The sequence below is a fragment of the Rhodanobacter thiooxydans genome, assembly GCF_021545845.1.
In the GTDB taxonomy this organism is placed as follows: domain Bacteria; phylum Pseudomonadota; class Gammaproteobacteria; order Xanthomonadales; family Rhodanobacteraceae; genus Rhodanobacter.
Genome location: NZ_CP088923.1, coordinates 2,672,765 through 2,783,511, shown reverse-complemented (window position 1 = coordinate 2,783,511; position 110,747 = coordinate 2,672,765). Strand labels below are relative to the sequence as shown.

The 110,747-nt window shown below is 66.6% G+C and carries 104 protein-coding genes and 12 tRNA genes (2 of these 116 running past the window's edge); 82 read left to right on the top strand and 34 right to left on the bottom strand.

The window, feature by feature from the left end; all coding sequences use genetic code 11:
- Together hutI and LRK53_RS12560 are read right to left on the bottom strand one after the other, a co-directional pair.
- Positions 1-705, bottom strand: partial view of an imidazolonepropionase gene (hutI, locus tag LRK53_RS12565; protein ID WP_235642214.1) — the 5' portion only. It extends 558 nt beyond the left edge of the window; only the first 705 of its 1,263 coding nucleotides appear in the window; it begins with the start codon at positions 703-705; its stop codon lies beyond the left edge, outside the window.
- A 954-nt stretch (positions 706-1,659) separates the two neighbouring features.
- Complete coding sequence (locus LRK53_RS12560) at positions 1,660-3,219, bottom strand: bifunctional GNAT family N-acetyltransferase/carbon-nitrogen hydrolase family protein (protein ID WP_027491869.1); 1,560 nt, start codon at positions 3,217-3,219, stop codon at positions 1,660-1,662.
- Between the two features lie 93 nt (positions 3,220-3,312).
- Here LRK53_RS12560 and LRK53_RS12555 point away from each other — a divergent pair, with 93 nt between their 5' ends.
- The 4 genes from LRK53_RS12555 to LRK53_RS12540 all read left to right on the top strand — a co-directional run bounded on the left by LRK53_RS12555 (position 3,313) and on the right by LRK53_RS12540 (position 7,272).
- Positions 3,313-4,743, top strand: coding sequence for a formimidoylglutamate deiminase (locus tag LRK53_RS12555; RefSeq protein ID WP_027491870.1), 1,431 nt, complete (start codon positions 3,313-3,315; stop codon positions 4,741-4,743).
- Between the two features lie 153 nt (positions 4,744-4,896).
- Positions 4,897-5,301, top strand: a complete 405-nt coding sequence (locus LRK53_RS12550) for a DoxX family protein (protein WP_027491871.1) — start codon at positions 4,897-4,899, stop codon at positions 5,299-5,301.
- A 379-nt stretch (positions 5,302-5,680) separates the two neighbouring features.
- Entirely contained in the window at positions 5,681-5,944 is a 264-nt protein-coding gene (locus LRK53_RS12545) for a hypothetical protein (RefSeq protein WP_235642212.1), read from the top strand.
- Positions 5,945-6,024: 80 nt separating this feature from the next.
- Positions 6,025-7,272 carry an MFS transporter gene (locus tag LRK53_RS12540; protein ID WP_027491872.1) on the top strand — a complete coding sequence of 416 codons (1,248 nt, stop codon included), beginning with the start codon at positions 6,025-6,027 and terminating at the stop codon, positions 7,270-7,272.
- 87 nt (positions 7,273-7,359) lie between these two features.
- Here LRK53_RS12540 and LRK53_RS12535 read toward each other — a convergent pair whose 3' ends face one another.
- On the bottom strand, positions 7,360-8,643 hold the full coding sequence (locus LRK53_RS12535) for an alkaline phosphatase family protein (protein ID WP_027491873.1): 1,284 nt from the start codon (positions 8,641-8,643) through the stop codon (positions 7,360-7,362).
- A 51-nt stretch (positions 8,644-8,694) separates the two neighbouring features.
- Between LRK53_RS12535 and LRK53_RS12530 the strand changes: the two genes are divergently transcribed.
- Positions 8,695-9,105 (top strand): hypothetical protein, encoded by a 411-nt coding sequence (locus tag LRK53_RS12530; protein WP_027491874.1) that lies wholly within the window; start codon positions 8,695-8,697, stop codon positions 9,103-9,105.
- Positions 9,106-9,260: 155 nt separating this feature from the next.
- Here LRK53_RS12530 and LRK53_RS12525 read toward each other — a convergent pair whose 3' ends face one another.
- From LRK53_RS12525 to LRK53_RS12505, 5 genes are all read right to left on the bottom strand, one after another.
- Positions 9,261-9,743 (bottom strand): methylated-DNA--[protein]-cysteine S-methyltransferase, encoded by a 483-nt coding sequence (locus tag LRK53_RS12525; protein WP_027491875.1) that lies wholly within the window; start codon positions 9,741-9,743, stop codon positions 9,261-9,263.
- Positions 9,740-11,245 carry an AlkA N-terminal domain-containing protein gene (locus LRK53_RS12520; protein WP_027491876.1) on the bottom strand — a complete coding sequence of 502 codons (1,506 nt, stop codon included), beginning with the start codon at positions 11,243-11,245 and terminating at the stop codon, positions 9,740-9,742. The genes LRK53_RS12525 and LRK53_RS12520 overlap by 4 nt, the downstream gene beginning before the upstream one ends.
- Positions 11,246-11,560: 315 nt before the next feature.
- Positions 11,561-11,935 (bottom strand): carboxymuconolactone decarboxylase family protein, encoded by a 375-nt coding sequence (locus LRK53_RS12515; protein WP_235642210.1) that lies wholly within the window; start codon positions 11,933-11,935, stop codon positions 11,561-11,563.
- 96 nt (positions 11,936-12,031) lie between these two features.
- Positions 12,032-12,448: a cupin domain-containing protein gene (locus LRK53_RS12510; protein WP_027491878.1), complete on the bottom strand. Its 417-nt coding sequence runs from the start codon at positions 12,446-12,448 to the stop codon at positions 12,032-12,034.
- Between the two features lie 267 nt (positions 12,449-12,715).
- A complete protein-coding gene (locus LRK53_RS12505) occupies positions 12,716-13,828 on the bottom strand; it encodes an IS1182 family transposase (protein ID WP_027491879.1) in 1,113 nt (370 codons plus the stop codon).
- Here LRK53_RS12505 and LRK53_RS12500 point away from each other — a divergent pair.
- Positions 13,790-14,206, top strand: a complete 417-nt coding sequence (locus tag LRK53_RS12500) for a GntR family transcriptional regulator (protein ID WP_221174175.1) — start codon at positions 13,790-13,792, stop codon at positions 14,204-14,206. The two genes, LRK53_RS12505 and LRK53_RS12500, sit on opposite strands and share 39 nt — an antisense overlap.
- Before the next feature lie 88 nt (positions 14,207-14,294).
- Positions 14,295-15,404, top strand: a complete 1,110-nt coding sequence (locus tag LRK53_RS12495; RefSeq protein ID WP_221174176.1) for an aminotransferase-like domain-containing protein — start codon at positions 14,295-14,297, stop codon at positions 15,402-15,404.
- On the opposite strand, the gene LRK53_RS12490 is transcribed toward LRK53_RS12495, so the two are convergent.
- Entirely contained in the window at positions 15,362-15,757 is a 396-nt protein-coding gene (locus LRK53_RS12490) for a cytochrome b/b6 domain-containing protein (protein WP_027491880.1), read from the bottom strand. The two genes, LRK53_RS12495 and LRK53_RS12490, sit on opposite strands and share 43 nt — an antisense overlap.
- Before the next feature lie 5 nt (positions 15,758-15,762).
- On the opposite strand from LRK53_RS12490, the gene LRK53_RS12485 reads away from it, so the two are divergent.
- From LRK53_RS12485 to LRK53_RS12470, 4 genes are all read left to right on the top strand, one after another.
- A complete protein-coding gene (locus LRK53_RS12485) occupies positions 15,763-16,173 on the top strand; it encodes a hypothetical protein (RefSeq protein WP_027491881.1) in 411 nt (136 codons plus the stop codon).
- A 19-nt stretch (positions 16,174-16,192) separates the two neighbouring features.
- The gene (gene hutU / locus LRK53_RS12480; RefSeq protein WP_235642209.1) at positions 16,193-17,863 is read left to right on the top strand and encodes a urocanate hydratase; all 1,671 of its coding nucleotides are present in this window, start codon (positions 16,193-16,195) and stop codon (positions 17,861-17,863) included.
- Between the two features lie 69 nt (positions 17,864-17,932).
- Positions 17,933-18,247, top strand: coding sequence for a hypothetical protein (locus tag LRK53_RS12475; RefSeq protein ID WP_027491882.1), 315 nt, complete (start codon positions 17,933-17,935; stop codon positions 18,245-18,247).
- On the top strand, positions 18,244-18,555 hold the full coding sequence (locus LRK53_RS12470) for a helix-turn-helix domain-containing protein (protein WP_235642204.1): 312 nt from the start codon (positions 18,244-18,246) through the stop codon (positions 18,553-18,555). Before LRK53_RS12475 ends, LRK53_RS12470 begins: the two co-directional genes overlap by 4 nt.
- Before the next feature lie 35 nt (positions 18,556-18,590).
- On the opposite strand, the gene LRK53_RS12465 is transcribed toward LRK53_RS12470, so the two are convergent.
- Positions 18,591-18,950, bottom strand: a complete 360-nt coding sequence (locus LRK53_RS12465) for a helix-turn-helix domain-containing protein (protein ID WP_027491883.1) — start codon at positions 18,948-18,950, stop codon at positions 18,591-18,593.
- A gap of 255 nt (positions 18,951-19,205) precedes the next feature.
- On the opposite strand from LRK53_RS12465, the gene LRK53_RS12460 reads away from it, so the two are divergent.
- Positions 19,206-19,991 (top strand): XAC0095 family protein, encoded by a 786-nt coding sequence (locus LRK53_RS12460; protein WP_027491884.1) that lies wholly within the window; start codon positions 19,206-19,208, stop codon positions 19,989-19,991.
- Here LRK53_RS12460 and LRK53_RS12455 read toward each other — a convergent pair.
- From LRK53_RS12455 to LRK53_RS12445, 3 genes are all read right to left on the bottom strand, one after another.
- Positions 19,882-20,571: a transposase gene (locus tag LRK53_RS12455; protein ID WP_027491885.1), complete on the bottom strand. Its 690-nt coding sequence runs from the start codon at positions 20,569-20,571 to the stop codon at positions 19,882-19,884. The genes LRK53_RS12460 and LRK53_RS12455 overlap by 110 nt on opposite strands.
- Before the next feature lie 121 nt (positions 20,572-20,692).
- Positions 20,693-21,454 carry a metallophosphoesterase gene (locus LRK53_RS12450; protein WP_027491886.1) on the bottom strand — a complete coding sequence of 254 codons (762 nt, stop codon included), beginning with the start codon at positions 21,452-21,454 and terminating at the stop codon, positions 20,693-20,695.
- A gap of 161 nt (positions 21,455-21,615) precedes the next feature.
- Positions 21,616-21,981, bottom strand: a complete 366-nt coding sequence (locus LRK53_RS12445) for a GFA family protein (RefSeq protein ID WP_235642198.1) — start codon at positions 21,979-21,981, stop codon at positions 21,616-21,618.
- Between the two features lie 179 nt (positions 21,982-22,160).
- Between LRK53_RS12445 and LRK53_RS12440 the strand changes: the two genes are divergently transcribed.
- A complete protein-coding gene (locus tag LRK53_RS12440; protein WP_027491887.1) occupies positions 22,161-22,454 on the top strand; it encodes a hypothetical protein in 294 nt (97 codons plus the stop codon).
- 12 nt (positions 22,455-22,466) lie between these two features.
- On the opposite strand, the gene LRK53_RS12435 is transcribed toward LRK53_RS12440, so the two are convergent.
- The 3 genes from LRK53_RS12435 to LRK53_RS12425 all read right to left on the bottom strand — a co-directional run bounded on the left by LRK53_RS12435 (position 22,467) and on the right by LRK53_RS12425 (position 25,262).
- On the bottom strand, positions 22,467-22,823 hold the full coding sequence (locus LRK53_RS12435) for a DUF1428 domain-containing protein (RefSeq protein ID WP_027491888.1): 357 nt from the start codon (positions 22,821-22,823) through the stop codon (positions 22,467-22,469).
- A 107-nt stretch (positions 22,824-22,930) separates the two neighbouring features.
- On the bottom strand, positions 22,931-23,377 hold the full coding sequence (locus LRK53_RS12430) for an SRPBCC family protein (protein ID WP_027491889.1): 447 nt from the start codon (positions 23,375-23,377) through the stop codon (positions 22,931-22,933).
- Between the two features lie 79 nt (positions 23,378-23,456).
- On the bottom strand, positions 23,457-25,262 hold the full coding sequence (locus tag LRK53_RS12425; protein WP_235642196.1) for a DUF885 domain-containing protein: 1,806 nt from the start codon (positions 25,260-25,262) through the stop codon (positions 23,457-23,459).
- Between the two features lie 215 nt (positions 25,263-25,477).
- On the opposite strand from LRK53_RS12425, the gene LRK53_RS12420 reads away from it, so the two are divergent.
- Entirely contained in the window at positions 25,478-25,957 is a 480-nt protein-coding gene (locus LRK53_RS12420; RefSeq protein ID WP_037089106.1) for a YybH family protein, read from the top strand.
- A gap of 302 nt (positions 25,958-26,259) precedes the next feature.
- On the opposite strand, the gene LRK53_RS12415 is transcribed toward LRK53_RS12420, so the two are convergent.
- Positions 26,260-27,093, bottom strand: coding sequence for an NAD-dependent protein deacetylase (locus tag LRK53_RS12415; RefSeq protein ID WP_027493438.1), 834 nt, complete (start codon positions 27,091-27,093; stop codon positions 26,260-26,262).
- A gap of 145 nt (positions 27,094-27,238) precedes the next feature.
- Here LRK53_RS12415 and LRK53_RS12410 point away from each other — a divergent pair, with 145 nt between their 5' ends.
- The 6 genes from LRK53_RS12410 (at position 27,239) to LRK53_RS12385 (ending at position 32,636) form a co-directional block, all read left to right on the top strand.
- Positions 27,239-28,735, top strand: coding sequence for an amidohydrolase family protein (locus LRK53_RS12410; protein WP_027493439.1), 1,497 nt, complete (start codon positions 27,239-27,241; stop codon positions 28,733-28,735).
- A gap of 96 nt (positions 28,736-28,831) precedes the next feature.
- Entirely contained in the window at positions 28,832-29,209 is a 378-nt protein-coding gene (locus LRK53_RS12405) for a VOC family protein (RefSeq protein WP_235642194.1), read from the top strand.
- Between the two features lie 41 nt (positions 29,210-29,250).
- Positions 29,251-29,934: a GNAT family N-acetyltransferase gene (locus LRK53_RS12400; protein ID WP_027493440.1), complete on the top strand. Its 684-nt coding sequence runs from the start codon at positions 29,251-29,253 to the stop codon at positions 29,932-29,934.
- A 126-nt stretch (positions 29,935-30,060) separates the two neighbouring features.
- Positions 30,061-30,765, top strand: coding sequence for a glutathione S-transferase N-terminal domain-containing protein (locus LRK53_RS12395; protein WP_027493441.1), 705 nt, complete (start codon positions 30,061-30,063; stop codon positions 30,763-30,765).
- Positions 30,766-30,809: 44 nt separating this feature from the next.
- A complete protein-coding gene (locus LRK53_RS12390; protein WP_027493442.1) occupies positions 30,810-31,856 on the top strand; it encodes an SDR family oxidoreductase in 1,047 nt (348 codons plus the stop codon).
- Positions 31,857-31,940: 84 nt separating this feature from the next.
- Positions 31,941-32,636 (top strand): VIT1/CCC1 transporter family protein, encoded by a 696-nt coding sequence (locus LRK53_RS12385; protein ID WP_027493443.1) that lies wholly within the window; start codon positions 31,941-31,943, stop codon positions 32,634-32,636.
- A 47-nt stretch (positions 32,637-32,683) separates the two neighbouring features.
- Here LRK53_RS12385 and LRK53_RS12380 read toward each other — a convergent pair whose 3' ends face one another.
- Positions 32,684-34,897 carry a penicillin acylase family protein gene (locus tag LRK53_RS12380; protein WP_027493444.1) on the bottom strand — a complete coding sequence of 738 codons (2,214 nt, stop codon included), beginning with the start codon at positions 34,895-34,897 and terminating at the stop codon, positions 32,684-32,686.
- Positions 34,898-35,126: 229 nt separating this feature from the next.
- On the opposite strand from LRK53_RS12380, the gene scpC reads away from it, so the two are divergent.
- The 3 genes from scpC (at position 35,127) to LRK53_RS12365 (ending at position 38,151) form a co-directional block, all read left to right on the top strand.
- Complete coding sequence (scpC, locus tag LRK53_RS12375) at positions 35,127-36,635, top strand: succinyl-CoA:acetate CoA-transferase ScpC (RefSeq protein ID WP_027493445.1); 1,509 nt, start codon at positions 35,127-35,129, stop codon at positions 36,633-36,635.
- A gap of 90 nt (positions 36,636-36,725) precedes the next feature.
- Positions 36,726-37,154 carry a VOC family protein gene (locus LRK53_RS12370; protein ID WP_027493446.1) on the top strand — a complete coding sequence of 143 codons (429 nt, stop codon included), beginning with the start codon at positions 36,726-36,728 and terminating at the stop codon, positions 37,152-37,154.
- Positions 37,155-37,266: 112 nt separating this feature from the next.
- Positions 37,267-38,151: a patatin-like phospholipase family protein gene (locus tag LRK53_RS12365; RefSeq protein ID WP_027493447.1), complete on the top strand. Its 885-nt coding sequence runs from the start codon at positions 37,267-37,269 to the stop codon at positions 38,149-38,151.
- A gap of 312 nt (positions 38,152-38,463) precedes the next feature.
- On the opposite strand, the gene LRK53_RS12360 is transcribed toward LRK53_RS12365, so the two are convergent.
- Positions 38,464-40,761, bottom strand: a complete 2,298-nt coding sequence (locus tag LRK53_RS12360) for a nitric-oxide reductase large subunit (protein ID WP_027493448.1) — start codon at positions 40,759-40,761, stop codon at positions 38,464-38,466.
- 399 nt (positions 40,762-41,160) lie between these two features.
- On the opposite strand from LRK53_RS12360, the gene LRK53_RS12355 reads away from it, so the two are divergent.
- The 6 genes from LRK53_RS12355 (at position 41,161) to LRK53_RS12330 (ending at position 47,448) form a co-directional block, all read left to right on the top strand.
- Positions 41,161-41,937, top strand: a complete 777-nt coding sequence (locus LRK53_RS12355) for an iron-containing redox enzyme family protein (protein WP_027493449.1) — start codon at positions 41,161-41,163, stop codon at positions 41,935-41,937.
- Between the two features lie 80 nt (positions 41,938-42,017).
- The gene (locus LRK53_RS12350; RefSeq protein WP_027493450.1) at positions 42,018-44,756 is read left to right on the top strand and encodes a putative bifunctional diguanylate cyclase/phosphodiesterase; all 2,739 of its coding nucleotides are present in this window, start codon (positions 42,018-42,020) and stop codon (positions 44,754-44,756) included.
- A 108-nt stretch (positions 44,757-44,864) separates the two neighbouring features.
- Positions 44,865-45,842, top strand: coding sequence for a lipoyl synthase (gene lipA / locus LRK53_RS12345; RefSeq protein WP_027493451.1), 978 nt, complete (start codon positions 44,865-44,867; stop codon positions 45,840-45,842).
- A 57-nt stretch (positions 45,843-45,899) separates the two neighbouring features.
- Positions 45,900-46,115, top strand: coding sequence for a hypothetical protein (locus LRK53_RS12340; protein ID WP_027493452.1), 216 nt, complete (start codon positions 45,900-45,902; stop codon positions 46,113-46,115).
- Between the two features lie 30 nt (positions 46,116-46,145).
- Positions 46,146-46,496 (top strand): carboxymuconolactone decarboxylase family protein, encoded by a 351-nt coding sequence (locus LRK53_RS12335; protein ID WP_027493453.1) that lies wholly within the window; start codon positions 46,146-46,148, stop codon positions 46,494-46,496.
- Positions 46,468-47,448 (top strand): PLP-dependent cysteine synthase family protein, encoded by a 981-nt coding sequence (locus tag LRK53_RS12330; RefSeq protein WP_235642185.1) that lies wholly within the window; start codon positions 46,468-46,470, stop codon positions 47,446-47,448. The genes LRK53_RS12335 and LRK53_RS12330 overlap by 29 nt, the downstream gene beginning before the upstream one ends.
- Positions 47,449-47,534: 86 nt before the next feature.
- Here the strand turns inward: LRK53_RS12330 and LRK53_RS12325 are convergent, their stop codons facing one another.
- Positions 47,535-49,334, bottom strand: coding sequence for an aminopeptidase P family protein (locus tag LRK53_RS12325; RefSeq protein ID WP_027492305.1), 1,800 nt, complete (start codon positions 49,332-49,334; stop codon positions 47,535-47,537).
- A 145-nt stretch (positions 49,335-49,479) separates the two neighbouring features.
- Here LRK53_RS12325 and pyrG point away from each other — a divergent pair, with 145 nt between their 5' ends.
- Positions 49,480-51,150, top strand: a complete 1,671-nt coding sequence (gene pyrG / locus LRK53_RS12320) for a CTP synthase (RefSeq protein WP_027492306.1) — start codon at positions 49,480-49,482, stop codon at positions 51,148-51,150.
- Positions 51,151-51,241: 91 nt separating this feature from the next.
- The gene (kdsA, locus tag LRK53_RS12315; RefSeq protein ID WP_027492307.1) at positions 51,242-52,075 is read left to right on the top strand and encodes a 3-deoxy-8-phosphooctulonate synthase; all 834 of its coding nucleotides are present in this window, start codon (positions 51,242-51,244) and stop codon (positions 52,073-52,075) included.
- 18 nt (positions 52,076-52,093) lie between these two features.
- Here kdsA and LRK53_RS12310 read toward each other — a convergent pair whose 3' ends face one another.
- Complete coding sequence (locus LRK53_RS12310) at positions 52,094-53,005, bottom strand: IS110 family RNA-guided transposase (protein ID WP_235642183.1); 912 nt, start codon at positions 53,003-53,005, stop codon at positions 52,094-52,096.
- A gap of 362 nt (positions 53,006-53,367) precedes the next feature.
- On the opposite strand from LRK53_RS12310, the gene eno reads away from it, so the two are divergent.
- From eno to truD, 6 genes are all read left to right on the top strand, one after another.
- A complete protein-coding gene (eno, locus tag LRK53_RS12305; protein ID WP_027492308.1) occupies positions 53,368-54,681 on the top strand; it encodes a phosphopyruvate hydratase in 1,314 nt (437 codons plus the stop codon).
- A 10-nt stretch (positions 54,682-54,691) separates the two neighbouring features.
- Positions 54,692-55,027 carry a cell division protein FtsB gene (gene ftsB / locus LRK53_RS12300; RefSeq protein ID WP_027492309.1) on the top strand — a complete coding sequence of 112 codons (336 nt, stop codon included), beginning with the start codon at positions 54,692-54,694 and terminating at the stop codon, positions 55,025-55,027.
- Complete coding sequence (gene ispD / locus LRK53_RS12295; protein WP_027492310.1) at positions 55,024-55,719, top strand: 2-C-methyl-D-erythritol 4-phosphate cytidylyltransferase; 696 nt, start codon at positions 55,024-55,026, stop codon at positions 55,717-55,719. The genes ftsB and ispD overlap by 4 nt, the downstream gene beginning before the upstream one ends.
- Complete coding sequence (gene ispF, locus LRK53_RS12290; RefSeq protein ID WP_027492311.1) at positions 55,719-56,192, top strand: 2-C-methyl-D-erythritol 2,4-cyclodiphosphate synthase; 474 nt, start codon at positions 55,719-55,721, stop codon at positions 56,190-56,192. Before ispD ends, ispF begins: the two co-directional genes overlap by 1 nt.
- Complete coding sequence (mgtE, locus tag LRK53_RS12285; RefSeq protein ID WP_027492312.1) at positions 56,189-57,583, top strand: magnesium transporter; 1,395 nt, start codon at positions 56,189-56,191, stop codon at positions 57,581-57,583. Before ispF ends, mgtE begins: the two co-directional genes overlap by 4 nt.
- Before the next feature lie 176 nt (positions 57,584-57,759).
- On the top strand, positions 57,760-58,770 hold the full coding sequence (gene truD / locus LRK53_RS12280; RefSeq protein WP_235642176.1) for a tRNA pseudouridine(13) synthase TruD: 1,011 nt from the start codon (positions 57,760-57,762) through the stop codon (positions 58,768-58,770).
- A gap of 153 nt (positions 58,771-58,923) precedes the next feature.
- On the opposite strand, the gene LRK53_RS12275 is transcribed toward truD, so the two are convergent.
- Complete coding sequence (locus LRK53_RS12275; RefSeq protein ID WP_027492313.1) at positions 58,924-59,469, bottom strand: Smr/MutS family protein; 546 nt, start codon at positions 59,467-59,469, stop codon at positions 58,924-58,926.
- 148 nt (positions 59,470-59,617) lie between these two features.
- On the opposite strand from LRK53_RS12275, the gene surE reads away from it, so the two are divergent.
- From surE to LRK53_RS12255, 4 genes are read left to right on the top strand one after another with little or no spacing between them, the layout of a single operon-like run.
- Positions 59,618-60,415, top strand: a complete 798-nt coding sequence (surE, locus tag LRK53_RS12270) for a 5'/3'-nucleotidase SurE (RefSeq protein ID WP_235642175.1) — start codon at positions 59,618-59,620, stop codon at positions 60,413-60,415.
- Between the two features lie 3 nt (positions 60,416-60,418).
- Entirely contained in the window at positions 60,419-61,099 is a 681-nt protein-coding gene (locus LRK53_RS12265; RefSeq protein WP_027492315.1) for a protein-L-isoaspartate(D-aspartate) O-methyltransferase, read from the top strand.
- Positions 61,099-61,707 carry a YqaA family protein gene (locus LRK53_RS12260; RefSeq protein WP_027492316.1) on the top strand — a complete coding sequence of 203 codons (609 nt, stop codon included), beginning with the start codon at positions 61,099-61,101 and terminating at the stop codon, positions 61,705-61,707. The genes LRK53_RS12265 and LRK53_RS12260 overlap by 1 nt, the downstream gene beginning before the upstream one ends.
- A 50-nt stretch (positions 61,708-61,757) precedes the next feature.
- The gene (locus LRK53_RS12255; protein ID WP_027492317.1) at positions 61,758-62,756 is read left to right on the top strand and encodes a peptidoglycan DD-metalloendopeptidase family protein; all 999 of its coding nucleotides are present in this window, start codon (positions 61,758-61,760) and stop codon (positions 62,754-62,756) included.
- A 15-nt stretch (positions 62,757-62,771) separates the two neighbouring features.
- Here the strand turns inward: LRK53_RS12255 and LRK53_RS12250 are convergent, their stop codons facing one another.
- Positions 62,772-63,149, bottom strand: coding sequence for an Mth938-like domain-containing protein (locus LRK53_RS12250; protein ID WP_027492318.1), 378 nt, complete (start codon positions 63,147-63,149; stop codon positions 62,772-62,774).
- Positions 63,149-63,445 carry a ribosome assembly RNA-binding protein YhbY gene (gene yhbY, locus LRK53_RS12245; RefSeq protein ID WP_027492319.1) on the bottom strand — a complete coding sequence of 99 codons (297 nt, stop codon included), beginning with the start codon at positions 63,443-63,445 and terminating at the stop codon, positions 63,149-63,151. The genes LRK53_RS12250 and yhbY overlap by 1 nt, the downstream gene beginning before the upstream one ends.
- A gap of 82 nt (positions 63,446-63,527) precedes the next feature.
- Here yhbY and rlmE point away from each other — a divergent pair, with 82 nt between their 5' ends.
- The 10 genes from rlmE to LRK53_RS12195 all read left to right on the top strand — a co-directional run bounded on the left by rlmE (position 63,528) and on the right by LRK53_RS12195 (position 70,118).
- A complete protein-coding gene (gene rlmE / locus LRK53_RS12240) occupies positions 63,528-64,181 on the top strand; it encodes a 23S rRNA (uridine(2552)-2'-O)-methyltransferase RlmE (RefSeq protein WP_027492320.1) in 654 nt (217 codons plus the stop codon).
- Positions 64,174-66,132 carry an ATP-dependent zinc metalloprotease FtsH gene (gene ftsH, locus LRK53_RS12235; RefSeq protein WP_235642174.1) on the top strand — a complete coding sequence of 653 codons (1,959 nt, stop codon included), beginning with the start codon at positions 64,174-64,176 and terminating at the stop codon, positions 66,130-66,132. Before rlmE ends, ftsH begins: the two co-directional genes overlap by 8 nt.
- A 268-nt stretch (positions 66,133-66,400) precedes the next feature.
- Positions 66,401-66,477 (top strand) — tRNA-Arg (locus LRK53_RS12230).
- Positions 66,478-66,655: 178 nt separating this feature from the next.
- Positions 66,656-66,732 (top strand) — tRNA-Pro (locus LRK53_RS12225).
- A gap of 25 nt (positions 66,733-66,757) precedes the next feature.
- Positions 66,758-66,834: transfer RNA gene (locus LRK53_RS12220), tRNA-Arg, on the top strand.
- Positions 66,835-66,848: 14 nt separating this feature from the next.
- Positions 66,849-66,925 (top strand) — tRNA-His (locus LRK53_RS12215).
- 20 nt (positions 66,926-66,945) lie between these two features.
- Positions 66,946-67,021, top strand: a tRNA-Lys gene (locus LRK53_RS12210).
- Between the two features lie 544 nt (positions 67,022-67,565).
- On the top strand, positions 67,566-68,108 hold the full coding sequence (locus LRK53_RS12205) for a hypothetical protein (protein ID WP_185754615.1): 543 nt from the start codon (positions 67,566-67,568) through the stop codon (positions 68,106-68,108).
- Positions 68,105-68,965 carry a serine/threonine-protein kinase gene (locus LRK53_RS12200; protein ID WP_081666593.1) on the top strand — a complete coding sequence of 287 codons (861 nt, stop codon included), beginning with the start codon at positions 68,105-68,107 and terminating at the stop codon, positions 68,963-68,965. Before LRK53_RS12205 ends, LRK53_RS12200 begins: the two co-directional genes overlap by 4 nt.
- 19 nt (positions 68,966-68,984) lie before the next feature.
- The gene (locus tag LRK53_RS12195) at positions 68,985-70,118 is read left to right on the top strand and encodes a hypothetical protein (protein WP_185754616.1); all 1,134 of its coding nucleotides are present in this window, start codon (positions 68,985-68,987) and stop codon (positions 70,116-70,118) included.
- 76 nt (positions 70,119-70,194) lie between these two features.
- Here LRK53_RS12195 and LRK53_RS12190 read toward each other — a convergent pair whose 3' ends face one another.
- A complete protein-coding gene (locus LRK53_RS12190; protein ID WP_185754617.1) occupies positions 70,195-70,917 on the bottom strand; it encodes a hypothetical protein in 723 nt (240 codons plus the stop codon).
- Positions 70,918-71,518: 601 nt separating this feature from the next.
- Here LRK53_RS12190 and LRK53_RS12185 point away from each other — a divergent pair.
- From LRK53_RS12185 to LRK53_RS12115, 15 genes are all read left to right on the top strand, one after another.
- Positions 71,519-71,659 (top strand): hypothetical protein, encoded by a 141-nt coding sequence (locus LRK53_RS12185; RefSeq protein ID WP_185754618.1) that lies wholly within the window; start codon positions 71,519-71,521, stop codon positions 71,657-71,659.
- 139 nt (positions 71,660-71,798) lie between these two features.
- Positions 71,799-72,797 carry a sulfate ABC transporter substrate-binding protein gene (locus LRK53_RS12180; protein WP_027492325.1) on the top strand — a complete coding sequence of 333 codons (999 nt, stop codon included), beginning with the start codon at positions 71,799-71,801 and terminating at the stop codon, positions 72,795-72,797.
- Positions 72,798-72,799: 2 nt separating this feature from the next.
- Positions 72,800-73,624 carry a sulfate ABC transporter permease subunit CysT gene (gene cysT, locus LRK53_RS12175; RefSeq protein WP_037089374.1) on the top strand — a complete coding sequence of 275 codons (825 nt, stop codon included), beginning with the start codon at positions 72,800-72,802 and terminating at the stop codon, positions 73,622-73,624.
- Positions 73,621-74,484: a sulfate ABC transporter permease subunit CysW gene (gene cysW, locus LRK53_RS12170; RefSeq protein ID WP_027492327.1), complete on the top strand. Its 864-nt coding sequence runs from the start codon at positions 73,621-73,623 to the stop codon at positions 74,482-74,484. Before cysT ends, cysW begins: the two co-directional genes overlap by 4 nt.
- A gap of 9 nt (positions 74,485-74,493) precedes the next feature.
- Positions 74,494-75,609: a sulfate/molybdate ABC transporter ATP-binding protein gene (locus LRK53_RS12165; RefSeq protein ID WP_037089376.1), complete on the top strand. Its 1,116-nt coding sequence runs from the start codon at positions 74,494-74,496 to the stop codon at positions 75,607-75,609.
- A 135-nt stretch (positions 75,610-75,744) separates the two neighbouring features.
- A complete protein-coding gene (locus LRK53_RS12160) occupies positions 75,745-76,236 on the top strand; it encodes a hypothetical protein (RefSeq protein ID WP_185754619.1) in 492 nt (163 codons plus the stop codon).
- A gap of 347 nt (positions 76,237-76,583) precedes the next feature.
- Positions 76,584-76,668: transfer RNA gene (locus LRK53_RS12155), tRNA-Leu, on the top strand.
- A gap of 89 nt (positions 76,669-76,757) precedes the next feature.
- Entirely contained in the window at positions 76,758-78,050 is a 1,293-nt protein-coding gene (tig, locus tag LRK53_RS12150) for a trigger factor (RefSeq protein WP_027492329.1), read from the top strand.
- A 34-nt stretch (positions 78,051-78,084) separates the two neighbouring features.
- On the top strand, positions 78,085-78,714 hold the full coding sequence (gene clpP, locus LRK53_RS12145) for an ATP-dependent Clp endopeptidase proteolytic subunit ClpP (RefSeq protein ID WP_008434771.1): 630 nt from the start codon (positions 78,085-78,087) through the stop codon (positions 78,712-78,714).
- 109 nt (positions 78,715-78,823) lie between these two features.
- Complete coding sequence (gene clpX, locus LRK53_RS12140; RefSeq protein WP_027492330.1) at positions 78,824-80,116, top strand: ATP-dependent Clp protease ATP-binding subunit ClpX; 1,293 nt, start codon at positions 78,824-78,826, stop codon at positions 80,114-80,116.
- A gap of 167 nt (positions 80,117-80,283) precedes the next feature.
- A complete protein-coding gene (lon, locus tag LRK53_RS12135) occupies positions 80,284-82,758 on the top strand; it encodes an endopeptidase La (RefSeq protein WP_027492331.1) in 2,475 nt (824 codons plus the stop codon).
- Between the two features lie 346 nt (positions 82,759-83,104).
- Positions 83,105-83,377, top strand: a complete 273-nt coding sequence (locus tag LRK53_RS12130) for an HU family DNA-binding protein (protein WP_007511239.1) — start codon at positions 83,105-83,107, stop codon at positions 83,375-83,377.
- Between the two features lie 19 nt (positions 83,378-83,396).
- Positions 83,397-83,471 (top strand) — tRNA-Val (locus LRK53_RS12125).
- Between the two features lie 9 nt (positions 83,472-83,480).
- A tRNA-Asp gene (locus LRK53_RS12120) sits at positions 83,481-83,557 on the top strand.
- A gap of 134 nt (positions 83,558-83,691) precedes the next feature.
- On the top strand, positions 83,692-85,599 hold the full coding sequence (locus LRK53_RS12115) for a SurA N-terminal domain-containing protein (protein WP_027492332.1): 1,908 nt from the start codon (positions 83,692-83,694) through the stop codon (positions 85,597-85,599).
- Between the two features lie 173 nt (positions 85,600-85,772).
- On the opposite strand, the gene LRK53_RS12110 is transcribed toward LRK53_RS12115, so the two are convergent.
- Both LRK53_RS12110 and gloB read right to left on the bottom strand, forming a co-directional pair.
- A complete protein-coding gene (locus LRK53_RS12110; protein WP_027492333.1) occupies positions 85,773-86,813 on the bottom strand; it encodes a transglycosylase SLT domain-containing protein in 1,041 nt (346 codons plus the stop codon).
- Between the two features lie 200 nt (positions 86,814-87,013).
- Positions 87,014-87,778, bottom strand: coding sequence for a hydroxyacylglutathione hydrolase (gene gloB / locus LRK53_RS12105; RefSeq protein ID WP_027492334.1), 765 nt, complete (start codon positions 87,776-87,778; stop codon positions 87,014-87,016).
- A 232-nt stretch (positions 87,779-88,010) separates the two neighbouring features.
- Here gloB and LRK53_RS12100 point away from each other — a divergent pair, with 232 nt between their 5' ends.
- From LRK53_RS12100 to dnaQ, 3 genes are read left to right on the top strand one after another with little or no spacing between them, the layout of a single operon-like run.
- Positions 88,011-88,718: a methyltransferase domain-containing protein gene (locus LRK53_RS12100; protein ID WP_027492335.1), complete on the top strand. Its 708-nt coding sequence runs from the start codon at positions 88,011-88,013 to the stop codon at positions 88,716-88,718.
- 25 nt (positions 88,719-88,743) lie between these two features.
- Entirely contained in the window at positions 88,744-89,187 is a 444-nt protein-coding gene (rnhA, locus tag LRK53_RS12095) for a ribonuclease HI (RefSeq protein WP_027492336.1), read from the top strand.
- Entirely contained in the window at positions 89,184-89,894 is a 711-nt protein-coding gene (gene dnaQ / locus LRK53_RS12090) for a DNA polymerase III subunit epsilon (protein WP_027492337.1), read from the top strand. Before rnhA ends, dnaQ begins: the two co-directional genes overlap by 4 nt.
- Positions 89,895-89,909: 15 nt before the next feature.
- Here dnaQ and LRK53_RS12085 read toward each other — a convergent pair whose 3' ends face one another.
- From LRK53_RS12085 to ppsA, 3 genes are all read right to left on the bottom strand, one after another.
- Positions 89,910-90,611 (bottom strand): PP2C family protein-serine/threonine phosphatase, encoded by a 702-nt coding sequence (locus LRK53_RS12085; RefSeq protein WP_027492338.1) that lies wholly within the window; start codon positions 90,609-90,611, stop codon positions 89,910-89,912.
- 332 nt (positions 90,612-90,943) lie between these two features.
- Positions 90,944-91,033, bottom strand: a tRNA-Ser gene (locus LRK53_RS12080).
- Between the two features lie 100 nt (positions 91,034-91,133).
- Positions 91,134-93,506: a phosphoenolpyruvate synthase gene (ppsA, locus tag LRK53_RS12075; RefSeq protein ID WP_027492339.1), complete on the bottom strand. Its 2,373-nt coding sequence runs from the start codon at positions 93,504-93,506 to the stop codon at positions 91,134-91,136.
- Positions 93,507-93,727: 221 nt separating this feature from the next.
- On the opposite strand from ppsA, the gene ppsR reads away from it, so the two are divergent.
- On the top strand, positions 93,728-94,543 hold the full coding sequence (gene ppsR / locus LRK53_RS12070) for a posphoenolpyruvate synthetase regulatory kinase/phosphorylase PpsR (RefSeq protein WP_235642168.1): 816 nt from the start codon (positions 93,728-93,730) through the stop codon (positions 94,541-94,543).
- A gap of 18 nt (positions 94,544-94,561) precedes the next feature.
- The gene (locus LRK53_RS12065; protein WP_027492340.1) at positions 94,562-95,050 is read left to right on the top strand and encodes a DUF1249 domain-containing protein; all 489 of its coding nucleotides are present in this window, start codon (positions 94,562-94,564) and stop codon (positions 95,048-95,050) included.
- Positions 95,051-95,228: 178 nt separating this feature from the next.
- Here the strand turns inward: LRK53_RS12065 and LRK53_RS12060 are convergent.
- The 3 genes from LRK53_RS12060 to LRK53_RS12050 form a co-directional block, all read right to left on the bottom strand.
- A tRNA-Asp gene (locus LRK53_RS12060) sits at positions 95,229-95,305 on the bottom strand.
- Between the two features lie 29 nt (positions 95,306-95,334).
- Positions 95,335-95,410: transfer RNA gene (locus LRK53_RS12055), tRNA-Glu, on the bottom strand.
- 65 nt (positions 95,411-95,475) lie between these two features.
- Positions 95,476-95,551: transfer RNA gene (locus LRK53_RS12050), tRNA-Ala, on the bottom strand.
- 169 nt (positions 95,552-95,720) lie between these two features.
- Between LRK53_RS12050 and LRK53_RS12045 the strand changes: the two genes are divergently transcribed.
- The 5 genes from LRK53_RS12045 (at position 95,721) to LRK53_RS12025 (ending at position 100,731) form a co-directional block, all read left to right on the top strand.
- Positions 95,721-97,487: a cation:proton antiporter gene (locus LRK53_RS12045; RefSeq protein ID WP_027492341.1), complete on the top strand. Its 1,767-nt coding sequence runs from the start codon at positions 95,721-95,723 to the stop codon at positions 97,485-97,487.
- Between the two features lie 159 nt (positions 97,488-97,646).
- On the top strand, positions 97,647-98,393 hold the full coding sequence (locus LRK53_RS12040; protein WP_027492342.1) for an FKBP-type peptidyl-prolyl cis-trans isomerase: 747 nt from the start codon (positions 97,647-97,649) through the stop codon (positions 98,391-98,393).
- A gap of 157 nt (positions 98,394-98,550) precedes the next feature.
- Complete coding sequence (locus LRK53_RS12035) at positions 98,551-99,894, top strand: UDP-glucose dehydrogenase family protein (RefSeq protein WP_027492343.1); 1,344 nt, start codon at positions 98,551-98,553, stop codon at positions 99,892-99,894.
- On the top strand, positions 99,891-100,115 hold the full coding sequence (locus LRK53_RS12030; RefSeq protein ID WP_008434801.1) for a SlyX family protein: 225 nt from the start codon (positions 99,891-99,893) through the stop codon (positions 100,113-100,115). The genes LRK53_RS12035 and LRK53_RS12030 overlap by 4 nt, the downstream gene beginning before the upstream one ends.
- Before the next feature lie 37 nt (positions 100,116-100,152).
- Positions 100,153-100,731: a DUF2058 domain-containing protein gene (locus tag LRK53_RS12025; protein ID WP_027492344.1), complete on the top strand. Its 579-nt coding sequence runs from the start codon at positions 100,153-100,155 to the stop codon at positions 100,729-100,731.
- Between the two features lie 43 nt (positions 100,732-100,774).
- On the opposite strand, the gene LRK53_RS12020 is transcribed toward LRK53_RS12025, so the two are convergent.
- Positions 100,775-102,832, bottom strand: coding sequence for a 3-hydroxyacyl-CoA dehydrogenase NAD-binding domain-containing protein (locus tag LRK53_RS12020; protein ID WP_027492345.1), 2,058 nt, complete (start codon positions 102,830-102,832; stop codon positions 100,775-100,777).
- A gap of 204 nt (positions 102,833-103,036) precedes the next feature.
- Here LRK53_RS12020 and LRK53_RS12015 point away from each other — a divergent pair, with 204 nt between their 5' ends.
- The 6 genes from LRK53_RS12015 to lepA form a co-directional block, all read left to right on the top strand.
- Positions 103,037-103,531 carry a hypothetical protein gene (locus LRK53_RS12015; RefSeq protein WP_027492346.1) on the top strand — a complete coding sequence of 165 codons (495 nt, stop codon included), beginning with the start codon at positions 103,037-103,039 and terminating at the stop codon, positions 103,529-103,531.
- A 13-nt stretch (positions 103,532-103,544) separates the two neighbouring features.
- On the top strand, positions 103,545-106,106 hold the full coding sequence (locus LRK53_RS12010; RefSeq protein WP_027492347.1) for a putative bifunctional diguanylate cyclase/phosphodiesterase: 2,562 nt from the start codon (positions 103,545-103,547) through the stop codon (positions 106,104-106,106).
- Positions 106,107-106,278: 172 nt separating this feature from the next.
- Positions 106,279-106,893 carry an RNA polymerase sigma factor RpoE gene (gene rpoE, locus LRK53_RS12005; RefSeq protein WP_008434808.1) on the top strand — a complete coding sequence of 205 codons (615 nt, stop codon included), beginning with the start codon at positions 106,279-106,281 and terminating at the stop codon, positions 106,891-106,893.
- The gene (locus tag LRK53_RS12000; protein ID WP_027492348.1) at positions 106,890-107,564 is read left to right on the top strand and encodes a sigma-E factor negative regulatory protein; all 675 of its coding nucleotides are present in this window, start codon (positions 106,890-106,892) and stop codon (positions 107,562-107,564) included. Before rpoE ends, LRK53_RS12000 begins: the two co-directional genes overlap by 4 nt.
- A gap of 160 nt (positions 107,565-107,724) precedes the next feature.
- Entirely contained in the window at positions 107,725-109,197 is a 1,473-nt protein-coding gene (locus tag LRK53_RS11995) for a Do family serine endopeptidase (protein ID WP_027492349.1), read from the top strand.
- Positions 109,198-109,356: 159 nt separating this feature from the next.
- Positions 109,357-110,747, top strand: the 5' portion of a protein-coding gene (lepA, locus tag LRK53_RS11990; RefSeq protein WP_027492350.1) for a translation elongation factor 4. 403 nt of this gene lie beyond the right edge of the window; 1,391 of the gene's 1,794 nt are visible here — the first part of the coding sequence; it begins with the start codon at positions 109,357-109,359; the stop codon falls past the right edge of the window.

Below are 110,747 nucleotides of genomic sequence, written 5' to 3'. Positions count from 1 at the left end.
CGCGCGCTCGAACACGCGGCGGGTTTCCTCGCGGCTGAAGCCGATGCCTTCGCAGAATGCATCGACCGCGTCGACCAGGCCTTCGGCGGCGAGCGCGGGCAGCATGCCGTCTGCGACCAGCGCCACGTAGTCGTCGCGCCGCTCGCGGTATTCCGGCGGCAGCGCATGCAGGCCGAGGAAGCTGGTGCGCACCGTGATGCCCAGCTCGCGGCCGAGCCGCCGCGCCACGCGCAGCATGCGACGCTCGCTGTCCAGCTCCAGTCCGTAGCCGGACTTGATCTCCAGCGTGGTCACGCCGTCCGCCAGCAGCGCGCGGGCGCGCGGCAGCGATTGCGCGAACAGCTGCTCCTCGCTGGCGTCGCGGGTGGCGTTGACGCTGGAAACGATGCCGCCGCCGGCGCGGGCGATGTCCTCGTAGCTGGCGCCGTTCAGGCGCAGCTCGAACTCGTGTGCGCGGTCGCCGCCGAACACCAGATGCGTGTGGCAGTCGACCAGCCCCGGCGTGACCAGCGCGCCATCCAGCGATTCCACTTTCTCGGCGAGTGCGGCCGGGGCGTCCGGCAGATCGCCCTGCCGGCCGACCCAGGCGATGCGGCCGTGGTGCAGCGCGATCGCGCCTTGTTCGATCAGGCCGTAGGGCGCGTCGCCGGCGAACGTGGCCAGGGTGGCATTGATCAGCAGTCGATCCCAGCGTGGTTCGTTCATGGCGTGCCGGTTCCGCGTGGGTGGTGGGATGATCGCAAGGAGCCTGCGGTCAGGGCGCGATTATCGCAGACCGCATATCCACCTGTAGGAGCCCGCTCGCGGGTGATGCTTTGGCTTGTGTGCTGCGCGGGAGGGCTTCAGAGTCAAGAGCTTTCGTGCGCCTTCGGCGCGCGAGTCACTTTCTCTCGCTTGCCCGAGAGAAAGTAACCAAAGAGAGGGGCACCCCGCTTGGCGCTTGCCGGGCTCGGGCAACTGCTCCTGCGTTGCCTCCACTCGGGCATCCATGCCCTCGCCATGCCCGGCAAGTCCGTGAGCCGGGGCCGGGCTTTTCGACAGAACATCCATGTGCTGTCGAAAAGGAACCGACATCCTGTCGGTTCCCGCTGCGCGGCCTGTCGACCCCGACTCACCGCCGCGCAAGGGACCCCGGGTAGAGCAGCGGGCCATCCTGGCCCGCACTCGGTGGAAAAGCGGAAGGCCGAAGCAGCAGCAAGGCATCGCCTTGCTGCTGCTCTGCTCTTGATCTGGCTCTTCTGAAGAGTGCGCGCAGGATGCGCGCTGCTTTACCCCGGGGTCCCCTCTGCAGCGGCGGGCGGGCGAAGGAAAGCCCGCAGGGTGGCTGGCATGGATGCCGGCCAGTTTTTCGCCAGCACAGGCGACGGCATGGATGCCGGAGTGGAGGCAACGCAGGGAGCGGTTGCCCGATGCCCGCAAGCCGCGTAAGCGGGGTGGCCTTTCTCTTGGGTTACTTTCTCTTTACTCCGGACATCCTGCCCTTCGCCCTTCGGGCCAGCTTCGCTGTTCGCGCACGCATCCTGCGTACGCGTGGCCACGCAAAGAGAAAGTGACTCGGGCGCCGAAGGCGCACGAAAGCTCTTGCTTCTAAAGACTCTCGCCTCGAAACAAAGCAAGAGCATCGCGCACAAAGTGCGCTCCTACAGTGAGCACGACCGGTCAGCGCGGCCGCCAGCGCGTCTCGTACAGGTCGAAGCGGCGATCCTTGAGGTTCTGCACGGCGCCAGCGTTGCGCGCGCTGGCCAGGCTCTCCAGGCGCAGGTCGGCGAACAGTACGGTCTCGATGTTCGGCGTGGAATCGGCGGCGATGCCGTCGCGCGCGAACGGAAAGTCGCTCGGCGTGAGGATGCAGCTCTGGCCGTACTGGATGTCGAAGTTGTTGACGCCCGGCAGGTTGCCCACGTTGCCCGACAGCACCACGTAGCACTGGTTCTCGATTGCCCGCGCCTGTGCGCAGTAGCGCACGCGCAGGTAGCCCTCGCGCACGTCGGTGCAGAACGGCACGAACAGGATCAGCGCGCCCTGGTCGATCAGGTAGCGTGCGACCTCGGGGAACTCGGTATCGTAGCAGATCATCACCCCGATCGGGCCACAGTCGGTCTGCACCGTAGCTGCGCTGTCGCCACCGGTGATGTTCCACACGTTGCGCTCGCTCGGCGTGGGGTGCAGCTTCTCGCGCTCGTGGATGGAACCGTCGCGCAGGCACACGTAGCAGACGTTGTGGATGTCGCCGTTGGCCTGCTCGGTGGGGTGCGTGCCAGCGATGATGTTGATGTTGTAATGGACGGCCAGACGGCTGAACAGTTCCTTCACCTGCGGCGTGTACTGGCTCAGCTTGCGGATCGACTCCACCGGCGACAGTTCGGTGTTCTCGATCGACAGCAGCTGCAAGGTGATCAGTTCGGGGAAGGCGACGAAGTCGGCGCTGTAGTCGGCGGCGATGTCGGTGAAATACTCGACCTGGGTGGCGAATTCCTCGAACGACTTGATCCGCCGCTGCTGGTACTGCACCGAAGCCACCCGCACCGAGTCGGGCAGCAGCCGCGCCGAGGTGATCGACGGGATGTCGGGCTGGTCGAGCAGTTGCGGGTTGCGCCAGGCCAGGTGCACGGCGTAGCCCAGCGATTCGTGGTCGGACGGCACATAGGCGCGCAGCACGCCGATCACCTCGAAATCGTTGGCCAGCTGGAAGCTCAGCGTCTGATCGCGGCGCCTGCCTTCCACCACGGCCTGCACGTAGGCCTCGGCGCTGCCGTAGCGCGCCATGTTCCGCGCCAGCCCCGGGATGCGCCCGCCGAACACGATGCCGCGCAGCTTGAGGTCGACGCACAGCCGCTTGCGCGCGCGGTACAGCCGCTGGCCGATGCGTATGCCGCGGTAGGCCGGGTGCACCACCACTTCCATGCCATACAGCCAGTTGCCGTCCGGCTTGTGCCGCGAGGCCATGCCGCCGGCGGTGATCTGCATCCAGGTGTGGGTGCTGAGCGCGGCGGCCTCGTCGATGCGGAAGGTGGCGCAGTAGCCCACGATCGCGCCTTCGTACTCGACCACGAACTGGCCTTCCGGGAAGTGCGTCTGCTGTGAACGCAGCATCTCGGCGGAATGGCCCCATTCGGGCGTGTAGATCCGCGCAGTGAGCTCGACCAGGGCTGGCACGTCGGCTGGAGTGGCCAGGCGCAGCCGCAGTTTCGGGGTGTTTTCGCTGGTCTTCCGGGTCATCGCTCGATTATGCCCGGCCCGGTCGCGGGCGCAGGTGAAAGGGACTTCACGGGGCCGGTTACACTGCGCGCATCGTGCACGGGAGCCAGACCGATGAGTGACAGCGCCGCCATTGCCCAGTTCAAGGCCGACCACCTGTGGCAGGCGCATGGCTGGCAGGCCGATGCGGTATTCGGCGTGGCCGCCGACGGGCGCCTGCTGGCGCCGACCGGCGCGCCCGCCGAGACGTTGGGTCGCTGGGTGCTGCCGGGCATGCCGAACCTGCATTCGCACGCGTTCCAGCGCGCGATGGCCGGCTTGGCCGAGCGACGCGGACATGCTGGTGCGATCTTCCCTGATCGCGAAGATCAAAAAGCGGCCGTCCCTGGCCGCACTCCTCAAAAAAGCGAGGACAACTTCTGGAGCTGGCGCGAGACGATGTACGCGTTCGCCGCCACGATCGGCCCGGACGAACTGCAGGCGATCGCCGCCCAGCTCTACGTGGAGATGCTCAAGGCCGGCTACACCAGCGTCTGCGAGTTCCACTACCTGCACCACCAGCCGGATGGCACGCCGTATGCGCCGCCGGAGGCGATGTCGCTGGCGCTGATCGAGGCGGCGCGCGAGGCCGGCATCGGCCTGACCCTGCTGCCGGTGCTGTACATGAGCGGCGGTTTCGACGGCCGTGCGCTGAGTGCGCGCCAGCGCCGCTTCGGCCACGCCGTCGATGCCTGGCTGCGCCTGCTGGAAACGCTGCGCCGGCAGCAGAGCGACGAGGTGAGCGTGGGCATCGCGCTGCATTCGCTGCGCGCGGTGCCGGAGCCGGCGCTGCGCGAGGTGCTGACCAGCGAGCTGGCGGCCAGCGGGCCGATTCACATCCATATCGCCGAGCAGGTCGGCGAAGTGCAGGACTGCCTGGCCACCCGCGGCGCGCGGCCGGTGGAATGGCTGTTCGATCACGCCGCGGTCGACGCGCGCTGGTGCCTGGTCCATGCCACCCACCTGACTGCGGCGGAAACCGCGCAGCTGGCGCACAGCGGCGCGGTGGCCGGGCTGTGCCCGACCACCGAGGCGAACCTGGGCGACGGCCTGTTCCCGCTGGCCGACTATCTCGATGCCGGCGGCACGCTCGGCATCGGCTCGGATTCGCACATCTCGATCTCGCCGGTGGAAGAACTGCGCTGGCTGGAATACGGCCAGCGCCTGGCCACGCGCCACCGCAACATCGCCGCGCGGCAGCCGGGCGACAGCGTGGGCGAGACGCTGTGGCGCGCCGCGCTGCGCGGCGGCGCCCGGGCCGCGGGGCGACCGCTCGGCGAACTGCGTGTCGACGCGCGCGCCGACCTGATCGTGCTGGACGATGGTTCGCCGCTGCTGGCCGCACGCGATGCGCGCTCGGCGCTGGACAGCTTGCTGTTCGCCGGCAATACGCCGCTGGTGCGCGACGTGATGGTCGGCGGGCGCTGGCAGGTGCGCGGTTTCCGCCATCGCGACGAGGAACGTATTGCGGCGCGTTATCGTGGTGTAGTATCACGACTGCGTTGATCCGGGCCGGTTCATCGGCAGGAGCCTGGGGGCGGGTATTCCTTTCCGATTTCCCGTCCGAGGCATCGCCTGCCAGTGGACTTTCGCGGCGATGGTCGGCGTGTCTGAGCGGCGTCTGATTTTCTCAACGAGTCAGCCAATGGGGGAGTTGCCATGCAAGGTTCCGCCGATCTGGGCAAGTTGGTGCTTCGCATCACGCTGGGTGTGCTGATCCTGTTCCATGGGGTGTCCAAGCTGATCCACGGGCCAGGCTATGTCCTCGGCGTGGTGACCGGGGCCGGCCTGCCGTCGTTCGTAGCCTACGGCGCGTACGTGGGCGAGGTGGTGGCGCCGCTGCTGCTGCTGGTCGGGTACTGGACGCGGGTCGGTGCGCTGATCATCGTGGTCAACATGCTGTTCGCGATCGGGCTGGTGCATATGGGCCAGCTCGCCACGCTGGCCGACACCGGCGGCTGGGCGCTGGAACTGCAGGGCATGTTCCTCGGCACCGCGCTGGCGATCATGCTGCTCGGCGCGGGCCGCTACAGCTTCGGCGGCAGCAACGGCCGCTGGAACTGAGCGGGCTTTCGTCCGCCATCGTTTGACCGGAACGCCCGCCTGCAACGGCGGGCGTTTCGTCTTCGCTCCGTGGTGCTCGCCCGGATGCTTCGCAGGCGCGGCGCGATTTGCCACACTCGGCGCTTTCCCCGATGCACCGCATGCGTACGAATGCTCCTGCCGCGGTGGGATTGGCGCTGGTCTCGGCGCTGTTCTTCACGCTCACCTATGTGCTCAACCGCAGCCTCGTCGCCGGTTCGCTCGACGTCCTTGCCGCGGCGCTGATCACCGGGTCGACCCGCTCGTCATCCTGCGTGCGATCGCTAGCGGCCTGCTCGGCCGGGCCGCGTTCCAGGGCGGCCTGCCGGTCGCGGCGCTGGGCCTGCTGCTGCAGTGGGCGATGTCGCTGCTGATTGCGGCGATCTTCGTGTTCGCCGCCGGGCGGATGGCCTGGCTGGGCCGGCGCTGGATCACTGCCGGCCTGCTTTATGGGGTGGTGGTGTTCGTGGTGATGGAGTACGTGGTGGTGCCGCTGTCCGCGGCGGCGAAGCCGCATTTCACCGCGCTCTCGTTCGTCGAGAACCTGCTGGCGATGTGCCTGTTCGGCCTGATCGTGGCGTTCTTCGCCCGCGGGGTTCGGCGCCGTTCGCCGCAAGCCGCCTAGCCCGGCAAGGCTGGGGCACCGGCGCGAGCTACACTCGGCGGGGTCGGGGCGTCGCGTGCTCCGGATTGAAAAGCGAGCCGATGACCGATCCTGCAGACGGGCTTGTCCACCACGGCACGCCCGCGTTCCGCCGCACCAACCTCGCGCTGTTCGCGGCGGGGCTGGCCACCTTCGGGCTGCTGTACTGCGTGCAGCCGCTGATGCCGCAGTTCAGTCACGACTATGGGGTGAGCGAGGCGGGGGCGGCGCTGTCGCTGTCGCTCACGACTGGCGTGCTGGCGTTCGCGATGCTGTTCGCCGGCGGCGTGTCCGACGCGCTGGGGCGCAAGTCGGTGATGGTGGCCTCGCTGCTGGCCTCGGCGCTGCTGGTGCTGGCCAGCGCGGCGATGCCGACCTGGGGCTCGCTGCTCGTGGTGCGCACGCTGCTCGGGCTGACCCTGAGCGGCCTGCCGGCGGTGGCGATGACGTATCTCGGCGAAGAGATGGACGCGGAGTCGATCGGCCTGGGCATGGGCCTGTACATCAGTGGCAGCGCGGTCGGTGGCATGGGCGGGCGGCTGATCAGCGGCGTGCTGGCCGACTTCTTCGGCTGGCGCATCGGCGTGGCGGTGGTCGGCGTGATCGGCGTGGTGGCCGCGCTGGTGTTCTGGCGCTTGTTGCCGCCGTCGCGGCATTTCACGGCACGGCCGCTGCGCTGGCGCAGCTTGCTGGGGCGCTTCGCCGGCATGTTCCGCGACCGCGGCCTGCCGTGGCTGTTCGTCGAGGGCTTCCTGCTGCTCGGCGCGTTCGTCACCGTCTACAACTACCTCGGCTACCGGCTGATGGCGCCGCCGTACGGGCTGAGCCAGGCGGTGGTGGGGTCGATCTTCGCCATCTATCTGATCGGCACGTTCAGCTCAGCGTGGATGGGGCACCTGGCGGGCAAGCTCGGGCGGCGCAAGGTGTTGTGGACGGCGTTCGCGCTGATGCTGGCCGGCGTGGCACTAACTGTGGCGCGGCCGCTGCCGCTGGTCATGCTGGGTATCGTGGCGATCACGTTCGGCTTCTTCGGCGGCCACTCCATCGTCAGCAGCTGGGTCGGCCGGCGCGCCGGCACGGCGAAGGCGCAGGCCGCGTCGGTCTACCTGTTCTGCTACTACATGGGTTCCAGCATCGCCGGCGCCAGTGGAGGGTTGTTCTATGCATCGCACGGCTGGAACGGCGTGGCGTTGTTCACCGGCGCGCTGGTGCTGGCCGGCTTGCTGATCGCGCTGCGACTGTTCCGCCTGCCGCCACTGGTGAACGTGGCGACGCCGCCCACGCCGATGAGCCGGGGCGCGATGCCGTAGGAGCCGGGATTCGGAAGTTGGGGATTCGGGATTCGGAAAAGCCGAAGCTGGCGATGCGGTGCTCTTCCGAATCCCGAATCCCGAATCTCAAATCCCGGCCTTGAGCATGCCCTTCACCGCCTCGTAGTCGCCGTCGTTCGCGGCGGCGGGCAGGCCGAGCAGGTGGGTCATCAGCGGGTAGACATCCACGTTCGGAAATGCCGGCAGCTTTGCGCCGACGCGGAACGCGGGGCCGTACGCCACGAACAGCGCCTGCATCAGCGGTTCGGTATTGTCGTAGCCGTGCTCGCCCAGGCTCAGTCGGCCCTTGCGCTTGGCCGCGTAATCGCTGGTGGTGATGCGCCAGTGCACGTTCGCCAGGCACAGCAGCTGCGGCACGCGTGGATTCCTGCCGTAGGCCAGCCGCGCCGGCACGCGGGTCTTGTCCCAGCACTGCATGTGCGGGTGCGGCTGCTCCAGGGTCTGTTCGACCTTCGCGAAGTCCGCGCGCGCCGCGGCGCTGTCCGACGTCGGGTTGAAGCCGGCCAGGATGCCCATGTTGACCATCTGCACCTGGTCGAGCGGGACCAGTTCGTCGATCATCACGCTGTTCGCTTCCGGCACGCCGGCCATGCCGTGGTCGGACAACACGATCAGGTTGATGTGGTCGAACAGGCCGCGTTGCTTCAGGCCGTCCACCAGCCGGGCCAGCGCCGCGTCGGTGCCGCGCAGCGCGGTGTTCACCTGCGTCGTGTCCGGGCCGTAGACATGGCCGGCGTGATCGACCTCGTCGAAGTACAGGGTGAGGAAGCCGGGCCGTTCGGCATCCGGCAGGTCCAGCCACGCCAGCACCTGGTCCACCCGCTGGTCGGCGGTCACGCTGCCGTCGAACGGCTTCCAGTAATCCGGATGATGGCCGTGGATGTCCGCCTCCGAGCCGGGCCAGAACATGGTGGCGGTGCGCACGCCGTGCCGGTCCGCCGTTTCCCAGATCGGCGTGCCTTCGGCCCACCAGCGGCCGTTGCTGACCGCCTCGCGGTTGCCCAGCGAGAACTTGCCCAGTCGCGGATCGAACATGGTGTTGTTGACCACGCCGTGATGGTCCGGGGTGAGGCCGGTGACGAGGGTGTAGTGGTTCGGGAACGTCAGCGAAGGGAACGCCGGTTGCATCGAGGCGGCTTGCACGCCGCCTTGCGCCAGCATCGCCAGAGTCGGGCTGAGCCCGCGCTGCAGATAGTCATGACGGTAGCCGTCGATCGAGATCAGCAGCAGGGGGGCGGGTTTGCTGGCCGGCGCGGCGAGGGTGACTGCCGGCGTGGTGGGGCGTTGCGTGGCACAGCCGTAGCTTAATGCTGCCAGTGAACACAGCAGCAGGCGAAACAGGATTTTCATGCAGGGAACCTTACGATGTGCTCAAACCATCCTGCATGATTGCGCACCATCATGACCATTTCACATCCCGCCTGGCACCCCCCGTTTCTACGCACGCTGTTGGTGGGTGTACTCGCGCTCGCTCCGCTGGGCGCCGCGTGTGCCTGGCAGCAGTCCGGCACGCAGCCGGTGATCCGGCCGGTGCCGCCGAGCGTGCGCTTCCAGCAGGACGCGCAACAGCAGCACGTGCGCGACGAATTGCAGAAGAGCCAGCTGCAGCAGCAGCTTCGCCAGGGCGTGTCGGACAAGGCGAAGCTCCCGGCGGACGCACGCGGCCGCCGGCGACTCGATCAGGCCGACCAGGCGCAACGCGAGCGCGATCGCGCCCGGCAACAGGATCTGCTCGACCGTGAGCGCGATACGTCGAACCTGCCCCGGGTGGTGCCGCAGGCACTGCCGGCAGTCGCGCGCAGCGGCGGCTGACGTTCAACCAAACCATCGCGTAGGGCGGGCAGTGCCTGCCGCTTTCGCCTTGTCGCGACAACACAACGAGAAGGCAAGAGCTGGCGGGTAGTGCCCGCCCTGCAGGAAGCGGCAAGCGTCGCGCGTCAGCCGAACAGGTCGCCGTGCGCGATGCGCTATTCCAGGTCCAGCAGGTAACGCTTCGTCGGCAGGCCGCCGCCGAAGCCGGTGAGGCTGCCGTTCGCGCCGATCACCCGATGGCACGGCAGCACGATCGGCAGCGGGTTGCGCCCGTTCGCGGCGCCGACCGCGCGCACCGCCAGCGGCTTGTCGATGCGCCGGGCCAGTTCGCCGTAGCTGATGGTGGCGCCGTACGGAATCCGCCCCAGTTCGTGCCACACCTCCAGCTGGAACGGCGTGCCGACGGGATGCAGCGGCAGTTCGAAGTGCTGGCGCTCACCGGCGAAGTATTCCTGCAGCTGCACGCGGGCGAACTTCAGCGGTGCGGCTGCGCGGGCCCAGCCCGGATGCGCCTGCTTCGGATGGCGTTCGCGCTCGAACCAGATCTCGCGCAGGCCGTGGCTGTCCGCGACCAGGCGCAGCGTGCCGACCGGGCTGGTCATTTCGTCGTAGTAGATCGTGTCGGGCAGGTTCGTCATGCGATCGCCTCTGGTTTTTCCCGGCGTGCCGGCGACGGTGCTTCCGATGCACTGCGCCACAGATGGATGACGGCGTACGCGCGCCACGGGCGCCACGCGTTCGCACACGCGGTCAGCGCTTTCGTGCTGAGCGGCACAGCATCCGTCGCCGCCTCGCGGCGCAGGATCAGGTCCGCCGCCGGGAACGCGTCCGGCGCGCCCAGCGCGCGCATCGCGATGTAGTGCGCCGTCCATTCGCCGATGCCGGGCAGCACGACCCAGCGCGACACGAACGCATCCAGCGATTGCCCCGCGCTGAAATCCACGCGGCCGTCCAGCAGCGCCTGCGCCATGGTGCTGACCGTCGCGGCGCGCGCCGCGGTCAGGCCGATCTCGCGCAGGTCCGCCTGCGCCAGCGCTGCCGGCGTCGGGAACAACCGCTCCAGTCCCGGCAGCGGCGCCGCCGGCAACGGCTCACCCCAGCGTTGCACGATGCGTGTCGCCAGCGTGCGCGCCGCCGCCACGCTGACTTGCTGGCCGAGGATCGCGCGCACCGCGATCTCGAAACCGTCCCAGCCGCCGGGCAGGCGCAGGCCGGGGTGGCGGGCGACCAGCGGGCCGAGCACGGCGTCGCGGCCGAACGTGTCCGTGATCGCCTGCGGGTTCGCGTCCAGGTCGAACATGCGCCGCAGCGTCGTCACCACGCCGAGCAGCCGCGTCGGCTGCGGACAATGCAGTTGCAGCTGCAGCGCATGTTCGCCACCGGGCCACGCGCTCAGGCGCAACCAGCCCGGTGCATCCGCCGGACCGAACACGCGCGCATAGCTGCGCTCGTCGACAAGTTCCACGCCCGGCAGCGCGCGCGTGCGCAGGAACGCGAGCAGCCTCGGAAAATCGTACGGCGGCCGGTAGCCGAGCCGCAGCAGCAGCGCCGTACCGGCCGCTGCGTGCGGGTGCCGACGCAGCTCGCGCGGCGCGATGCGGTTCGCCTGCGCGAACGCCGCGTTGAAGCGGCGCAGGCTGCGGAAGCCGGACGCGAGCGCGACTTCCGTCACCGGCAGCGCCGTTTCCGTCAGCAGTTGTTTCGCGAACAGCAGCCGCCGCGTCGTGTGCACGCTGATCGGCGCTGCGCCGACGCGCTCGACGAACAGCCGGCGCAGTTGCCGCGCACCGATGCCGACGCGTGCGGCCAGTGCGTCCAGCGACTGTTCCGCCAGCGCGCCGGCCTCGATCAGCTTCAACGCGCGCGCCACCACATGGTCGCCGCGCTGCCACTGTTCGTTGCCCGGCGCCAGTTCCGGCCGGCAACGCAGGCACGGCCGGAAGCCGGCCGCTTCCGCGGCAGCCGCGTTCGCGTAGTAATGCACGTTCTCGCGCTTCGGTGTCGGCGCCGGGCATACCGGCCGGCAATAGATGCCGGTGCTGCTCACCGCGGTGAAGAACAGCCCGTCGAAGCGCGCGTCGCGGCTGAGTCGCGCCTGTTCGCAGACATGCGGGGCGGGCAGGGCAGGCGGTTCTTTCATGGGTGCAGGCTAGCACCACGGCGACGGCGTGACTCGCCGTTTTCGGACATCCATGTTGCGCGAACGGGCCGGTCAGGGCGGCGGTTTCAACGGCCAGGACATCAGTTCGCGTGGGCGATCCACGCAAGCGTCGCGCGTGCTTCGCTGCAGTGCCTTGCTTGACCGCGCCATCAGGTGCTCGTACGGCGCGCCGGCCCACACTACGTACGGCGCAACCGTGTCCGGATCCGCGCGGGTATCTCGGTCCTGGTGTTTGCCGGACAACCTTCACCATGACTTGCGTCGGTCGTGCCGGACTCCCGCGGCGCGAGTCGATCAATCGCCCGCCATGCGGGCTGCTTCAGGTGGCCTGCGAAAACTTATCGCGAGCCGGTTGTAGGCATTCATCAGGCCGATGGCGATGGTCAGGTCGACCAGTTCCTTCTCGCCGAGTACTTCGGCCGCCCTCTGGAAGTCGTCGTCGGGCACACCCGTTCGCGCCACTTGCGTTGCCGACTCGGCCCAGGCGACGGCTGCTCTTTCTTCCACGTCGAACAGCTCGCCGGCTTCGCGCCAGGCCTGGAGCAGTGCAAGTTTCTCGCCGGCCACCCCCTCCTTGATCAGGGCCCGTGCATGCAGGTCCAGGCAGTATGCGCAGCCATTGATCTGGCTTACCCGCAGGTAGACCAGATCGATCAGCCGCGTATCCACGCCGGACTGCGCGACGTAGCCGTAGACGCCGCCAAGCGCCTTGACTCCGGCCGGGGAAACCTTCGTGTAATCGATGCGTTGTGACCTGGATCCTGCCTAGTCTTGCGGGGTTGTCAGGCGCGTGTCGCTGGTGTCGACGATGAACACGGCGAGCAACTTGGCAGGGGCGGACTTGCTCGCATTGCGGCTTATCCGATGATGCGCGCCGGGCTCTTCATAGAAACTCTGGCCCGCCGTGTAGACCCGCGCGGGCCCATCGTCGACCTGGCTTTCGATCGCACCCGATACGACATAGGCGTAGATGAAGGCCGACTTCGCGTGGATATGCGGTTGCGACGCTTCGCCCGGGCGGTAGAGCACTTCGACGGCGACGAGGGACTTGCCCGGGATATTGGAGATCGCGTGCGAAAAATTCGGCGCGACGGTTTCGCCCGGCGCATGTGCACTCGCTGCGGCCGTGAGCGACAGCGCGGCGATGGCGAGCAGGGTGGCGAAAATGGCCTTGGTTCTCATAGAGGGGACTCCTGGTGAATGCGACGCATCCTACGCTTGGTTTGGTTCACAAAAAAGAACCAAGAATGAGCCGCTTGCAAAATTCCCGCTGAAACCGGTCTAACCGGATCAACCCGTGCGTCGTCGGTTGTTTTTTGACCCCATCGAAGGTTCCGCAGCAGTCTGCTTGGGCTGATGTGGTCAAGAAATGTCCATGGCGCCGTCCGTCAGACAAAGAGCATCGGACTCCGATGGAGTCTGCGGTCCCATGGGAGGTTGCGCGGTGCGCTACGTGACCCATCGCAAGAGTTGGTCTGCGGTCAGGGCCAGTACGGCAAACATCAGGTGCGCCATCACCTTGACCGAACCACGCACGTTGATGCGGCGGGCGCCGAAATCGTCTTTCAGGCGCGCGTTGACGCGCTCGACGGTGCTGCGTTCCTTGAATCGCTGCGCCTGGTGGGGAGCGAACGGGATCTTCTCGCCTCGGCCCGGGTTGTGATCGATCAACGGCACATGGCCCAGCCCGCGGCTGTGCTCCCGGATGAGCGTACTGTCATACGCCGCGTCCATCAGGTCGTACAAGTGGGTCACGCGCTGCATCGTGATCGTGGCCAGCGGGATCGCCACTTGCGAGTCGTGCACGCTGGCGGAGGTAAGTACCGCGCTGATCGGAATCATGCCGTCGGCCACGTCCAGATGCAGCTTGTAGCCGATCCAGGTGGTCGCGAAGCCCTGGCTGTTGCGCTTGGCACCCACGTCGCATGCCGCAGGCAGGTCGGCGAGCATAGCTGGCAGGCTCATGCCGGCATGCTGGCGTTCGATGCGGGTGGGCTCCTTGGCCGGACGCACTTCATCCTTGCGTGGCCGACCGCGCTTGCGCGGCGGTGGCGACGGCGCGGCTGCGGTCTTGCGCGGGCGCTCGCGTGCTTCGATGGCGGTGGCATCGCGCGACACGTGCCCGATCAGGGCGCCGCCCAGCGTGCGGCGGATCAGCCATTCATGCACCCGTGCCGCCAGGCCTTGCTCCGCAAACGCCGCGAACGCGCGCGAGAACAAGGAGGCATTCAGCGGCTTGCGCCGACGCGGATCGAATCCGCACAAGCGACGCAGCAGCGCATCGGCGTTGAGGCGATCCACCAGGTCCGAGGTCTGGGTCAGGCCCAGCACCGCCTTGGCCACGAAGGCCCGTGCCAACGCCATGCGTTCCTGCCGTGGCCGGCCCACCCGCCCGCGCGTCGATGGCACGAACCGCTCGATTTCAACCTGCTCCCAGATGCGCAGCAGGCCCTCCATCGCCGGCGTCAGCCGCTGTCCGACATCCGCCTCGACCAAGGGCACCAACTCGTGCTGGAAGTGACGATGGAATTGCGTCAGGCGATCACGTACGGCAGTATTTATTCGGCGGGTGTTGGTGGCGCTTCGATAACTCCATCATGCCTTCAATGGCGGCACCCGCTCTACTTTTTTCGCCACCTCCGCTGGCGAAAAATTCGGCCGCAATGGGGAATTTTGCAAGCGGCTCGAATGGTATTTCCCGATGTACCACGAAGTATGACCGCCGCGGTGCACATCAGGGTCGATCGGTCCGCCAGGATCACGCTGGCGGAGCAGATCCGCCGCAACATCCTCGCCGCGATCAGCAGCGGCGCGCTCGCGCCGGGCGCAAGGCTTTCCTCGTGGATCGCCCTGGCCGCCCAACTCGGAGTGGCCAGGGGCACGGTCAAATCCGCCTACGAGCGATTGGCCGACGAACAAGTCGTCGTCTCGTCGCGTTAGGGTGGCACGAAGGTGGCCGAGCATCCTGCCGGAGTGGGGGGTCGTTCCTCCGGCGGAAGCCGATGCGCCGCCGGCGCTATACGAGCATTTGCTCACCGGTCCGGCGATCTTCCAGATGGGCATACCCGGCCGCGATGGTTTTCCGACGAGCCTGCTTGCCCGCCTGCGTGCGCAGGCTGCCCGCGCCAAGGTCGCTGCGCGCGCGGTCTATCCCGATCCGCGCGGTGAAATCGAACTGCGGCGTGAGATCGCCGCGCATCTTGCGCTGGCCCGCGGCGTCGAATGCCGCCCATCGCAGATCTTCATCACGGCGGACTTCGCCGGTGCTCTCGGCACGACCCTGAGGGTGTTGGGCGCGGAAGGGCGCGAGGCCTGGATGGGAAATCCCGGCTTCTTCCAGAGCCGCAAGGCGCTCGAGCTCGCCGGGCTCGTTCCCGTCCCCATCCCGGTGGACGAGGATGGCGTCGACGTCTCCTGCGGCATGGAGAAGGCGCCCGCCGCCGCGCTGGCCCTGGTAACGCCGGGCCAGCAGGCGCCGCTCGGCACGACGCTGTCGCTCAAGAGGCGGATCGAATTGCTCGCATGGGCTGCCCGCACGGGAGCATGGATCATCGAGGACGATTATCTCGGCGAACTCCAGCTCAATCGGCGCGCCGCCCCGGCGCTCGCGTCGTTGGACCGCAGCGGCCGCGTCATCCATATCGGGTCGTTCAGCAAGACCATCAGCCCGGCGCTCAGGCTCGGCTTCATCGTCTCCCCCGTCGCGCTGGTAACGCGATTCGCCGAGGCGACCCTGTGCTTCGGATCGGCACCGGGCCCTGCCGTGCAACAGGCGACCGCCCATTTCATGCGCGAGGGCCACTACATGAGGCATTTGCGCCGGATGAAGCGCATCTACTGCGCGAGGAGCGAAGTGCTGCAGGCCGAATGGATACGGAAAGGATATCGCGTCCACATCGGCGGCCGGGCCGCCGTGGTGCGCCTGCCCGACGGGGTGTCAGACGTCGGCGTCGCCCGGAACGCCGTTGCCAAAGGTCTGGCTCCATCTCCGCTCTTGCCATGGTTCAGCCCGGGCACGGCTGCCGAGTCGGGCCTCTTGCTTGGAGTCGCGACGGCGACCGAGCGACAGCTTCCCGCAGCTTGCCGGCGTCTTCATCAGTTGATCGGGCCGTGCGACGGAAACGTCGAGCCGCGCTGATGCCGTAGTCGTGAAAGCCGTCTTCTATACAGTGGAGGCGGCGAAGGCATCGCGCTAGTCGGCATGTTCTTCCGCATCCCGGCTGGAGCGCTCGGCGTCAATTCGTTCGAATCGTCAGCCGCGGGCTCGCCGCCATACCCGATCAAGGCCCGCGCCGCTTTCCTTCGGCCGCGGAGCATGCCCGGCAGCACGCTGTCGCGGCGGATCAGGCCGTGGTACAGCACCGCCGCCATGTGCGCCAGGAGCGTCAGCAACAGCAGCATCGCGAACCCGCCGTGCAGCTGGCGCAGCACGGCGAACGCGACGGCATTGGTCGGGAAGATCGGCGGCAGCCGCAGCGACGTGCCGAGCATTCGAAATGCAGGTCGACTATGCGCACGCGGAACAGGATTTCCGCGCACTGCTGGCGATCGACCCGGACGACGTGAATGTGCTGCCCCAGTTCGGCGACATGTTCGTCCATATGGCGCACGACGGGGACAAGGGCTGGGTCGTGACCGATCAGTTGACTCACGAGCGGCCGGACAATCCGTACGGCTGGATCCTGCGCGCCGACATCCAGCCGCCACCGCGAGTCGGACTGGACGCCACCGCCGACTGCCTGGAATCCCTTTTCGGCAAGGACCCGCGGATGGCGAAGATGCTCGTGCGCATGCGTGCGGCAGTGGCCTTGCGCAAGCACACCGACATCGACGCGCGGCCCGCGGCCCGCGGCACCGTGACTGGCCTCCGGCCTGTGCCAGCCGCTGACCTATACTCGGCGGTCTGACTCACCGGAGCCCTTCGTGATGAACGCATCCACCCGCATCGACACCACCCGCACCATCCGCGCGCCACGCGGCAGCGAGCTTTCCTGCAAGAGCTGGCTTAGCGAGGCGCCGTTCCGCATGCTGCAGAACAACCTCGATCCGGAAGTGGCGGAGAACCCTGCGGAGCTGGTGGTGTACGGCGGCATCGGTCGCGCCGCGCGCAACTGGGAGTGCTTCGACGCGATCCTGAAATCGCTGCGTGAGCTGAACGACGACGAGACGCTGCTGGTGCAATCCGGCAAGCCGGTCGGCGTGTTCCGCACGCATGCCGACGCGCCGCGCGTGCTGATCGCGAATTCCAACCTGGTGCCGCACTGGGCCACCTGGGAGCACTTCAACGAACTCGATCGCAAGGGTCTGATGATGTATGGCCAGATGACGGCCGGCAGCTGGATCTACATCGGCTCGCAGGGCATCGTGCAGGGCACCTACGAGACGTTCGTGGAGATGGGCCGCCAGCACTACGGCGGCTCGCTCAAGGGCAAGTGGATCCTCACCGCGGGCCTGGGCGGCATGGGTGGCGCCCAGCCGCTGGCCGCCTCGCTCGCCGGTGCGTGCAGCCTCAACGTCGAATGTCAGCAGAGCCGCATCGACTTCCGCCTGAAGACGCGCTACGTCGACGAGCAGGCCACGGATCTTGACGACGCGCTGGCGCGCATCGCGAAATACACCGCATCCGGCGAGGCGAAATCCATCGCACTGCTCGGCAACGCCGCCGACGTGCTGCCGGAACTCGTGCGGCGCGGCGTGCACCCCGACGCCGTCACCGACCAGACCAGCGCGCACGACCCGGTCAACGGCTACCTGCCGCAGGACTGGACGGTGGAGCAGTGGTTCGAGCGCCGCAAGGCCGACCCGGTCGGCACCGCGCGCGCCGCCAAGCTGTCGATTAAGACCCACGTGGACGCGATGCTCGCGTTCCACGCGCAGGGCATCCCCACCTTCGACTACGGCAACAACATCCGCCAGATGGCGAAGGACGTCGGCTGCGACAACGCGTTCGCGTTCCCCGGCTTCGTGCCCGCCTTCGTGCGCCCGCTGTTCTGCCGCGGCATCGGCCCGTTCCGCTGGGTCGCGCTCTCCGGCGACCCGGAAGACATCTACAAGACCGACGCCAAGGTCAAGGAACTGATCCCCGACGACAAGCACCTGCACCGCTGGCTCGACATGGCCAGGGAACGCATCAGCTTCCAGGGCCTGCCGGCGCGTATCTGCTGGGTGGGCCTTGGCCTGCGCGACAAGCTCGGCCTTGCGTTCAACGAGATGGTGCGCAACGGCGAGCTGAAGGCGCCGGTGGTGATCGGGCGCGATCATCTGGATTCCGGCTCCGTCGCGTCACCGAATCGCGAGACCGAGGCGATGAAGGACGGCAGCGATGCGGTGTCCGACTGGCCGCTGCTCAATGCACTGCTCAATACCGCCGGCGGCGCTACTTGGGTCAGCTTCCATCACGGCGGCGGCGTCGGCATGGGCTACAGCCAGCACTCCGGCGTGGTGATCGTGTGCGACGGCACGGCGGCAGCGGACAAGCGAATCGCCCGCGTGCTGTGGAATGATCCGGGCACCGGGGTGATGCGGCATGCGGATGCGGGGTATGACATCGCAGTGCAGTGTGCGAGCGAGCAGGGGTTGAAGTTGCCGATGGTGTAACTGTCACGAACTAGTTTGTGAAACATACGGCATTGCCGTATAGTTCAAGCGTGCAGAAGGGAGTCTGCCATGTACGAGTTCGTCGAATCGTCCGTGTTCGCGAAATACGTGTATGACTACCTCACGGAGGATGAGTACACCGGCTTGCAGTGGTATCTCTCCAGCCATCCTGACGCAGGCGACGTCATCCCCGCGTCGGGCGGCTGCCGCAAGCTTCGTTGGGGCGCCCGCGACAAGGGCAAGCGCGGCGGCGTACGCGTGATCTATTACGGCGTAACCGAGCATGGGCAAATCTGGTTGCTGGCGATCTACGCCAAGTCACGGCAGACCAACCTTCCCGCAGATGTCATCCGATTGCTCAAGGAGCAGGTGGTGAAACCATGAAAAAGCTGAGCAAGGAAATTCTCGAACGGGATGCCAAGCGCGATATCGGCCTGGAAGTCCTGCAGGCCATCCGCGAAATCAAGGCGGGCGAAGGGCGGCGCTTTACCGTACAGGTAACGAAAGCTACGGAGGCCCGCCTCAAACTCGGACTGTCCCAAGCCGACTTCGCCGCGATGCTGGGCGTTTCCACACGCACGTTGCAGGACTGGGAGCAGGGCAGGCGCGAACCGAGCGGCGCGGCCAAGGCTCTGTTGAAAGTGGCAGTAGCAGCGCCGAAGACGGTGCGGAAGGTGTTGGCGGCAGCTTGATTAAGTGAACCTGACCCCGTTTCACCCGCTGTTTTTTAGGAAAGGAACTTCACCAGCAACTGCCGCTTCGATTCGGGAAGCTTGCGGAACGCATTCAGCAGGTGGCTCTCGTTGTCGCTCAGGCGACGATAGAGGGCGCCGGCTTCGCTCACCCCGGGCGCGGCGGGGCCTCGCCCGGTGGCAAGCCATTCCAGGTTGACGTCGAAATCCTTGGCCAGTTCGATGATGCGCGGCAGCTCGGGCAGGGCGAGGCCGGTGAGCCACTTGCGGGCGGTTTCCCGCGATACCGCGTAGCGGCTGGCCAGGGTGCTTGTCCTTCCGCGCCCTGAAACGAAGCCGGCCTGGTCCAATGCTTTGCGCAGGCGGCTGGCGAAGTGCTCGTAGGGTGCTGCCATTCCAGTTCCTGGTTGTCGCATCGTCCCGGCGCTTGCGCGCGGTGAGGCTTGGCAAGTGTGGTCCATTGTTGCGCACGTGTATTTGCGAGCGTGCCATTTATGGTTGTTGACATCGGCAATTCATGGTTGCATTCTGGCCATGGAGGGCGGGGGTGATAGCAGGCGTCGGAGTGCATTTGTTGAGGGAACGGTCGTAGAGCCGACTCTGCCTTCCCCCTGTTTCCGACGGGCATTTCATAGAGCGAGGAGGCGAGCATGTCGACGACCGATTTGGACGATCTGGGCACGACCGGCTATTTCCTGCCGGAGGACAGCCAACTGCGGCTGAAAAAGCTCCGCGAGTATGTGGAGTTTCTGGGCAACCTGGCGCGACCGCGCATCGCGGACGAGGCAAAGGAGTGGTACGCGGAGATCCGCCCGGGCGAAGTGGCGATCTGCATGGAACTGCTGGAGGAGCAGCTCGCCCAGGTGCTGGACGAACTCTCCTGGCCGGCCGAGCGTGGCAAAAGGGCGGCAGCATGCGAGGCCGATGCGGAAGCGGAAGCGGAAGCGGAAGCGGAAGCGGAAGCGGAAGCGGAGGCTTGCACGGAAACCGCAGAGCCGGAGGTCGCCGAGCCGGCGAGGGATGAGGCCGGCAACGGCTTCCTCTTCGGCGTCACCCTGGATCAGATCGACGAGATCAACCTGCTGCTCGCAAGCCTTCGGGCCCTTGGCAACGTGGTGACCTGCACCGATCACGCCGAGTTGTCCGACGCCACGCTGTCGATCATGGGCGACGCTATCGTCCGCGACGTGGAGAAGCTGCGTGAGATCAGCGGCGACGTGAATGCGCAGGCGCTGAAGCCGCCGCACGGTACGAAACCCGGTGTGCGCGAGGAGCGGGCCACCTACCTCGCGCTCCCCCAAACGGGGTCAGGTTCACTTCCGCGGTCTATTGGGAGCGTGGCGGTCGATGAGCCGGGCGGATGCCGGCGAGGCGTTGGGTCTTGGCCTCGACCATGGCGCGGAAGCCGCCGTGGCCCAGCGCGCGTTGTTGCTTGAGGTAGGTGCGAATCGCCGCAAGATCGTCGTCGGACAGTACTTCGCGCAGAAGCTGCCGGTAGGCCTCGGCGCGCGCTTCGGGCGTGGGCGCCAACGCGGTGTAGGCGGGATGCGGCGTGAGCCACGCAAGCGGGCGCAGGCCACAATGGCTGGAGGCGCTGGACCACGGATAGCTGGCTGCGTCGTCTGTCAGGCGTGCACGCACCGGGTTGAGGTCGATGTAGCGGTAGCAGCGCAGCACGTAGGTTTCGGTGTCCACCAGGCAGGCTTTGTATCGACCTTCCCATAAGGTGCCGGTGCGACGGTGGCGTGCATTGAACTGCCCTACGTAGCACCGTCCGAGCCTTTGCATCATCTTTGAAATGGCGCCGACTTCGCTGGGCGTCACCAGCAGGTGGACGTGGTTGTCCATGAGTACATAAGCATGCAGCATGCATCGGGTGTCGAGCAGCGCCTCGCGGAGAAGGTGCAGGTAACGGTGCAGGTCCGTGTCATCCAGAAAGCAGGGCAGGCGGTTGTTGCCGCGCTGGACGATGTGCTGGGGAATACCGGGTAGGTCGAGTCGGGGTTGCCTGGCCATTCGCTCAGCTTCACGGATGGCACCAGAGCCGTGGTACCCGCCCTCGCCGCGACCTGCCGTAGGCGCTACGAGCAGTGATCTGTGTGAAAGTGAACCTGACCCCGTTCGGGCCCTCTGCGTCTTACGCGCCAGCCTCTACCTCGATGCACAGGCACGGGTCGAAATGCGGGTTTTCGTTCACCCCGTTGGAGCTGTAGCCGCGCGGATTGCAGACCACCCGGGTGCCGTTCACCGTGTAGTCGAAACTGTCGTGGGTGTGGCCGTGGACCCACAGTGTGGCACGGCCCATCAGCGCGCTGCAGTCGGACACGAAGGCGGCGCTGACCGGCGACTCGGCAAAGCGCGGATGCACGCTGCGCGGCGTCGGCGCATGGTGGGTGACGACCACGGTCGGCCCGGCGAACGGTTGCGCCAGCACGACCGCAAGCCATGCGTACTGTTCGGCGAACAGCGCGGCGGCGTCGGCGGGGGTGAATACGCTGCCGTCGGCGTTGCGGATGACGGCGAAGTCGCGCATGAAGCTGGCCGATGCCGCCATGGCAAGTTCCTTGTTGCCGGCGCCGAACAGCGCGAAATCCGTCCACAGCGTCGCACCCACGAAGCGCACGCCGTCAATCTCCCGCGTGCCCTGGTCGAGCAGCCCGATACCGTGCTCGCGCGCGCTCCGCGCCAGCGTCTGGCGCACTTGCGGCATCGCGCCGCCGTAGAACTCGTGGTTGCCGGGCACGTACAGCACCGGGCGCCCCAGGCTGGCGGCCCACTGCATCGCCTCCGCCGCCGGGCGCCGGATGTCGCCGGCGAGGATCGTCACGTCAGCCGCCACCTCGGGCGGCGGCATGCCGTGCGTGCTCAGGTGCAGGTCGGACAGGATGTGCAGGCGCATGCGGTGCTCCGTTCAGGGCCATCGCGACGTGCCCGGAACCGGGAGGGGTCCGGGCACGTCGCGATGGCATCCGCGGTCTCGGCGGCGTAGGCCTCGGCCAGTGGCTGATAATCCTCCATCGAGGGGAAGCCGGCATAGCTGTGCTTGGCCGGGGTCGATGCCTAGGCGAGCCGGGTATCGGTGCAGGTTTCGATGAACGGTGCGAAGTCGGCGTGCGGGTCGAGCACCGACGGGCGCAGGTTGATCAGCCAGTCGAGCCCGGCCGGGCGGGTCATCACCCACGACTTGCAGAACGCGCAGTACAGGTGGCTGTGTTCCTCCTGCAGGCCGCCGCGGACCAGCTCGCCGGCGATCACCTCCACGCCGTCGGCGGGCAGGGCCAGCGACAGCGAGAACGCGCTGCCGGTCATCTTCTGGCAGCCGTGGCAGTGGCACGCCATGCTGAGCATGGCCGACTTGGTGACGCGCAGCCGCACGCGGCCGCAGCGGCAGCTGCCGGTGGCGGGAAGCGCGGATGGATAGGGCATGGCGGATCCTCGGCAGGAACACGGATGCGGGGCCGTAGTGCATGGCCGGATGGCTCGCCGGGCCATCGTCGCATCGACGGCTGGCGCGCCGGGCGTTGGTTTCGTGCGCGACGCCATCGTCACGCCGCCTTGGCCCGGGCGTACCTCGGCTGATCTGCATCCTGCCATGAGATGCTGCCATGCCGACACTACGCCTGCGCCTGACCGGAAGCGGCGATGACGTCCGCGCCGTGACCAACCTGTTGCAGAGCCTGGACGGCATCGAGCGCGTGGAGGAGGTCGTGGACATGATGGATCGCATGGACGACGCGGATTCCAGCTCCGCGGGCCTGAGCGACACCTACGGGCCCGACGCGCACGAGCTGGAGATCGAGGCGCTGAACCCCTCCACCGCGCGCAAGGTGCGCGAGGCGGTTGAGGCGCTGGCGTTCGAGCTGGATGCGCTGGTGGAGTTCGAGGAAGAAGGGGAGTGAGCGGCCGCGCCGCTAGGCGGGCAGGCTGACTACCGGCGCAAAGCCGCCGAAGATCATGCGCTTGCCGTCGAACGGCATGTCGCTGGCGCCCGGCATGCGCGGGTCCTTCATGACCTGCTCCATGCCGGCGTCGCGGCTGGCCTTGTCGGGCCATTCGATCCAGGAGAACACCACCGATTCACCCGGCGTGGCCTGCACGGCGCGGCGGAAGTCGGTGAGCTTGCCGTCGGGCACGTCGTCGCCCCAGCACTCCACCACCCGGGTGGCGCCGAACTCCAGGAACATGGCGTCGAAATGGCGGGCGTGCGCGATGAATTGCTCGCGGTTGGCGTCGGGTACGGCGATCACGAAACCATCGACATAGGACATGGTGGTCTCCTGCGCAAAACGGCGGCCGGCAGGGCCGCCTTCCTGCTGACGACGAACGGGCGCGTGCGGAATCGACACGAGGCGGCGCCGACCAGCCGCGGCGTCGGTCAGTCCGGAATGTCCGCTTCCACCAGCTGGCCCAACAGCAGCAGCGATTCCTGCCAGCCCAGGTAGCACTGCTCCACCGGGATGACCTCCGGCACGCCTTCCTGCACCACTTGCACGTCGGTGCCGCAGGACACCGCGAGCAGGGTGACGGTGGTGGTCATCTCGCCGGGCAGGCCGGGGTTGTCGAAGCGGTCGCTGTAGCGAATGCGTTCGCCCGGCACCAGCTCGCGGTAGGTGCCGCCGAAGCTGTGTCCGTGGCCGCTGGAAAAGTTGGTGAAGGTCATCCGGTGCTGGCCGCCGACCCGTGCGTCGAGCTCGTGCACCTTGCAGGTGAAGCCGTTCGGCGGCAGCCACTTGGCGATCGCGTCGGCGTCGAGGAAGGCGCGGTAGATGCGCTCGGGCGGGGCGCGCAGCACGCGGTGCAGGCGAAGCGTGTTGGTGGTCACGATGGTTTTCCGTGGCGGAGGACGGCCCTCACCCTGCACGACGAACGGGCAGGGCGAAGATCGACCGGGCGCCTGGCCCTTACCTGGACGTGGCCGCTGCCGTTCCCGCCGCGGCCTTCGCCGGCGCCGTCCACAGCCTGGCCTCCGGCTTGCCGCCCAGCATCTGCGCACGCACCAGCGGGATCGGCGGGCCGCCGTAGCTGAGAAACTGGTCGTGGAACGCCTTCAGCGCGTTCGGGCCCGGGTGCGCGGCGATCCAGTCCTGGCGCAGCTGCATGATCATCAGCTTGCCCAGGGTGTAGTTCAGGTAGGCCGGGTCGTAGGTGCCGCGGGCTGCCTGCTGGCGGGCGTTGCCCGGGTCCTGGAAGGCCTTGTCGCGGAACATCTGCTCGGACTGGGTGACGGTCATGCCGCCGGTGTGCAGGCCGATGGCGGAGAGGTAGCGCACGTCGCGCAGCAGGGCGTTGGTGAGCTGGCCGATGTGGACCTCCGGTGTGGCGCCGTCCAGGCCGGCGTCGAACATCATCTCCTCGGCGTAGTGCGCCCAGCCTTCGGAGAAGGCGTAGCCGACGAACAGCTGGCCGAATTTCCAGTGCGCGCGGTTGGCGTGCAGGAACTGCAGGAAGTGCCCCGGCCACACTTCGTGCGAAGACGTGAACAGCAGGTCGGCCTTGCCCGGTATGTAGGCCAACTGGTCGGCCTTGCTCCAGGCTGGATTCGGTGGGGCGATGTAGTACACCGACGGCAGGTTCTTCTCGTACGGGCCGGGGATCTCGATGTAGGCGAAGTTCCAGCGGTTGAACGGCGGCGCTTCCTGGACCTGGGCCTGCTCGGGACCGGGGATGGTCACCAGATCCTTGTCGACGATGAACTGGCGCAGGCCCACGAGTTGCGCACGCGCGCCTTCCACGGCACCGCCGGCAGGCTTGTGTGCACCCTCCTTGTCGACGCACGCGCTCAGTGATTGGCCCGGCGCAAACTTGTCGCAGGCGGCCTTGAGCGCGTCGAGGTTGCGCTGCAGGTCCGACTCGCCGATGGCCTTGAGGCGGTCCAGCGGCAGGTCGACCAGCTCGGTGGCATGCAGCATTTTGGAGAACTTCGCCGCGCCCAGCGCGTAGTCATGGGTGGCGTGGGGCTGCTGCGCCTTCAGCCAGTCGGCGAGATCCTGCGTGGCCTTGATCGCGGCGGCGTTGGATGCCTTGAAGCGGGCTTGCAGGGCGTCATCCTTGACGCCGGCGAAGATCGCCGGGACGTCGTTGCGGAAGAAGCTGGCGAACCCGCCGAAACTGTTCACGCCCAGCTCGATGTACGACGCCGGCAGCGGCAGCCTGAAGTTCGCCCTGATCTGGGCGACGGCGCGAGGCAGCGCTTCCTGGTAGGCGACGAACGCCGCCATGCGTTGCGGCAGCGGTGCGTAGGGGCGCGTCAGGTACATGCTGGGCGACAGGTCGCTGGTGTAGAAGGCCGGGTTGCTGTATGGAAAGCCTGAGTCCTCCAGCCAGAATAGCTGGCCGTCGATCACCGCGAGCACGTAGTCGCGGTGGAAGCGGCCGCTCTGGTCGAGCCGGTCGTCGCCGAACGCGGCGAAGCGGTCGCGCTCGGCATGCAGCCAGTCGGCATCCGCCTTCAACCCGGCCGGACTGTAGTCGGGCAGCTTGCCGTCGAACTCGTGCCTGCCGGCATTGGCGGCAAAGGTGGGGTAGCGCTTGAACATGCCGTCGATGAAGCCGTCGACGGCGGCATCCAGCCTGGCGTTGTCGTTGGCCGTTGCCACGCTGGCAGGCGGCGTAGCGGCGGCGGGCGCGCGGGGAGCTTCCCGGTTGCAGCCGGCAACGAGTGCGGCGGTCGCCGCGGCGCACAGCGTGATGAGGCGGATCGGGGGCATGCAGACGGCTCCATGACAAGGACTGTCGAGAGTAGGTAGCGCGGTGATCGAGTGCAACCTGCTTCGCGTCGATGACGCGCCGAAGCGGCGAGCGCATCCGCCTTTCGATGCCGCTCCGGCGATGGGGCCGCGCAAGCCCGCATCGGAAGGGCTTGCGGTTCCTGCCCGCCAGCTGACGGGTGATACTGGCCACCACACGGTGCGAGGGGCGCGGCATGACGACCAGGCCATGGCTTATCGGACTCGGGATGTTGCTGGCGGTGGCTGGCCTGGGCGGGACGGTTCCCGGCCACGCGGCCAGCGCCGGCGGCGAGGCCGCGGCGATCCGCCAGGTGATGGCGCAGCAGGCCGCGGCGTGGAACCGCGGCGACGTGGAAGGCTACATGCGCGGCTACAAGGACGCGCCGGACACCACCTTCATCGGCAGCAGCGTGCGCAAGGGCTATCGCAGCATTCTCGACAGTTACCGCAGGCACTACGCGACGGCGCAGCAGATGGGCCGGCTCAGCTTCTCCGAGCTGGACGTGCGCCTGCTGCCGGGCGCCGGCGGCGAGCCGCGCTACGCCGTGGTGACCGGCCGCTTCCACCTCGACCGCGCGACGCACGGCGAGGTGGCGCAGGACGATGGCGTGTTCTCGCTGCTGTGGGAAAAGACCGCCGACGGCTGGAAGATCATCCTCGATCACACCAGCTGACTGGCCAGCTCACTTCTCCACGAAGGGTTTCAGCCGCGCCAGCGCGTCGTCCCACTGGCTCGACACCAGGTCGATGTAATCGCGCAGTTCGCCGAGCGGCTGCGGGTCGAGCGCGTACAGGCTTTCGCGGCCGGCGCGCTAGGAGCGTGGGCGGTAGAAACCAAGCAGGCGAGGCAAAGCCGTTTTGAGCCAGCTTGCGTGACGGTTTGCCGGCCCATAGTGGTTCTATGGGCCAAAAATCGGCGCGGAAGGTGGCCAAAACGGCGCAGCCGCAGCCGCTTGTGTTTCTGCCGCCCACGCTCCTAGGGCAGCGGTACGGCGGCCGCCGGCTCGCTCGCGCGCAGGAACGCCAGCGCTTCCTGGCAGGGCGCGTCGACCTTCAGGGTGAGCAGCGCATCGGCACGGGTGCGGCCCAGCGTCACCGCGGCCACCGGCTTGCCTGCCTGCGCGGCGGCCGCCACGAAGCGGTAGCCGGAATAGACCATCAGCGAGGAACCCACCACCAGTACCGCATCGGCGGCCTGCCAGGCGCGCGTGGCGGTCTCCACGCGCTCACGCGGCACCGCCTCGCCGAAGAACACCACGTCGGGCTTCACGATGCCGCCGCAGCGCGGACAGGGCGGTACCTCGAACGACGCGAAGTCGAGGCCTTCCAGCTCGGCGTCGCCGTCCGGCGCGTCGACGGCATCAAGCTGCGCCCAGGCCGGGTTGCGCTCGAGCAGCCGCTGCTGGAACGCATGGCGGGCGCCTCGCCAGTCGCAGCCCATGCAGCGCACCTCGTCGAGGCGGCCGTGTAGGTCGAGCACCCGTTCGCTGCCGGCACGCTGGTGCAGGCGATCCACGTTCTGCGTCACCAGCAACTCGACCTGCCCGCGTTGCTCCAGCGTGGCCAGGGCGTGGTGCGCGGCGTTCGGTTGCGCACTGCCGAAGCGCCGCCAGCCGACCATGCTGCGTGCCCAGTAGCGCTGGCGCGTCGCTGGCTCATGCATGAACGCGCTGTAGTTCACCGGCGGCGGACGCTTCCATTGGCCGTCGCGGTCGCGGTAGTCGGGAATGCCCGAGGCGGTGCTGCAGCCGGCGCCGGTCAGCACGAACAGGCGCGGATGGGCTTCGAGGAATTGCTGCAACGGAGTCATCGGCTGGATATGAGGGCGCGGCGGGCCTGAAAACAGAGCGCAGGCAGACGGAACGACGTCGTGCCATTGTGACATCGCGGATTTCATCGGAGTAACTTGGCGCGCTCGCGGGCTGCTGCCCGCCCTGCCACTGGGGAACCCGACCATGCCCGTGCAAGCCCGCCGCCTCGCGCCCGTCCTGGCGCCACCACGTACCCGCCGGGATGCCTTGCTGGTCACTGCGCTGGCCGGGCTGTGCGCCGTTTCGTCTGCCTGGGCGCAGGCGCCGCAGCTGTCGGCGCGGACGTTGCAGTACGTGAAGTACGCGCAGCCGCTGATCGCGATCACCCATGTGCGGGTGATCGACGGCCACGGCACGCCGGCGCGGGAGAAGCAGACGGTGCTGCTGCGCGACGGCCTGATCGCGGCGCTCGGCAGGCACGTGAAGCTGCCGAAGGGCGCGACCGTGATCGACGGCAGCGGGCACACGCTGATCCCCGGCCTGGTCGGCATGCACGACCACATGTTCTATCCGGCGCCGAAGGTGAATCCGGAGGCGAAGGATGCGATCTATCCCGAGCAGGCATCGAGCTTTCCCAAGCTGTACCTGGCCGGCGGCGTCACCAGTATCCGCACCACCGGCAGCACCGAGCCGTACACCGACCTGGAGCTGAAGAAGGCGATCGACGCCGGCAAGATCCCCGGACCGAAGATGCACACCACCGGGCCGTACCTGGAAGGCAAGGGCAGCTTCACGCCGCAGATGCACGAGCTGGCCGATGCGGCCGACGCCACCGAGACGGTCAACTACTGGATCGGCGAGGGCGCAACCTCGTTCAAGGCATACATGCACATCACCCGCGCCGAGCTGTCCGCGGCGATCGCGGTGGCGCACGCGAAGCACGTGCAGGTGACCGGCCACCTGTGCGCGATCGGTTTCACCGAGGCGGTCGGGCTTGGCATCGATGACCTGGAGCACGGCTTGCCGGTGGACACCGAATTCAGCGCCGGCAAGCAGCCCGATGTCTGCCCCGACACCAAGGCCGCGCTGGCCCAGCTGGCGACGATGCGCGTGGACGATCCGCGCATCCAGCAGTTGATCAGGACCCTGGTGGCGAAGCATGTGGCGATCACCTCGACCCTGCCGGTGTTCGAGACCTTCGTGCCCGGCCGCGCGCCGGTGGATCAGCGCGTGCTGGATGCGATGCTGCCGGAAACGCGAGTGGAGTACCTGGCGAGCCGCGAGCGCATCGCCGGCATGCACGATTCGCCGTGGCCGAAGGTGTTCAAGCTGGAGCAGGATTTCGAGCATGCGTTCGTGCAGCAGGGCGGCACCCTGCTGGCCGGCCTGGACCCCACCGGCTATGGCGGCGTGATCGCCGGCTACGGCGACCAGCGCGAAGTGGAACTGCTGGTCGAGGCTGGATTCACCCCGTTGCAGGCGATCCAGATCGCCACCCTCAACGGCGCCCGCTTCATGGGCGAGGACCAGCGCATCGGCTCGATCGAGGTGGGCAAGGCCGCCGACCTGGTGCTGCTCGACGGCAATCCGGCCGAGAACATCAAGGACATCGAGAAGGTCGAACTGGTGTTCAAGGACGGCATGGGCTACGACCCGGCCAAGCTGGTGAAGGCGGCGAACGGCACGGTGGGCCTGCGCTAGCGCAGGCCCTTGCCGGGCGTGGAGCACTTGAGTTTCTCCGCCCCGGCCCGGACGATCGCCGGACGCCCCTGCGGGGACTCTTGCCGGGGGACATGCATGCCAGCCACCACGCCATTCCTGCGCATCGGCACGGTCATCGTGCGCGTGCGCGATCTCGCCCATGCCTTGCCGTGGTACCAGCGCCTGCTGGCGGTCGAGCCGATCTATTTCGAAGGTGGCGAAGGATTGGCGGTGCTGCCGCTCGGCGATACCAGCCTCACCTTGTGGCAACGCAAGCTCCAGGAAACCGGCCACGCCACGACGGGACGCGCGGGAACCTATCCGATTCTGGCGGTCGCGGACGCCGACGCCGCGCATGCCTTCGTGACGGCTCACGGCGGTACGCCCGAGCCAGTGGGGACGGGCGCCGGCGTGCGTTTTTTCGGCTTCACCGACCCGGACGGCAATTACCTGGAAGCCTGCCAGGTGCTGTGACTGGCGCCGCCGGCGCTGCAGCGGCGCGCTAGCATGGCGGCATGAACCCGGCCGAGCTCGACAACCCGTTCTGGTCCGCGTTGTGCAGCCGGCACCGGGCCATCGCGCTGCGCCACGGCGACGTGGCGCGTTATCCCGCGGCTTTTGCTCCATTCCTCGGCTTGGCCAGCGCGGAGGCGGACATGACCGGGGCGCTGGCGTCGCTGGTCGAGCCAGGCGAGTCGGTCTACCTGCTGGGCGTGGCGCCGTCGTCGCCGCGCGGCGGGACGCTCGAGGCGTTCGCTCCGCTGGCGCAGATGGTGTGTCCGGCGCCGATCACGGCGGTCGACGGACCGCCAGTGGTCGAGTTGACCGCGGCGCATCGCGCCGACGTGCTGGCGTTGACCGCGCTGGTGTATCCGCACTACTTCCGGCCGCGCACGATGGAACTGGGCCGCTACTTCGGCATCTACCAGGACGGCCGGCTGGCGGCGATGATCGGCGAGCGACTGGGCATGGAGGCGCAGCAGGAGATCAGCGCGGTATGCACGCACCCCGACTTCACCGGCCGTGGCTATGCGCGCCGGCTGCTGGCGCTGCTGTCGAACGACAACCTCGAACGCGGCCGCCTGCCGTTCCTGCACGTGAGCCACCAGAACCGGCGCGCGGAGTCGATGTACGAGCGGATGGGCTATCGCCACCGGCGCGATATCGGGTTCTGGTCATGGCGCCGGGCGCCGGCGTGATCCGCCGTGTGGTCGCGTGAAACACGGCGTCCGCGGTGGCAACGCCGGCATCGCGCCAGCAGCGCGGGTTGAACCCGCTGGCGGGACAACTTACCGTGCGCTTTCCCCGCCCCGCAGGAGTACCACGTGACCCGGCTATCCGATTTTCCCGTCAACACGCGCTGGCCAGCACGGCATCCGGAGCGCATCCAGCTCTATTCGCTCAGCACGCCGAACGGGGTGAAGGTGTCGATCATGCTGGAGGAGACCGGGTTGCCATACGAGCCGCATCTGGTCGACATCGGCAACGACGAGAGCCATACGCCGGAGTTCCTCGCGCTCAACCCCAACGGCAAGATCCCCGCGATCATCGACCCCACCGGCCCCGGCGGCGAGCCGCTGGCGTTGTTCGAGTCGGGCGCGATCCTGCTGTACCTGGCAGAGAAGAGCGGCCAGTTCCTGAGCGCCGATCCGGCGCGGCGCTGGGAGACGATCCAGTGGCTGTTCTTCCAGATGGCCTCGATCGGGCCGATGTTCGGTCAGCTGGGCTTCTTCCACAAATACGCCGGCCGCGAGTACGAGGACAAGCGGCCGCTGGCGCGCTACGTCAACGAGTCGAAGCGCCTGCTCGGCGTGCTGGACGGGCGCCTTGCCGGGCGCGAGTGGATCATGGGCGACGAGTACAGCATCGCCGACATCGCCACGCTGGGCTGGGTCAACAACCTGATCACCTGGTACGAAGCGCGCGAGCTGGTCGACTACGACCGCTACGCCCACGTCGGCGGCTGGCTTGAACGCGGCCTGGCGCGGCCGGCGGTACAGCGCGGGCTGCAGATTCCCAGCCGCGGCTGAACACGCGGTCCGGCGCGGCAAGCGGACACCTCGGGAGGGTCGTCATGGGCACGGTACTGGTCACCGGCGGGTCGGGTTTCATCGGCAGCCACTGCATCCTGCAATTGCTGGCCGCGGGACATCGCGTGCGCACCAGCGTACGCAGCCTCGGGCGCGAGGCCGCGGTGCGCGCCATGCTGAAGCAGGGCGGGGCGGAGCCGGGCGAGCGGCTGTCCTTCGTCGAGGCCGACCTGGAGTGCGATGCCGGCTGGCCGCAAGCGGTGGCCGGTTGCGACTATGTGCTGCACGTGGCCTCGCCGTTCCCGCCGGACCTCCCGCAGCACGAGGACGAGCTGATCGCGCCCGCCCGCGATGGCGCGCTGCGCGTGCTGCGCGCCGCGCGCGACGCCGGCGTGCGGCGCGTGGTGCTGACCTCCTCGTTCGCGGCGGTCGGCTACGGCCATGCGCCGCAGACGGCGCCGTTCGACGAGACGGACTGGACCGACCTCGACGGTGAAGGCGTGCTGCCCTACGTCAAGTCCAAGACCCTGGCCGAACGCGCCGCGTGGGATTTCATTGCGCGCGAGGGCGGCACGCTGGAGCTTGCGGTGGTCAATCCGGTGGGTGTGTTCGGCCCGGTGCTGGGGCCGGACTATTCCACCTCGATCCTGCTGGTGCAGCGGCTGATGGACGGTGCCGTGCCCGGCTGCCCGCAGCTGTGCTTCGGCGTGGTCGACGTGCGCGACGTGGCCGAGCTGCACCTGCGTGCCATGACCGATCCGGCCGCCGCGGGCGAGCGCTTTCTCGCCGTTGCGGGGGATTTCATGTGGATTCGCGAGATCGCCCGGACGCTGCGGCAGCAACTGGGCGCAGCGGCGCGCCGGGTGCCCAGGCGGCAGTTGCCCAACTGGCTGGTGCGCCTGGCGGCGCTGCGCGACCCCGCGGTGCGGCAGATCCTGCCCGAGCTGGGCATGAGCAAGAACGCCAGCGCCGCCAAGGCCCGACGCGTGCTGGGCTGGTCGCCGCGCGCGCCGCAGGATGCCGTGGTCGCCAGCGCCGAGAGCCTGCTGCGCCTGGGTCTTCTGAAGGGCGGCGTGAAGGCCAGCGCCTAGCGTCGCCTGGCGGGACGAGATACGTTCGCGCCACCGCGCGTCAACTTGCGCACAATGCACCATCCGACCCGCGGGATCACCGGCATGCCACGACACCATCACGAACGACACCGTACCGACCGCATCGGCTGGCTGCGCGCCGCGGTGCTGGGCGCGAACGACGGCATCGTCTCGACCGCCAGCCTGGTGCTGGGCGTGGCCGCCGCGCATGCCAGCGGACAGAACATCCTGGTCGCCGGCGTCGCCGGGCTGGTGGCGGGGGCGATGTCGATGGCCGCCGGTGAGTACGTGTCGGTGCATTCGCAGGCCGACAGCGAACACGCCGAACTCGAGCGCGAGCATCTGGAGCTGCAGACCCAGACCGAGGCCGAGCACCGCGAGCTGGCGACGATCTACGTCGGCCGCGGACTCGACCCGCAGCTGGCGCGGCAGGTGGCCGACCAGCTGATGGCGCACGACGCGCTGGATGCCCACGCCCGCGACGAACTGGGCATCACCGAGACGTTGAAGGCGCGGCCGCTGCAGGCGGCCGGCGCCTCGGCGCTGAGTTTCGCGGTGGGTTCCGCGCTGCCGCTGCTGGTGGTGGCGCTGGCGCCGGCGGCGAGCTTGCTGTGGCTGGTGTTCGCCACTTCACTGGTGTTCCTCGCCGTGCTCGGCGCGGTGGCGGCGTGGGCCGGCGGTGCGAAGATGGGCGTCGGCGCCATGCGCATCACGTTCTGGGGCGCGCTGGCGATGGCGGTCACCACTGGCGTGGGCATGCTGTTCGGCACCGCCGCGTAGCGCGGCGGTTCGCAGCCTGGGAAAGATGGCGTTTCCCGCGCAGTGTTTCAGTTGCCCGGGTGGTAGACCCGCTCGGTGTGCCCCTTCAGTTGCTCCGGCCAGAAGTACACCGTACGCAGGTTGCCGGTGGTGTAGCGCTCGGCCTCGTCATTGAAATGCTTCGAGCCGGGGTGCCCGTTCTCGCCGCCGGCGGTAATCGCGCGGGCGCTCACCTTCGGGCCGAACTCCACCACCGCCACGAAGCTGTTGCCGCTGGTGCCGTAATACTTCTTCATGCCGGGCCAGCGGTGCGCGCCGAACGAGGCCAGCGAGCCCCAGCGCGAGGACACGAACGGCACCGGGATGCTCGGCCTGGCGTCGTCGAATTTCTGCACGATGGCGCCGTCGTTGCGCTGGTAGCGGTTGACCTCGCCCCATGGCACGCCCCAGCTGCCGAAATCCTGCTGCAGCCGGTCGGAGGCTTCGGCCAGCGTGTCCAGCCGAGCCCTGGCACCGGCGTCGCCGGCCATGTAGTCGTACACCGACTGGTCTTTGAATGCAGCCTCGGCGTGCAGCTTGTCCCACAGCATGTCGCCCCAGAACACCGCCAGCGTGGTTGGCATCGAGGCGATTCCCCAGCGGTAGTCCCAGCTGCGCAGCAGTGCGACCTGGCCGGCCAGGCGCGACTTCAGCGGATCGTGGTCGGGCAGCATGTCGTAGTCGTGCACCAGCACCGGCACCAGCCGCGAGAACGCGGGCAGGTAGGAGTCGAACGCGGCGCTGATCAGCGAGGTCTGGCTGAAGTCGCGCACGCGGTCCAGCACACGGGTGGCGTGGATGCCGCGCGGGTTTTCGCCGAAGCTGTCCATGTAGCGCGGGTAGTCCGCCTGCTTCGGACTGAACGCGCCGGCGGCGGAGTACGGCCAGTTGTTGGTGTTCATGATCCAGCCGTTCGACGGGTTGAGCAGGTGCGGCGCCTCGTCGAGCTCGTGCAGGCCCTGCCAGTCGGTGGCCGGGTTGCTGCCGTCGACCGGCTTGGTGTAGTCGAAGCGGTTGTCGCGCCTGGGGATGAACTGCGGGTGCAGGTACGCGATCTCGCCCTTGTCGTCGGCGAAGATGGTGTTGTTGGACGAGTTGGCCTTCAGCTCGGCCACCTTCAGGTAACTGGCGTAGTCGCTGGCCTTGGTGCGCAGCCAGCTCTGCTGCAGTGCCTCCATCGGCTTGTTCATCAGCGCGATGGCGATCCACTTGCCGTCGGCTTCGCGCACGATCGGGCCGTGGTGGGTGAAGTGCGCCTCGAAGTTGCGCGTGGCCATGCTGCCGTCCTTCGCGCGGTAGGCCACGCGGATCGTGCGCGTGGCGACCGGCCGCAGTTCCTTGCCGTAGCGGTAGAACAGCTGGCCGCCCTGGTGCACGATGGTTTCGGCGAACTCGTCGACCACGTCGGCGCCGGTGGAGGTGTGCATCCAGCCGATGTGGCGGTTGAAGCCCTGGTAGACGAAGAACTGGCCCCAGGTCACCGCGCCGTAGGCGTCCAGGCCTTCGTCGCTGCTCATCTGCAATTCGGAGCGGAAGAAGAACGAGGTGTGCGGGTTGATCCACAGCAGCGCGTGGCCGTCGGCGCTGAGCTTGGGTGCGATCGCGAAGCCATTCGAGCCGGTCGGCTCGACCCAGCTGGACGGCGTGTCGGCGTGCGCCAGCGCGGCGGGGTTGCGGCCGTAGAACGCTTCGAGCTGTTTCAACGAGACGCGCTCGATGTCGCCGCCGATGCTGCCCTCGCTGAAGCTGAGCGCCATCCATGGTTCGAAATGTTTGATGACGCGCGGATGCACGTCCGGGTGCGTGGCGAGGTACCAGTTGAGTCCGTCGGCCCAGCTGTTCATCAGCGCCTGCAGCCAGGCGGGACTCTTCGCGTACAGCGCCTTCAGCTCGACCGGGTCGATGAACAACTGCTGGCGCAGGTCGCTCCAGATCGCCGACTCCCCTTCGGCCTCGGCCAGCCGGCCCAGCGCGTTGAGATAGTTCGTCTCGACCCGGTTGAAGTCGTCCTCGGCCTGGGCGTAGGCCATACCGAACACCGCGTCGGCGTCGGTCCTGCCGTGCACGTGGGCGATACCCCAGTCGTCGCGGGTGATGGTGATCGCCTGCGCCTGGCGCTGCCAGCGGGTCCGTTCGGCGGGCGGGGCACTCTGTGCGTTGGCAAGCAGCCCGTACGCGAGCAGCGCGGTGGCCAGCAGCAGGCGCGGCAGGTGGCGCGAGTCCTTCGCAGTGTGCGTGGGCATTGGTCTGTCATTTCCCCTGGACGTGTTGGCGCAACATGTGCCGTGGAGTTGACCATCAACGGGCTACGCTTGCAAAACGATGCAGTAATGTGACGATTTGACGCATGCGCCGAAGGTCGCCTTGGCGGTTCGCGCCGACGTACCCAGAATGGGGCTCCGGACAGGGCCACGGTCTGGGCGACCTTTGCGGCTGCGGCCTGTTCGAGCCCCTTTGGAGAGTTGAAAAACCATGACGACACGAATTGCACATACCGGTCTGGCCGCACGCCGCATGTCGGCGGAGCAGGCGGCCGAGCTGATCCTGCCGGGCATGACGGTGGGCATGAGCGGCTTCACCGGGGCTGGCTATCCCAAGGCCGTGCCGCTGGCGCTGGCCACGCGGATCTCCACGGCGCACGAGCGCGGCGACAAGTTCGCGCTGCGCATCCTCACCGGGGCCTCGACCGCGCCGGAGCTGGACGGCGCGCTGGCGCGCGTGGGCGGCATCGACTTCCGCCTGCCGTACCAGTCCGACCCCGAGCTGCGCGCGCGCATCAATGCCGGCCAGATCGAGTACATGGACATCCACCTGGGTCAGGTGGCGCAGTACGCGTGGTGCGGTTTCCTCGGCAAGATCGACGTGGCACTGGTCGAGGTCGCCGGCATCCTGCCGGACGGCCGGCTGGTGCCGTCCACTTCGGTAGGCAACAACAAGACCTGGCTGGACCTGGCCGACAAGGTGATCCTGGAGGTGAACCGGCGCCAGCCCGAAGGGCTCGACGGCATGCACGACATCTACTACGGCACCGCGCTGCCGCCGCATCGCAAGCCGATCCCGCTGCTGCAGCCGGGCGACCGCATCGGCGAGCCGTACCTGCGCTGCGACCTGGACAAGGTGGTTGCGGTGGTGGAAACCGATGCGCCCGACCGGCTGGGCCGTTTCGCGCCGCCGGACGAGGCGTCGCGAAGCATCGCCGGACACCTGGTGGAGTTCTTCCGCCACGAGATCGCCGCCGGCAGGCTGGGCGAACAGCTGCTGCCGCTGCAGTCGGGCGTGGGCAACATCGCCAACGCGGTGCTGGGCGGCCTGCGCGAGGGCGGCTTCCGCGGTCTGACCGCGTTCACCGAGGTGATCCAGGACGGCATGCTGGAGCTGATCAGCGACGGCACCATCGCGATGGCCTCGGCCACCTCGCTGTCGCTGAGTCCCGAGGGCGTGGAGGAGTTCGTGCGCCACATCGACTTCTACCGCCAGCACATCGTGCTGCGTCCGCAGGAGATGTCCAACCACGCCGAGCTGGTGCGCCGGCTCGGCTGCATCGCGATGAACGGCATGGTCGAGGCCGACATCTACGGCAACATCAATTCCACCCACGTCGCCGGCAGCCGCATCATCAACGGCATCGGCGGCTCCGGCGATTTCGCCCGCAACGGTTTCCTGTCGTGCTTCATGAGTCCGAGCACAGCCAAGGGCGGCGCCATCTCGTCGCTGGTGCCGATGGTCAGCCACGTCGACCACACCGAGCACGACGTGGGCCTGGTGGTGACCGAGCAGGGCCTGGCCGACCTGCGCGGGCTGTCGCCGAAGCAGCGGGCGCGGGCGGTGATCGCGCAGTGCGCGCACCCGGACTACCGGCCGATGCTGCAGGACTACTTCGACCGCGCCTGCCGCGACAGCTACGGCAAGCACACGCCGCACCTGCTGAACGAGGCGCTGTCCTGGCACCAGCGTTACCTGGACAGCGGCAGCATGCGCTGACCTCGTCGATTGGCGGGCGGGCCGTTCGTCGTGTCCCAGTGAGCCGGTGCGCCGGCTCCGCTTTGCCCACCCGACGACGAGGTCACCCCCATGCAAGTCCAGCCCTACCTGTTCTTCGACGGCCATTGCGAAGAGGCCATTGCGTTCTACCGCCGGGCGATCGGCGCCGAGGTGGTCATGCTGATGCGCTACGGCGACGGCCCCGCAGGCTCCGCCCAGTGCCCGGACGGCACGCAGCTGCCGGCGGACAAGGTGATGCACGCCTGCCTGCAGATCGGCGCCAGCCAGGTGCTGGTCTCGGACGGCTACAGCGGCGGCGCGCCCGAGTTCGACGGGTTCTCGCTGGCGCTTTCGGCCGATGACGACGCCGCGGCGAAGCGCATGTTCGATGCGCTCGCCGATGAAGGCGAGGTGCAACAGCCGCTGATGGCGACCTTCTTCACCTCCAGCTTCGGCATGCTGGTCGACCGTTTCGGCGTGTCGTGGATGGTGATGGTGCCGAACACGCCGGCCGGCTGACGGCGCAACGACAACGGGATGGCCTGCCGCGGGCCCGCGCGAGGAACCTGCCACTGCGGCATGCGTCAGATGACCGGGCGCGCCGTAATATCGACGCATGCAGGTGGCCGAGATGGCAGAGGCGAAACCGACCGTCGGGAGTGCGCAGCGGCGCACGGCCTTCGTGCTGGCCGGCGGCGGCAGCCTCGGCGCGATCGAGGTGGGCATGCTGCAGGCCCTGCTCGACTGGGGTGAGACGCCGGCATTCCTGGTCGGCGCCTCGGCCGGCGCGATCAACGCGGCGTACTTCGCCGGCGACCCGACGAACACCGGTGCGCGCGAGCTGGAGCGGATCTGGTGCGCGCTGAAGCGCAGCGACGTGCTGCCGTTCAACCTGGGCAGCGTGTTCGGCCTGCTGCGCCGGCGCGACCATCTGGTGGATTCGTCCGGGCTGCGGCGCCTGCTCGAGCGCCACCTGCCTTACCGGCAGCTGGAAGACGCGGCGCTGCCGGTACACCTGGTGGCGTCGGACATGCTGAATGGCCAGGAGGTGTTGCTGTCCGCCGGTGCGGCGGTGGATGCCGTGCTGGCCAGTGCCGCGATTCCCGGCGTGTATCCGCCGGTGCGCATCGGCACGCGCTGGCTGGTCGATGGCGGGGTAACCAACAACACGCCGATCTCGGCCGCGGTCGGGCTTGGCGCCACGCGGGTGATCGTGCTGCCCACCGGGTTCGCCTGCGCATTGGAACGGGCGCCGCCGGGTGCGATCGCACGCGCCATGCATGCGCTCAGTCTGCTGGTGGCGCGGCAACTGGTGTATGACGCCGAGCGCTTTGCCGGTACCGCAGTGGAGCTGCGCATCGTGCCCAGCCTGTGTCCGCTCGACGTTTCACCGTACGACTACTCCGCGGCGGCCAGGTTGATTGCCCGCGCCCGCTCCGAGACCCGGCGCTGGCTTGAGCAGGGCGGGCTGGAGCAGGCCAGGATTCCGCCGCAGCTGCGCGAGCATCACGACTGAGAGGTTGTGATTTTTTCAACCTCTCAGGCCGGCCACGGCGAGGCCACGGCGAGGGCATGGATGCCCGAGTTGAGGCAACGCAGGAGCAGTTGCCCGATGCCCGAGTTGAGGCAACGCAGGGAGCGGTTGCCCGATGGCCGGACATGAAACAATCACGCCAGTGACTGTTTCATGTGCGCGAGTCCGGGCGTGTACCGGACTCGCGACTGAAGAAAACCACAGGATGTGGTTTTCTTCACAAGTGAGCCCCCGAGGGCCGGGCGCGGCGTACTGCGAAGTGCGCCGCGGCCGATCCGGCCCGCCGGTGCCGGTTCAGCCGGATGACGGCGTCGCGCGTACGCCCAGCCAACCCTTGATCGCGGCGATGGTCAGCGGGATCGCGCCGAAGATGATGAACACCAGGTCGCCAGGCAGGCGCATCCATTCGATCAGGTGCGAGCGCGGGCTGCCGATGTAGTCGAACGCGCGGGCGTGCCAGTAGCCGTGCTGGATCACGTCCCACACCTGCAGCACGCCGCTGGGGAACAGGCTGAACACCACCATCATGGCCAGGCCGATGTTGGTGCCCCAGAAGCCGGTCCGCACGTATTTCTCCATGCCGGCCCAGCGCTCGTCGCTGCTGGTCTGGCGCAGCGTGAACACCATCAGCGCCAGCGCCAGCATGCCGAACACGCCCATCATCGCGGCGTGGCCGTGGTTCGGCGTGAGCTGCGTGCCGACTTCGTAGTAGCTGACGATCGGCAGGTTGATCAGGAAGCCGAAGATACCGGCGCCGATGAAGTTCCACACGCCCACCGCGATCAGGAAGTAGAACGTCCAGCGGTGCGGCACCGCCACCGACTTGCCGCAGATGTCGCACTGGCCGCGGGTGGTGCGCACGAAGTCCCAGGCGTCCAGCGTGAGCAGGGTCAGCGGCACCACCTCCAGCACCGAGATCATCGCCGACATCGCCATGTTGACGCTGGTCTGCCCGGTGAAATACCAGTGGTGGCCGGTGCCGATCAGGCCGCCGAGGAAGTACAGGATGCCGTCCAGGTAGATCACCCGCAGCGCCACGTTGCGGCGAGTCAGCCCCAGTTGGTAGAAGGTCAGCGCCACTACGGTGGTGGCGAAGAACTCGAAGAAGCCCTCGACCCACAGGTGGATGATCCAGAAACGCCAGGTGTCGACCACGGTGTAGTTCGTCTTGGCGCCGAAGAACAGCGCGGGGATGTAGAACACCGGGATCGCCACCGTGGCGAACAGGAACATCTTCACCAGCGGCTTCGACTCCGGATTGGCCAGCGAACGCGTGCGCACCAGCAGCCACACCATGGCGAACCAGACCAGCAGGCCGACCACCAGCAGCAACTGCCAGAGGCGGCCCAGCTCCAGGAACTCCCAGCCCTGGTTGCCCAGCCAGAACCACCACTTGCCGAGCACCTGCGAAATGCCCAGCCACTCGCCGAGCAGGCTGCCGCCGATCACCACCACGAATGCGCCGAACAGCAGGTGCACCCACGGCGCGAACCAGCGCGGCTCGTCGCTGCGCAGCGTGCGGCCGAGGAACAGCGCAGCGGCCACGTAGGCGGTGGCGATCCAGAAGATCGCCGTCTGCAGGTGCCAGGTACGCATCAGGTTGCTGGGGAAGATCGTTTCCAGCTGGAAGCCGTAGAAGCTGCCCGGGTCGGCGCGGTAATGCGCCGCCGCGCCGCCGACCAGGGTCTGCATCAGGAACAGCAGCGCCACCACCATGAAGAACTTCACCAGTGCGCGCTGGCCGGGACCGGCCACGCCCGGCAGCAGGTGGGGGTGGATGTGCTGGCCGCGGCTGATCCAGCCGAGGTAGTCGAACTTGCCGAACATCAGCAGCACCACGGCGATGCCGGCCAGCAGCACGATCAGGCTGAGCGCGCTCCACAGCAGCGCCCCTGGCACCGGTGTGTTGCCGACGGCGGGGTCGTAGGGGAAGTTGTTGGTGTAGGAGTAGTTCTCGCCGGGGCGGTTCGCCACCGAGGCCCAGGCCGCCCAGGTCACGAACGCGGTGAACTGGTGCAGTTCGGTCGGGTCGGTGATCAGCCCGGCCTTGAGCCCGCCGTTGCGTTCCGGGTGCAGGAAGTAGTCGGTCCAGTGGGGAACCTGCTGATGGTACGCCGTCACCTCCGGTGCGGTCAGCTGCAGCGTGTCGCTGGCCGGATCGTAGCGATTGGTCTTCAGTTCCACCGCGGTCTCCGCGCGCACCGCCGCCTGCCGGGCCGGCGCCAGTTCGGCCAGCGGTTGGTGATACTGCTGCTGCGCGATGGCATCGGTAGCGTCCTCGCCGATGCGGTGCAGCGCCGCGGCCGAGTAGTCCGGACCGAGATAGGCCCCGTGGCCCCAGATGCTGCCGTTGTCCATCAGGCCGTATTTCAGGAAAACCGCCTGGCCGTCGCGAATGTCGTCGCCGCTGAACAACTGGTTGCCCTGCACGTCCACCACATGGGCAGGAATCGGTGGAGCATTGCGGTAGGCCAGCGTGGTGATCGCGAGCAGCCCGGCGAAGCCCAGCACCATCACGATCAGCACCGTTCGCAGCCACCAGGGGGAGAGTTCCGGATCTTCCGCAGTCAATGGCTGGGCGGCGATGCTCATGGTGCTTCCTCTTCCGCGATGTGTGGGCGAGTATCGGGCGGTATCGGGGACGCAGTCGCCGCCCGTGCTGGAACCGGATCGTGTCTGCTGTGGATTCACTCAGGATGGCCGCGGCAAGCTTTTTCTTCTTTCCGTGCAGGACGTGTGAAGGCTGTGCCGCACTGGCATCGATCGGGGGATGGAGCCGGGTGTGAAGCGCCGCCATGGCCTTGCACGGCGCCGGCGGCGGCCACGGCTCCGACCGCGTACGCAAGGGGCGCCGCCACCAGGGTCATGCACCAGAGAGTTTCGGCATCACCGCGATGCCGGATGGCGGTCGGTATCGGAGCTTCTGCCTTCCGGGCCGGCCATCGACGCTGCAGTCCACTGCAGCACCATTGACGACCGAGGAAAAATCACATGCATACCCCTTTTGAGCGCACCGGCCCGTTGACCGAACTGGGCAGCTACCCGCAGTGGGCACAGGACATGGTGGCCGACTGCGAAAGCACCAAGCAGAGCGTGTTGGATCATGAGTTGTGGGCGATGATGCGGGAAGTTCGGCTTGGCCAGACCTCCACCGCCAGTTTCATGGTGGGGGTCTGGCCGTTCATTGAGCGCTTTCCGAGTTTCATGGCGTTGAATCTGCTGAAGACCCGATACGGACGCAGCCTTGGCGACGACATGGCACGCCGCTGGCTGGTGCGCAATATCCGGGTCGAACAGAATCATGCGGAATACTGGCTTGCCTGGGCAGAAGGCTCCGGCGTGCCTCGCGAGGAGGTGCTGAGTGCACGGCCCCCGCATGGCACGCAGACTCTGGCCAACTGGTGTGAGGAAATCAGCACCATCGGGACGCTGGCAGCGGGAATGATCGCCACCAACTATGCGATCGAAGGAGTGACCGGTGAATGGTCGCGGCCCATCTATGAAAGCACCGCTTACGCCGAGAGCTTTCCCCCCAGAACCAGGACCGGCAGCCTGCGTTGGCTTCAACTGCACGCGGCCTACGACGACATCCACCCGTGGGAGGCACTGGAGATAGTCTGCACACTGCTGGGCAGGACGCCGAAGATTGACGAGGTGACTCATCTGGGCGAGTGCGTCCGCAGAAGCTATACGAGTATGCGGATCGTTGGCGATCTCTGCATGCAGGCACGCAGCCCATCCACCTTGATGAAGGAAGTGGCTGCCTGACGGTCATCGGGACATGGGGCAAGGCGTTCCATTGACGGGTCAGGCATGAGATAACTTTGCGCATGCGCAAGGCATCCCCCATGTTGCAGCAACCTTTGTCACGACGCATGCTGCCGCTGGCCTATGCGCTGGTGGTGATGTTGGCCATGATCCTCGGGCTGACGTGGTTTGCCCTGCAGACCCAGGTCACTCTCGCTGGGTTTCTCAACAGCGAGAGTGTCTGGTCCAAAGCGCAGAAGCAGGCGGTCATTGCCCTGGATGGCTATGCGGTCACCGGCAATTCCGCCGATCTTGCCGGGTTCTGGCGGAATTACTCCACCCTCGACTCCGATCGGCTGGCGCGAGACGAGATTGCGTCGGGGTATTTCGACCAGGCAGTGGTGGACAGGGCGTTTGTCCATGGCAACGTCATGCCGACGGCGAAGCCTGGCATGATTTTCGTGCTGGAGCATTTTTCCAGAGCGCCTTATTTGCGTGATGCACTGGCGGCATGGCGCTCCAGCGACGTGGAGATTGCCCAACTTGCCGCCATTGCCAAGGAGCTGGAGCGCACATATGCCGCCGGGGCCATTTCGGTTCAACAGGCAGCCATCCAGCGTGGCCGCATTCATGCCCTGAACGATTCGATCGAGCCGAAGGCCAACCGATTTTCACTCGAAGTGGCCCATGGCACGACGTGGATGGGTCACATGCTGTTCATTGGCGTATTGAGCGCCGCCTGCATTGCCGTCCTGCTATGGCTGGATATGGCGCACCGCACTCTGGCCAGCATTCGCGGCAGCGAGGAGCGCTACCGCCTGCTGTTCGACAGCGCCGCCGATGCGATCGTGATGGTCGACGAGGCCAGCGGGCGGATCCTGGACGTCAACCGCACCGCTTCGGCGTGGACCGGACGCAGCGCGGGCGAACTGGTCGGTGACCGCTTCGTGCACCTGTTCATGCAATCCATGGCGGGGCAGAAAACCGGGCAGGCCGCTGCCAACGTGCTGCTCGGGGCCAAGGGCCGCACCCGTCCGGTGGAAACGCAGACCAGCCTGGTCAACTGGGGCAGCCAGCCGGTGCGCCAGGCGATCATCCGCGACATCTCCGAGCGGGTGGCGCTGGAGCGTGATCGGCGCATCGCCGCTGAGGCACTGGCCAGCATCGCCGAAGGCGTGCTCATCGCCGATGCCGCGCGGCAGGTGATTTCGGCCAATGCGGCGCATGCCGAGCTGACCGGTTTTACCGCCCAGGCGCTGCACGGCAAGCGCCTCGACGACACCCGCCGCCTGCCCGGCGGCCAGCCGCTGCCGCCGTCGATCTGGGACAGCGTGGCGGCCGGCCACAACTGGATGGGCGAGGTACTGAGCACGCGCAGCGACGGCAGCAGCTATCCCGAGCACCTCAGCCTCAGCGCGATCCGCGATGCCAATGACCAGGTGGTCTACTACGTCGCCGTACTCACCGACATCCACGAGGCGAAGGCGAACCAGCGCCGGCTGGAACAGATGGCGCGGCACGATCCGCTGACCGGCCTGGCCAACCGCGCGGAGTTCGAGCGGCACTGCGCCGAGGCGATCGCGGTGGCCGAACGCGAGCGGCTGGCGGTGGTGGTGCTGTTCATCGACCTGGATGCGTTCAAGATCGTCAACGACAGCTACAGCCATGCGATCGGCGACCGCCTGCTGGTCAAGGTGGCCGAACGGATCCGCCGGCAGCTGTCCGAAGGCGACGTGGCCGGGCGCATCGGCGGCGACGAGTTCACCGTGCTGATCCCGCGGCTGATCCTGCGCGAAGACGGCAGGACCATCGTCAGCCGGCTGCTCGCCACCTTGTCCGAGCCGTTCCTGGTGGACGACTACGAGATCGTGCTGAGCGCCAGCATCGGCGTGGCCGGCTATCCGCTGGACGGCGACAATGCGCTGGCGCTGATCGCGAACGCCGACGCGGCGATGTACGCGGCGAAAACCGAGGAACGCAATGCGTTCCGCTTCTACACGCCGATGATGCACGCCGACACCCGCCGGCGCCTGCAGCTGGCCGCCGAGTTGCGTCAGGCGCTGGCGCGCAACGAGTTCCAGCTGGTGTTCCAGCCCAGCGTCGAGCTGCGCAGCGGCCGCATCGTGGCGGTGGAGGCGCTGCTGCGCTGGCAGCATCCGGAGCGCGGTGAGGTGCTGCCGGCCGAGTTCATCCCGGTGGCAGAGAGCCTGGGCCTGATCCGCCGCATCGACGAATGGGTGATGCAGACCACCTGTGCGCAGATCCAGGCCTGGGACCTGGCCGGCGTACCGCCGATCCGCGTGGCGGTGAACATTTCGGCGCGTTGGTTCGGCCACCCGGCCTTCGTCGACGGGATCAGCCGCAACCTGCAGTCGCGGCGGCTGGCGCCCCGGCGCCTGCTGCTGGAGATCACCGAGAGCGCGATGCTGCGCCTGGGCGACGACATCGAGCGCACCATGCAGACCCTGGACACGCTTGGCATCGCGGTGGCCATCGACGATTTCGGCACCGGCTATTCCTCGATGGCCTACCTCAAGCTGCCGGCGGTGACCTGTCTGAAGATCGACCGCTCCTTCATCATCGGGTTGCCCGGCAACAGCAATGACGCGGCGATCGCCGGGGCGATCCTGGCGATGGCGAAGAGCCTCGGCCTGACCACCATCGCCGAGGGCATCGAGACCGAGGCGCAGCATGATTTCCTGCTGCGCAGCGGCTGCATCGAGGGGCAGGGTTACCTGTACTCCTACCCGCTGCCGCCCGAGGAGGTGCAGCACCTGCTGTGCCCGAGCCAGCCACCGGTGCCGACGCGGCTGAAGCTGGTGCCGCCCAAGCGCAGTTGATCGGTGCCCCTGCATGGCGCCGGCCCGGCTGCCTTGATGTGCATCAGGGCAGGCGGCGGCGCGGCGCAGGACACTGGCTGCAGTCCCGCCAGCCACGCATCTTCCTTCATGTCCAGCAGTCATTCAGTCCCCGACGGCAGCAAATTCACCAGCCCGCAGGGCACCCGCGCGGTAAAGGGCGGGCAGAAGCCCAATACGCACAGCCATGAGCCCGACGTCGGCCGCAAGCCGCCGTGGCTGCGCGTGAAGCTGCCCAGCGGCGCGCACTACGAAGAAGTGGCCGACATCGTGCGCACGCACCAGCTCAACACCGTGTGCGCCGAATCCAAGTGCCCCAATATCGCCGAGTGCTGGGGCCGCGGCACGGCCACGCTGATGCTGATGGGCTCGGTGTGCACGCGCGCGTGCAAGTTCTGCTCGGTCAGCACCGGCAACCCGCAGGGCTGGCTCGATCCGCTGGAGCCGCTGCAGGTGGCCGACGCGGTGGCGCTGATGGGGCTGAAGTACGTGGTGCTGACCTCGGTCGATCGCGACGACCTCGCCGACGGCGGTGCAGCGCACTACGCCGCCTGCGTGCGGGCGATCCACCAGCGCGCGCCGCAGGCGGCGGTGGAGGCGCTGACCCCGGACTTCGCCGGCAACCACGCCGCCGTGGTGACCGTGCTCGACGCCGGCCTGGTCACCTATGCGCAGAACATCGAGACGGTGGAGCGGCTGACCCATGCCGTGCGCGACCCGCGCGCCGGCTACGCGCAGACGCTCGGCGTGCTGGCCTTCGCCAAGCGGCACGCGCCGCAGACGTTGACCAAGACCAGCCTGATGCTGGGCCTGGGCGAGACCGACGCGGAGATCGAGCGCACGCTGGACGATATACGCGGCGCCAACGTCGACCTGGTTACGCTGGGTCAGTACATGCGGCCCAGCCCGCACCACCTGCCAGTGCAGCGTTTCGTCACGCCGGACGAATTCCGCCATTACCGGGAACTGGCGCTCGGCAAGGGTTTCGTGGAGGCGGTCGCCGGACCGCTGGTTCGTTCGAGTTATCGCGCCGAACGCGTACTGGAGCACAACAACCTGGGACTGTGACCTGGGCGCGACGGGCCGGTCCAATGCTTCGATGTCCACCGACATCAGGAGGTACTCATGTTTCCTTCCATTGCACATCGTCTCCCCCGCCGCTCGCTGGTCGGGCCGGATTCCGCCGGCGCCGTGGCTGCGTCTGGCCGCAGGCCGCCCACACTGGAAGCCGATGAATCGGCGCTGGCGTGGGAGCGGCGCATCGACGACGAGCTCGCCCAGAGCTTCCCGGCCAGCGACCCGCCGAGCTGGGTGCTGGGCACGGTGTCGACGCGGCATTGAGTTTTCACCTGATTCATCGAGGAGGATGGCATGGACACGACGATGTACCCGCAGTCGACCGCAGAACTGGCGCGCAAGCGGCGCGAACTGGCACCCGCGCCGCTGGACGCGTTCAAGGCGTTCAGCGCCGCGGTGTTCGCCGACGGCGCGCTGCCGGCCGTCACCAAGCAGCTGATCGCGGTGGCGGTGGCGCATGTCACCCAGTGCCCCTACTGCATCAAGGGACATACGGCCGGAGCCTTGAAGCAGGGCGCCAGCGAACAGCAGATCATGGAGGCCATCTGGGTGGCCGCCGAGATGCGCGCCGGTGGCGCCTACGCGCACTCGACGCTGGCGCTGGACGTGATGCAGCATGCGCACGACGCGCATGGGGCGGGCTGAAATGGCCGCGCGGTTCAGCACGGTATCGGACAACATCCTCGATGCGGTGGGCGACACGCCGCTGCTGGAGATCGAGGGCGTCTACGCCAAGATCGAGTTCCTCAATCCCTCGGGCTCGATCAAGGCGCGCATCGCCAAGTACATGGTCGAGCGGGCGGAGCGGGAAGGTTTGCTCAAGCCCGGCGACACCATCGTCGAGGCGACCAGCGGCAACACCGGCAACGCGCTGTCGATGGTGGCGGCGGTGAAGGGCTACCGCATGCTGGTGGTGATGCCCGAGGGCATGTCCAGCGAGCGCGTGGCGATCTCGCGGGCGTACGGCGCCGACGTGCTGTTCTGCGGCAACTTCCATGTCAACGAGGCGCTGGTGCGCGCGCGTGAACTCGGCCAGCAGCCCGGCTACTTCGCGCCGAGCCAGTTCGAGTCGGAGTGGAACGTGGAGGAGAACCGGCTGATCCTCGGTCCGGAAATCCTCGCCCAGCTGCCGGCAGGTCGCGTGCCCGACGCGCTGGTGCTGGGCGTGGGCACCGGCGGCACGCTGATCGGCGTGGGCCAGGCATTCCGCGCGGCCAACCCGGCCGTGCGGCTGTTTGCGATGGAGCCGTCCGAATCCTGCACGATCCTGTGCGGCGAGATCGCCGCGCATACCATCGAGGGTATTTCCGACGGCTTCGTGCCGGGCATCTTCCAGCGCCATGCCGGACTGGTGAACGAGGTGCTGAGCGTGTTCAGCGCCGATGCGGTGAGCGAGATGAAGCGGCTGGCGCGCAGCTACGGACTGTTCTGCGGTCCGAGTTCCGGCGCGCACCTGCTGGCGGCCAAGCGCATCCGGCAGAACTTCCCGGAGCTCAAGACCGTGGTGACGGTGTTCTGCGACGAAGGCGAGAAATACCTGCACGAGTACTTCATGCAGCCGGTCGCCGTCGACGTGGACGCCACGCACTTCCGCTGAAGCGACGGAGGAGCGCACCCTGTGCGCGATGCTTTTCCCCACCGTGACGAAGAGCATCGCGCACAGGGTGCGCTCCTACAACATGCCTACAGCGGCGCGCAGTGGCGGTTCAGCCATTCCAGGTCGGCGTCGTCCAGCAGCGGGCTGAGTGCGGCGCGCACGCTGGCGTGGTAGTCGTCCAGCCAGGCGCGTTCCTCCGGGTTGAGCAGGCTCGGTTCCAGCGCGCGGCGGTCGAACGGACACATGGTCAGCGTCTCGAAGGCGAGGAATTCGCCGAATTCGGTGCGGTCGGCCTCGACCACCACCGCCAGGTTCTCGTGGCGGATGCCGTGCCGGCCGGGCTTGTACAGACCCGGCTCGATCGAGTTGATCATGCCCGGCTCCAGCGCCACCAGCGCGCCGCCGGCGACCGGCGGGCGGATCGACTGCGGCCCTTCGTGCACGTTGAGGAAGTAGCCCACGCCGTGGCCGGTGCCATGGCCGTAATCCATGCCCGAGGCCCACAGCGGCGCGCGCGCCAGTGCATCCAGCTGCGGGCCGCTGGCGCCCCTGGGGAAGCGCGCGCGCGACAACCCGATCATGCCCTTCAGCACCAGGGTGGCGTCGCGGCGCTGTTCCGGCGTGGTCTCGCCCAGCGCCAGCACGCGCGTGATGTCGGTGGTGCCGCCCAGGTACTGGCCGCCGGAGTCGACCAGCAGCAGACCCCTGGCCTGCAGCGTGGCGTGTGATTCGGGCGTGGCGCGGTAGTGCGGCAGCGCGCCGTTGGCCTGGTAGCCGGCGATGGTGGCGAAACTCTCGCCGACCCAGCCGGGCTGGGCCGAGCGTTCCTCGTGGAGCAGGGTGTCGACGTCCAGCTCGGTCACCGTCATGCCGGCGGCGAGGCGCTGCTCCAGCCGGCGGAACGCGCGCACCAGGGCGGCGCCGTCGCGGCGCATCACGTCGCGGATGTGCTCCAGCTCGGCGGCGCTCTTGACCGCCTTGAACGCGGTGCTCGGGTTGGCCGCCTCGATCCGGGTCACTTCTGGCGGGATTGCCGCGGCGATCGCGCTGACCACCCGGCCGTCGTCCAGCAGCAGGCGGTTGTCCACACCCAGTTCCTCAAGCGTCGAGGTGATCGAGGCGTAGTCGGCGATGGCGATGCCGTCAGCGGCCAGCTTCGCCACCAGCGCGTCGCCGAGCTTGGCGCGGCTCACGAACAGCGTGGCGCGGCCATCGACCTGCACCAGCAGGTGGGCCAGGAACACCGGATTGCACTCGACGTCGCTGCCGCGCAGGTTGGTCAGCCAGGCGATGTCGTCCAGGCTGGACAGCAGGTGGTGGGTGGCGCCGAGCTTGTGCATCGCCTTGCGCAGGCGGGCGAGCTTGTCGGCGCGCGGGATGCAGGCCCAGACCAGCTCGTGCTCGACCACCGGCGCCTGCGGCAGCGCCGGGCGGTCCGTCCAGACCGTGCCGGGCAGGTCCAGGTCGGTGCGCACCGAGGCGCCGGTGTCGGCCAACCGGCGTTCGATCTGGTTGCGGGTAGCCACCGCCACGCTGTCGCCGGCCACGGCCAGCACGTCGCCGTCGTGCAGATGCTGCTGCAGCCATTCGAGGTGTTCAGGCGTGTGCGGCACGCGCAGCTTCATCAAGCTGATGCCGCTGCCGGCCAGTTGCTGCTCGGCCTGCGAGAAATAGCGCGAGTCGGTCCACAACCAGGCCTGCTCGCGGCCGACGACCAGGGTGCCGGCCGAACCGGTGAAACCGGACAGCCATTCGCGCGCGGCCCAGTGGGCGGGCAGGTATTCGGACAGGTGCGGATCGGCGCTGGGAACGAGTACGGCGGCGATGCCGTGCTGCTGCATGGCCGCGCGCAGGGCGGCGAGGCGGGCGGGGACGGGGTTGTTCATCCGGCCATGCTAGCAGGCGCTGTGCGGCCGTTTCATCCATTGCAAGGGCGTCGGAAATGAACCGATCGCGACGAATTCCGTTGCGCCATCTCGCAGTGCGACGCTTCTGCGGCTAAAATGCCAATTTCCAGCACGGCTGCTTTCCATGACCCCCCTGATTTTCGTCACCGGCGGTGTGGTGTCCTCGCTTGGCAAGGGCATTGCTGCGGCGTCGCTCGCTTCCATTCTCGAAGCACGCGGCCTTTCGGTCACCATGATGAAGCTCGATCCCTACATCAACGTGGATCCGGGCACGATGAGTCCGTTCCAGCACGGCGAGGTCTACGTGACCGACGACGGCGCCGAGACCGACCTCGACCTCGGCCACTACGAGCGCTTCGTGCGCACCCGCCTGACCGGCAAGAACTCGATCACCACCGGCAAGATTTACGAGAGCGTGATCCGCAAGGAGCGCCGCGGCGACTATCTCGGCGCCACCGTGCAGGTGATCCCGCATATCACCGACGAGATCAAGCACTGCATCCACGAGGCCACCCGCGGCTTCGACGTGGCGCTGGTGGAGATCGGCGGCACGGTGGGCGATATCGAGTCGCTGCCGTTCCTGGAGGCGATCCGCCAGCTGCGCATCGAGCATGGCCCGGAGAAGGTGGTGTTCATGCACCTCACCCTGGTGCCGTACATCAAGGCCGCCGGCGAGATCAAGACCAAGCCCACCCAGCACTCGGTGAAGGAACTGCGCTCGATCGGCATCCAGCCGGACGTCCTGCTGTGCCGCTGCGAGCAGCCGCTGCCCGAGAGCGAGCGGCGCAAGATCGCGCTGTTCACCAACGTGCCGGAAAACGCGGTGATCAGCGCCACCGACGTGGACATCATCTACAAGCAGCCGTTGTACCTGCACCAGCAGGGGCTGGACGACATCGTGGTGAAGAGGCTCGGCCTGGACGCCAAGCCGGCGGACCTGTCCGAATGGCAGCGCACGGTCGATGCGGTGGAGCATCCGAAGAGCGAGGTCACCATCGCCATTGTCGGCAAGTACGTCGAGCACAAGGACGCCTACAAGTCGCTGGGCGAGGCGCTGCGCCACGGCGGCATCAAGCAGCTGACGCGGGTGAACCTGGACTGGGTCGACTCCGAGCAGGTGGAGGCCGAAGGCGCCGCGAAGGTGCTCGGCAAGGCCGATGCGATCCTGGTGCCCGGTGGTTTCGGCAAGCGCGGCTTCGAGGGCAAGGTGCTGGCGGCAAAGTACGCCCGTGAGCGCGGCGTGCCGTACTTCGGCATCTGCTACGGCATGCACGCGGCGGTGGTGGATTTCGCCCGCCACGTCGCCGGTCTGGAAGACGCCGACTCCAGCGAGAACGACCGCAACACGTCGAACCCGGTGATCGCGCTGATCACCGAATGGACCACCGCGAGCGGCGAAGTCGAGCAGCGCAGCGACCGTTCCGACCTCGGCGGCACCATGCGCCTGGGCGCGCAGGAATGCCGCCTCAAGGCCGGCACGCTGGCGCGCGAGCTGTACGGCCAGGACGTGGTGCGCGAGCGCCATCGCCACCGCTACGAGTTCAACAACCGCTATCGCCAGAGCTTCGAGGACCTGGGCCTGGTGATCTCCGGCAAGTCGATGGACGACCTGCTGGTGGAGATCGTCGAGTTGCCGCAACAGCAGCACCCGTGGTTCCTCGGCTGCCAGGCGCACCCGGAGTTCACCTCCACCCCGCGCGACGGCCACCCCTTGTTCATCGGCTTCGTGCGTGCCGCGCGCGAATACAAGGCCGTGCGCGAGGGCGAGAAGCTGGCCAGAGAGCACGTGGCATGAAGGCTATTCACCTCCCTGTAACTGGGTCCCGGCCAATCCATGGCCGGGATGACGGGCCGACGACGTCGCTGCAGCCACGAGGGCTGCAGCGATGAAACTTTGCAACTTCGAGGTTGGCCTGGACCAGCCGCTGTTCCTGATTGCCGGCCCCTGCGTGGTGGAGTCCGAGCAGTTGCAGCTGGACACCGCCGGCACGCTGAAGGAAATCACCGCGCGACTCGGCGTGAACTTCATCTTCAAGTCGAGCTTCGACAAGGCCAACCGTTCCTCCGGCGACAGCTTCCGTGGTCCGGGTATGGAGGAGGGCCTGCGCATCCTGGGCGAGGTGAAGCGGCAGATCGGCGTGCCGGTGCTCACCGACGTGCACGAGTACACCCCGATGGACGAAGTGGCATCGGTGGTCGACGTGCTGCAGACGCCGGCCTTCCTGTGCCGGCAGACCGACTTCATCCAGAAGGTGGCGCGCGCCGGCAAGCCGGTGAACATCAAGAAGGGCCAGTTCCTGGCGCCGTGGGACATGAGGCACGTGGTGGCCAAGGCCAAGGCCGTCGGCAACGACCACATCATGGTCTGCGAACGCGGCGCCAGCTTCGGCTACAACAATCTCGTCTCGGACATGCGCTCGCTCAGCGTGATGCGCGAAACCGGCTGCCCAGTGGTGTTCGACGCCACCCACTCGGTGCAGCTGCCGGGCGGCCAGGGTGCCAGCTCCGGCGGCCAGCGCGAGTTCGTGCCGGTACTGGCGCGTGCGGCGGTCGCGGTCGGCGTGGCCGGCCTGTTCGCCGAGACCCATCCCGATCCCAGCAAGGCATTGTCCGACGGCCCGAACGCGTGGCCGCTGGACAAAATGGAGGCGCTGCTGGAGACCCTGCTGGAGCTGGACGCCGTGACCAAGCGGCACCGCTTCCTCGAACAAGACGTGTAGGAGATTCTATGTTGTTAGTCAAGCCATCTGATGCGCCTTGGCGCGGTAGTTGGACTGGTTTTTGAGCAGCGCGAAGGCGATACGTGCGAGTTTGCGTCCGAGCGCGACCAGCGCCTGGATGCGGGTCAAGCCACGTGCCATGGCACGCTCGTAGAAGGGTTTCCAGGTGGACGATCGACAAGCGGTCATGGCGGCCATGTAAAGCAACCGGCGCAGTTCCGGGTCCCCTTTCTTGGTCAGCTTGCGTCGTCCGCTGAAGGTGCCTGACTCGCGGACACGGACGTCCATGCCGATGAAGGCGATGTAGGCATCGGCGCTCTTGAAGGCGCCGCGGTGGAAGATCAGGGTCAGGGCGGCGGCGGTGACGGGGCCGATCCCCTCGATCCCCTCACAGCGTCGTGCGTCGGCGTTCCAGCCTTGATGCAGCAGTGCCTTCTGCACGCGTTGGTCGATGAGGTGCTGCAGGTGGGCCATCTTGGCCAGCATGGCGCGCGTGGAGGTCTTTAGCTCCGGCAGGCATTGCAGGCTCTGACGCAAGGTCGTTTGTGCCTGAACCAGCACGGCGCGACGGCGCAGTAGACGCTGGACCGTGGCATAGCCCGCTGGCGGCGGGGTCCACGCCCGCAGATCGCTCTTTTCATGCGTGAGGTAGCGCAATAGCAAGGCGGCGTCCGACGCATCGGTCTTGGCTCGTCCGCCGATGCTTTCGCGGTAGCGCTTCAGCCGCAGGCCATCAATCACGTAGATCGAATGCCCCAACGCGTGAGCCCGCTCGACCAGCAGGACGTGAAAGACGTTGGTCGCTTCCACCGCCAGGCACACGGGGCCGGCCAGCGTCTTGAGGTAGCGGTCGATCGCCTTGCGTTCATTGCTCAACTTCACCACATCCGACGACCAGGACTGGCGAATCACCAGCTCCGCCTTGGCCACATCGGCGCCAATCAATCGAGCTTCAACATGCATTGCCATGAGGGGTTCTCCCGGGTAGCTTTCAGGGCGCTTGCCGGGAACTCACCTGCGCTGGCTTGCCACAAATCGTCGGTCCCAAAGGCCGATAGATTCCTTATTGGCGCTGGTGGTGAGGGGCGGGACGAAGTCTCCTACCGTCTGTGCCTTTGGCCAGATGCGAACCTGGTCCCTCCACCCCGGCAAGCTCTTTCTCGCTTGCCGGGACCAAACATACAAGCGCACCCTGTGCGCGATGCTCTTCGTCGCGTGACGAAAAGCTCGCGCACAAGGTGCGCTCCTACAACAACACGATTTCGTTGAACATTCCCACGCACTGGACCGACATGACCACCACGATCACCCGCATCCACGCCCGTGAAATCCTCGACTCGCGCGGCAACCCCACGCTGGAGGCCGAAATCACCCTGGCCGGCGGCGGCTTCGGCCGCGCCGCGGTGCCCAGCGGCGCCTCTACCGGGTCGCGCGAGGCGGTCGAGCTGCGCGACGGCGACAAGTCGCGCTACGGCGGCAAGGGCGTGAAGAAGGCGGTGGCCAACGTCAACGGCGCCATCGCCAGCGCGCTGAAGGGTTTCGATGCGGCCAACCAGGGCGGCCTGGACGCCACGCTGATCAACCTCGACGGCACGCCGAACAAGGGCAAGCTGGGCGCCAATGCGCTGCTCGGCGTGTCGATGGCGGCCGCCCATGCGGTGGCCGCCCAGCGCAAGCAGGCGCTGTGGCAGTACCTGGCGGAGATCAACGGCACCACCGGCAAGCCCGGCGCGCTGCCGGTGCCGATGATGAACATCATCAATGGCGGCGCGCACGCCGACAACAACGTCGACGTGCAGGAGTTCATGGTGCTGCCGGTGGGCATGCCGAGCTTCGCCGAGGCGCTGCGTGCCGGCGCGGAGATCTTCCATGCACTGAAGAGCGTGCTGCACGGCCGCGGCCTTGCCACCGCGGTGGGCGACGAAGGCGGCTTCGCGCCGAACCTGCGTTCCAACGTCGAGGCGATCGACACCATTCTCGAAGCCATCCACAAGACCGGCTACAAGGTCGGCAGCGAGATCCTGCTCGGCCTCGACGCGGCCAGCTCGGAGTTCTACAGGAACGGCAAGTACGACCTCGCCGGCGAAGGCAAGCAGTACAGCTCGGCCGAGTTCGTCGACCTGCTGGCCGGCTGGGCGAAGCAGTACCCCATCGTCACCATCGAAGACGGCATGGCCGAAGGCGACTGGGACGGCTGGAAGCTGCTCACCGATGCGATCGGCGACCGCGTGCAGGTGGTCGGCGACGACCTGTTCGTGACCAACCCGGTGATCTTCCGCGAAGGCATCGAGAAGAAGATCGCCAACGCGATCCTGATCAAGGTGAACCAGATCGGCACGCTGTCCGAGACGCTGGAAGCGATCGCGATGGCCGATGCGGCGAAGTACGCGGCGGTGATCTCGCACCGCTCCGGCGAAACCGAGGACACCACCATCGCCGACATCGCGGTGGCCACCACCGCGACCCAGATCAAGACCGGCTCGCTGTGCCGCAGCGACCGCGTGGCGAAGTACAACCAGCTGTTGCGCATCGAGGAGGCGCTGGGCTCGGCCGCGCGCTACGCCGGTCGCGAGGCGTTCCCGAACCTGACCCGACTGCCCGGCTGAACGGCCGCCCATGCTGCGCTGGGTCGCCCTGGTTCTGCTCCTGCTGCTGATCGGCCTGCAGCTGAAGCTGTGGACCGGCAGTGGCAGCATGCATGAGGTGGACGCCTTGCGCGTGGCGGTGAAGAAGCAGGCCGACGAGAACACGAAGCTGCTGCAGCGCAACCAGGCGGTCGGTGCCGACGTGCTGGACCTGAAGCACGGCGACCAGGCGGTCGAGGCGCGTGCACGCACCGAGCTGGGTCTGATCAAGCCGGGCGAGGTGTTCTACCAGGTGGTCGAGCAGCCGGCCCGCGCCGGCAGTGCGTTGCCGCCACCGCCGCCCGCCAAGCCTGCCGGGTCGCCATGAGCGCGCCGACGCTGTGGTGCGTGGTGCCCGCCGCGGGGCGTGGCACACGGGTCGGCGGTGACTGCCCGAAGCAATACCTGCCGCTGGCTGGGCGGCCGCTGATCGCGCACACGCTGGAACGGCTCGCCGCGCATCCGTGGATCGGCGGCCTGCTGGTGACGCTGGCCGCCAGTGATGCACGGTGGCCCGGCGTCGATTGCCTCAACGGCAAGCCGGTGCTGACCGCGGTCGGCGGCGTCGAGCGCAGCGATTCGGTACTGGCCGGGATCGACGCGCTGCCGGTGTCGGTGGGCGCGGACGACTTCGTGCTGGTGCACGATGCCGCGCGGCCCTGCGTGCGGCTGGCCGACATCGGCAAGCTGATCGAGCTGGCCGGCGCCGGTGACGGCGGACTGCTCGGTGCGCCGCTGCGCGACACGCTGAAGCGGGCGGATGCGGCCGGGCGCAGCGCGCTGACCGAGCCGCGCGAGCTGCGTTGGCGTGCCTTCACGCCGCAGATGTTCCGCCGTGGTCAACTGGCGACGGCGTTGCGCGAGGCGGCACGGCGCGGCGTGAACGTCAGCGACGAGGCGATGGCGATGGAGCAGGCCGGCTTCGCGCCGCGGCTGGTCGAAGGCGCTGAGGACAACATCAAGGTGACCACGGCGGCGGATTTCGCGCTGGCCGAGTTCATGCTTTCCAGGACGACGTAATGCGTATAGGACAGGGTTTCGACGTACATGCATTCGGCGAGGGCGACCACGTCACCCTCGGCGGCGTGCGCGTGCCGTATCGCCGCGGCGTGGTGGCGCACTCGGACGGCGACGTGGTGATCCACGCGCTGTGCGACGCGATTTTCGGCGCGCTCGCGCTGGGCGACATCGGCCAGCACTTCCCGCCCACCGACGAGCGCTGGCGCGATGCCGACAGCCGCCAGTTCCTGCGCCACGCGGCGATGCTGATGGCGCAGCACGGCTACACGCTGGGCAACGCCGATGTCACCGTGATCGGCGAAGCGCCGAAGGTCGGGCCGCACGCGCAGGCGATGCGCGGGAACCTCGCCGCCGACCTGGGCTGCGAAGTCGGTCGCATCAGCGTGAAAGCCACCACCACGGAAAATCTCGGCTTCTGCGGCCGCGGCGAGGGTATTGCCGCGCAGGCATGCGTCCTGTTGGAGCGCTCGTGATCGAGCTGGAAGCCCGCAGCGCCGCAAGCCGGCTGCACGACCAGCTCGAAACCATCGTCGACCTGCTGCACCGGCATGAGGAGGACGGCCGCCTGCCGGCCGAGGTGCTGGCGGATCTACGCCAGCAGCTGGACGAGCTGCACCCGGCCGACATCGCCTTCATCCTCGAATCGCTGCCGCTGGACGATCGCCTGGCGGTCTGGCAGCTGGTCAAGGCCGACCGCGACGGCGAGATCCTGCTGGAAGTCTCCGACGCGGTGCGCGAATCGCTGATCGCGGACATGGACCGCCATGAGATCCTCGCCGCGGTCGAGCCGCTGGACGCGGACGAGCTGGCCGACCTGGTCGAGGACCTGCCCACCGCGGTGCTGCCTGAGCTGATGGCCAGCCTGGACACGCAGCAGCGCGAGCAGGTGCAGTCGGCGCTGTCCTACGAGGAGGACCAGGTCGGCGCACTGATGGATTTCGAGATGGTCACCATCCGCGAGGACGTCAGCCTGGAGGTGGTGCTGCGCTACCTGCGCCGCTTCGACGAGCTGCCCGCGCAGACCGACAAGCTGTTCGTGATCAACCACGGCAACCTGCTCACCGGCGTGCTGCCGCTGCACTGGCTGCTGGTCAATCCGCCGGAGAAGATGGTCAGCGCGGTGATGGCGCCGGACGTCAACACCTTCCACCCCACCGACGACGCCTACGACGTGGCGCAGGCGTTCGAACGCTACGACCTGGTGACCGCGCCGGTGGTCGACGAGCGTGGCCACCTGATTGGCCGCATCACCATCGACGCGATGGTCGACGTGATCCGCGAGGAAGGCGAGAGCGAGGCACTCAGCCGCGGCGGCCTGCGCGAGGAGGAGGACATCTTCGCCTCGGTGTGGGCTTCGCTGAAGAACCGCTGGGCCTGGCTGGCGATCAACCTGGTCACCGCCTTCATCGCCTCGCGCGTGATCGGCTTGTTCGAGGGCTCGATCGAGCGGCTGGTGGCGCTGGCCGCGCTGATGCCGATCGTGGCCGGCATTGGCGGCAACTCCGGCAACCAGACCACCACCATGATCGTGCGCGCGCTGGCACTGAACCAGATCACCGCCGAAAGCGCCAAGCGGCTGTGGCGCAAGGAGCTGACCGTGTCGCTGCTGAACGGGCTGGTCTGGGGCGGGGTGATCGGTGTTGTCGCGTGGCTGCTGTACGACAGTGTCTCGCTGGGCCTGGTGATGACCGCGGCGATGACGCTGAACTTGCTGCTGGCGGCGTTCGTCGGCGTCGGTATCCCGGTGCTGATGACGAAGTTCGGCCGTGACCCGGCGCTGGGTTCCAGTGTGCTGATCACCGCGATGACCGACAGCGGCGGCTTCTTCATTTTCCTGGGGCTGGCGACGGTGTTCCTGATGTAACCACTACCTGCCGGACCTGGTTCCAGGTTGTCGAACCCCAAGCTGGCGGGGCGTCATTCCCGCGGCGCTCAACAGCCGAAGGGCTGGTCAAGCGGGAATCCATCCTGCTCTTCAGTCACGCGTCAAAATGGATTCCCGCTTGCGCGGGAATGACGCCCTAAGAAACTATTTTCCTCATGCAAGAACTTCCCTACGCCCACGGCACTCCGCCTCTTGCCGCCCGGCTGCGCAGCATGCCGGAGGATTTTCAGGTCGAGGAGATCCTTGGCTACGACGCCGACGGCAGCGGTGAACACGCCCTGCTGTGGGTGGAGAAGCGCGGCGCGAACACCGACTGGGTGGCGCGCGAGCTGGCGAAGTTCGCTGGCGTGCCGCCGGTCGCGGTGGGCTACGCGGGGCTGAAGGACCGCCACGCGGTCACCCGCCAGATGTTCTCGGTGCAGCTGGCGGGCAAGCCCGATCCGGACTGGTCGGCTTTCCCGCATGCCGACGTGAAGGTGCTGGCGGCGACGCGGCATGCACGCAAGCTGAAGCGCGGCGCCTTGCGCGGCAATCGCTTCGTGCTGGTGCTGCGCGAAGTGGCCGGCGACCGCGCCGCAGCGGAACAGGTGCTGACGCAGATCGCCGCGCGCGGCGTGCCCAACTATTTCGGCGAGCAGCGCTTTGGCCGCGAGGGCGGTAACGTGGCGCAGGCGCGGGCGATGTTCGGGGGGCGCCGGGTGGACCGCGACCAGCGTTCGTTTCTGCTGTCGGCCGCCCGTTCGCACATCTTCAACGCCGTGCTGGCGGCGCGGGTCGGGCGTGTCGCCTGGGACACGCCACTGGATGGCGAGATCTGGTCGCTGGCCGGCTCGCGCTCCTGGTTCGGCCCGGAACCGTTCACCGACGTGCTGGCCGAACGGCTGGCGCGCGCCGACATCCATCCGTCCGGCCCGTTGTGGGGGCAGGGCGAGCCGCCCGCCACCGGCGAGGCCGGCGCGCTCGAGCGCGAAGTCGCTGCGGCGAACGACGACCTGGCCGCCGGTCTCGCTGCGGCGCGGATGGAGCAGGAGCGCCGCCCGCTGCGTCTGCTGCCGAAAGACCTGCACTGGCGCTGGCTGGACGACGACGCGCTGGAACTGTCGTTCGAGCTGCCAGCCGGCACGTACGCCACGGTGGTGGTGCGCGAGCTGGCCTCGACACTGTAGGAACCTTGAAAACCCTCTTTTGTTCGTCATCCCGGCGCAAGCCGGGATCCAGCGCCATTGCTTTCGAAGGGTTTGAAAGGCATTGGATGACCAGACGTTCGTCTGTTGAAAACCCTGCTTACGCAGGAATGACGGGTTATCCGAGGCTTCCAGCTAGCTCTTGAGCAGGACGATGACCGCGCCGGTGCCGCCCTGCGCCGGCCGCGCGGAAGCGAAGGCGATCACGTCGTCGCGCCGGCGCAGCAGGCGGTCGGTGAGGCCTTTCAGTACCGGTCCGGCGGCTTTCGAGCGCAGGCCCTTGCCGTGCACGATGCGCACGCAGCGCAGGCCGTGTTGTTTCGCCTCCGCCAGGAAGGCGGCGATGCTGGCCTGCGCGGCGGCGGCGTTCATCTGGTGCAGGTCGAGGTCGTCCTGCACGCTGAACTGGCCGCGCTTGAGTTGGCGCAGCAGTTTCGGCGGATAGCCATCGCGCAGGTAGGCCAGTTCCTCGCCCACTTCGAGCAGGGCCGGGTCGAACGCCATGTCCAGCAGTTCTCCCGGCACTGCCGCTTCGTCCGCCTCCAGCATGCGCGGATGCGGCGCGGGCTTCGGGGCCGCCGGAGGCGCTGGCGCCGAGACCAGCGGGCGCACGTCGCCGATCGCCTCGCGGAACAGGCGGCTGTCGTCGTCGTTGACTGGCGCAGGTGTGCGGCGCTTCATGCCTGCATGCTAAGTCAAAGTGCGTGCGTGGCGGGAAAGCGGATACGCGCGATGTGAAACCCGCGCCGCGCTCCGGTAAACTCGACAATTGTGGCGCGCACTGTGGGGTCATGGAAGCGTGTCCGCAATCAGCTTTCGACGGAGCATCATGCGAGTTTTGGTCAGCAACGACGATGGCGTGGATGCAACTGGCATCCGCGTGCTTGCCGAGCGCCTCGGCGAAGTGGCCCAGGTGACGGTGGTGGCGCCCGACCGCGACCGCTCCGGCGCCAGCAATTCGCTGACCCTCGATGCGCCGCTGCGCGTGCTGCCGATGGCCAACGGCTACTACCGGGTGGCCGGCACGCCGACCGATTGCGTGCACCTGGCGTTGTCCGGCCTGCTGGACGAAGAGCCCGACATGGTCGTCTCCGGCATCAACAATTCGGCCAACCTGGGCGACGACGTGATCTATTCCGGCACGGTATCGGCGGCGATGGAAGGACGCTTCCTGGGCCTGCCGGCGATTGCGGTGTCGCTGGTCAGCCATGACCACAAGGGCGAGCACTACGACTCGGCGGCGAAGGCGGTGTTGCTGCTGATGCAGCGGCTGCTGGTCGATCCGCTGCCGGCCGACACCATCCTCAACGTCAACGTGCCGGACCGGCCGTGGGCGGAAATCAAAGGCTTCGAGGTGACCCGGCTCGGCCGCCGCCATCGTGCGGCGCCGTGCATCGCGCAGACCGATCCGCGCGGGCGACCGATCTGGTGGATCGGTCCGGCCGGCGAGGTGGACGATGCCGGCCCCGGCACCGATTTCAATGCGGTGCGGCGCGGCTTCGTTTCCGTCACGCCGATCCATGTCGACCTGACCCGCTTCCAGGCGCTGGAAAAAGTCAGCAGCTGGATGCAGCCGCTGGGCGCCGCCATGGCGGCAGGCCGCGCCAGCGACGATGAGGCGGCCTGAGCCATGACCACGTATCCATTGTCCGCCGCGGACCTGAAGGGCGAGGGGATGACCTCGCAACGCGCACGCGATCGCCTGGTGGCGGTGCTGAAGGACAGCGGCATCCGCGATCCGCGGGTGATCGAGGTGATCCGCAACCTGCCGCGCCATCACTTCATCGACCAGGCGCTGCATGCGCACGCCTACGAGAACGACGCGCTGCCGATCGGCCACGGCCAGACCATCTCGCAGCCGTGGGTGGTGGCGCGCATGACCGAGGCGCTGCTGGAGTTCGGCGTGCCGCAGAAGGTGCTGGAGATCGGCACCGGCTCCGGCTACCAGGCGGCGGTGCTGGCGGCGCTGGTGCCGCAGGTGTTCACGGTGGAGCGGATCGAGGCCCTGTTGCGCCAGGCGCGCCGGCGCTTCCGCCAGCTCGGCCTGACCAACCTGCGTTCGCGCTACGACGACGGCAAGCTGGGCTGGCCGGGCGAGGCGCCGTTCGACGCGATCATCCTCACTGCCGCCAGCGACACCATTCCCACCCGCATCCTCGACCAGCTCAGCCCGACCGGGGTGCTGGTGGCGCCGGTCGGCTCGCCGAGCCGGCAGACCCTGATCCGTATGCGCAGCGACGGGCAGGGCGATTTCATCCAGGAGGAACTGGGCGCGGTCAGTTTCGTACCGCTGCTGGGCGGGATCGGCTGATGCGCCTGTTCGGAGCACTTTATGCGCGTGCGCTGAGCTGGGCACGCGAGCCGAGAGCGCTGTACTACCTGTCCGGGTTGAGCTTCGTCGAATCGTTCATCTTTCCGATTCCGCCGGAAGTGATGCTGGCGCCGATGATGCTGGGCAAGCGGCACAGGGCGTTCTTCTTCGCCAATGTCAGCCTGCTGTTCTCGCTGCTCGGCGCACTGGTGGGTTATGTGCTGGGCCATTGGGCGTTCCATGCCCTGCGCCCGGTGCTGGATACGCTGCACCTGCTGGCACCGATCGAGCAGGGCGTGGCGACCTTGAGCCGGCAGATGGTCGAGCATCGCTGGGGCTTGTACGGCGTGCTGATCCTGGCGGCGTTGCAGCCGGTGGTGCCGATGAAGTTCGTTACCTGGGCCTGCGGCATCATCGGTGTGCCGATCCTGCCGTTCCTGCTCTGCATCGGCCTGGGCCGCGGCAAGCGTGTGTGGCTGCTGGCATTGCTGATTCGCCTGGTGGGCGAGCGTGCCGAACGGATCCTGCACGAAAACATCGAGCGGATCGGCTGGGCCGCCCTGGTGCTGCTGGCCTTGCTGCTGGGGTGGTGGTTCTGGTTGCACTGAGCCCGCGTGGCACACAGCGCCGTCGCATGAAAAAGGCTGCCTGCCTCGGTATGCTGGTGCGCATGGACCGATATCTTCCGTGCTGTGCCATCCTCGCTGCGACTCTGCTGTTTGCCGGTTGCGGCACCATGCGCAGCTCGGTCGTGGTGGAACCGACGGCCGGCGCCTACAGTGTGCACCGCCCCGCCGTTGTTGCCGCGACGCCTGCCCGCACGCCGGTTCCCGGCGGCAGCTATGCGGTCATGAAGGGCGACACCCTGTATTCGATCGCGTTCCGCCAGGGCGTGGACTTCCGCGATCTGGCGCAATGGAACGGCATCGCTGCGCCGTATACGATCTGGCCCGGCCAGCGGCTGACGCTTTCGCCGCCAGCCAGGGCGGCCGCTGCACCGGTAGCGGTCACGCGCGGCCATGCCGGTGCTGCACCCACGGTGTCGGCGCGGTCGAACTCGACGCCGGTGTTCGCGCCGATCGCGCCGGGTGCACCGCCCGTCCATTCATCCACATCGGTGAGCGCGCCGGTCGCCACCACGGCGAGCGTGCCGCCGTCGGCAAAGCCGGCCGTGCCCGCCGCAGCGGCGGCGACGTCGGTGGTGCCGGTGGCTGGCGTGCCGGTGGCTGCGCCGACGACCTTGCCGCCGCCGGCGCCTGCGGCAGCGGGCGTTTCACGCGTGACCAGCGGCGTACAGTGGCGCTGGCCCGCGGATGGCGGTCTGGTGGGCCGCTTCCAGAGCAGCGATGCGATTCCCGGCATCGAGATCGCCGGCAAGCCCGGCGACGTGGTGCGCGCCGCCGCTGATGGCGTGGTGGTGTACAGCGGCAACGGCCTGGTCGGCTACGGCGAGCTGGTGATCATCAAGCACAACGACAGCTTCCTGTCCGCCTACGGCCATAACCGCAGACGCCTGGTCAAGGAAGGTCAGCGGGTCAGCATGGGCCAGCAGATTGCCGAAATGGGTTCGACCGGCACCACCCGCGACGAGCTGGGATTCCAGATCCGCAAGGACGGCAATCCGGTCGATCCGCTGGGCTACCTGCCGCCGCGTTGATCGCGGTGGCGGCGGTCAGGCCGCCGGCAGGATGAACCCCGCAATCACCCGTCGCCCTTCACCGGCCAGCAGGTTGTAGGTGCGAGCGGCAGCGGCGTTGTCCATCACCTCGATGCCGATGCCCTTGCGCAGGAAACCGGCCAAGAACGCGGCGGCCGGAAACGCCTGGCGCTCGCCGGTGCCCAGTAATACCAGCTCGGGCTGCAGCGCCAGCAGAGCCTCGACATGGCTGGCATCCAGCGCATCGGCCGCGGTAACCGGCCAGTTTTCGACGGCGCGGTCGGGCGCCAGCAGGAAACTGCAGGTGAGTTCGCGGTCGATCAAGGTGACGCCGCGCGCGCCGACGCGGCGCACGTAGAGAAAGCCCTCGGGGCGTTCGAGTGACAGGTCCATCAGCGTGGCAAGGCGATCTTCGGTTCGTCGGTATTGCGACGGAACAGCACCACGACATGGCCGATCTGGTGGATCTGCTCGGCCTCGGTGCCCCGGGTCAGCGTGTCGATCTGGGCTTGCCGATCCTCCTTGTCGCCGCCGGACAGTTTCACCTTGACCAGTTCGTGGATGTCCAGCGCCAGGCCCAGCTCCTTCACCACGGCTTCGCTGGCGCCCTTGTTGCCGAGCAGGACGACCGGGCTCAGCTCATGGGCAAGGCTGCGCAGGTAGCGGATCTGCGAGGGGGAAAGGGCCATGCGGCGGTGCTCGATTCGCGGTCAATGAACGGCAAAGGGTATCATGCGCCCACCCGTTCCCCCAATCGGCGACTGTGACGACATGGCCCGCAGCAAGAGCAGCGCAGTCTGGCTGCGTGAACACTTCAACGACGAATACGTGAAGAAGGCCCAGGCCGAGGGTTTGCGTTCGCGTGCGGTGTACAAGCTGGAGGAATTGATCGAGCGCGACCGCCTGCTGAAGCCCGGCATCAACGTGGTCGACCTCGGTGCGGCGCCTGGCAGCTGGTCGCAACTGGTGCGCAACCGGCTGGGCGACAGCGGCAAGGTGTTCGCGCTGGACATCCTGCCGATGCAGAGCATCGCCGGGGTGGATTTCCTGCAGGGCGATTTCCGCGAGGAAACCGTGCTGCACGAGCTGGAATCCCGCCTGGAGGGGCTCAAGGTGGATCTTGTGCTGTGCGATATGGCCCCCAATATGAGTGGGGTGGCGCTGGCCGACCAGATCCGGGCCATGGATCTGGCTGAACTGGCGCTGGATTTCAGCCGGCAGTGGCTCAAGCCGGGCGGCTCGTTCCTGATCAAATTGTTCCAGGGAGTCGGCTTCGACGATTACTTGCGCAGCTTGCGTGCGGACTTTACCCGCGTAACCATGCGTAAACCCAAGGCCTCGCGTGCGCGTTCGCGTGAGGTATACGCGCTGGCGACCGGCTTCAAGCCAGCCGCCGCGCATCCGGCGAGAACCGTGCATGAATGAAACAGCGAAAAACGTGTTGCTCTGGGTGATCATCGCGGTGGTCCTGTTCACCGTGTTCCAGAGCTTCAACCCGCGCGACGCGGCTTCGTCCGACCTGCCTTACAGCTCGTTCGTGCAAAGCGTGGACAACGGCAACGTCGCCACCGCCACGATCAGCGCCGACCAGCCGGCCACCATCAGCGGCAAGCTGAAGGACGGCAGCCCGTTCCGCACGGTCGCGCCGATGCTCGGCTTCTCCACCAACGCGGTGGTCAAGCAGATGCAGGACAAGGGCGTCGAGGTCCGCCAGGACCCGTCGGAGGGCTTCTCGCTGATCGGCCTGCTGATCAGCTGGCTGCCGGTGCTGCTGATCGTGGGCGTGTTCATCTGGTTCATGCGCCAGATGCAGTCTGGCGGCGGCGGGCGCGGCGCGATGAGCTTCGGTCGTTCGCGCGCCAAGCTGCAGGGCGAGGACCAGATCAAGGTCAACTTCAGCGACGTCGCCGGTTGCGACGAGGCGAAGGAGGAGGTCGGCGAACTGGTCGAGTTCCTGCGCGATCCGGGCCGCTTTCAGAAGCTCGGCGGCAAGATTCCGCGCGGCGTGCTGATGGTGGGGCCGCCGGGTACCGGCAAGACCCTGCTGGCCAAGGCGATCGCCGGCGAGGCGAAGGTGCCGTTCTTCTCGATCTCCGGTTCCGACTTCGTCGAGATGTTCGTCGGCGTGGGCGCCAGCCGCGTGCGCGACATGTTCGAGCAGGCCAAGAAACACGCGCCGTGCATCATCTTCATCGACGAGATCGATGCGGTCGGCCGCCATCGCGGCGCTGGCCTGGGCGGCGGCCATGACGAGCGCGAGCAGACGCTGAACCAGCTGCTGGTCGAAATGGACGGCTTCGAGGGCACCGAAGGCGTCATCGTGATCGCCGCGACCAACCGTCCCGACGTGCTGGACCCGGCACTGCTGCGCCCGGGCCGCTTCGACCGCCAGGTGGTGGTGGGCCTGCCCGATGTACGCGGCCGCGAGCAGATCCTCAAGGTGCACATGCGCAAGGTGCCGATCGCCAGCGACGTCGACGCGATGACCATCGCGCGCGGCACGCCCGGCTTCTCCGGTGCCGACCTGGCCAACCTGGTCAACGAGGCGGCGCTGTTCGCCGCGCGCGAGAACGCCCGTGAAGTGCGCATGAGCCACCTGGACAAGGCGCGCGACAAGATCCTGATGGGTACCGAGCGCCGCTCGATGGCGATGAGCGAGGACGAGAAGAGGCTGACCGCCTATCACGAGGCCGGCCATGCCATCGTCGGCCGGCTGGTGCCCGAGCACGACCCGGTCTACAAGGTGACGATCATCCCGCGCGGGCGCGCGCTGGGCGTCACCATGTACCTGCCCGAGGGCGACAAGTACAGCATCAACCGCGTGGCGATCCAGTCGCAGCTGTGCTCCCTGTACGGCGGGCGCGTGGCCGAGGAACTGATCTTCGGCAATGACAAGGTCACCACCGGTGCTTCCAACGACATCGAACGGGCCACCAAGATGGCGCGCAACATGGCGACCAAGTGGGGCCTCTCCGACGAGCTGGGTCCGATCACCTACGGCGAGGACGAGGACGAGGTGTTCCTGGGCCGCTCGGTGACCCAGCACAAGAGTATTTCCAACGAGACCGCCAGCAAGATCGACGAAGTGGTGCGCGGCATCCTCGACCGTGCCTATGCGCGCAGCAAGGAGTTGTTGACCGCGAACCTCGACAAGCTGCACGCCATGGCCGATGCGCTGCTGCAATACGAAACGATCGACGCGCACCAGATCGACGACATCATGGCTGGGCGCGTGCCCGGGCCGCCCGCTGACTGGAACAAGGACACCTCGACTGGCGCCACCCCGCCACCTCCGCCGCCGAAGGGCGGTGCCGGCTCGACCGTCGGCAAGGTCGGCGACCCGGCGCCGCAGAGCCGGTCCGGCCTGGATGGCTGATCGCGGTCTGGAAGGCCATACCGACGCAACAAAAGAAGGCGACCACTGGTCGCCTTCTTCGTGTCCGGGTGGACTCGTCCTGGTGCCGCATGCGGGCGCGCGTTAAGGGAGGCGTGCCACGGGCAGTCGTTCGCCGGGCATGAAAAATTCGGTGAAGAAATTTCACGAAAAGGGTTGACGAAGGCGGGCGGAGCCTGAATAATTCCGCTCCTTGCTTCGCGGCCTTGATGTTCACGCATTCCGGCCGCACAGCAAAGATTTTTTCAGTGCGCCCGTAGCTCAGTTGGATAGAGTACCTGGCTACGAACTAGGTGGTCGGGAGTTCGAATCTCTCCGGGCGCACCATTTTTATTCTGCGAGACGGGGTGCTTGCGCCCTGTTTTGTTTTCAACCGGAATGTCGCGGTTTCCGGTGAAAACGATGATCGAGAAACACAAGGTGTGCTTCGATACGGATTGACTGGGCGAGGCGGCACCCGTAACATTTCAAGGCTCCGGTGGTGGCTTGGCCGGTGATTCGAAAGCGGGGTATAGCTCAGTCTGGTAGAGCGTTGCGTTTGGGACGCAAAAGTCGGGGGTTCGAATCCCTCTACCCCGACCAGCGAGACGTTCTACCTGCAGCGACTGCGCCTGTAGCTCAACCGGATAGAGCATCGGCCTTCTAAGCCGACGGTTGCAGGTTCGAGTCCTGTCTGGCGCACCAGTATCAGGTCGATGGTGGATGTAGCTCAGCTGGTTAGAGTCCCGGATTGTGATTCCGGTTGTCGTGGGTTCGAATCCCATCATCCACCCCAGTTTCAAACCCAGGTTTCCTGGGCCGTTAGCTCAGTTGGTAGAGCAGTTGACTCTTAATCAATTGGTCGAAGGTTCGAATCCTTCACGGCCCACCAATTAAAACAGGCACTTAGGTCACCTAAGTGCCTGTTGTTAATTGTTCGGGGCCGGTCATGGCTCCCCTATGTCTCCCCCCCAGGGCTCCGCCATGGCTTCCCACATGGCTTCCCATGGCTCTTCATGTCTCCCCCAGGACTTCCCCCTGGCCCCCATGTCTCCGCCAGGGCTCTCCCGTGGGGCGCTTTGCTATCCTGACCCGAGCCCAAGCGCATCCCTGCAGCTGTCAGGGGCGTACGCGATGTGTGCCAGCCTGGCCCATGTAGCGCCAAATGATCCTGCACCATGCTTCCGCTGGACTAGGTGTCCTGCCCTCGTTGCCTGGCTCAGATCGCTCAGCATGAGGTTCAAACATCTAGCGGCTCATCGACGGGGTTGATGGAGGGCTGGCGGGTTCTGGACCGGGTTCTGCTGCCTGTTGTCATTGCACCGTGGCACACTACGTGGCGCAACCTCACCGATGAGGCGTGGAAGTCGGTACAGTCGCACGTGGGAGATCATCAGGTGTCATTTTCACTCAGCTCTCTAGAGTGCGATCGCTGCATGGCTACCTTCCCTGGCAATGTTCTTCTTGTCAGCCAACGAGTTTACGTACTGTCCACAGGGGCGGAACTGCCTGTTAGGCAGAAGCTGGGTTGGTGCTCTCAGTGCCAAAATACGGCCGCCATCGAGAATCTGGATCCATCTGTACCGGAGCAGGAACTACAAGACATTCGGGAAAGTCGCTTGGCGCGTGAGGGTGAGCTGAAAGATCGACTTCGAGTGTTCTTTCGACGGCCACGGAATGACGTCAAAAGCTGGGATCAAGACGAGCAGATCTTGACGCAAACGATCATGCTGCTGGCATTACGTCATAACGATCCGCATTGTCTGAAGTGTGGGAGTCCAGACGTCATAGAGCTACCTCCTTTCACCGCGGATCTCTCGGGACGCCCGGTCAACACTGGTTTCGCTCATCCCGGCTGCTTCGGGCGCTTATGGTTCTCTTTCGATCCCGACATGCGGGTGGCAGTCGTCCCTAAGCGCGTCGCTTATGACCAGCAAGGTAAGCAGATAGGCGGTGACCAACCGAGCGTGCCAGCATGAATCCAATCGCACGCGCACAGGTAGATGCACGTTTAGGGGGCGATGGTTACGCAATTGACGCCGCACTGTCTGGCGGAATGGGCGATGTATGGTTGTTATCGCGCCACGAGTCACCCAAAGACCCCAGGTTCGCAGCGCGCGTGGCGGTCAAGACCTTCCACGCTGATGTCCCCGAAAAGATGGTTGTCAACGAGCTCACTAACTGGCTTGGCCTCCGCCACCCCTTGATCACGCGTTTGCTGGCGATTGACTATGTTAACTGGCGGCTCGCCGCGGTTATGCCACGCATGGAGGGCTCGCTTTACGAAGTCATCGTTAAGAAGCCATTTGAGCCGACTGTCGCCAGCCGCATTGTGCGAAACGTTCTCTTTGCACTGGAGTTTGCCTTTGGTGAGTTAGGCATCTACCACTTGGATATTAAGCCGCAGAATATCTTGTGGATCAATAGCCCGGCAAACATAAAGGTCGCCGACTGGGGAATCTCTCGGCTCGTCAGCGCCCGCGCCGTGACAACGTGGTTGAGTGACGTGTCAATCACATTTACCAGCGTCTCTGGTACGCCCGGTTATATGGGGCCCGAGCGCTTCGATCCAGACTGGCCTGTAACAGCCGCGGCCGATCTGTACTCTCTCGGACTAGTCGCCAGCGAATTGGTCGCAGGAGCCTTTGTGTCAGACCTTATTCGAAAGCATGGTTTCAACGAGCGCGGAGTAGCTGCTGTGAATGGTGCTGCGACTCACGTCGCCAGTCAAATGGGAGGCTCTCTGGGTAACTTCATTACCCAATGCACGGCTCTGGAGCCTCATCTCAGACCCGCATCGTTTACAGAAGCACTCCGGATGTTTTCGATCTCGTGATGTCACAGGAGCTCGACGCATGCCATCACAGACGCCATTGTCAATCTCAACCTCTCAGGTGCTTGCCGAGGTCGTCGACTTAATGATTCAGGCGAATAATTATCGACGCATTAATCGAATCGAGGATTTCAATCGTATCCGCCAGCATGTCATTGCACTAGCCGTTCCAGTGCTGGAAACGACGACGACGATTGACGGAAGCACCTTCACCTTGATCGACGCACTAACGGATTTGGGCTCGCGCCCACGAGCAGTCGTCGCACTGGAGCGCGCCGAGCACGTTCTCACAGATGACAACCCGAACATACGTCAGCGTCTCAGGCAACTGATCGAGGAGACAAATCTTGGACCGCCCGCCGACGGCGAAGCGACCCTTGATGTCTGCCGGTTCTACGCATGTCAGGCATGTGGACGGCTTCAACAGACCTTCGCAATTGGATGCCCTTCTTGCGGCTTCCTACCCAGCACACCTCGTGAGATTGCTGTCGCGACGTTGCTTACTCACCCTCTTTTGGAAATGAATCTGGTCGTCGCCGTAGCTCAGCACGTGAAAAACGGTGAAAAGTTCAAGGATTTCTTTCCAGATCTAGATGGCAAAGTAACCCAACGCATGGCGAGCCAAGGCTGGCCGGTGTATCTGGAGCGCCAGCAACAAAAAATTGCAGAGGCGGGTGTCGACTGGCTGCTGACCCTACCTGAGGCGTCGTGTTGCTCTCGGTGTCAGCTCTCTTTGCCCGCGTCAGACGCGACGGTCTGCTCGAAGTGCGACACGTGCATCGACTTCCCGCCGATGCAGCGTGCCTTTATTGCAGCTGATCGGCTGATCAGCCTGATTGAAGACTTCATTCTTCTTGACCCCTCTGATGGAGCCAAGCAAATGCTTAGCTCCATCATCACGATGCGGGACCAAGCGTTTTTCTACCAAGCCATCCCTTCTCTAGAGAGCCTCATGGTTTTTCGAAACTACTGGGAGGGCCAAGTTGATCTGTGGGATTGGGATCTCGAATACGCGTTTCGCGTACGTGACGGACAGTTTGTATCGGGCAGAAACAAGGGTGAGCATAATGCCCTCAAGGGGGCCAAAGCCAAGGAGTTCGCAAGTGAGCTATCTCTATTCAACCGCTGGCTCTTTAACGAAACCGCCATCGCGTAATATCTAGTGCCCTAAGTCGCTGACTCTAAGATTCGCAGCGCTGTAGCAGATTGCCCTACTCGAATCCGGCAAAAGACTAGTGACCCGTCAGTTCTCGCTCGGATTCCACGAAGTCCTTAAACCACTTCCACTTTGCCTGCGCGCACGGACCAAGGCTGGAATCCTTGGCTTTGTACGCGGCCGTAACCGCATACTCGCTGTAGGCTGTCGCAACATCTCTTCCAGTTTCAAGCCCGGCATAGTATTCGTGCAATCCGTTGACCATGAGAACGCCGTCATATTCGATACACATCCGACCAGCCCTTCTTGCTGAGTACGTATGCCAGCGTTTAGCAGCCGCTGCCGTTAACTCAATGCGAGGTAACTTCGTCGTTGTCTCCAGTTTGTAAGCGTTTTGATACGCCTCGCCTACGATATTGGATGGCGTGTGCCAAACCTTTCCCACGTCAATGCCTCCCCGCAGCAGATAACCCTCGGTCGCAAAGCGGTGGCTCAGCTGGATTGCGCGCATGGTGACCGCCGCCAAGCCATCGTAAGAGGGAAATTCGTGCTCGAAATCTGTTATGGGTGCACTGAGAATGATGCAATCCGACACGTACATGTGGGACGGAAACAGCCGCCGCGGGACTTTCCTCGATACGAGTTCATCAAGCGCGGGGACAGTCCCTTCCAGGAGACAAATCAGGTCTTGTAGTTGTTGATGTATTGCGATGTCGACAACTGCGCTCTCGACAATCTTTCCAAAGCCTAAGACATCAACGAACGCGACAGCGCGTTCTTCGAATTTAATTTTCGGCATACCCGACATCCCCCGCCTCGAGGGGCGGCGCGGTTTAGAGTCCGGAGTCAAAGGTGCCGCTCAACCTATAAGCGAACGCTATCACGGGGAGCCGGATGGCGTTCTGGTCTAGGTTCTGTAGGCGTTGCGCCAAGCAATCAATTACGATTCGAGCCCGGGTTGCGCATAGTTTCAACGAGTGTGATACGCGATGCAAACGCATCGGTTCGAAGACAATGGCTGCCGATCAGCGAGTGCAGGCTGCGACCAAGCCTGGAGGTGGACGATGCCTTCGAGCCCACGCGCATCCCTGCAACTGCCAGGGATATACGCGATGGGTGCCAGCTTGGCCCACGTAGCGACGGATGGTCCTGAACCATGCTTCCGCTGGACTGTGGCCCTTCGCCCTAGTGGGGCGCCTACAGGCGCCCGTTGGACATCTGGACCACGATCCGTGGAGAGGCGCCCATGGCGCGCATAGACGGTCTGGGATGGCTTAAGGCTTACCCCGGGATGACTACCTGCGTGAGCGTCTCAGGGCCGCACAGGACGAGGACACGGCCGCTGACCAGGCCGCCAGGGTTGCGTCTGAATTCTTCGTGGCGAACCCCAGCCACGGCTTTTGGGCACCGGTTCGCTGCTGCGCGGCAACCTGTGGGAGTGCACCGCCATGCCGGAAATCCGCACGGCGGCCAGCCGGCTTGCGCAGGCGCTGTCCGGGCTGGAGAGCACTGCAGATCTGAATTCCTCGACGCAAGGCTGACTCGATAACGGAAATATGACGTTTGGACGTCCAAGCCGATACCTCATTACGATATATCCACATGCCAACTTGCGATTTCACAGCGCGCTTTACCCACCGCTAGCTTGATCGTTCCACTCGAAACGGGGAGACCAAGACGATGAACTTACGTACCGCGCTCGTGGCGCTTGTGGGCACACTGCTGACGACGTCCGTCCTGGCCAAGAACGTCACCTTGCTCAATGTGTCCTACGACCCGACCCGTGAGCTCTACAAGTCCGTAAACGCCGCGTTCGCTGCGCAATGGAAGGCCGAGCATGGCGACACCGTGACGATCCAGATGTCTAATGGCGGCTCGGGGAAGCAGGCGCGTTCCGTGGTGGACGGCCTCCCCGCCGACGTTGTGACTCTGGCACTGGCGTACGACATCGACGCCGTGGCTGATCACGGTCTGCTCGACAAGAACTGGCAGCAACGCCTGCCCGACAACGCTTCGCCGTACACCTCCACCATCGTGTTCCTCGTTCGCAAGGACAATCCGAAGGGCATCCACGACTGGAACGATCTCATCAAGCCAGGCGTGCAGGTGGTCACACCCAATCCGAAGACCTCGGGCGGCGCCCGCTGGAACTTCCTGGCCGCCTGGGGCTATGCGCTCAAACAGCCCGGTGGCAACGAGGCGAAGGCACGGGCTTTCGTCAAAACACTGTTCGAGCACGTGCCCGTGCTGGACACCGGTGCGCGCGGTGCGACCAACACGTTCGCCCAGCGCGGTATGGGTGACGTGCTCTTGGCGTGGGAGAACGAGGCTCTTCTCGCCAAGCGCGAACCAGGGGGCGACCAGTTCGAGATCGTGGTGCCCTCGATCAGCATCCTGGCCGAGCCGCCGGTGGCGGTAGTGGACAAGAACGTCGACGCGCATGGCACCCGTGCCGTTGCCGAGGCGTATCTGAAATTCCTGTATTCGCCACAGGCGCAGGAGATCGAGGCGCGCAACTTCTACCGTCCGCGTTCCCAGGCCATCGCCGCGAAGTACGCAGCCCAGTTCCCGAAGGTAAAGACGTTCACCCTGGCGGATGAGTTCGGCACCTGGCGCAAGGCACAAGCGACGTTCTTCGCGGACTGCGGTGTGTTCGACCAGATCGGGCCGGGCCACTGAGCATGCGCCATCGCGTGCTTCCAGGCTTCGGTCTCAGCCTCGGGTACGCGTTGGCGTACCTGGGGCTGATCGTGCTGCTGCCCCTGGCCGCGTTGGTATGGAAGGCCAGCGGCATCGGTCTGCAGGGCATGGTGCATCTGCTCGCCGCTCCGCGCACGCTCGCTGCACTCAAGCTCAGCTTCGGGGGCGCGCTGGCGGCCGCGCTGATCAACGTGGTGGTCGGCTTGCTCGTTGGCTGGGCACTGGTGCGCTATCGATTCCCAGGGCGGCGCCTGCTGGATGCGCTGATCGACCTGCCGTTCGCCTTGCCCACCGCCGTTGCCGGCATTGCGCTGACCGCGCTCTATGCGCCGAACGGCTGGCTTGGGCGCTGGCTGGAGCCCCTGGGCATCAAGGTCGCCTACACCCCGTGGGGCGTACTTCTGGCCATGGTGTTCGTCGGGTTTCCGTTCGTGGTGCGCACGCTGGAGCCGGTGCTCCAGTCCCTGGAGCGTGATGTGGAGGAGGCTGCCGAAAGTCTGGGTGCGACGCGCTGGCAGACCTTTACGCGGGTGATCCTGCCGCTGCTGATACCAACGCTTCTCACCGGCTTTGCCCTGGCACTGGCGAGAGCGGTCGGCGAATACGGCTCGGTGATCTTCATCGCCGGAAACATTCCTATGCGCTCGGAAATTGTACCGCTGCTGATCGTGCAGAAACTCGAGGAATTCGACTACGCCGGCGCCGCTGCGCTGGGCGTGGTGATGCTGGCGTTTTCATTCCTGCTTTTGGTGCTGGTTGCGCTACTGCAGCGTTGGAGCCGGCGCTGGGCGGAGCGCGCCGCATGAATGCTCCGCGTCATAGCCCCCGGAGGGGCACAGGTCGTCGGCTCGGCCATGCGCTCATTATTGTGTCCGCAAGCCTATTTCTGGGCGTCTTCCTACTTCTGCCGCTTGCCTCGGTGTTCGTCGAGGCCTTTCGCCAAGGCGCGCACGCCTATCTGACCAGCCTGCACCAGCCAGAGGCGTTGGCAGCCATCCGGCTAACCCTGCTGGTGACGGTGATCGCGGTGCCGCTCAACCTGGTGTTCGGCGTCGCCGCGGCCTGGGCGATGACCCGCTTCGAGTTCCGCGGCAAGGCGGCACTGGGCGCACTGATCGATTTGCCGTTCTCGGTCTCGCCGGTGATCTCGGGCCTGATCTATGTGCTGTTGTTCGGTGCTCAGGGCTGGTTTGGTCCGTGGCTGGTTGCACACGGCATTCGGGTGATCTTCGCCGTGCCGGGCCTGGTGCTGGCCACCGTGTTCATCACGCTACCCTTCGTGGCGCGCGAGCTGATTCCGCTGATGCAGGCGCAAGGCAGCGAGGAGGAAGAGGCCGCTCGCATCCTAGGTGCCAACGGGTGGCAGCTGTTCTTACGCGTGACATTGCCGAACATCCGTTGGGCACTGCTGTACGGCGTATTGCTCTGCAATGCCCGCGCGATGGGCGAGTTCGGCGCGGTATCGGTGGTCTCGGGTCATATCCGTGGCCTCACCACCACGCTGCCGCTGGAAGTGGAGATGCGCTACAACGAATACGACTATGTTGGTGCCTTCGCGGTCGCCTCTTTGCTGGCTCTGCTGGCCCTGCTCACCTTGGCCCTGAAGGCCCTGCTCGAATGGCGTTACCGGGGCGAACTCGCCGCGCATGCGCCGGGCGGCCACTGAGACCACGCCATGTCGCTAGTCATCGATAACCTCAGCCGCCGCTTTGCCGATTTCGCCGCACTCGACGACGTCAGCCTGCACCTGGCGCCCGGGGAATTTCTGGCCCTGCTCGGTCCATCCGGCTCGGGCAAGACCACACTCCTTCGCATCCTTGCCGGCCTCGACTATCCGGATGAGGGCAATGTGCGCCAGGGGAATCGCGACTTTCTGGCGGCAGGAGCCCGCGATCGCAATGTCGGGCTGGTATTCCAGCATTACGCGCTGTTCCGTCACTTGACTGTGCGTGAAAATGTCGCCTTCGGCCTTCGGGTCAGGCCGCGCCGTACACGGCCGTCCAAGGCGCAGATCCGTGAACGCGTGGAGCGCCTGCTCAAACGCGTCCAGCTCGAGGATTTCGGCGATCGCTACCCCACCCAGCTCTCGGGTGGCCAGCGCCAACGGGTCGCTCTGGCGCGGGCCTTGGCCGTGGAGCCCGAACTGCTCTTGCTGGATGAGCCGTTCGGTGCGCTGGACGCGCAGGTTCGCGTGGCGCTCCGCCGCTGGTTGCGCGAATTGCACGAGGAACTGGGTCTCACTACGGTGTTCGTCACCCATGATCAGGAAGAGGCGCTGGAGCTGGCCGACCGCATCGCTGTAATGAATCGGGGACGCATCGAACAAGTCGGGACGCCGCAGGCCATCTATCAGGACCCGGCCACCCCTTTCGTGTGCGAGTTCATCGGACGGACCAATCGCATCCCGCTGAATCGCGTCCGCGAGGGTTGGGCTGCCGGTGACTGGCCGTTGGCGATGGATCCCTGGGGCGGGCGTTATCAGCACGCAGTGGCTTACGTGCGGCCGGAGCATCTGGTTTTGGTCGTGCCGGAGGGGCAACCGTCATGGAGCGCGCGGTTGCGGCACGTCTATCCAGCGGGAAGCGTGACCCACCTCGATCTGCAGGTTGCCGAGATCGATCTCGGCCTGGAGGTCGACGTCGCCAGCGAAGACATTGCTCGTTGGGGCTGGCAATCCGGCGCCATCTTGCGTGTCGCACCCCAGCAACTGGTTGCGTTTTCGATCGAGAGCGACGCGGGCACCACGGTAGTCCGCGATCGCTGGACCTGGCGCCCACCCGACCTCTGTTGAGGCGCAAGACCTCCCCATGAACCGCGATCCGGCCAAGCGCCGGATCGCGCGGGACGGCGTGCGCCTGCGTCGGCCCGTCGACGGTTGCAGCTTCACGCTGCGGCGTGGCAGGCGCCACCAGAAAAGGGAAACCCCATGAAAAAGACGACACTGATGGCCGCCTTGGCGATGGCGATCCCGGCCGTGGCAAACGCTACCGGCGCTGCGGCGGGCAGCCACGACTTCACGGGCAACTGGCCGACTCACTATGTGTTCGACGATGGCACCGATCTGGGCCTCACGCTCAAGTATCAGTACGACGTCGATCGCTTCTCCATGGTGTCACGCACGATCCAGTCCTTAACGTGCGACGGTGTGGGCTCGGCGATCAGTCGGTGGCCGTCCCACTGGATGGACGAAGTCGAGGCTCTTTACCAGGGTAGCGGTGAGCTGGACCTTGATGATCTCGCGCTTGGCTGCGGACACCTTACTTATGGGGGCGTTTTCGGACATCGGAGGAGGGCCGGGAAGGAGCGCGACGCGCATATCTCGACCGCTGCTGTTTTGTGTCTCCGGTATGTCTCCCCCCAGTTAGACATCTTGCCACCCCTTGGCCCTTTGAGCAGGGTGGCAAAATGGCTCTGTTGAGCCATTTGTCTCATTTGGGGCAGGGCGGGCGGACACCCACTGATGGGCTCTTTGCTCACTCTTAATCAATTGGTCGAAGGTTCGAATCCTTCACGGCCCACCAATCCAGAACGCCGATCGCCTGCGATCGGCGTTTTGCTTTCCGCGGTGCGAAAGCTTCGCATCGGCACACTGGCGCCGTTACTGTGCTTGTGCAGAGGGCTGGTGCAACCGTAGAATGGTCCGCTTTCGTATAAGGGAATCATCGACTTAGGCGAGCGTAGCGGTGGGGCGCCTACAGGGTGCCCCGGCAGGCGACAATCGGTTTCAGAATCCGATGGTTACGCGCGTCTGGCGAGGGTGGCAAGGCGAGAGTGGCGGAATTGGTAGACGCACCAGATTTAGGTTCTGGCGGTTAACCCCGTGGGGGTTCGAGTCCCCCCTTTCGCACCATGCCCCGCTGATTCCTTGGTTTTTCTGGCGGCACGACCGCCCTGGCGCCGACGACAGGCCCACAACATCAGGTAGTACCAGGAGACGTCATGCAGGTTTCGGTTGAGAACATCGGCACGCTCGAGCGCAAGCTCACGGTGAAATTTCCCGCGGAGCGGTTCGAGACGCAGGTGAGCGCACGCATCGCGGAGATGGGCCGCACGGTGCGCCTGAAGGGTTTCCGTCCGGGCAAGGTGCCGACCACGGTGATCAAGCAGCGTTTCGGCGACCAGGTGCGTGGCGAGGTGTTGTCCGAGCTGATCGGCAGCACGCTGCGCGAGGCGGTGCAGCAGGAGAAGCTACAGCCGGTCGCGAATCCGGCCATCGACACCACCGGCAAGCCGGAGAACGGCGAGATCGCCTATACCGCGACGTTCGAGATCATGCCGGAGTTCCCCGCGATCGATGTCGCCGGCCTCGAGATCACCCGCCCGGTGGCGGTGGTGACCGACGCCGACATCGACAAGATGCTGGAGACCCTGCGCCAGCAGCGTCGCAGCTTCGACGAGGTGGATCGGGCCTCGGCCGAAGGGGACTTCGTGATGTTCGAATACTCGGCCGAAGCCGGCGACTACCGTTTCCCGGCCGAAGGCCTGGAGCGTGCCGGCAGCGTGCTGGGCTCGGGCACCCTGTTCAAGGCGCTGGACGAGGCGCTGATCGGCCGCAAGGCCGGCGATGCATTCGAAACCGCGATTGACTTCCCGGGTGACTTCCGCAACGCGGAGTTGGCCGGCAGGACCGCCAAGGTCAGCTTCAGCATCCTGAAAGTGCAGGAGCCGAAGCTGCCCTCCGTCGACGCCGAGTTCGCCAAGTTGTTCGGCATTGCCGACGGCGACCTGGAGACGTTCCGCAAGGAAGTTCGGGCGAACCTGGAACGCGAACTGAAGGCAGCGCTGATGGCGCGTCTGAAGTCCGAGGTGGCGGAGAAGCTGGCCACGGCGCACGCAGGGCTGGACGTGCCGAAACTGATGGTGCAGTCCGAAGCGCGCAGCATGGCCGCCGGCAGCGTGCCGCAGGGCCAGCAGCCGCCACCGCAGCTGATCGAGGCCGTCATGCCGATCGCGCGCCAGCGCGTGATCGCCGGCCTGCTGATGGGCGAGATCGCGCGCAAGCAGGAGATCAAGATCGACCGCAAGCGCGTGGCCGAGCAGCTGGCGGCGATCGCCTCCACCTACGAGGAGCCGGAGAAGGTCATTGAACTCTACAACGGCGACCCCCAATTGATGTCAGGGCTGCAGAACCGCGTGATGGAAGACCAGGTGGCCGAGTGGGTGGCCGAGCACGCCAACACCACCCAACTGGACCTGAGCTTCGACGACGTGATGCGCCCAGCCAACGCCTGAGCAATCGGGCCCATCGAGCGGAGAAGCTGCAAACATGGCCATGGATCCGATCCAGAACCTCAATTTGGTACCGATGGTCGTCGAGCAGACCGCTCGCGGCGAGCGCTCCTACGACATCTACTCGCGGCTGCTGAAGGAGCGGGTGGTGTTCCTGGTGGGCGAGGTCAACGACCAGGTCGCCAACCTGATCGTTGCGCAGATGCTGTTCCTGGAGTCGGAGAATCCAGACAAGGACATCAACTTCTACATCAACAGCCCGGGCGGCGCGGTCACGGCCGGTCTGGCGATCTACGACACCATGCAGTTCATCAAGCCGAACGTCAGCACGATGTGCATCGGCCAGGCCTGCAGCATGGGCTCGTTCCTGTTGATGGCCGGCGCCAAGGGCAAGCGTTTCGCCCTGCCGAACTCGCGCGTGATGATCCATCAGCCTTCCGGCGGCGCGCAGGGCCAGGCCACCGACATCGAGATCCAGGCCCGCGAGATCCTGTATATCCGCGAGCGCCTGAACAAGCTGTATGTCCAGCACACCGGCCAGACGCTGGAGAAGATCGAGGCGGACATGGAGCGCGACCGCTTCATGAGCGCCGCCGACGCCAAGGCCTACGGCCTGATCGACGAGGTGCTCGACAAGCGTGCCGGAGAAACGGTGAAATCGGCCTGATTTCCAGGTTTTAACCCAAGGTCGCGGGATGGGCTCTGCGTCTGCCTGCAGACGCGGGGCCCTGTGCTATTCTCGCGGCGCATTCAGATTTACCAGCGGGATCGAGAGTATGAGCGACGACCGGCAGGGGCGTTCCAGCGACAGCGGCAAGATTCTCTATTGCTCGTTCTGCGGCAAGAGCCAGCATGAAGTGCGCAAGCTGATCGCGGGTCCGTCCGTGTTCATCTGCGACGAATGCGTGGAGCTGTGCAACGACATCATCCGCGAGGAGCTGGAGGAAAAGGCGGCTTCCGGCCGTACGCAGCTGCCCAAGCCCAAGGAGATCCGCGAATCGCTGGATCAGTACGTGGTCGGCCAGACCCGCGCCAAGAAGGCGCTGGCGGTGGCGGTGTACAACCACTACAAGCGGATCGAGTCGCGCCAGAAGAGCGATGACATCGAACTGGGCAAGTCCAACATTCTGCTGATCGGCCCCACTGGCTCGGGCAAGACGCTGCTGGCTGAGACGCTGGCGCGCCTGCTCAACGTTCCATTCACCATCGCCGACGCCACCACGCTGACCGAAGCCGGCTACGTGGGTGAGGACGTCGAGAACATTATCCAGAAGCTGCTGCAGAAGTGTGACTACGATGTCGAGAAGGCGCAGTCGGGCATTGTCTACATCGACGAGATCGACAAGATCTCGCGCAAGAGCGAGAACCCGTCGATCACCCGCGACGTATCCGGCGAAGGCGTGCAGCAGGCGCTGCTGAAGCTGATCGAGGGCACGCTGGCCTCGGTGCCGCCGCAGGGCGGGCGCAAGCATCCGCAGCAGGAATTCCTGCAGGTCGACACCAAGAACATCCTGTTCATCTGCGGTGGCGCGTTCGCCGGGCTGGAAAAGGTCATCCAGCAGCGTTCCGAGAACACCAGCATCGGTTTCTCGGCCGAGGTGCGCAGCAAGGAACGCACCGAGAACCTGGGCAAGGTGCTGGCCGACGTGGAGCCGGCCGACCTGGTGCGCTTCGGCCTGATCCCGGAGTTCGTCGGACGCCTGCCGGTGGTGGCCACGCTGGACGAGCTGGACGAGGCGGCGCTGGTGAAGATCCTCACCGAGCCGAAGAATGCGGTCACCAAGCAGTTCAAGCGGCTGTTCGAGATGGAGGAGGTGGAGCTGGAGTTCCGCCCCGAGGCGCTGCAGGCGATCGCCCGCAAGGCGCTCAAGCGCAAGACCGGCGCGCGCGGCCTGCGCACCATCCTGGAACAGGTGCTGCTGGACACGATGTACGAGCTGCCTTCGCTGGAGCACGTCAGCAAGGTGGTGGTGGACGACGCGGTGATCGAGGGCCAGGCCGAGCCCTACCTGATCTATCGTGGCAACCTGCAGCAACGGGTTGCGAGTGACGGTGGCGGCGCCGCCTGATTTCCTGCCTCGGCGGTGCTGACGACGGCTCCGGCGGTTTCGCCGGGGCCGTTCTGTTTTGGTCGGCTGACTTGAGTAGGCTCCCGACCGCCTCCACTTGACGAGTTGCAAGGCCCGGCGCAGTGTCGGGACGAAACCAGATCCAAACCCGAGGGACTCTTCTTTACATGGCCAAGAACGCCCCCCTTCCTGTCGTGCTGGACGCTCTGCCGGTGTTGCCGTTGCGCGACGTGGTGGTCTATCCGCACATGGTCATCCCATTGTTCGTCGGTCGCGACAAGTCCATGCGTGCGCTGGAGCGCGCGATGGAGGGCGAGCGGCAGATCCTGCTGATTGCCCAGAAGAGCCCGGATATCGACGACCCGGAGATCACCGACCTGCACCAGGTCGGCACGCTCGCTGGCGTGCTGCAACTGCTGAAGCTGCCCGACGGCACGGTCAAGGTGCTGGTTGAAGGCCAGTCGCGCGTATTGGTGGAGGACTTCAAGGAAGAAGATGGCATGCTCACCGCCCGTTCGCGGGTGATCGAGCCGGTCTACAACGCCAAGGAGCGTGAGCTGGATGTGGTCTCGCGCACGCTGGTCTCGCTGTTCGAGCAGTTGGTCAAGCAGAGCCGCAAGCTGCCGCCGGAAGTGCTGGCCAGTCTGTCCGGCATCGACGACCCCTCACGCGTGGCCGATTCCATCGCCGCGCACCTGTCGGTGCGCATGGCCGACAAGCAGAAGGTGTTGGAGACCGCCGACGTCGGTCAGCGGCTGGAATTGCTGATCGGCCTGGTCGACGGCGAGATGGACCTGCAGCAGGTGGAGAAGCGCATCCGCGGCCGGGTCAAGTCGCAGATGGAAAAGAGCCAGCGCGAGTACTACCTCAACGAGCAGATGAAGGCGATCCAGAAGGAGCTCGGCGACGGCGAGGATAGCCCCAACGAGCTCGAGGAGCTGCACAAGAAGATCGAAGGCTCCGGCATGCCCAAGGCCGTGCTGGCCAAGGCGCGGCAGGAGTTCAGCAAGCTCAAGCAGATGTCGCCGATGTCGGCCGAGGCCACCGTGGTGCGCAACTACCTCGACTGGCTGGTCGGCGTGCCGTGGAAAAAGCGCAGCAAGGTGCGCAAGGACCTTCAGCTGGCGCAGGAGGTGCTCGACGCCGACCACTTCGGCCTGGAGAAGGTCAAGGAGCGCATCCTCGAATACCTCGCCGTGCAGCAGCGCGTCTCGGTGATAAAGGGGCCGATCCTGTGCCTGGTCGGCCCGCCCGGCGTGGGCAAGACCTCGCTGGGGCAGTCGATCGCCAAGGCGACCAACCGGAAATTCGTGCGCATGAGCCTCGGTGGCGTGCGCGACGAAGCCGAGATCCGCGGCCACCGACGCACCTATATCGGCTCGATGCCGGGCCGCATCGTGCAGAACATCAACAAGGTGGGTACGAAGAATCCGCTGTTCGTGCTGGACGAGATCGACAAGATGTCGATGGACTTTCGCGGCGATCCGTCATCGGCGCTGCTGGAAGTGCTCGATCCGGAGCAGAACCACGCGTTCAACGATCATTATCTGGAGGTCGACCTGGACCTTTCCGAGGTGATGTGGATCGCCACCGCCAATTCGCTGAACATTCCCGGCCCGCTGCTGGACCGCATGGAAGTCATCCGCATCCCCGGCTACACCGAGGATGAGAAGCTCGGCATCGCGCAGAAGTACCTGCTGGCGAAGCAGCTCAAAGCGAACGGCCTGAAGCCGGAGGAACTCAGCATCACCGAGGATGCCTTGCGCGACATCGTGCGTTATTACACGCGCGAATCGGGCGTGCGCAACCTGGAACGCGAGATCTCCAAGATCTGCCGCAAGGTGGTCAAGGAGCTGGCGCTGGGCCAGGTGAAGAAGGCCAAGGCGAAGGCCTCGCCCGCGAAGGCGGCCAAGGGCAAGGCGAAGGCAGGCCCCGACCGGGTCAAGGTGGATTCGTCCAACCTGGATCAGTACCTGGGCGTGCGCCGGTTCGACTTCGGCCGCAAGGAACTGCAGAACGAGGTGGGCCTGGTCACCGGGCTGGCCTGGACCCAGGTCGGCGGCGAGCTGCTCAGCATCGAGGCCTCGGTGGTGGCCGGCAAGGGTCGGCTGGTGCATACCGGTCAGCTTGGCGACGTGATGAAGGAATCGATCCAGGCGGCACTGTCGGTGGTGCGTGCGCGCGCCGACCGGCTGGGGATTGATCCGGAGTTCCATCAGAAGTTCGACATCCACGTGCATGTGCCCGAGGGCGCCACGCCGAAGGACGGCCCCAGCGCCGGCATCGCCATGTGCACGGCGCTGGTTTCCGTGCTGACCAAGGTGCCGGTGCGCTCGGAGGTGGCCATGACCGGCGAGATCACCTTGCGCGGTCGCGTGCTGCCGATCGGCGGCCTCAAGGAAAAACTGCTGGCGGCACATCGCGGCGGGATCACCACGGTGATCATCCCGGAGGACAACAAGAAGGATCTGGTGGACATGCCGGCCAACATCACCTCGTCGCTGGAGATCCATCCGGTGCGCTGGATCGACGAGGTGCTGGATATCGCCCTGGAGCGCCCGTTGCAGCCGAATCCGGCCAAGGAAACCACTCCCGCTGCGGTTGCCGGCGAGTCGACGGAAGGACACTCGTTGACGCACTGATTCGCCCGGCTCCGCTTCCCCAGTGGTGTTCCATCCGAAGTGCCCCGCCGTGCGGGGCACTTTTTTTGTTTTTCCCCGTGGGTCGACGAAGTTGTCCCGTTGCTCCCGCGGTATCGCTTTTGCAAGCGTTTCCGCAAGTCGCGAATCTTTGGGAAACCTTGCTGTGACTTGTGTTGCGGAGCCCGGCAGGGCACTGGTATAAAGGCGCTACCGCAGTCCCGGCGTTGTATGTCAGCGCAGCGATGCGGGGTTGCGTTACGGCCCAGGCATGAGCCAACCATCCATGTCGCTGCTGTCCGTCTCCGTACCGACCGCACCGACGAAATCCGAACAAGGGAGTTTTTCAATGAATAAAACCGATCTGATCAATGCCATCGCCGAGAAGGCCGAGCTGACCAAGGCCGACGCTGGTCGTGCTCTCGAAGCCTTCTTCGAGACCGTGCAGAAGTCGTTGAAGAAAGGTGAGGATGTCTCGGTGGTGGGCTTCGGTACGTTCACGGTGCGCAAGCGCGCTGCCCGTACCGGCCGCAACCCGCGCACCAACGAGGCGATCAAGATCAAGGCCTCGAAGGTGCCTGCCTTCAAGGCTGGCAAGACCCTCAAGGATGCCCTAAACTAAGCGGCTAACGCTTGGTTTCGGGTGCTTAGCTCAGCGGTAGAGCGTCGCCCTTACAAGGCGGTGGTCGTAGGTTCGATCCCTACAGCACCCACCAGAAAAATGCGGAGTGGTAGTTCAGTCGGTTAGAATGCTGGCCTGTCACGCCGGAGGTCGCGGGTTCGAGTCCCGTCCACTCCGCCACAGTTCGCAAGGGCGCCCGTGTGGCGCCCTTGTCATTTGAGCGATGTGCGCACGCGCGGTCCTGCACGCACGTCGGCAGGCGGTTTGTTCCATCCGCGTATCGCGCGCTTTCACCACCTTGCGGGAAGATTGCAATGCTGCAGGCAATGCGTAACAAGATGCACGGATGGCCGTCCATCATCGTGCTCGGCCTCGCCGTCCTGGCGATGTCGCTGTTCGGCATGGAGAGCTACTTCATGTCCAACGACGACGCCTTCGTGGCGAAGGTCGGCAAGCACGAAATCGACCAGCGCGCCTACCAGGATCGCGTGAACCAGCTGCGGCAGCAGGCAGCCGAACAGCAGGGCGAGCATTTCGATTCCAGCGCCTTCGAAAAGAACGAGACGAAGCTGCGCATCCTCGACGGCATGATCGACGAGCAGTTGCTGCTGCAGGCCAATACGGACTGGGGCCTGCGGGTTTCGGATCTGTCCATGCGCGATTACATCGCCTCGATCCCGGCGTTCCAGGTCAACGGCCAGTTCGATGCCACCAGCTACCGCGCATGGCTCACCAGCCAGTACAAGACGCCGGAGATGTTCGAGAACGAGATTCGCGCGTCATTGGCCACCCAGTTGCTGCCGGCGGCGATCAGCGCCAGCACCAGCACCAGTGACGCCCAGCTCGACGGCTTCCTGAAGCTGCTCAGCCAGCGCCGCGACCTGCGCTACTTCCAGCTGCCGCGTCCCGCGCTGGAGAACAACGCGGTCAGCGATGCCGAGATCGAGAGCTGGTACAAGGCGCACCAGGCTGATTACATGAACCCCGAGCAGGTCTCGGTGAAGTACGTCGAAGTCGTCGGCGCCGACCTGCCGCTGGCGGCCGAGCCGAGCGACGAGGAGCTGAAGAAGCGCTACGCGAGCGAGAAGCAGCGTTTCGTGCAGCCGGAACAGCGGCAGGTCTCGCACATCCTGATCAACGTGCCGGCCAACGCCACGCCGGAGCAGCAGAAGGCTGCCCTGGCGAAGGCCGAGAAGATCGCTGCGGAGGCCAACCCGGGCGACTTCGCCAAGCTGGCCGAGCAGGATTCGCAGGACCTGGGTTCCCGTCGCCTGGGCGGCGACCTGGGCTGGCTGGAAAAGGGCGTGACCAACGAAGCCTTCGATTCGGCCCTGTTTGCGATGCAGAAGGGGCAGATTTCCAAGCCGGTGCTGTCCTCCGACGGCTACCACATCATCTGGCTGCGCGACATCCGCAGCGGTGAATCGAAGCCGTTCGAGGAGGTGCGCGACCAGCTGGTCAAGGAAGCGACTACCGCCGAACGCGACCGCACCTACAACGACGTCGCGGGCAAGATGTCCGACAACACCTACCAGAACCCGACTTCGCTGGAGCCGGCCTCGGTCGCCCTGAAGCTGCCGATCAAGACCACAGCGCTGTTCACGCGCAAGGGCGGTGAAGGTGTGGCGGCGAACCCGAAGGTGATCGCGGCGGCGTTCAGTGACGACGTACTGGTCCAGGGCAACAACTCGGGGTTGATCGACCTGGGCAACAACCACTCGGTGGTGATCCACGTCGACCAGCACGTGGCCGCGGCGGCCAGGCCGCTGGCGGAAGTGCGGGCCGACGTGCAGCAGAGGATCCTCGACGCGCGCGTCGCCGCCATCGAGAAAAAGCAGGCCGACGACGCCTTGGCCCGCCTGCGCAAAGGCGAGTCGATGGACGATGTGGCGAAATCGCTGAGTGCCAGCATCACTACGGCGAACGAAGTGGTCCGGCGTGCGCAGATGCCGGCGCCGATGCTGACGCAGGCATTCCTGCTGCCGCACCCGGCGGCGGGCAAGCCGCAGTACGCCGCAGTGGATATGCAGGACGGCAGCTATGTGCTGCTGGCCGTCGACAAGGTGCAGGACGGTGACTTGTCGAAGGTGCCGCCGGAGCAGCGCGAGTCGCTGCGCCAGCAGATGGCCCAGTCGTACGGCTATGAAGCCACGCGCGAGCTGATCGACCAGCTCAGGGCGAAGGCCAAGGCCAAGATCAAGATCAACCAGCAGCGACTCTGAGCCGTCGGCGATCGGTCGCGACCGGCATCATGCAAAAGGGGCAGCCAGTTTCGGCTGCCCCTTTTTACCTATGGCGGATGGACTGTCGAGTGCTGCAGTGGAACACCGACGGCGCGGATGATGCGGCGCTTGCCGTTCGGGCAACGGAGCCAGGGGTGTCCCGATCTGGCCCGTCATCCCCGCTTTTGCGGGGGTGACGGCAGTTGTTCGGACCGTTCCTGGTCCGGCGCGCTTACCGTCAGGGTCTGACCAGGCTTCAGCGCATGGCTGCCCAGGCGGTTCCAGCGCTGCAGCTGGCTGACGCTGATCGAGTAGGCGCGGGCGATCTGCCACAGGCTGTCGCCGTGCCTCACGGTATGGGTCTTCCGGGCCGTGCTCGGATCAGGCACCGGCCTGGCCGCGATGTCGCCGCCGCCAAGGCTGGCCAGCAAATCGCCGCCGGCGCTGCTGGCTTGTTCGAGCAGGGCATCGCGGAACTGGCGGGCGTGGCGGGCCGGCAGGATCAGGTAGGGGGCCGTGCTGGCATCGATCGTGTTGCTGCGGAACGCCGGGTTGAGGTGTCTCAACGCCTCCACCGACATGCCGGCGTGATCGGCCGCCCGCGTGATCGGCATCGAGCGGGAGAGCTCGGTCCGCACCAGCTGCTGCTCGTCCGGCAGCGTGGGCAGGCTGACGTTGAAGCGTTCCGGTTCGCGCACTACGCAAGCCATGCCGAGCAGCCTGGTCAGGTGTTCGCGCGTCACCTTGCGCACGGGCAAGTGCGGGATCGCCGGCTGCTCCGCGGGCATGCCGTGCGTCTGGATCATCTGGCGTATCTTGAATTCGCCGGCGTTGTACGCGTAATCGGCCACGCGCCAGTCCTGGAACTGTTCGTGGTACTGCTCAAGCAGTTTCATCACGGCGTTGGCGGCGGCGGGCACGTCAAGCCGGCCGTCGTAGTGGCCATCGACACGCAGCCCCATCGCGCCGGCGGTCATCGGCATGATCTGCCACATGCCGGCCGGGCGGCGCTTGCGCGCAGCTACCGGCTGGAAGCGGCTTTCCACCCAGGGCAGCAGCACGAACTCGCCGGCGACGTCGTAGCGGTCCGCCACTTGTTGCACGTACACCAGGCGCGGCAGCACCGCCTGCAGCTGGCTTTCGAACTGCCGCGGATGGCGCGTGTAGTGTCTGGCCCACGCCAGCACAGCGGGGTCGGCGTCGCAACCCGGCATGGCAAAGCTGCTGCGCAACCGCTCCCAGACGTCGGCTTCGGGAGCGGGTGCAGGTGCGGCAGTCGGCGGCGCGGTTTCGGCAGAAGTCGCCGCGGTCGGCAGGTTCGCCGCGGTCGTTGGTCGCGGGCCGTGCGAAGGTGCACTGGCACAGGCAGCGAGCAGCATCGCCAGGAATGCCGGCAGGAAGCGGGCAGGCTGTCTCATGCCTGGAATCCGTCTTTGGCACTGCGCACGGCAGCAAAGCGCGCGACGCGGCTCTGCCCGGCGCCCTGCCGCCCGCACCAGGCGATGACGGCATCGGCATCGACACGCAGGAACGGATTGGTCGCCCGCTCGCGGGCAAGCGGCACCGGCAGGGTGGGGCGAAGTTGCTCGCGCAGCGCGGCCACCTCCTGCAGCCGTTGTTGCAGGTCGGCGTTGGCCGGTTCGACCGTGCGCGCAAAGCGCCCGTTGGCCTCGGTGTACTCATGGCCACCGCAGACCAGGGTATTGCCAGGCAATTGCGAGAGGCGATCCAGCGAGGCGAGCATCTGCGCCGGCGTGCCTTCGAACAGGCGGCCGCAGCCCAGGCTGAACAAGGTGTCGCCGCACAGCAGGAAACCGGCGCCGACGTAGGCGACGTGGCTGAGCGTGTGGCCGGGAATCGCGATTACCTCGAAGTGCGCAGAGGGCGCGGCCAGCTCGACCCGATCGCCGTCGCGCACCCGCGTGGTCGCGCTGTCGATGCGTTCGTCGTCCGGCGCGTAGACCGGCACGTCGTGGCGCGCGCGCAGGGCCGGCACGCCGCCGATATGGTCGTGGTGGTGATGGGTCAGCAAAATCGCACGCAGCTGCAGACGATGCGTGACCAGTGCCTGTTCGACGACCGCGGCATCGCCCGGGTCGACCACGATGGCGTTGCCGTCGTCGTCGTGCAGCAGCCAGATGTAGTTGTCGGCCAGCGCCGGTAACGGGATGAGATGCAAGGCGGGCTCCGCTGCGTTTGAGGAACATCCGGCGAACCGGGTGTCTTCCCTGTGGAACGACAGACGCAGCCATCCGGGGCGCGCATGAGACGGTCGAATATAAAGGGGCGTCGATACCTGCTCGTTAGCAGAACGTTAACCAGCAGTGCAGCTGTTCAGCAGCGTGCGGCAGTTCCGTCTCGCCCGCGACTTGCTCTGCCCGCTGCCGCCAGCGGCTACACTCCTGCTTCAGATGAATGACCGGGTCAGCCGCAAGCAACAACGTGATGACCGCATCTATGCCAGCGCGCCGTTGCGCCGCTTGCTGGATGCGCAGACCTGCGCGCTGAAGCCGGCCCTGCAGCGTTGTGCCGGCGTCCACGCGCTGCTGCTGGGCGCCGTCCGCGGCGATGCGCCGCCGACATTGCCGATGCTCGGCTGCTGGACCAGCCTGCAGCTGTCGGAAGGATGCTTCACGGGCGATCTGCAGGCCGCCGCGGACGAACCCTTGCCCTTCATCGACGATGCGTTCGAGCTGGTGCTGCTGCGGCATGCGCTGGAGGTGGCGCCGCTGCCCTCGGGCCTGCTCGATGAAGCGGTTCGCGTGCTGGCGCCGGGCGGCGTGCTGGTGTTGACCGGGATGCACCCGTTCAGCGGCTGGTCGCCATGGTGTTGCTGGCATGCGCGTCGCAAGCGCCCGGCCCTGCAGATGCCGTGGCGGCTTCGACGCCAGCTCGAGCTGGCCGGCATGACGATCGAGCAGCTGCAGCGGGTGGGCAGTGTGTGGCCGGGAGGAAAGACCGCGCGGCGTACGCTCGCCGGCGCTTTCGGTGGCGGCTACGTGCTGGTGGCGCGCAAGCGTCGGCGTCTGGCCACGCCGCTGCGGCTCAGGCCGGCGCCGGTGCGCGTGCCGGCGAATGGTCGGCTGTCGCCGGGTACCCGGCGCAGCGCGGCTCTGTGATTTCCAATGGAGTACGTGGGCAACGATGAGCGAAGTGGAAGCATTTACCGACGGCGCCTGCCTCGGCAACCCGGGGCCGGGCGGCTGGGCTGCATTGTTGCGGGCTGGGAGCAGCGAACGCATGTTGGCCGGCGGCGACCCAGCCACCACCAACAACCGGATGGAGCTGATGGCCGCGATCGGTGCGCTGGAGGCATTGAAGCGGCCGTGCCGGGTGACCCTCACCACGGACTCGCGCTACGTGATGCAGGGCATCGAGCAGTGGCTGCCGAAATGGCGCGCGAACGGCTGGCGCACGGCCGATCGGAAGCCGGTGAAGAACCAGGACTTGTGGCAGCGCCTGTCCGATGCGATCGGCGACCACCAGGTGCGCTGGCAGTGGGTGAAGGGCCACAACGGCCACAGCGAGAATGAACGCGTCGACCAGGCCGCGCGCGAACAGGCCGAACTGTTGAAGGGCAGGGCATGAGGCAGATCGTTCTCGACACCGAAACCACCGGCCTGGAAGTGCGCCAGGGCCACCGGCTGGTGGAAATCGCCTGCGTCGAACTGGTCGAGCGCCGACTTACCGGTCGGCACTACCAGACCTACCTGAACCCGGATCGGGCGATCGACCAGGGCGCCCGACTGGTCACCGGCATCGAGGACGAGTTCCTGCTCGACAAGCCGCGCTTCGCTGAGGTGGCGACGGAGTTCCTCGCCTTCATCGACGGCGCCGAGCTGATCATCCACAACGCCAGCTTCGACATCGGCTTTCTCGATGCCGAATTGGCCCGGCTGGGTGAACACGCCGGCCGGATCGGCGACCGCTGCAGCGTGCTGGACACCCTGGCGATGGCGCGCGAGCGCTACCCCGGCCAACGCAACAGCCTCGATGCGTTGTGCAAACGGCTCGGCGTGGACAACTCGCGGCGCGACCTGCACGGCGGCCTGATCGACGCGCAGCTGCTGGCCGACGTGTACCTGGCGATGACCTCGGGACAGGTGGCCTTCGACCTTGGCTTCGAGGGGGCGAGCGAACAGCTCGACGTGATGGTGGCTGCGCCGGTGGTGCTGCATGTGCGGCCGCGGGTATTGCGTGCCTCGGCGGAGGAGTTGTCGGCACATGAACAACGCCTGGATGCATTGGACAAGAGCGGTGCGGATGGGCAGAGCGTGTGGCGGCGGTTGGGGTGAGTGTGCAGCGCCGGCTCAGCGGGAACGCACGATCAGCACGGTGATATTGTCGTCGCCGCCACCGTCGAGCGCGTCCAGCAGCAACTGATCCACGCATTCCTGAGCAGCCAGCTCGGAGCGTGCAATCGTGCGCGCGATTGCCGTGTCATTGACGTTCTCGGTGAGCCCATCGCTGCACAGCAAGAAGGTCATACCCGGCTCCAGCTCGCCGCGGGCCATACCGATGTGCAACTGTTCGGCAGTGGTCACGCCGAGCGCCTGGGTGAGCACGTTGCGCTGGGGATGCTGCGATGCCTGTGCCGGGTCGAGCCGGCCAGCCTCGACCAGCGCCTGTACCAGCGAGTGGTCGTGGCTGATCTGCCGCAGGCCCTGTTTCCACAGGTAGATCCGACTGTCACCGACCCAGGCGACTTCGTAGCCGTCGTCGCTCGTCCGCAGCGCAGCAATCGTGGTGCCCATCGGCAGCACGTCGATGTTGTGCCGGCTTCGTGCCAGCAGCCGCCTGGCAGCGACGTGTATCGCCTCGATCAGGCTCTGGCCGCGGCCGACCACCTCGATCACGGTGTCGCGCACCAGGGCCGATGCGACTTCGCCGTGCTGGTGCCCACCCATGCCGTCCGCGACCAGGAACAGGCCGAGCGAGGCGTCGGCGTAGTAGGTGTCCTCATTGCGCGTGCGACGCAGGCCGACGTGGGTGCCGTGTCCGAATTCGATCATGGGAGGCGAGGCAGGATGGATGTGGAGGAGCATGACGGATGTTGGAGGCTGGTGCAAAAGCGCAGGCTGCGCGCGATGGTTGGGTGGGGATTGCCGGGGCCATTCATGGCCCCGACCCCTCCGCGCTGCGCGTTGCGGGACCAGCCTGCGGCTGTCCGAATTCGCTCCCGGCGAATTCGTCGCTCGCGAAGGCAGGATGCCGAAGCGAACATCGGCGTAGCCGATGGCCCGAAGGGTGAGGCGCAGGGTGCGCCGGATCACCCGGGTGGGTTCGTCCACACCACCCTCTCCGCCAGACACAAAAACGCCCCACGAAGGGGCGTTTTTGTGTCTGGCGGAGAGGGTGGGATTCGAACCCACGGTACGCTTGCACGTACGCCTGATTTCGAGTCAGGTACATTCGACCACTCTGCCACCTCTCCGAAGGGGTGCGCGTGGTCCGCGCGAGCCGGCAAGTCTACGCGGTGCTCCCAGTCATGACAAGCAGGGCGGACGCCCGCCTGTCGCGACCGGATGGGCGGCTCAGCCAGCCTTCTTCTTGGCCAGCCGCAGCCAGGTGTCGACGACGGTGTCCGGGTTCAGCGACAACGATTCGATGCCCTGTTCCATCAGCCACTCGGCCAGGTCCGGGTGGTCGCTGGGACCCTGGCCGCAGATGCCGATGTACTTGCCCTTGGCGCGCGCGGTCTTGATCGCCATCGCCAGCAGCTTCTTCACCGCCGGATCGCGTTCGTCGAACAGGCCGGCGACGATGGACGAATCGCGGTCCAGGCCCAGGGTGAGCTGGGTGAGGTCGTTGGAGCCGATCGAGAAGCCATCGAAGATGTCGAGGAACTCGTCGGCAAGCAGCGCGTTCGAGGGCACCTCGCACATCATGATGACCTTGAGCTCGTGCTCGTTCTGCTTGAGGCCGTTCTTTGCCAGCGCCTCGATCACCTTGCGGCCTTCACCGAGCGTGCGCACGAACGGGATCATCACCCACACGTTGGTCAGACCCATCGCCTCGCGCACGCGCTTGACCGCGCGGCATTCCAGGGCGAACGCCTCGGCGAAGCTGGGGTCGACGTAGCGGCTGGCGCCGCGGAAGCCGATCATCGGGTTTTCCTCGTGCGGCTCGTAGCGCGAGCCGCCGATCAGACCGGCGTATTCGTTGGACTTGAAGTCGGACAGGCGCACGATCACCGGCTTCGGGTAGACCGAGGCGGCGATGGTGGCGATGCCCTCGGCGAGGCGGTCGACGTAGAACGACACCGGATCGGCGTAGCCAGCCATGCGTTCGTCGATCTTCGCCTTGGTCTCGGCATCCTGCTTGGCATATTCCAGCAGCGCCTTCGGGTGTACGCCGATGTGGCTGGCGATGATCATCTCCAGGCGGGCCAGGCCGATGCCGGCGTTCGGCAGCATGCCAAAGTCGAACGCGCGCTCGGGGTTGGCCACGTTCATCATGATCTTCAGCGGGGCCTCGGGCATCGCGCCGAGGTCGGCGGTGATGCGCTCGAACTTCAGGAGGCCTTCGTAGATCGTGCCGGTGTCGCCTTCGGCGCAGGACACGGTGACCTCGGCGCCGTCCGGGATCAGCTCCAGCGCGTTGCCGGTGCCGACCACGGCGGGCACGCCCAGCTCGCGCGCGATGATTGCCGCGTGGCAGGTGCGGCCGCCGCGATTGGTGACGATCGCCGAGGCGCGCTTCATCACCGGCTCCCAGTCGGGGTCGGTCATGTCGGCCACCAGTACGTCGCCGTTCTGCACCTTGTTCATGTCGGCCAGCGAGCGGACCACGCGCGCCTTGCCGGCGCCGATCTTCTGGCCGATGGCGCGGCCCGTGGCAAGCACCTTGCCCTTCTCGTTGAGCTGGAAGCGCTCGAGCTGGGTGGCATGGGCGCGCGACTTCACCGTTTCCGGACGTGCCTGCACGATGTACAGCTTGCCGCTGTAGCCGTCCTTCGCCCACTCGATGTCCATCGGGCGGCCGTAGTGCTGCTCGATGACCAGCGCCTGCTTCGCCAGCTCCTGCACGTCCGCATCGCTGATGCAGAAGCGGTTGCGCAGTTCGACCGGAGTGTCTTCGGTTTTCACCCGCTCGCCCGGCGCGCTGGAATAGACCATGCGCAACTGCTTGGCGCCGAGGCTGCGGCGGAGCAGGGCGGGCTTGCCAGCCTTCAACGTGGGCTTGAACACGTAGAACTCGTCCGGGTTGACCGCGCCCTGCACGACCATCTCGCCCAGGCCATAGCTGCCGGTGACGAACACCACGTCGCGGAAGCCGGACTCGGTGTCCAGCGTGAACAGCACGCCGGCGGCACCCACGTCCGAGCGCACCATCAGCTGCACGCCAGCGGACAGGAACACGTCCTCGTGCTTGAAGCCCTGGTGCACGCGGTAGGCGATGGCGCGGTCGTTGTACAGCGAGGCGAAGACTTCCTTGACCTTGTACAGCACGTCGTCGATGCCGATCACGTTGAGGAAGGTTTCCTGCTGGCCGGCAAACGAGGCGTCGGGCAGGTCTTCCGCCGTCGCCGAAGAGCGCACCGCCACGGCGATATTGTCGGCGCCGGCGTCCTTGCACAGCTTGGCGTAGGCGTCGCGGATGGCCTGTTCAAGCTCGGCCGGCAGGGCGGTGTCGATGATCCAGCCGCGGATCTCCTTGCCAGCGGCCACCAGGGTGTCGACGTCGTCGACATCGAGCGACGCCAGCCGCTCCTGGATGCGCTTGGCCAGCCCGCTCTTTTCCAGGTATTGCTGGAACGCGCTGGCGGTGGTGGCGAAGCCGCCGGGCACTGACACGCCGAGCTTGGCGAGGTTGCCGATCATCTCGCCGAGCGAGGCGTTCTTGCCGCCGACCTTGCCCAGGTCGGTCATGCGCAGGTGGTCGAGCCAAAGCACCAGGTCGTTCAAGGGTGTCTCCTTAAGGGAAAGCACTGCAGGTAAGTGGAATGGGCGCGCCACGAAGGCCCGGAGCGGGTTGCAAAGAACTGGTATTGTCCGCTGCGGATGGTGCGCGGCACAAGAAGACCATTGCAGGCAGATGTCATTCCAACGGCATACCAGTCAGCTGGCGGTGGATTTCCCGCTTGCGCTAAGGTGCCCCCAAACGCTTTCCCCAAGCAGGACCCCGTATGCAGCGAACGGTTTTCTTCATCTCCGACTCCACCGGCATCACCGCGGAGACGATCGGCAACAGCATCCTGGCGCAGTTCGAGGACGTGCGGTTCGACAAGCATCGGCTGCCGTTCACCGACAATGCGCACAAGGCGGAAACTGCTGCGCTGCGGATCAAGACCAACTACGCGCAGACCGGGCAGCGGCCGATCGTGGTCAACACCATGGCCGATCGCGCACTGTGCGAGATCGTCGCCGCCAGTGGCGCGCTGATGCTGGACGTGTTCGCGCCGTTCATCGGCCCGCTGGAGGATGAGCTTGGCACCAAGCGCACCGGCCTGGTGAACCGCTCGCATGGGCTGGTCGATTTCGACAAGTACGAAGCACGCATCAACGCCACCAACTATGCGCTCACGCATGACGACGGCATCGACGTGAACTACGCCGAGGCCGACTTGATACTGGTGGGGGTGTCGCGCTCGGGCAAGACGCCGACCTGCCTCTACATGGCCTTGCATTACGGCGTGCGCGCCGCCAACTATCCGCTGACCGACGAGGACCTCGAGAAACTCGAACTGCCGTCGCGCCTGTGCCCGTACCGGGACCGGCTGTACGGACTGACCATCGACCCGGTGCGGCTGGCGCAGATTCGCGAGCAGCGTCGCGCCGGCAGCCGCTACGCCACCTTGCAGCAGTGCCGCTGGGAACTGAAACAGGCCGATCGGTTGATGCGCCAGGCCGGCATCCCCAGCCTCAACACCACGCATGTGTCGATCGAGGAGATCGCCAGCAAGATCTTCGACCGCTTCGGTATCGAGCGGACCATGTTCTGACAGGAGCCCGCGTTTCGCATGAGCGTCGTACTGGACAACCGCCGCAGCCTGTTGCCGGGACGCTTCGAGTTCCTGATGGGGCTGTACGCGGAGAACTATCATCGGCTGACGCGGCTGTTCGCGCCGCAGCAGCTGGCGCCGGGCCGCTACGTTTCCAATGTCGGCGACGGGCTGGACGTGCACCTGTACCTGCAGGAGTGCCACCCGTACACGCTGGAGCTGGAGCTCACCTACGATTTCGTCGACGCGCATACCGGCCAGCGCGCGCCGTCGGCACAGTTGCGCATGTATACCGACGCGCACGTGGCGGAAGCCTTGCACTGCCATCCCGGCCGGCACCTATGGCAGGTGCTGGGGCCGTTCCCACCGGCGCATACCGTGTTCCAGCATCGTCTGCGCATGAACGGGTTCCTGTCGCGCTGGCTGGAGTATCTGGCCGAGCAGGGACACTCCGTCGGCACGCTGCAGCCGCAACCGGAACAGCCGAAAGGTGGCAGCCTTGTTTGAAAGTGCGGCCAGGGATGGCCGCCTTTTGACTTTCCAGCGCGCAGGGATGAGCGCATAAGTACAAGCAAGTGCAGCCATGGATGGCTGCCTCTTGATCTTTGCGCACATGGATGAGCGCACAAATACACTGACACCCACAGCAAAAAGCCCGCGCAAGGCGGGCTTTCTGCTTGGATGATGGCGGAGTGGACGGGACTCGAACCCGCGACCTCCGGCGTGACAGGCCAGCATTCTAACCGACTGAACTACCACTCCGCGTTTGCAACGCTTTCCGCGAGCCAACTTGGCGTCCCCACGGGGATTCGAACCCCGGTCGCCACCGTGAAAGGGTGATGTCCTAGGCCTCTAGACGATGGGGACGTTGCTTTTTCGAAAAGTCCGCACATGGAAGTGCGGGTTCTCGCAAAGGACTTGCACTGAATCATTGGTGGAGCCAGGCGGGATCGAACCGCCGACCTCCTGCATGCCATGCAGGCGCTCTCCCAGCTGAGCTATGGCCCCGCCGCTGGAAGCCGAGAAGAATAGGTGCGACCAGCATGTCCGTCAAGCTTTTTTGCGCATGTCGATGCGAAATTGTCCGCCGCCATCGTCCCGTCCGGCGATCCGGCTGGATGCCGTCGTGCTTCGTTTAAGCTGCAGCGGTTCGCGCCTTCCTATGTAGAGTCGATGCATGCACGAAATCGGTTTCATCCGCGACCTGGCCGTGGTGATGATCGTGGCCGGTGCCACCACGATCCTGTTCCAGCGGATGCGGCAACCGGTGCTGCTGGGCTACATCCTGGCCGGCGTGCTGATCGGGCCGCACACGCCGGGCGTGCTGGTGGGCGATCCGCGCGCGATCGACGACATCTCCAATCTCGGCGTGGTGCTGCTGATGTTCACGCTGGGCCTCGAGTTCAGCGTGCGCAAGCTGCGCGAGGTCGGTGTCGGCGTGCTGGTCGCGGCCGTGGCCGAGGTCGGGCTGATGCTGTGGATCGGCTACGGCATTGGCGGTCTGTTCGGCTGGAGCGGCAAGGACGCGCTCTTTCTTGGCGCGATCATCTCGCTGTCCTCCACCATGGTGGCGACGCGCACGCTGGCGGAGGGCGGCCAGCGGCAGCAACCGTTCGCCCAACTGGTGATCGGGCTGCTGGTGGCCGAGGACATGCTGGCCATCGTCATGCTGACCTTGCTCACCGCCGTGGCGATCGGCGGTTCGGTGGAGGCGGAGACCGCGTTTGCGCTGGTCGGCCACCTGGGCCTGTTCGTGATCGTCGGGATGATCCTGGGCCTGCTGTTGCTGCCGCGGCTGGTGGATTATGTGGCCGGTTTCGATCGCGACGAAACGCTGCTGGTCAGCGTGCTCGGCATCTGTTTCGGCGCCAGCCTGTTCGCGGCATGGATGGGTTTCAGCGTGGCGCTGGGCGCTTTCCTGGCCGGCGCGGTGGTGGCCGAGTCGCGCAGCGTGGGGAGGGTGCTGCACCTGGTGGAGCCGCTGCGCGACATGTTCGCTGCGCTGTTCTTCGTGGCGATCGGCCTGAAGATCGACCCGGCGATGCTGCTGCAGTACGCGCTGCCGGCGCTGCTGATCGCGGTGGCCGTCATCGTCGGCAAGACGCTGACGTGCAGCCTGGGCGTGTTCATGGTCGGGCACGAACCACGCACGGCGCTGCGTGCGGGCCTGGGCATGGCGCAGATCGGCGAGTTCTCCTTCGTCATCGCCACGCTTGGGCTCTCGCTTGGCGTCATCAGCGATTTCATCTATCCGATCGCCGTGGCGGTCTCGGTGCTGTGCATGGCCGCGTCGCCCTACCTGAGTCGTTCCGCCGACGGCCTGGCCGATGGCCTGCGCAGGTTGACGCCGCGTTCGTTGAGGTTGCTGGCGACCAGCTACAGCGGTTGGCTGGAGAACCTCAAGCCGGTCGATGAAAACGCGGCAATCGCCGCCATGTTCCGCCGCCTGCTGTGGCATATCGGCATCAACGTGCTGCTGGTGGTGGCGCTGTTCGTGATCGGCGCCTACGTCAATGCGCACAACTGGAGCTGGTTCTCGATGCTTGGCATCGACCGGGAGCTGCGCCACACGCTGATCTGGGCCGCCGCGCTGTTCCTGTCCCTGCCCATGCTGATTGCGGTCTACCGCAAGGCCGGGGCGCTGGGCATGCTGCTGGCGGAGATCGGCATACGCGAGCGGTTTGCCGGCGCCTACACCCAGGCCATCCGCAACGTGTTGGCGAGGGTCATTCCGCTGGCCACCCTGCTGGCGCTGGCGCTGCTGGTGAGCGCACTCAGTTCGGCCATCCTGCCGCCCCGCGGCATCGCGCTGTCCCTGCTCGTGCTGGGCGTGCTGGCGGCGGTGGTGCTGTGGCGCGGCCTGGTGAAGATGCATGCGCGGCTGCAGGCGGCGCTGAAGGAGACCCTGGAAAAGCCCGCCCCGCCCGGGGACGGTGCGGGCTGACGCACGCGGCGCCCGGGAAGGTTGAACCTTTATCCCGACTGACGGTCACAGCCCGGACTCGTTGCCAAGACCAGACAAGCGCCGCACAATGCGGAGCCTGCCTCTATCGGAGGGGCTCGGACGGCAATGCCGGCATATCCATACATGAGGGAGTTACGAATGAAGCACTTTCTGCGTCCCACGCTGACGGCGGTCGCGATGGCCGTGGCGCTGGGCATGACGGCCAGCGCTGTCGCCCAGACCGTTGGCGCGGCCGGTACCGTCGACAAGGCGAAGGCCAGCTATGTGGTGGGTTGGGAGATTGCTTCCCAGGTTCCGCCGATCATGCGCGACGAACTGGACCCGAACGCGGTGGCCAATGCGGTGAAGGCGGCGCTGTCCGGCCAGAAGCCGACCATGAGCGAAACCGAAGCCAAGCAGGTGCACGAAGCCTTCATGGCCAAGATCCAGGCCAAGTATCAGGCCGAGATGACCAAGCTGGCAGCCAAGAACAAGGCCGAGGGCGACACCTTCCTGGCCAAGAACAAGACGGCGGCAGGCGTGAAGACCACCGCGTCGGGCCTGCAGTACCAGGTGCTCAGCCAGGGCACGGGCGCCCGTCCGGGCCCGAACGACACGGTCGAGATCAACTACACCGGCAGCTTCGTCGACGGCCAGGTGTTCGACGCCTCCGCCAAGCACAACCCGCCGGGCGCGGCCAAGATTCCGCTGGCCGGCGTGATCCCGGGCTTCCGCGAAGGCCTGCAGCTGATGCAGGTGGGCGGCCATTACAAGCTGTTCATCCCGGCTGCGCTGGCCTATGGCGCCGAGCCGCAGCCGCCGATGCCGCCGAATGCCACGCTGATCTTCGATGTGACCCTGGTCAAGACCGGTCCGACGCCGGCGGGCGCCCCGGCCGGCAAGTAATCTCGAAGTTCCACCGCCGCCTTGCGGCGACGATCCGGCGGAAGGGCGCGAAGCGATTCGCGCCCTTCCGTTTTTTCGTCGTTGGGCATGCTGCCGCCTGGCGCGTTCGAGCGGCTAGAATAGACGGCTTGATTTTCAAGGGATTGCTGCAGCGATGATGAAAGTCACCATCTTCGGTACCGGTTATGTGGGCCTGGTCACCGGTGCCTGCCTGGCGGAAATGGGCAACCACGTGGTCTGTGTCGACATCGACGCGGGCAAGGTCGGGCGGCTGAAGCGCGGCGAGGTCCCGATCTACGAGCCGGGCCTGGAGTCGATCGTGCAAAGCAACCACGCCAGCGGCAGGCTCGATTTCACCACCGAGGCGGCCCCGGCGATCGCCCACGGCGAGCTGATCTTCATCGCCGTGGGCACCCCGCCGGACGAAGACGGCAGCGCCGACCTGCGGTACGTGCAGAAGGTGGCCGCCACCATCGGCCGGCATCTGGAGCGTTACGCCGTGGTGGTGAACAAGTCGACCGTGCCGGTGGGCACCGCCGACCGCGTGCGCGAGGCCGTCGCGGCCGAGCTGGCGGCGCGCCATGCCGCGGTGGAATTCGACGTGGTGTCGAATCCGGAGTTCCTGAAGGAAGGCGCGGCGGTGGAAGACTGCCTGCGCCCCGACCGCATCGTGGTGGGCGCTTCCAGCACGCGCGCGGTGGCGTTGCTGCGCAAGCTGTACGCGCCGTTCAACCGCAACCACGACCGCATGGTGGTGATGGACGAGCGCTCGGCCGAGCTGACCAAGTACGCCGCCAACGCGATGCTGGCGACCAAGATCAGCTTCATGAACGAGATCGCGAACATCGCCGAGCGGGTGGGTGCCGACGTGGAGCTGGTGCGCCAGGGCATCGGCTCCGACCCGCGCATCGGCTACAGCTTCATCTATCCGGGCGCCGGTTACGGCGGTTCGTGCTTTCCCAAGGATGTGCAGGCGCTGGAGCGCACCGCGCACGCGCACGGCTACGAGGCGCACCTGCTCGGTGCGGTCGAGACGGTCAACCGGCAGCAGAAGGGCAAGCTGTTCGAGCTGATCTCGCGGCATTTCGACGGCCAGCTGGCCGGCCGCACGATGGCGCTGTGGGGTCTGGCGTTCAAGCCGAATACCGACGACATGCGCGAGGCCTCCAGCCGGCGCCTGATGGAACAGCTGTGGGAAGCCGGCGCGAAGGTGCGCGCGTTCGACCCGGAAGCGCGCGAGGAAGCCCGGCGGCTGTACGGCGAGCGCGCCGATCTGGTGCTGTGCGAACACGCCATGGACGCCGTGCAGGGCGCCGACGTGCTGGCGGTGGTCACCGAGTGGAAAACGTTCCGCAGCCCCGATTTTGCGGCGATCCGCGGGGCGCTGGCGGTGCCGGCCGTATTCGACGGACGCAACCTGTACGACCCGGCCGTGGTGGAGGAGGCGGGCCTGGCCTACTACGGCATCGGCCGCGGCCGCAGCCTGCAAGCGCCGCGATGAACGGCCCGAACGACATGCTCGCCCGCAGGCTCGACGAGATGGAGGTCAAGCTGACCTTCATCGACGAGGCAGTGCAGGCGCTGACCACGGCGGACGCCGACCAGTCGCAGCGGATCGCCGCGCTGGAGCGCGCGCTGCGCGACCTGCGCGGCGAGATGGCATCGATGCGCATCGCGCAGGGCGACGATCCGCACAACGAACCGCCACCGCCGCATTACTGAGCCAATCCATTCCAACCGTCGATCACGGACTACCCGCATGGCCGATTCCCTGCGCGATCAGCTGCTCAAGAGCGGCATCGTCAAACAGGTCCAGCAGGACCGCGCGCGCGAGCCCAAGCGCCCGCCCCCGCCGTCGTCGGGCAAGCCCGCACGCAAGGGCGGCAAGCCACATGCAGCGTCGCACGCCGCACGGCCCGCGGGGCAAAGCCAGCAGGACATCGACCTGGCCAAGGCGTACGCGCTGCGCGCCCAGACCGAAGCGCGCGAACGCCAGCAGATCGAACGCGAGGCCGCCGAACAGGCGCGGTTGCGGCGCGAGCGCAAGCAGCAGATCCAGCGGTTGCTCGAAGGCAAGGCGCTGAACAAGGCCGAGGCCGACCACCCGCGCAATTTCGAGTACGCCGGCAAAATCCGCCGCGTGCATGTGGATGCCGCGCAACTGGCGGCGCTCAACGCCGGTGAACTGGGCGTGGTGCAGCACGGCGGTCGTTACCTGCTGGTCAGCCGCGGGATTGCCGAGCAGGTGCGCGAGATCGATCCGCACCTGCTGGCGCTGCTGGTTGATCCGTCTGCCGGTGCGGACGACGATGGCGTGCCCGACGACCTGATGTGGTGATCGGGCGGGAGACGGCCTGGCCGCCTCCCATGTTCGCGGCTTGCTACTCGTCGCCCTGCGCCAGCGCCGGAAGCTCCCAGCCGTTCTTCGGCCGGAAGCGGTCGCCGTAGCGCTGCGCCAGCTGTTCGAGCCTGCCCTTGAGCTTGGCGGCGCCTTCGCTGCGCACGTACTGGATCGGGCCGCCGCGGAACGGGGCGAAGCCGGTGCCGAAGATCACCCCGGCGTCGAGCAGGTCGGCGTCGTCGACCACGCCGTCGGCGAGGCAGGCGACCGCCTCGTTGACCATCGGCAGGATCATCCGCTCCTGCACGTCCGGCGGCGCTACGTATTCCTTGTCGATCTCGGGCTTCTCCGGCTTGCCGCCCTGCCACACGTACAGGCCCTGGCCGTCCTTCTTGCCGCGCTTGCCGGCCGCGAGTTTCTCCTCCAGCCCCGGCGGCAGTTCCAGTCCCAGGAACGGCGCCAGTTCCTTGCCGACCGAGGCGCACACGTCCAGGCCTACCGTGTCGGCCAGCTCGATCGGCCCCATCGGCATGCCGAACTTCTTCGCCTCCCGGTCCAGTACCGGGCCGGGCACGCCCTCGCTGTACAGGCGCAGCGCTTCCAGCAGGTACGGCATCAGGATGCGGTTGACCAGGAAACCCGGCGTGCCCTTGACCGCCACCGGCAGCTTGCCGATCGCCTTGCAGAACGCCAGCGCGCGCTTCTCGATGGCCGGGTCGAGCCGGTCGTGGCGCACCACCTCCACCAGCGGCATCTGCGCCACCGGATTGAAGAAGTGCAGGCCGAGGAATCGCTGCGGCGCCTTCAGGTTCCCGCGCAGCTCGTCCAGCGGGATGCTGGAGGTATTGCTGGCGAGGATTTCGTCGGCCCGGAACTGCGGTTCGATGCTGGCATACAAGGCCTCCTTCGCCCGGGCGTTCTCGTAGATCGCCTCGATCGCCAGGTTGGCCGAGGCCACCCCGCTGCCCTCGACGTCCGCACGCAGGCGACGCATCGCGGCCTCGACCTGCTCCGGCGTCTTCAGTTTCTTCTCGTAAAGCTGGCGGGCGCGATCCAGCGCAGGCTGGACGAATTTCATCTCGCGGTCCTGCAGGGTCACCTCAAAGCCCTTCAACGCCGCCCACGCGGCGATGTCGCCGCCCATTACGCCGGCGCCGACCACGTGCACGTGCTTGATGCCGTGCTCGGTGCCGCTGCCCTGGGCCTTCAGCCGCTCCTGCAGGAAGAAGATGCGGATCAGGTTCCGTGCGGTCGGCGTCTGCGCCAGCTTCGCCACCGAGCGTGCCTCGATCTTCAGCCGCTGCTGGATGCCGGAACCGCCGCGCTGCCACACATCGATGATCGCAAATGGTGCCGGGTAATGTTCCTTGCGCACCTTCGCGGCGGTTTGCTTGAACACCATCGGCGCCAGGATCTGCCGGGCCAGCCAGGTATTGCTGGCCCACGCCTTGGCGCGCCGGGCGAACGGGCGGGGTGCGGGGTGGCGCAACAGCAGTTTCGCTTCGGCGAGCAGTTCGTTTGGGCGGGCCAGCCGGTCGACCACGCCGAGGCCCAGCGCACGCTTCGCCGACAGCGACTTGCCGGTCAGCATCAACGGCAGCGCCTCGGTGGCGCCGATCAACCGCGGCAGGCGCGCGGTGCCGCCCCAGCCGGGATGGATGCCCAGCATTACCTCGGGCAGGGCGATCTTCGTCTTGTCGTCGTCGGCAGCGATGCGCTGGCGGCAGGCCAGCATCAGCTCGGTGCCGCCGCCCATGCAGGCGCCATGCACGGCCGCCACGGTCGGGCAGGGCAGCCGCGCCAGCGCCTCGTAGACGCGCTGGCCGTGCTCGATGTTCTCCAGCACGCTGTCGTGCTTCGCGTACCCGATGAATTCCTTGACGTCGGCGCCGACGGCAAAGCCCGAGGGCTTCGCCGAATGGACGATGACGCCGGCCGGCTTCTCGATCGCCAGCCGCTCGACGATCTGTTCCAGCTCGTCCAGCACCGCGCGGGAAATCGCATTGACGCTGCTGCCGGCGCGGTCGAGGGTCAGCGTGACGACGCCGTCGTCGCCTTCGCTGGTCTTCCAGTGGTTGAAACGCAATCCTTCGAACATGGGCGTAGGGGCGTGGTGGTCGAGGCCTGAACCATACCGTTCCGCTGCCATGATTGCGAGATGTGACGTACTTGCTTGACCGTGCGCCGACGCCGGTGTGAAATCGGGCCCGGTTCCGCAAAACCGCCCGCCGCAGCCGGCCGGGCGGTCGCCAGCGGGGTGGTTTCACCGCCCACTATCGCCAGACGGCAGGACGCAGACGCAATGACTTCAGCACTGGCCTCCGTTCCGCCGCAAGCCGGCGCCGAGATTTTCGAGCGCGTCCTGGTCGCTCCCAGCGGTCTGGTGGTGCTGGACTGCAAGGACGTCCATGCCCTGATCGACCAGTTCCGCGCAATCGCCCGGCACACCGGGCAGGCGGTGTACCTGTGGCAGCCCGACACCGGCCTGGGCAGCCTGCGCGATGCGCAGGTGCGGGTGCCGGAGTGCCAGCGGCTGGGCAACGCGTTGCGCTACATGCAGCAGAGCATGCATTTCGGCGTGTATTTCCTGCTCGGACTGGAGCTGCCGCTGTCGGCGATGGACGCCACCTTGCTGCGTCAGCTTGCCCGCGCGCCCAAGGGCCACCTGCGCCGCGTGGTGCTGATCGACGCGCCAGTGGCGCTGGTCGAGCACCTGGGCGAACTGGCGACACGCGTGGGCAGCGAAGACAGCCAGCCGCGGCGACTGCGTCTGCGCGACGGTCGCTGGCTGGTTTGAGGCCGGTAGGCAGATGAATTCCGGCATTCTGGTGGTTGCCGCCCAGCGCGAACTGCGCCGCAGCCTGTTCGACGCACTCGACCAGGCGGGTTATCCGCAGATCCACAGCGCGCGCGACGTGTCGCACGCGGCGATCCTGCTCGAAGGCCGCGCCGCGCTGCCGCCGCTGCAGCTGATGGTGGTGGTGCTGGCCGGTGACGAGGTGCAGGCGCGCATTGCTTGCGAGCAGCTGCGCCGCCTGCCGGGCGGCGCCGACACGCCGCTGATCGTGGTGCTGGGCGATGACGCCACGCTGGGTCCGAGCGACCTGCCGACCGGCGTCGCCGACTGGCTTTCGGCCGCGCAGATCGGCAGCGAACTGGTGCCGCGCTGGCGGCGCTGGCAGGCCCGCAACGGCCAGCGGCGCCCTCCTGCGGCCGCCTCTGACGGTGACGCGCATGAGGATTACCGCTACGTATTCGACGAGAGCGACAGCGAGTGGCTGATCGCCGATGCGCAGACCGGCCGCCTGCTCGAGGTCAGCCCCACGGTGGCGCGGCACAGCCGCATGCATGCCAGCCAGTGGGAAGGCCTGCCGCTGGCCGAGGTGCTGCGCTTCGAGGGCATTGCGATCGACCAGGTGCTGGCCGAAGCCAACCGCGGCTGGTATCCCTGCCAGCGCAAGTCGGCGATCGGCGCCGATACCGGCCAGGCCAGCGTGCGGCGCATCCGGCATGCCGGACGCGAGGCACTGGCCTTGATGTTCCGCAGCGATCGCGCCGACCTGCGGGCAGAAGCTGCGTTGTCGTTGCTGTCGCGCATCTTCGCCTCGACCAGCGGCGTCGACGCGCAGAACGCCGCCGGCCGCCTGCTGTTCGACGAGCTGGGCCTGGACTACCTGGCCGTCTGGTCGGCGCGCCAGGACGGCGACGCGCCGGTCCAGATGCTGCGGCTGTGGAACGGCGACGAGCCGGCATGGCCGCCGCCAACGCTGCAGAGTTCGCTGCAGTTGGTGCTCGGCGGCAAGCCCATCCTGTACCGCACCGACGCGAAGCGGCTGGCGTCAGTGGACCCGCTGCTGCAGCAACTCGACCTGGCCGGGTTTGCCGGCCTGCCGTTGTACGACGAGCGGCATACCGTGCTCGGCGCGATGCTGGCCGGCAGTCGGCGCGGCTTTGGCAAGATGGGCATCATCGAGCCGGTGCTGCGCTGCGCTGCGGCGCGCTTCGCGCAGATGCTGGAGCTGGGCCGCACCCGCGAGCAGGGCCGCGCGGAGGGCTTGGTCGACGCCCTGACCGGCCTGCCGAACCGGCTGCTGTTCAACGACCGGCTGGACACCATCATCCGCGAGGCGACCCGCAACGGCGAGTGCTTCGCGGTGCTGTTCGTCGATCTCGACCGTTTCAAGGCGATCAACGACACCTACGGCCATGCCGCCGGCGACCAGGTGCTGCGCATGGTCACCCAGCGCCTGTGCGGCAGCATCCGCGCTTCCGATACGGTGGCGCGCTACGCCGGCGACGAGTTCACCGTGGTGCTGCGCCATATCGTGAAGAACGACGACGTATTGCGCGTAGCCGAGAAGATCGTGCAGGTGATGGAGACGCCGCTGTTCCTGGAGGACGGCACCGAGCTGCAGGTGACCGCGTCGATGGGCCTGAGCTTCTTCCCTGACGACGCCGGCGACGCGCAGACCCTGCTCAAGCATGCCGACGAGGCGATGTACGCGGCCAAGCACCAGGGCCGCAATACCTTCCAGATCTACGAGGTGAGCCCGGAATACGCCCAGCAGCACGGCATGGCGCTGAAGACCCGCCTGCGCCACGCCGAGGGCAACGGTGAATTGCGCGTGGTCTACCAGCCGCAGGTCAACACCGAGACCGAGGACATCATGGGGATGGAGGCGCTGGTGCGCTGGGAGCATCCCGAGCTGGGCATGATCAGCCCGGCGGTGTTCATCCCGCTGGCCGAGGAAAGCGGCCTGATCGTCTCCATCGGCGAGTGGGTGATGCGCACCGCCTGCCGCCAGGCGAAGGAATGGGAACAGCTTTACGGCCTGCGCCTGCGCCTGGGCGTGAACCTGTCCGCGGTGCAGTTAATGGAACCGCAGCTGCTGGAAACCGTGGCGAGCGTGTTGCGCGAAACCGGGCTGGATCCCACCCTGCTGGAAATGGAGGTCACCGAGAGCATCAGCATCAAGGAGGCGCCGAACCTGGTCGAGAACCTGCACGCGCTGCACCGGCTGGGCTGCCACATCGCGATCGACGATTTCGGCACCGGTGCAGCCTCGCTGGACTACCTGCGCCGGCTGCCGGCCGACCGCATCAAGATCGACCAGAGCTTCGTGCGCAACATCGGGGTGGACCCCGACGACGAAGCGATCGTGCGCGCCACCATCGAGATGGCCCATCGGCTGAAACGCGCGGTGGTGGCGGAAGGCGTGGAGATCGAGCAGCACCTGCAGTTCCTGCGCCAGCACGGTTGCGACGAACTGCAGGGCTACCTGTTCTGCCGCCCGCTGCCGCCGGCAAGTTTCGACAAACTGCTGGCCGAGCGCCAGCGCCTGTTGAAGGCGCGGGTGGCCGAGCCGGCTTGAGCCGGCGGCCGGCGTCCCCATAACTTGGTCGACCCGTCACGGGTCCGGGGCACGCCCATGCCAGGCATGGCGTTGTGGTGGGGCGATACCCGGTGCATGCTGAACTCGGGCGCCGGATCGCGGTCTGAGCGCCGCGTTCAGTTCAAAACAGCTCCCGCAGCGGAAGACGGCATTGACGACGGATACGGCCCGGACGGGCGAAAACGAACTGGACCGCGCGCTGGTCGAGCGGGTCCAGCAGGGCGACCGGCGAGCCTTCGACCTGCTGGTGCGCAAATACCAGCATAAGGTGATCGGACTGGTCTCACGCTACGTGCGAACCCACGCTGAATGCGAGGACATCGCGCAGGAATCGTTCATCCGCGCGTGGCGGGCGATCGGCTCGTTCCGCGGCGACAGCGCGTTCTACACCTGGCTGTACAAGATCGCGGTGAACACCGCCAAGAACCACCTGGTGGCGATGGGCCGGCGCCCTCCCTCCGGCGATATCGACGCGGACGAGGCGGAGTTCATGGCCGGCGCCGAACGCATGCACGACAGCGCCACGCCCGAGCGCGAGTTGATGCGCCAGGAAATTGAACAATCCGTGTTTTCCACTGTCCAATCTTTGCCCGAAGAGTTGCGGACCGCCATCACGCTGCGCGAGGTGGATGGCCTCAGCTACGATGAAATCGCCGAAGCGATGGGCTGCCCGATCGGCACGGTGCGTTCGCGCATCTTCCGGGCGCGCGAGGCGATCGACGAGAAGCTGCGGCCGCTGTTGTCGGACCGCGAGGATCAGACATGAATCAGGCAGGCACGAATCAGGACTCCCGGGAAAGCCTTTCCGCGGGCATCGACGGCGAATTGCCGAAGGAGCAGCTGCGCTTCCTGCTGCGCCGGCTCGATCATGACACCTCGCTGCAGCAGGCCTGGGGCCGCTACCACGTCGCCCGCGACAGCCTGCGTCGGCAGTTGCCGCCGCTGGCCGGCGCCGGTTTTGCCGCGCGGGTGATGCTGGTGATCGAGCAGGAATCGACGCCTGCCGCGACCTCGGCCCGGCGCAACCACTGGCTGCGCTGGTCCACCGGTGGCGCGATCGCCGCCAGCGTGGCCGCCGTCGCGCTGATGATCGGCCAGCCGACCGGCGACGCCGAGCGCCTGACCGCCTCGACCACCCAGCAGGAGACTAGTACGGTTGCCGCCGCGCCGGCGAGCAAGCCGACAACCTCTCCCGCCGCGGTGCCGCCATGGCTCAGCGGCAATTCCGCCGGTTTGCTCAGCCAGCAGGCCTCGGCCACCCTCGGCGCGCCGTTCGGCCAGAGCCAGCCGGTCTATGCGCGGCGGCTGTCGGGTTATCCCTCGATGGCCCGTTACCGCATGCTCGACAACAACGACGGCAGCTACCTGCTGCTGCTCGACCCGGAGCGACAGGCCGCACCAGATCGCTCGCGCCGGGCTTCCGCCGTCGCGCAATGAAACGAGCCCGCGTGACTGCCCGCGGCTCGCTCTCGCCCCTTTTACCTCCACCGGCCCGTCGCACGGACCGCTCGGCGGCGCGTGTCCGTATCGGGCACGCCGCCATCCGGATTACCCATCCACTCGAAGTCTACCGGCCGACATCAACCAAGGAGGAGTCATGAGCCATTCCATCTTGCGCAGCCTGGCGTGCTTTGCGCTGCTGGGCATCGCCAGTGCCGGTACGGTGCAGGCGCAGGCGCCGGCCGCGGCGGCGCTGCCGGACTTCACCGGTATCGTGCAGAAGAACGCGCCGGCCGTGGTGCACGTCGAGGCCCGCTACAACGGCGAGCGGCAGGGCAACAGCCGCAGCATGCACGGGCAGACGATGCCCGGCCAGGGCATGCCGGACGACCCGCAGGCGGAGATCCTGCGGCGCTTCTTTGGCATGCCGATGATGCCGTCGCCGCAGGAGCAGAAGCACATCTCGCTGGGCTCGGGCTTCATCATTTCCGGCGATGGCTACATCCTCACCAACAACCACGTGGTCGACCATGCCGACAAGGTGACCGTGCGCCTGCAGGACCGGCGCACGCTGACTGCCAAGGTGATCGGCACCGACCCGACCTATGACATCGCCCTGCTCAAGGTGGATGCCGGCGGCAGCCTGCCAGCGGTGACCCTCGGCGACTCGCGCAGCCTCAAGCCGGGGCAGTGGGTGCTGGCGATCGGCTCGCCGTTCGGCTTCGACTACACGGTGACCCAGGGCATCGTCAGCGCGGTGGGCCGCAACCTGGGCCAGCGCGATCAGCCGTACACCTCGTTCATCCAGACCGACGTGCCGATCAACCGCGGCAATTCCGGCGGCCCGCTGTTCGACCTGCAGGGCCGGGTGGTGGGCATCAACTCGCAGATCTATTCCAACACCGGCACCTACTCCGGGGTGGCGTTCTCGATCCCGATCGACGTGGCGATGAACGCGGTGCAGCAGCTCAAGAGCAAGGGCTACGTGTCGCGCGGCATGCTGGGAGTGACGGTGCAGCCGGTCGACGATGACATGGTCAAGGCGTTCGGCCTGGACAACGGCGTAGGCGCGGCGGTAGTCGACGTCACCGCGGGCAGCGGTGCGGCCAAGGCCGGCATCCAGTCGGGCGACGTGATCCTGGCCTACGACGGGCGGACGCTGCAGCAGGCCCCGGACCTGCCGCCGCTGGTGGGCATGACCAAGCCGGGCAGCAAGGTGCCGGTGGAAATCCTGCGCAACGGCAAAAAGCAGACGCTCCAGGTCACCGTCGGCGAGGCCTCGCGCGACCGCAACGCGATGAATGGCCAGGGCACGGCCCCGTCGCTGGCGCGCAGCGGCTCGGCCGTGCTGGGTCTGACCGTACAGTCGATCGACGACGACACCCGCACCCAGCTCGGCCTGAAGCCGGGGCAGGGCGTGGTGATCGGCGACATCACCGGGTCGGTGGCGGCGCAGGCGGGATTGCAGACGGGCGACGTCATCCTGATGGTCAACCAGCAGAAGGTCGGCAGCGTGGCCGAGTTCGAGGCGGCCACCAAGGGCGTGAAGGCCGGCAGCACGGTACTGTTGCTGGTGCGCCGCGGCGAACAGAGCAGTTTCATCGGCCTGACCGTACCGGATGGCGAATGACCGCGGCGGCGCGCGACTGGCGGTAACGCGGCGCCGCGTGGTTTGCGCATGGCGGCGGCGGGTTCTGCGATAATGCCGGGTTAGCGTCACTTTGTGCTGACGCGCCGCCACGCATGGTGCGTGATGGCAAGCCCAAGCCCGACAGGCCGCCCGCGCTCCATGGAATTGATCCGCAACTTCTCCATCATCGCCCACATCGACCACGGCAAGTCGACCCTGGCCGATCGCATCATCCATCTCTGCGGCGGCCTGGCCGACCGCGAGATGGAGGCGCAGGTGCTGGACAACAATCCGATCGAGCGCGAACGCGGCATCACCATCAAGGCGCAGTCGGTGTCGTTGCCGTACAAGGCGCGCGATGGCAAGACCTATCAGCTCAACTTCATCGACACGCCCGGCCACGTCGACTTCTCCTACGAGGTGAGCCGCTCACTGGCCGCGTGCGAAGGCGCGCTGCTGGTGGTGGACGCCGCCCAGGGCGTGGAGGCGCAGTCCGTCGCCAACTGCTACACCGCGGTGGAGATGGGCCTGGAAGTGGTGCCGGTGCTGAACAAGATCGACCTGCCCACCGCCGACATCGAGAAGGTGAAGGGCGAGATCGAGGCGGTGATCGGCATCGATGCCACCGATGCGGTGGCGATCAGCGCCAAGACCGGCCTCAACGTGATCGAGGTGCTGGAGGCGATCGTCGCGCGCATCCCGCCGCCCAAGCCGCGCGACACCGACCGGCTGCAGGCGCTGATCATCGACTCGTGGTTCGACAACTACCTGGGTGTGGTGTCGCTGGTGCGCGTGATGCAGGGCGAGATCAAGCCCGGCGACAAGCTGCTGGTGATGTCCACCGGGCGCACCCACGAAGTGGACGACGTCGGCGTGTTCACGCCCAAGCGCAAGAAGCTGGACAAGCTCGGCGCCGGCGAGGTGGGCTGGATCAATGCCTCGATCAAGGACGTGCACGGCGCGCCGGTCGGCGACACGCTGACCCTGGCCGGCAAGCCGGCCGAGAAGGCTCTGCCCGGTTTCCAGACCATGCAGCCACGCGTGTTCGCCGGCCTGTTCCCGGTGTCGTCGGACGACTTCCCGGCGATGCGCGAAGCGCTGGACAAGCTGCGCCTGAACGACGCCGCGCTGTTCTTCGAGCCGGAATCCTCCGAGGCGATGGGCTTCGGTTTCCGCTGCGGCTTCCTCGGCATGCTGCACATGGAAATCGTGCAGGAGCGGCTGGAACGCGAATACGATCTGAACCTGATCACCACCGCGCCGACCGTGGTGTATGAGGTGCTCAAGACCGACGGTTCGATCCTGATGCTGGACAACCCGGCCAAGCTGCCGACGAATTCCAGTCTGGTGCAGGAGATCCGCGAGCCGATCATCGTCGCCAACATCCTCACGCCGCCGGACTACATCGGCAACGTGATCACCCTGTGCGAGGAGAAGCGCGGCGTGCAGCGCTCGATCCAGTACCTGGCCACCCAGGTGCAGATCAGCTACGAGATGCCGCTGGCCGAAGTGGTGATGGATTTCTTCGACCGGCTGAAATCCGTTTCGCG

Excerpts from the sequence above, each read along its gene's own strand:
- LRK53_RS12560 (WP_027491869.1), bottom strand. The coding sequence starts at position 3,219 with ATGACCCGGAAGACCAGCGAAAACACCCCGAAACTGCGGCTGCGCCTG.
- LRK53_RS12555 (WP_027491870.1), top strand. The coding sequence starts at position 3,313 with ATGAGTGACAGCGCCGCCATTGCCCAGTTCAAGGCCGACCACCTGTGG.
- LRK53_RS12550 (WP_027491871.1), top strand. The coding sequence starts at position 4,897 with ATGCAAGGTTCCGCCGATCTGGGCAAGTTGGTGCTTCGCATCACGCTG.
- LRK53_RS12545 (WP_235642212.1), top strand. The coding sequence starts at position 5,681 with ATGTCGCTGCTGATTGCGGCGATCTTCGTGTTCGCCGCCGGGCGGATG.
- LRK53_RS12540 (WP_027491872.1), top strand. The coding sequence starts at position 6,025 with ATGACCGATCCTGCAGACGGGCTTGTCCACCACGGCACGCCCGCGTTC.
- LRK53_RS12535 (WP_027491873.1), bottom strand. The coding sequence starts at position 8,643 with ATGAAAATCCTGTTTCGCCTGCTGCTGTGTTCACTGGCAGCATTAAGC.
- LRK53_RS12530 (WP_027491874.1), top strand. The coding sequence starts at position 8,695 with ATGACCATTTCACATCCCGCCTGGCACCCCCCGTTTCTACGCACGCTG.
- LRK53_RS12525 (WP_027491875.1), bottom strand. The coding sequence starts at position 9,743 with ATGACGAACCTGCCCGACACGATCTACTACGACGAAATGACCAGCCCG.
- LRK53_RS12520 (WP_027491876.1), bottom strand. The coding sequence starts at position 11,245 with ATGAAAGAACCGCCTGCCCTGCCCGCCCCGCATGTCTGCGAACAGGCG.
- LRK53_RS12510 (WP_027491878.1), bottom strand. The coding sequence starts at position 12,448 with ATGAGAACCAAGGCCATTTTCGCCACCCTGCTCGCCATCGCCGCGCTG.
- LRK53_RS12500 (WP_221174175.1), top strand. The coding sequence starts at position 13,790 with ATGGAATTGCGTCAGGCGATCACGTACGGCAGTATTTATTCGGCGGGT.
- LRK53_RS12490 (WP_027491880.1), bottom strand. The coding sequence starts at position 15,757 with ATGCTCGGCACGTCGCTGCGGCTGCCGCCGATCTTCCCGACCAATGCC.
- LRK53_RS12485 (WP_027491881.1), top strand. The coding sequence starts at position 15,763 with ATGCAGGTCGACTATGCGCACGCGGAACAGGATTTCCGCGCACTGCTG.
- hutU (WP_235642209.1), top strand. The coding sequence starts at position 16,193 with ATGAACGCATCCACCCGCATCGACACCACCCGCACCATCCGCGCGCCA.
- LRK53_RS12475 (WP_027491882.1), top strand. The coding sequence starts at position 17,933 with ATGTACGAGTTCGTCGAATCGTCCGTGTTCGCGAAATACGTGTATGAC.
- LRK53_RS12470 (WP_235642204.1), top strand. The coding sequence starts at position 18,244 with ATGAAAAAGCTGAGCAAGGAAATTCTCGAACGGGATGCCAAGCGCGAT.
- LRK53_RS12465 (WP_027491883.1), bottom strand. The coding sequence starts at position 18,950 with ATGGCAGCACCCTACGAGCACTTCGCCAGCCGCCTGCGCAAAGCATTG.
- LRK53_RS12460 (WP_027491884.1), top strand. The coding sequence starts at position 19,206 with ATGTCGACGACCGATTTGGACGATCTGGGCACGACCGGCTATTTCCTG.
- LRK53_RS12455 (WP_027491885.1), bottom strand. The coding sequence starts at position 20,571 with ATGGCCAGGCAACCCCGACTCGACCTACCCGGTATTCCCCAGCACATC.
- LRK53_RS12450 (WP_027491886.1), bottom strand. The coding sequence starts at position 21,454 with ATGCGCCTGCACATCCTGTCCGACCTGCACCTGAGCACGCACGGCATG.
- LRK53_RS12445 (WP_235642198.1), bottom strand. The coding sequence starts at position 21,981 with ATGCCCTATCCATCCGCGCTTCCCGCCACCGGCAGCTGCCGCTGCGGC.
- LRK53_RS12440 (WP_027491887.1), top strand. The coding sequence starts at position 22,161 with ATGCCGACACTACGCCTGCGCCTGACCGGAAGCGGCGATGACGTCCGC.
- LRK53_RS12435 (WP_027491888.1), bottom strand. The coding sequence starts at position 22,823 with ATGTCCTATGTCGATGGTTTCGTGATCGCCGTACCCGACGCCAACCGC.
- LRK53_RS12425 (WP_235642196.1), bottom strand. The coding sequence starts at position 25,262 with ATGCCCCCGATCCGCCTCATCACGCTGTGCGCCGCGGCGACCGCCGCA.
- LRK53_RS12420 (WP_037089106.1), top strand. The coding sequence starts at position 25,478 with ATGACGACCAGGCCATGGCTTATCGGACTCGGGATGTTGCTGGCGGTG.
- LRK53_RS12415 (WP_027493438.1), bottom strand. The coding sequence starts at position 27,093 with ATGACTCCGTTGCAGCAATTCCTCGAAGCCCATCCGCGCCTGTTCGTG.
- LRK53_RS12410 (WP_027493439.1), top strand. The coding sequence starts at position 27,239 with ATGCCCGTGCAAGCCCGCCGCCTCGCGCCCGTCCTGGCGCCACCACGT.
- LRK53_RS12405 (WP_235642194.1), top strand. The coding sequence starts at position 28,832 with ATGCCAGCCACCACGCCATTCCTGCGCATCGGCACGGTCATCGTGCGC.
- LRK53_RS12400 (WP_027493440.1), top strand. The coding sequence starts at position 29,251 with ATGAACCCGGCCGAGCTCGACAACCCGTTCTGGTCCGCGTTGTGCAGC.
- LRK53_RS12390 (WP_027493442.1), top strand. The coding sequence starts at position 30,810 with ATGGGCACGGTACTGGTCACCGGCGGGTCGGGTTTCATCGGCAGCCAC.
- LRK53_RS12385 (WP_027493443.1), top strand. The coding sequence starts at position 31,941 with ATGCCACGACACCATCACGAACGACACCGTACCGACCGCATCGGCTGG.
- LRK53_RS12380 (WP_027493444.1), bottom strand. The coding sequence starts at position 34,897 with ATGCCCACGCACACTGCGAAGGACTCGCGCCACCTGCCGCGCCTGCTG.
- scpC (WP_027493445.1), top strand. The coding sequence starts at position 35,127 with ATGACGACACGAATTGCACATACCGGTCTGGCCGCACGCCGCATGTCG.
- LRK53_RS12370 (WP_027493446.1), top strand. The coding sequence starts at position 36,726 with ATGCAAGTCCAGCCCTACCTGTTCTTCGACGGCCATTGCGAAGAGGCC.
- LRK53_RS12365 (WP_027493447.1), top strand. The coding sequence starts at position 37,267 with ATGGCAGAGGCGAAACCGACCGTCGGGAGTGCGCAGCGGCGCACGGCC.
- LRK53_RS12360 (WP_027493448.1), bottom strand. The coding sequence starts at position 40,761 with ATGAGCATCGCCGCCCAGCCATTGACTGCGGAAGATCCGGAACTCTCC.
- LRK53_RS12355 (WP_027493449.1), top strand. The coding sequence starts at position 41,161 with ATGCATACCCCTTTTGAGCGCACCGGCCCGTTGACCGAACTGGGCAGC.
- LRK53_RS12350 (WP_027493450.1), top strand. The coding sequence starts at position 42,018 with ATGTTGCAGCAACCTTTGTCACGACGCATGCTGCCGCTGGCCTATGCG.
- lipA (WP_027493451.1), top strand. The coding sequence starts at position 44,865 with ATGTCCAGCAGTCATTCAGTCCCCGACGGCAGCAAATTCACCAGCCCG.
- LRK53_RS12340 (WP_027493452.1), top strand. The coding sequence starts at position 45,900 with ATGTTTCCTTCCATTGCACATCGTCTCCCCCGCCGCTCGCTGGTCGGG.
- LRK53_RS12335 (WP_027493453.1), top strand. The coding sequence starts at position 46,146 with ATGGACACGACGATGTACCCGCAGTCGACCGCAGAACTGGCGCGCAAG.
- LRK53_RS12330 (WP_235642185.1), top strand. The coding sequence starts at position 46,468 with ATGCGCACGACGCGCATGGGGCGGGCTGAAATGGCCGCGCGGTTCAGC.
- LRK53_RS12325 (WP_027492305.1), bottom strand. The coding sequence starts at position 49,334 with ATGAACAACCCCGTCCCCGCCCGCCTCGCCGCCCTGCGCGCGGCCATG.
- pyrG (WP_027492306.1), top strand. The coding sequence starts at position 49,480 with ATGACCCCCCTGATTTTCGTCACCGGCGGTGTGGTGTCCTCGCTTGGC.
- kdsA (WP_027492307.1), top strand. The coding sequence starts at position 51,242 with ATGAAACTTTGCAACTTCGAGGTTGGCCTGGACCAGCCGCTGTTCCTG.
- eno (WP_027492308.1), top strand. The coding sequence starts at position 53,368 with ATGACCACCACGATCACCCGCATCCACGCCCGTGAAATCCTCGACTCG.
- ftsB (WP_027492309.1), top strand. The coding sequence starts at position 54,692 with ATGCTGCGCTGGGTCGCCCTGGTTCTGCTCCTGCTGCTGATCGGCCTG.
- ispD (WP_027492310.1), top strand. The coding sequence starts at position 55,024 with ATGAGCGCGCCGACGCTGTGGTGCGTGGTGCCCGCCGCGGGGCGTGGC.
- ispF (WP_027492311.1), top strand. The coding sequence starts at position 55,719 with ATGCGTATAGGACAGGGTTTCGACGTACATGCATTCGGCGAGGGCGAC.
- truD (WP_235642176.1), top strand. The coding sequence starts at position 57,760 with ATGCAAGAACTTCCCTACGCCCACGGCACTCCGCCTCTTGCCGCCCGG.
- LRK53_RS12275 (WP_027492313.1), bottom strand. The coding sequence starts at position 59,469 with ATGAAGCGCCGCACACCTGCGCCAGTCAACGACGACGACAGCCGCCTG.
- surE (WP_235642175.1), top strand. The coding sequence starts at position 59,618 with ATGCGAGTTTTGGTCAGCAACGACGATGGCGTGGATGCAACTGGCATC.
- LRK53_RS12265 (WP_027492315.1), top strand. The coding sequence starts at position 60,419 with ATGACCACGTATCCATTGTCCGCCGCGGACCTGAAGGGCGAGGGGATG.
- LRK53_RS12260 (WP_027492316.1), top strand. The coding sequence starts at position 61,099 with ATGCGCCTGTTCGGAGCACTTTATGCGCGTGCGCTGAGCTGGGCACGC.
- LRK53_RS12255 (WP_027492317.1), top strand. The coding sequence starts at position 61,758 with ATGCTGGTGCGCATGGACCGATATCTTCCGTGCTGTGCCATCCTCGCT.
- LRK53_RS12250 (WP_027492318.1), bottom strand. The coding sequence starts at position 63,149 with ATGGACCTGTCACTCGAACGCCCCGAGGGCTTTCTCTACGTGCGCCGC.
- yhbY (WP_027492319.1), bottom strand. The coding sequence starts at position 63,445 with ATGGCCCTTTCCCCCTCGCAGATCCGCTACCTGCGCAGCCTTGCCCAT.
- rlmE (WP_027492320.1), top strand. The coding sequence starts at position 63,528 with ATGGCCCGCAGCAAGAGCAGCGCAGTCTGGCTGCGTGAACACTTCAAC.
- ftsH (WP_235642174.1), top strand. The coding sequence starts at position 64,174 with ATGAATGAAACAGCGAAAAACGTGTTGCTCTGGGTGATCATCGCGGTG.
- LRK53_RS12205 (WP_185754615.1), top strand. The coding sequence starts at position 67,566 with ATGGCTACCTTCCCTGGCAATGTTCTTCTTGTCAGCCAACGAGTTTAC.
- LRK53_RS12200 (WP_081666593.1), top strand. The coding sequence starts at position 68,105 with ATGAATCCAATCGCACGCGCACAGGTAGATGCACGTTTAGGGGGCGAT.
- LRK53_RS12195 (WP_185754616.1), top strand. The coding sequence starts at position 68,985 with ATGCCATCACAGACGCCATTGTCAATCTCAACCTCTCAGGTGCTTGCC.
- LRK53_RS12190 (WP_185754617.1), bottom strand. The coding sequence starts at position 70,917 with ATGCCGAAAATTAAATTCGAAGAACGCGCTGTCGCGTTCGTTGATGTC.
- LRK53_RS12180 (WP_027492325.1), top strand. The coding sequence starts at position 71,799 with ATGAACTTACGTACCGCGCTCGTGGCGCTTGTGGGCACACTGCTGACG.
- cysT (WP_037089374.1), top strand. The coding sequence starts at position 72,800 with ATGCGCCATCGCGTGCTTCCAGGCTTCGGTCTCAGCCTCGGGTACGCG.
- cysW (WP_027492327.1), top strand. The coding sequence starts at position 73,621 with ATGAATGCTCCGCGTCATAGCCCCCGGAGGGGCACAGGTCGTCGGCTC.
- LRK53_RS12165 (WP_037089376.1), top strand. The coding sequence starts at position 74,494 with ATGTCGCTAGTCATCGATAACCTCAGCCGCCGCTTTGCCGATTTCGCC.
- LRK53_RS12160 (WP_185754619.1), top strand. The coding sequence starts at position 75,745 with ATGAAAAAGACGACACTGATGGCCGCCTTGGCGATGGCGATCCCGGCC.
- tig (WP_027492329.1), top strand. The coding sequence starts at position 76,758 with ATGCAGGTTTCGGTTGAGAACATCGGCACGCTCGAGCGCAAGCTCACG.
- clpP (WP_008434771.1), top strand. The coding sequence starts at position 78,085 with ATGGCCATGGATCCGATCCAGAACCTCAATTTGGTACCGATGGTCGTC.
- clpX (WP_027492330.1), top strand. The coding sequence starts at position 78,824 with ATGAGCGACGACCGGCAGGGGCGTTCCAGCGACAGCGGCAAGATTCTC.
- lon (WP_027492331.1), top strand. The coding sequence starts at position 80,284 with ATGGCCAAGAACGCCCCCCTTCCTGTCGTGCTGGACGCTCTGCCGGTG.
- LRK53_RS12130 (WP_007511239.1), top strand. The coding sequence starts at position 83,105 with ATGAATAAAACCGATCTGATCAATGCCATCGCCGAGAAGGCCGAGCTG.
- LRK53_RS12115 (WP_027492332.1), top strand. The coding sequence starts at position 83,692 with ATGCTGCAGGCAATGCGTAACAAGATGCACGGATGGCCGTCCATCATC.
- LRK53_RS12110 (WP_027492333.1), bottom strand. The coding sequence starts at position 86,813 with ATGCCGGGTTGCGACGCCGACCCCGCTGTGCTGGCGTGGGCCAGACAC.
- LRK53_RS12100 (WP_027492335.1), top strand. The coding sequence starts at position 88,011 with ATGAATGACCGGGTCAGCCGCAAGCAACAACGTGATGACCGCATCTAT.
- rnhA (WP_027492336.1), top strand. The coding sequence starts at position 88,744 with ATGAGCGAAGTGGAAGCATTTACCGACGGCGCCTGCCTCGGCAACCCG.
- dnaQ (WP_027492337.1), top strand. The coding sequence starts at position 89,184 with ATGAGGCAGATCGTTCTCGACACCGAAACCACCGGCCTGGAAGTGCGC.
- LRK53_RS12085 (WP_027492338.1), bottom strand. The coding sequence starts at position 90,611 with ATGATCGAATTCGGACACGGCACCCACGTCGGCCTGCGTCGCACGCGC.
- ppsR (WP_235642168.1), top strand. The coding sequence starts at position 93,728 with ATGCAGCGAACGGTTTTCTTCATCTCCGACTCCACCGGCATCACCGCG.
- LRK53_RS12065 (WP_027492340.1), top strand. The coding sequence starts at position 94,562 with ATGAGCGTCGTACTGGACAACCGCCGCAGCCTGTTGCCGGGACGCTTC.
- LRK53_RS12045 (WP_027492341.1), top strand. The coding sequence starts at position 95,721 with ATGCACGAAATCGGTTTCATCCGCGACCTGGCCGTGGTGATGATCGTG.
- LRK53_RS12040 (WP_027492342.1), top strand. The coding sequence starts at position 97,647 with ATGAAGCACTTTCTGCGTCCCACGCTGACGGCGGTCGCGATGGCCGTG.
- LRK53_RS12035 (WP_027492343.1), top strand. The coding sequence starts at position 98,551 with ATGAAAGTCACCATCTTCGGTACCGGTTATGTGGGCCTGGTCACCGGT.
- LRK53_RS12030 (WP_008434801.1), top strand. The coding sequence starts at position 99,891 with ATGAACGGCCCGAACGACATGCTCGCCCGCAGGCTCGACGAGATGGAG.
- LRK53_RS12025 (WP_027492344.1), top strand. The coding sequence starts at position 100,153 with ATGGCCGATTCCCTGCGCGATCAGCTGCTCAAGAGCGGCATCGTCAAA.
- LRK53_RS12020 (WP_027492345.1), bottom strand. The coding sequence starts at position 102,832 with ATGTTCGAAGGATTGCGTTTCAACCACTGGAAGACCAGCGAAGGCGAC.
- LRK53_RS12015 (WP_027492346.1), top strand. The coding sequence starts at position 103,037 with ATGACTTCAGCACTGGCCTCCGTTCCGCCGCAAGCCGGCGCCGAGATT.
- LRK53_RS12010 (WP_027492347.1), top strand. The coding sequence starts at position 103,545 with ATGAATTCCGGCATTCTGGTGGTTGCCGCCCAGCGCGAACTGCGCCGC.
- LRK53_RS12000 (WP_027492348.1), top strand. The coding sequence starts at position 106,890 with ATGAATCAGGCAGGCACGAATCAGGACTCCCGGGAAAGCCTTTCCGCG.
- LRK53_RS11995 (WP_027492349.1), top strand. The coding sequence starts at position 107,725 with ATGAGCCATTCCATCTTGCGCAGCCTGGCGTGCTTTGCGCTGCTGGGC.